This is a genomic window from Glaciihabitans sp. INWT7, assembly GCF_014217685.1.
In the GTDB taxonomy this organism is placed as follows: domain Bacteria; phylum Actinomycetota; class Actinomycetes; order Actinomycetales; family Microbacteriaceae; genus Lacisediminihabitans.
On record NZ_CP043653.1, the window covers coordinates 3,233,429 to 3,328,990 of the forward strand.

Genomic DNA, 95,562 nt, shown 5'->3' on the forward strand with positions numbered 1-95,562 from the left:
CGACCGCCAGGGATGCTTTCATTCGGGAGTCGATGGAGTAGCCGACGATCTTGTTCGACCACACGTCCTTGATCGCGCAGAGGTAGATTTTGCCTTCGTCGGTGCGATGCTCGGTGATGTCCGTCAACCACAGCTGGTTAGGGCGTGTCGCGGTGAAGTTCCGCTGGACATGGTCGTCATGCACGGGCGGGCCGGCTTTGCCCCTCAGGCCGCGTTTCTTCGCGAACACGGACCAGAGCCGCTGCTGGGAGCAGAGCCGCCAAACCCGGTTCTCGCCCGCCTTCAGGCCAGCCTGGTTGAGTTCGTCGCTGATGAACCGGTAGCCGAACGCGGGGTCGTCCCGGTGGGCGTCCCACGCCGCGTTGGTCAGGTGAGCGTCGTCCCAATCACGTTGCGAGACGGGGTTTCGGAGCCACTGATAGAAGGCTTGTTTGGAGAAGCGCAATACCCGGCAGGTCACCGTGACGGGGACTCCGTCGACGGCCAGTTCGCGGACCAGCGGGTACATCATTTTGGGTTGACATCCCGGGAGAGGTAGGCGACGGCGCGGCGCATTACCTCGGCTTCCTGCTCCAGCAGCCGGATCCGTTTCCGCGCCTCCCGCAGCTCAGCCGACTCCTTCTCCGTCACGCCAGGCTTCACCCCCTCTTCGACGTCGGCTTTCTTCAGCCAGTACGCCAGACACGACTCCGAAATTCCGAAGTCCTTCGCGATCTGGTTCAGCGGGGCTTCGTGCTTGCGAGCGACCGCGACAACATCGCGGCGGAACTCGGGCGGGTAGGGCTTGGGCATGGTGACATCCTTCCAGCGGAGACGAATCTCCACAGGTCAAGAGTCAACCAAACCGGGGGCAGTCCCCTCCGCACTCGGCGAGCCTGGCTCCGCGGTGTAAACCATCAGCGCGAAACTCGGCTCTGCGGTGATCGCGAGTTCCTCGTAGGCAAGCGTGACTTCCCCGACGAGGGGATGGTTGAACCGCTTGGTGCCGGTGCCGTGGGTGCGCACATCGTGAGCTCCCCATAACTGACGGAACACCTCGCTACGAGTGGACAGTTCTCCGACGAGGTCCTGCAGGGCTTTGTTGTGAGGGTCACGCCCCGCGCGAGCGCGCATGATCGCGACGCACATGCCGGCGAAGAGGTCCCAGTCGGGGTAGAAGTCGCGCGATGCGGAGTCGAGGAACTGGAACCGCGCGAGGTTCGGTGTTCGCCCGCCGTCACCGATTATCGGGGAGTAAAACGCACGGCCGAGATCGTTGGTTGCGAGGATGTCCTGATGCATGTTGACGACCAAGGCAGGGCCCCCGGTGATCGACCCCAGCATCCATTGCAGGCTCGGCCGGTTGATGGGACTCTTGCCCGACCGACCACGCGGCCGACCGGAAAGCGGGATTCCGTCCGCCGCTCGAGCAAGATCGAAGAGGTGGCTGCGCTCGGTATCGTCGAGCTGCAGCGCGCGCGAGACCGCGTCGAGCACGGACGATGATGCCCCGGCGATCGCACCTCGCTCGAGCTTCGCGTAGTACTCCACGCTGACGCCGGCGAGGGCGGCGACCTCGGAGCGTCGCAGCCCCGCTACCCGCCGGTTGCCGCCGGCCGTCAGCCCCGCGAGCTCTGGTGTGAGCCGTGCGCGCCGCGACATGAGGAACTCGCGCACCTCGGATTGATTGTCCATAATCCGTACGTTACGGCCATCCCGCCGCATGTGGGGTCCCCTGCCAGTACACCCTCCAACAGAGACTCCCACGCTCAAGAACGCACGACTTGACTGATCTCACAAGCTTTTCGAATCAAAGGGGTGCGCAATGCGTGCAGTACTGATGTACGGACCGGGCGACGTTCGCGTCGAGACACGGGACGCTCCACAGATCATCGACCCCACCGATGCGATCATCCGACTCGCTGCAACCTGTATCTGCGGATCGGATCTGTGGCTGTACCGCGGAGCAGAGCCCCTCTCCTCAACGCCTCAGCCGATGGGCCACGAGTACATCGGCATCGTCGAGCAGATCGGCGCGGATGTCAAGAACGTGACGGTCGGTGACTTCGTCGTAGGCTCCTTTGTCGCCTCCGATAACACGTGCGAGATCTGCCAGGCCGGCTATCAGTCCCGCTGCATCCACAACGTCATGATGGGCTCCGTCGGAACACAGGCCGAACTCGCCCGCATCCCTCTCGCCGACGGCACCCTCGTCGCAACCCCGGGACAACCGGATGCCGATCTGATCCCATCCCTGATGGCGGCATCCGACGTGCTCGGCACCGGCTGGTACGGGAGCGTCGCGGCTGAGGCTGGACCCGGAAAGACGATCGCGATCGTGGGCGATGGCGCCGTCGGCCTGTCGGCAGTGCTGGCTGCGAATCACCTGGGGGCGAAGCGCATCATCATGTTCAGCCGCCACCCGGAACGCCAAGCTCTCGCCCGCGCATTCGGCGCGACCGACATCATCGAAGAGCGCGGCGATGAGGGCGCAGCGAAAGTCAAGGAACTGACCGGCGGATACGGAGCCCATGGCACAGTCGAGGCGGTCGGCACCCAAGAGTCCATGTGGCAGGCGATCAATGCAACCCGGGCCGGAGGGTACGTCGGCTATGTCGGCGTCTCCCACGGTGTCGAGCTTGACGGCTTGAACCTGTTCTTCAGGAGCGTTCACCTGCACGGTGGACCGGCACCGGTGCGCCAGTACCTGCCGGAGCTGATAGAGCTCATCTGGAACCGCACCATCGACCCCGGCAGGGTGTTCGACCTGACACTTTCCATCGAAGACGCAGCCGAGGGCTACAAGGCGATGGATGAGCGGCGCGCGACCAAGGTACTGCTGACCTTCTAGAGCCAGTGAAGAATCCCGTGAACACCACGTCACCAGCGCCCGAACACGCGACCGCATTCGCGGAACAGAAGGCGCGACTCCCGATTGTCACCCTGGTACTCTTGGCGGTGATCGGGTTTGTGCTCATCACAATGGAGACCCTGCCCGCCGGCCTCCTCCCGGTGATCGCTGACGGACTGAACACCAGCGAGGTCTCCGTCGGGCTGCTCGTCAGCGCCTACGCGCTTGGCACTGTCATAGTCACCATCCCTGCAATCTCCCTCACCCGATCACTTCGACGCAAACCATTGCTGCTCGCCGCCATAGCCGGGCTGATCACTGCGAACACACTGACCGCGATCTCGAACGACCTTGTCCTCGCCTTGTCGAGTCGATTCATCGCCGGCGCCTTCTCCGGGATCATCTGGGGAATGCTCGCGGCCTACGGGCTGAAGATCAGCCCACAGAACCGGGCCGGCCGTGCCTTAGCTATCGTCTCCGCCGGGGCACCGATGGGGTTCGCGCTTGGCACACCGCTCGGTTCCTGGCTAGGCACGGCCCTCGACTGGCGGTGGGCTTTCATCGCCCTCAGTCTCCTCGCCCTCATCGCGTCAGTGGCGCTGGCACTCGTAGCGCCGGACGCCGCGGGCCAGGATTCGCAATCCGGGCGCGAGAGGATGCCGGTCGTGCGCGTGTTCCGCCTGCCCGGAGTTGCCATCACCCTCGCCGTGATCTTCGCCTGGATGCTCGCCTCGAACACCGTTTACACCTACCTCACTCCGTACCTGCGAACCAGTGACGGCAGCCTCCACGTCGATATGCAACTTTTCATCTTCGGGGTGTCATCCGTTGCCGGGATTGCTTTGGTTGGGGCGCTCCTCGACCGGCATCCTCGTCTGCTCCTGCACGGGAGCCTCGTGGTGTTCACGGCCGCCGCCGTGACGCTCCTCGTCGGCCATGCCTCCACCCCGGCGATCATCATCGCCACCGTTTTGTGGGGCGTGACTTTCGGGGGAGCACCCGCGCAGCTGCAGGCGGCGCTCACCACGTCAGGCGGACGCGATTCGGATGTTGCCAACTCGTTCCTGCCGGTCGCGTTCAACGTCGCGATATTCGTTGCCGGGATCCTGGGTGCCGCACTGCTGGCCGGGCTCGATGGCCTGGCGCTCCCGATCGTGATGATTGTGTTCGGCCTCATCGCTTTCGCGCTCACCATCGTCGGCCGGCGCACCGCCTTTTCGGCCCCCCAGGCCAGTTAGGACCAAATACCCATGAATCACCGTCGCGCCATGGCTCTTCCCGCCGTGGCCTTCCTCGCCGTCGCGCTCGGCGGGTGCGCGAGTGAACCCCGCGAAACCGCTCCAGAAGCGTCGCCTTCCGGCCCGACGGCCGGCCGCACGTCGATAGTGCTCGACATCGACGGAGTGCAGGTCGCCGGAGAACTCGACCGGAGTGCTACTGCGGCCTCCCTGATCTCCGCGCTGCCGTTGACGGTGACGATGCGTGACTACGCCGGTCAAGAGCTGATCGGAAAGCTCCCCGAAGCTCTCAGCCTCGACGGTGCACCCAAGGCAAGCGCGGCCAAAGCCCTCACAATCGGCTACTACGCACCCCAGCAAAGCCTTGTGCTCTACCACGCCGACGTCGGATCTTTCGCGGGAATCGTACCCATCGGAAATCTTACGGACGCCGCTGCGGTCACCGGGCACCCCCGCGAAGTCGCTGTGACCATCCGCCTGCCCTAAAAGCCGCGTCGATCTGACGTCGCACATTTCATCCACCAACAGAAAGACGAGAACGATGTCGGACATCACCATCACTGTGAATAATGGCGCACTGCTGCCAGCACTGGGTCTTGGCGTACTGCAGAGCGAGGGTGGGGAGGCCACCTCGGCGGTCTCGACCGCGCTGCGGTCGGGTTACCGCTTGATTGACACCGCGGCCGCCTACTTCAAGGAGCGTGAGGTGGGGCAGGGTATCCGAGACTCAGGGGTCGATCGCGCTGACGTGTTCCTCACAACGAAGCTCTGGATGACCGATTACGGCTTCGACGCCGCGCTTCGCGCTTTCGACACCAGCATTGCGAAGCTCGGCGTTGACTACCTCGACCTCTACCTGTTGCACTGGCCGTGGCCGACCAATTTTGCAGAGACGGTCGCGTCGTATCGAGCGGCAGAGCGACTGCTCACCGAGGGCCGCGTGCGCGCGATCGGGGTGGCGAACTTCAAGGCCGAGCACCTGCGCGCCCTTGTGAGCGAGACAGACATCGTGCCTGCCGTTAACCAGATCGAGTTGCACCCCAACTTTCAGCAGCCCGACCAGGTCGCGCTGCACCGGGAGCTTGGCATCGTGACGCAGGCCTGGTCGCCGATCGGCGGCGTGTACGGCTGGGCGGGCGAGAACGGCGCCACTCCGCCCCTGCGGAACGAGACGATCACGGCTATCGCGCAGGCACGCGGCAAGACTCCCGCGCAAGTCATTCTGCGTTGGCACCTCCAGGAGGGACGCAGCGCCATACCAAAATCCGTGAAACCCGAGCGAATCGCGGAGAACATCGATGTCTTCGACTTCGACCTCACCGCCGACGAACTTACGGCCATCGACAAACTCGACACCGGGGCGCGCGGGGCAATCGACCCCGACATCGCGACCCCGGAACTCATCGACCTCACCATCGATGCCGCCTAACCCCCACCGACAATCGGAGAGACCATGAATCAGCACATAACCCTGAACAACGGAATGAGCATCCCCGCGCTCGGCTTTGGAGTGTTCCAGAGCGCCCCGGAGGAGACGACCGCCGCAGTCGAGCAGGCGCTCAACGCCGGATACCGCCATATCGACACCGCCGCCGGGTACGGCAACGAGCGCGAGGTCGGGGAGGCCATCCGACGCTCCGGGATCGAGCGGAACGACATCGTGATCGAGACAAAGGTATGGGTGAGCGATTACGGCTACGACGAGACGCTGCACGCGTTCGAGAAGAGCGCGACGAAACTCGGCGTCGCGCAGATCGACCTGCTGATCCTGCACCAGCCAATGCCGCAGCACTTCGAGCGCACCGTGCAGGCGTACCGCGCTCTCGAGCAATTGCTCACCGATGGGCGGGTGCGCGCGATCGGGGTCAGTAACTTCATGCCGAACCACCTTGCCGCGCTCCGTGAGCAGACCGAGGTCGTGCCGGCTGTCAACCAGGTGGAGCTGCACCCGTACTTCACCCAGCCGAACGTGCAACGGGCGAACGCCGAGCACGGCATCCTCACCCAGGCGTGGTCGCCAATCGGCGGTATCACCTTCTACCCCGGCTGGGGCGACGACACTCGCCGAAGCATGCTCGACGATGAGACGATCGGTCGCATCGCGGAGGCGCACGGAAAAACGCCGGCACAGGTGATGCTGCGATGGCACATCCAGGAGGGCAGGTCGGCGATACCCAAATCGACGAACCCTGAGCGCATCACCCAGAACATCGACGTCTTCGACTTCGAGCTCGCCACCGATGAGCTCTCGGACATCGACGCCCTCGACCGTGGAGTGCGCGGCGGTCCCGATCCTGACGAGGTCGACCCCTCGACCTGGGATCTCACTATCCCCGAAGCCTGAGCTACTCCCTCACCGAGGAGGATCCATTTTGGATACTCGCACGCTCGGACAGGGCTTGCAGGTCTCTGCCATAGGACTCGGCTGCATGGGCATGTCGCGAGGTTACGGGCCGAACAGTGCTCGGTGTTCCGATTCGCCTGCCGGGATGCGAGCTAGGGAGCAGTTATCGGAGTAATTACCATGTCGACGCTTCCGAATGGGAATGGGGAATAGAAGGCATACGGCCCTGATGAACTCCATTCGGTGACGGGGATCAGCGCAAACCACACCTGCGCGATGACGATCGATACAGGGATCAGGATTCCGATCACTGCCGCCGCGCGACCCAGAATTCGCACAGCAGCTTCTCCGTCTGGCGCTTTCTTCAGCACCTTACTGATCGCGAAGATAACGATGAAGGCGATGGCTGCGTAAATAATAGGGCTCGGTCTCAGCGTGAGAGTGACGCACATTGGTGCAGCCGTTGTGGCTTTGCCTGCGGCATCGATGTATCCGCCATCAGCGTCGAAGCCGCCGGGGCAGTACCCCTTGCTGGCCGCCAGAAAGAACGCATAGACGATCCCGGAGGCGAGAGCCACGACGAGCAACCGACGGATCTGCGCCACGATCGGCACGTAGGAAATCAAAGCAGGATCTGGACCCAAGACGGGCGACTGCATTTGCGACACCGGTGCACCTCGATTCCTTGATTGTTTGTCAACGATCGTCGTGATCGTCCATCGTTGTCAAGAAGCTGGGTACTTGGCCGCTAATAGTGCCTCTCCAGCGAGAGGCCGTCGCTAGGGAAATCGTGCGGCGAGGAAACGAGGTACTCCCTGGTGTGTAAGACGTTCCCGCTATCGAGCAGTGCACTCAAGACTTCGAGCGTTCGCGCAACCTAAGCGCACGAGAGGGTCTTGGCGGGCGATCGAGAGTGTGCCCGGCCGGACGAGCTCCCGCCCCGGGCCATGATGGTGTCATGACTGCTCTTCAGGGAATCGACATCGCCGCCGAACTTCGCCAGGTGAAGACGCATTGGCATCCGCGGGTCGTCGGGCGCGTGAACGACCAGTACGTGAAGGTCGCGAAGCTGCTCGGCGAGCTGGTCTGGCATTCTCACGACGCCGAAGATGAAATGTTCCTCGTCGTGTCGGGTCGGCTTCGAATCCAGCTGCCTGACGACGAGGAGGTTGTACTCACCCCGGGTCAGTTCTACGTCGTACCGCGCGGCGTGAAGCACAACCCCATCGCCAACGAGGAGGTGGAGATCGTTCTGATCGAGACGGTCACCACCGCCCACACGGGCGACGTGGTGATCGACGGCACCGTATCCGTGGAGCGGCAGATCGGTGATTTCCGGTGACCGATTCCGCGCATCGAGGCGTCTAATGAATACGCCCCTGTGCCGATACACCACCGAACGAGCCGCATAAGGCATCTGTTCACATGCAGCCGTTTCGGCCTGGACGGCGACGCCGAGATCTTGCGCTCGGCGCCGCCGAGGTCGAGGCTGAAGCATGGCGAACCCCGTGGTGCACTTCGAACTCATCGGTCCCGACCCGGCGCGTCTGCGCGAGTTCTATTCAGGATTGTTCGGATGGAGCGCGCCGGGGGGCGCTTCGGTCGCGGCAGCTATTTCCGAATCCACGGAATACTCCTTCATCAGCCCGGAATCCGGCTGGGCTGCGGCGGCGGGCGGAATCGGAGGTGGCGAGGGGTTCTCTGCTCACGCCATCTTCTATGTCGGCGTGGACGACGTGGCCAGCGCACTGGACACCGCACAGCGTCTGGGAGCCACGATCACCCTTCACCCCCAGCGCAACGAGGGCGGCCACGTGACGGTCGCACACTTCAGGGATCCCGCGGGAAACCTGGTGGGAGTCGCAGGCCCGAGATAGCACCGGACACAGCGGCCGATCGCTCAGGTGTCGCCAGGAGGTGATGCGCAGAAACGCTCTGGTGGGGCCCGATTCATCCGCCATTCACCGCCGAGACCTACACTCTCGTCATGGTGAACCCGGATTCCGCGGAGATAGAGCGCAAGTACGACGTCACCTCATCAACCGCACTGCCCGACCTGCCGTCGATCGACGGCGTGTTCCGGGTCGAGGAGTCCCAGGTCTTCGACCTCGATGCGGTGTACTTCGACACGGCGAACATGGTTCTCGCCGCGCATCACATCACCCTGCGGCGGCGCACGGGCGGGGATGACGCGGGATGGCACCTGAAACTTCCGGTGTCGGACGACGAACGCTCCGAACTGCACGAGCCGCTCGGAAGTGATCCGCAATCCGTGCCACACCGATTGCTCGAGCAGGTGGCGGTGCTCGTGCGGTCGCGCGAACTCACGCCCGTCGTGCACCTCATCACCCGCCGCACAGTGCACCGGCTGCGCGGGCGGCACGACGAGCTTCTCGCCCTCTTCTGCGACGACGAGGTGACGACGGCACGGCTGGCCGGTGATCCCCTCGAGCAGCAGTGGCGTGAGTGGGAGCTCGAGCTCGTCGACGGGCAGATCCCCCTTCTCGACGCTGCAGAACGACTGTTCTCCGCCTCTCGTGTCTCACGCTCCGACTCCCGTTCGAAGCTCGCTCGGGCTCTCGGAGACGGCGTGCCTCAACATCCGGCACCGGCGGCGCTCGAGCGCGATACGGCAGGCGCGCTGCTGGTCACGGCGCTGCGGGAATACCGTGACGAACTCGTGCGCACCGATCCCCTCGTGCGCGAAGACCGGCCGGAGTCGATCCACGACATGCGGGTCGCGACCGCCAAATTCCGCGCCGCCGTCGGCACCTTCCACAGCCTCATCGCCAATGAGGACGCGACCACGCTGCGTACGGAACTGGGATGGATCGGGCACATCCTCGGCGGCGCCCGCGACCTCGACGTGATCGCCGCCCGTCTCGCCGGTCGACTGCGCACCGAGTCGGAGGCCCAGATCATCGGACCGGTCGGCGAGCGGATCTCGCACCAGCTCTCCAAAGACAGCTCAGCCGCGAAGGCGGTGCTGCTCGAGTCCCTCGACTCGCCTCGATACTTCCGGCTTCTCGACCAGATCGATGCCTTCGTCGCCCATCCTCCCCTGCGGGAGAGTGCCGATGCTGCGGCGAGCGGCGTGCTCCCCGGCATCGTCGATCACCGCATCCGCGCACTGTTCACGGCGATGCATGATGCAGACCAGACGATCGATCGCTCCCGTCACGATCTCGCCCTTCACGAGGTGCGGAAGGCGGCGAAAGAGGTGCGCTACGCCGCCGAGGTGCTGCTGCCGATCCGGCCGAATCGTGCGCGGCGACTCGCGAAGATCGCCAAGCTGGTGCAGGACACCCTCGGCGAGCAGCACGACAGTGTTGTCGCCCGCCAAACCCTCGAGCGACTCTCTGCAGCCTCGTACCTGCTCGGAGACGACTGCTTCACCTACGGGCGGCTGCACCGCACCGAACAGGACCTCGGCGAAGACGCGGAGGCGCGCTACGAGAAGCTGCTTCGCCGCATCCCGAAGAGCCTCCGACAGGCCTGAGCACGGTCGCCACACAGCACGGTCTCCGCACACACCAACGGCGCGCTCCCTCGATGAGGAAGCGCGCCGTCGACCGTGCCGCTTGCAGGAGCGGCGGTGGCGAACGTGTCTGTTACTTGCGGATAACAGGCACGTCGTCGTGCGCGGACTCTACTGCCGCGAATTCGGGGTTCTCCTCGTAGGACTTCGCCTTGGCGACTCCGAAGATGATCAAGGCGTAGACGGCCTTGGCAACGATGTCTGCGATCGAGTAGCCGACCTGCTTCGACACCCAGGCATCCGCACCGCCGATGTTGAGGAGCGGGAGCAGGTAGGCGATCGGGTAGACGCCCCAGCTGAGCAGGAGCAGGAACCGAAGCCGGCCGAGGGTCTTGCGAACCGAGGGTGGCTGCGTGTTGAGCGACTTGGTGAGCTGCACGAAGAGCACGTAGAGGATGTACGCAAACGGGATCGTGGAGAGGAGGCCGAAGAGACCGCGGAGGCCGTTGTCGCCACTGATCTCACCCGGGTAGCCGAGCGCGATCATGAGCGCCGCGGCCGGCACCAGGCGCATGAGCAGCCCAGACTGCACCTTGCGCGCGAGCGCGAGCACCGCGACCAGCTCGACAAGCAGCAGCGGGACCGTCAGCAGCCAGTCGACGTAACGGTAGCCCTCGTTGAACGAGACCCCGACCGCCTGGCTGTAGTTGCCATTTCCGCCGACAGCTTTAGAGACGAAGGCTTCCTTGAACGAATCGAAGATGCGGAAGTAGTGATAGGCCGCAATGCCACACACGATGATCGCAACCGTGATCGCTTGCCGGTAGCGCGGCAGGATCCGTGGAAGGGAGATGAGCAGAAACACTGCGGTGAACAACTGCGACGCGATGACAAGCGACAGGAAGTTGTAAACGGTGGCGTATTGCCCCTGCGACAGAATGTCGGGAATCACTGGGTCCTCCTTGGACGGGTGTGAAAGTGATTGAATTATCTAATTAAAACGATAAGTTAGTAGGAAAGTCAAATGGTTGACATCGACTGGTGAGGCTACTATCTTCCGCTCCCCCTAAACTGGTTTATCCGCTAAGAGACAGGAGGTCTCATGAGTACAGAGACTGGTCAGTCTCATACCCTCGACGGCTTCCCGGCCGCGGCCGTGGAATTCGTCAATGTGATGCAGCGCAACCGCGAGCGAATCGGAGAGGATGCCGGGCTCTCACCGAGCGAACTCCGCGCCCTGTTCCGCGTCGCTGCCGAAGTCAGCGTCACTCCGAAGCAGCTTGCCGGTTACCTGGACATGACCACCGCGGCGGTCACCTTCATCTCGCGTCGCCTCGTCGAGGCGGGGCTCATGCACCGGGTCGATCACCCGAACGATCGTCGCAGCCTGTACCTCGAACTCACGCCGCTTGCACACCAGATGATGCTCGATGTGCACCGCGGTTTCGTGGATCTGCTCGAGGCAGCGACGAGCGAACTCAGCCCAGAAGAGCTCGCGACCTTCTCGGGAACCCTGCAGTCGGTCGCCCGCTCGATGGTGCGTCACTCGACCTGGTCCGACACAGCCGAGCCGCGCGAACCTCTCCGCTCGGGCAGCACCGGTTCAGCGACCCACCTCTGAGTAGACAGCGCGGCCGTCAGAAGAATTCGGTCGACCGCCGCATCCCCGCAAAGAGCGGGGCCCTCCCCTTGATCTCAGGAGGATTTAGCTTGATAATCGAGTTGCTTGATAATCCAACGAATCACGGATAGACCCCGCAGCACCTGACACGCTCCACACCAACCCGACAATCTGCCCGTCACCGGGTGCCGACGTCGACCCGCTTGCTCAGGGGAGGCCTCCAGTGACGGGCAGTTGCGTGTGCGGGAGAGCCGTCCCGGGCCCCGTCAGAGTGTCCCAGCGCCGATCGCGGCAAGCAGGGAGAACGCGATGGTGGTCACCACGGCGATCAGGCCGCACACGACGATGATCGACTCAGTCGAATGGAGTGCCGTTCGCGCAGCGTCGGCGGGCCGGATTGCCGCCACGGAAAGGGGAACTGTTGCGGTATCCATGTGGTCTCCAATGAGCAGTCTGCGAGTGAGACGCTGCCGGCGATCTGGAGCAACACCCCACGCTAGCGCCGAATCACCCCGAGACTGTAGGACTTTGGACCTTCGGTGCGCCCCGCGGGCCGGTCAGCGGGCCGCACCCGGTTTCGCCGCGTTGGCGAGCTTAGGGATGAGGTCGAGAGTGCGGTTTGCGACCCCTTCCGCAACGACGCGGAGGCTGAGATTGTTATTCCGCGCATGAGCACGCAGCAACACGAACGCGTCCTCCATCGACAGTTCGCCGGAGTGGGACAGCACTCCCTTGGCTTGCTCGATGAGCACTCGACTGTCGAGAGCTCGCTGCAACTGCTCGGTGACCAGCTGGGATTGGGCGGCGATGCGCTCCTGGAGGATGCCGATGGTCGCGACATCCGCAAGGGCCTGCGCGACGGCGGCGTCGCGACGTTTCAAAGTACCGGTGGAGGTGCGGAAGAGATTCATCGTGCCGATGATCTCTCCACGGAGGCGCATCGGCGTGGCGTGCACAGACAGGAAGCCCTGCTCGAGTGCTGCCGCCCGGAAATCGGGCCAGTCCTCCGTCGATGCCTGGATGTCGGGCACGGAGACCGCCCGGCCGCTGGTGAAGCAGTCGACGCACGGGCCGGCTCCGGCGGCGAGCTGCATGACCTCGACCAGGTCTGCGCGCTCGCTGGTGGATGCCACGACCTGGAGTTGACCGTTGCCATCCGCGAGCATGAGCCCGCCGGCCTGCGCATCGACGATTTCCGTGCACTCCCTCACCAGGGTGTGCAGGAGGTCGACCACGTCGTAGTCGGCGGTGAGAGTATCCGCGACCATGACGAATGCCGCGTTCAGCCGCGCTTCTCTAGACATCGTGCCCATGAGCCACTCCCGTCTTGCACATCGTATCCGGTGGTCAGTTGGGTAGTTGACGAAAGTCGAGAAGTCTCGCGACGACATCACTGGCGACATCCTCCACGGAGCGACCCGAGACGAAAGCATGGCCGCGCAGCAACGAGAAGGCCTCGGCGGCGCTGACCTCCAGTTGCGCAATGATCATGCCGGTGGCCTGATGCACCTCTCGGCGCATCGTGGGAGTGCCCGCATTCTCCAGCGCCTGGTCCTCTTCGGCCGAGCTGATCGCCGCCTTCACCGCGGGAGCGGCGACCTGCTCTGCAAGGGAACGAGCCAGCGCGAACATCAGCCCGTCCAGCGCTCCGGAGGTGGTTCGGTAGAGGTCGACAACGCCGACGGTGACGGCGCCGACGGCGATCGGAAAGGCGAAGACCGCTGCAGCCCCGAGGCGGGCGGCGGCGCTGCCGAAGACCGGCCAGTTCGCCGTGTTCCGCAACGAGAGGTCGGGGCTGAGAACGGGTAGGCCGGTCTTCATGACCTCCCACTGCGGCCCCTCCCCCAGGTCGAACTGCAGACCCTCGAGCTGCGCGGCGACCGTGTCGCTGTAACACACGGTCATGCGTCGAGCGAGCGTGCCGATCACCGAGATCGAGGCACCGGTCACGGGGAGCTGATCGACGAACGGCCGACAGAGGTCGTCGCCCCACCGCCAGCCCTCGAGCTCGGACAAGTCTGGATCGTCAGTGGTGCCGGGGTTACCCATCGGAGGCCCTCGAACATGGTTCACAGAACATTCGGCACCGGAACAACGCGTCGACTGTGCACGCAGTCGATGCTGCGCACGCGCCTAACCGTACAACCTCGCGACCGGTAGGGCGCGTTGACCCTGACCACACCCTCCACTAGAATTCTGGTACTCGCTCTGAACCCCGGCAGTAGTCGTTTGCACCTATCCGGGAGAGACATGTACAGGAACTCCGCCACTCAGGCAGACCGGGGAGCCGCCTCGTCGATAGCCGAGGCCACCAGGGCGCGAAACACTCTGATCTTCGCTGCTCAATCGCGTGCCAGGCTCGACCAGTCCCTTGATGTCGTCGTGATGGCGGCCCAACGGGTGTTGACGACCCAGACCCGCCTTCGGGAGCTTCTAGCGGCGAATCGCAGCATTGCCCGCTACCGGGATCGCACGGCCCTGCTGGGTGGAATCGTCAATTCGGCGGTCGCCCTGGTCGAGGCGGGCTCGGGCGTTTTCGACGTCTACGCCTCGGACGGACGGGCGGCCAGCCAGGTGCGCTGCAGAAGCGACGCGCAGCGGCCGACCGAGGAGCGCACGACACAGCTGCGGGTGCAACTCGACGACGAGGTGTTCGGTACCCTCTACCTCGGCAGAGATGGACCCGATGAATTCAGCGCGGAAGACGAGCAGTTGCTGAGCTCGTTCACGGAGATGGCCGCGATCGCCATCTGGAACGCGAACAACCGCGAAGAACCGGCTTCCCCTCTAGCCGGGTAGCGGATCGGCTCAGCTCGCCAGCTCGGCGGCGAGAGCGGCACCGAGGGTGGACTCGCTCTCGGTGCGGGCGACGCGGCGACCGGAGGACTGCTTGGAGTTCTCGACGGCCCCGAGACCGAGGTCGAGCAGCTGGGACTCGGTCCAGCCGGCCGCGATCGCGGCGTGGCGGGCGGCATCCACGGCGGCGATGGTGGCCTCGAGTGCGCTGAGACGCACGGCGAGCTGGTGCACGAGGTCCATGCGGTTGTTCATTTCGGCGTCGACGATGGCGCGGGCCTGCACTGTCGAGTCGTCCGGATCGAACGTCGTGCGAGTGAGGTAGTGGACCTTCGCGTCGGGGCTCATCATGTTGCTTTCTCTCGATACACCGGGAAACCCTTTCGGGTGGTAGAAGAGTGGGTTCCCTCAGTACAAGATGCTGCATCCCCGGGAAGAGTCACAGTCCCCAGTAGAGGGGACACGTTTTGTACCCCGGATTGTCCCCCATAAAAATGCGGGTCAGGGGGCCGGATCTTCGGGATGCGTTGTGCCGGGATGGGGCGCGAGACCGAGCGCGGACTTCAACTGATCCTCGACGGAATCGTCCGCGGCGGCGGCCGCCACGTTCGCCTCGGCGACAGCGAGCAGCACCTCTTCGCGCTGGATCTTGATGCCGCGAGGGGCATCGATGCCGATGCGGATGCCGTCACCGCGCACGTCGAGGATGGTGATGGTGATGTCGTCACCGATCACGATCTTCTCGCCCGCCTTACGGGTCAACACCAGCATCGTCTCAGCCTACCGAACCGCTCTCCAGCCAGCCGACCTGGATGCCGAGCTGATGCACCGACTCCGGCGTATCGGTGGTCTCACTGCCGGTGACGGCGATCGCATCGACGTGCACGTGGGACTGCACCGCGCGCACCCAGCGGGCCGTGTCATCCGGCTTGCGCCCGACATCCACGACCACCCAGACCTGGTCGGCCTTGAGGTACTCGAGAGCGGCGATCGCGTCTGCATCGAGCCCGGACCGGGAGATGCCGAGCGCGATGAACGCGCTGTGCCTCTCCCGAACGCCCGCGGCCCGTGCCGCCATCGCGCTGATGCGGTCCTTCACCCGGAAATAGCCGTCGGCGCTGACGGCGCCGGCGATGCTGAGGGCGCGCAACCCGGAGGCCTGGGACATGTCCCGTGCCACCTGCAGGGGGTCGTCGCCCAGCCCGATCACCACGACGAGGTCGCCCGCCGCCTCGAGGGGTGTCTGACGGAACACCGTCGGCCCATCGATGAGCGGCACGATCGCTGCCGTGTTGTAGGTGAGATCGGCCATGATCGAGTCGAAGTCCACCGAGTGGGTGGAGAGACGGGGGATGAGATCGCCGTAGTGCGAGATCGCCTCGGCGGTATCCGCGTCGTCGAGCAGACGGGCGATTCCTGCCCGGGTGGGCAGGTCGAAGGTATGAGCGTCCCGGGCGGTGCCGTCGGGCACATCCACCTCGATCTCGTAGCGACGAGAGGCGAAGAAACCGGAGATCCCCCCGGAAGTGACCGCCTTGACCGCGATGACCTTCGCCAACGGACCGTGCTCGGCGAGCACGCGGGCATTCAGTTCATCGAGCGACGCACCCTCAAGCTGATATCGACTCGGCACCGCGCACCACCCCCACTGTCTCGATATTCACATTCGCCGACGTGACCTCCTGGTACGACAGCACCGGCAGTCCCCCAGACTGGGCGGAGACCAAACGACGGATGGCTGGTCGCAGGGCCGGCGCACAGACCAGCACCGCAGACATGCCGGTGCCCTCCACGCGAGCGACCACGTCGCGCACCGATCCGAGCAGCGACTCGAGCGCGTGCTGGTCGATGAGGATCTGGGTGCCGAGCTCCGAGGGACGCAGGCCCTCGAGCATGGACTGCTCGAGCAAGGGGTCGATCATGATCACGTGAAGAGTCTGGCCGTCGAGGTGACGGGCACTGAGGGCCGGGCCGAGCGCCGCACGAGCGGCTTCGATGAGGCCCTCGGGGTCGGCCGAGACCTTCGCCCTCAGCGAGAGCGCCTCGTAGATGCGCGGGAGGTCGTTGATGGGCACCTGCTCGACCAGAAGACCCTGCAGCACCCGCTGCACCTCGGCGAGACTGAGGAGCCCCGGAACGAGTTCGTCGACGGCGGCGGGGTTGATCTCCTTGACGCCCTCGGTGAGCACCCGCACGTCTTCCCGGCTGAGCAGGCGCGCGGCGTTGCCCATGATGATCGACGAGAGGTGGGTGACGACGACGGAGACCCGGTCGATCACGGTGGCGCCGGTCATCTCCGCGCTGTGACGCATCTCGCTGGGCACCCATTTGCCCGCGAGTCCGAACACAGGCTCGAGGGTGACGGCGCCGGGCAGTGGATCGAGGGCGTCCCCGAGCGCGAGCACCTTGCCGGAGGGCGCGATGCCCCGGCCCGCCTCGACGCCGGCGATGCGGATGACGTAGGTGGAGGGGGGAAGCTCGATGCTGTCCCTGGTGCGCACCGGGGGCACGACGAGACCCATGTCCATCGCGATTTTGCGGCGGAGTGACCGCACGCGGGCGAGCAGGTCGTCCGAGGCATCCGACACCAGATCGACGAGGTCGGGAGCCAGCAGGATCTCGAGGGCATGCACGCGCATTTGCTCGATGAGGTTCTCGGTGGTGGTGCCGATCGCCGGGTCGGCGATGGCCGCCGTCTCGACCTCGAGCCTCTTCACTGCTTCACGGGCCTTGATGCGCTGGGCGATGATGATGAGCGAGGCGCCGACGATGAGGAAGAGGATGATCGGCATGCCCGGGATGAATGCCATCAGGATGGCGGCTACTCCGGCGATGATGAGCGCGAAGCGGGACTGGCCGAGCTGCGCCGCCGCGGTGGAACCCATGTCGGACTCGGCGTTGGAGCGGGTCACGATCATGCCGGTGGAGACGGCCATCAAGAGGGCCGGGATCTGCGTCACCAGGCCGTCGCCGATGGTGAGGAGGGTGTAGCTGCTGACGGCGTCTCCGATGGAGAGCCCGCGCTGGATCACCCCGATCGCGATACCACCCACGATGTTGATGATGATGATGATGATTCCGGCGATCGCGTCGCCCTTCACGAACTTGGAGGCGCCGTCCATCGCGCCGTAGAAGTCCGCCTCGGCGGAGACCTCGGCGCGGCGCTCGCGGGCTTGCACATCGGTGATCAGCCCGGCGTTGAGGTCGGCGTCGATGGCCATCTGCTTTCCGGGCATGGCATCGAGGGTGAAGCGCGCGCCTACCTCGGCCACTCGCTCGGCACCCTTGGTGACCACCACGAACTGGATGACGACGAGGATGAGGAAGATCACCGCACCGATGATGATCGAGCCTCCGACGGCCACGTGGCCGAACGCGCCGATCACCTCTCCCGCATAGCCGTTGCCGAGCACCAGGCGGGTCGAGGCCACGTTGAGGCCGAGCCGGAACAGCGTGGCGACCAGCAGCAGTGACGGGAAGACGGAGAAGTCGAGGGGCTTCTTGACGAACATCGTGGTGAGCAGTGTCACCAGCGCGAGCATGATGTTCACGATGATCAGCAGGTCGAGCACGAAGGCCGGGATCGGCACGACGAGCAGCAGGATGATACCGACCACTCCGAGCGGCACCGCGAGTTTCGCGAGGTTCTTGTTCATCGTCAGTGCCCTCCAGCGGCGACTAGTTGGTTCATCTCGTGCACGCCCTTCGACGAGCCGCGCTTGCGCAGCGCGAGCACGAAGGCGAGCACGCGGGCGACGGCGTTGTACAGGTCGACCGGGATCTCGTCCCCGAGTTCACAGGCCGAGTGCAGCGCGCGGGTGAGGGGGATGTCTTTGACGATCGGTACGAGGTCGGTCTCGGCCTGTTCGCGGATGCGCAGCGCGATCACTCCGGCGCCCTTGGCGATCACCCGGGGAGCCGACTTGCCCGGTTCGTACTTGAGGGCGATGGCGAAGTGGGTGGGGTTCACGAGCACCACGTCGGCATCCACGATCGAGGCCATCATGCGGTTGCGGCTCATGGCGAGCTGGCGGGAGCGGCGCTGCCCCTTGATCATGGGGTCGCCCTCGGAGGACTTGTTCTCGTCCTTCACTTCCTTCTTGGTCATGCGCGTGCGCTTGCGGTTGCGGCGCATGATCACGAAGACATCGGCGGCGGCGAGCACGAGCCCGGCGACGACAGCGGAGCGCACGAGAGAGGACGTGCCATCGGTCGCCGCTGTGATGAGCTCGGAGGCGGGGAGGCCGCCGCCGCTCATCAGCACGGGCATGAGGCCCTGGATGACGGAGAGCAGCACGATGCCGACGACGACAGTCTTGGAGAGTGCCTTCACCCCCTGCCAGGCCGCCTGCATTCCGAAGGTGCGCTTGAGGCCCTCCACCGGATTGAACTGGTCGAACTTGCCGGTGAACTTCTTGAAGTGGATGCCACCCTGGGCGGCCGCCGCCACGAGCACCGCGATAGTCACGACCAGCAGCAGGGGCAGGATGATGCCTCCGACCGAGGCGAGACCGTCGACCAGTGCCTGCATCGCGTGCGCCGAATCAGGGTGGTCCATCACCTCGCGCAACTGGTACAGCGGCGCGGAAGTCGCGGCGGCCCCCGCAGAGACGGTCGCCGGGATCATCACCGCGGCGACGCCGACGGCGACCCAGGCCGTGAGGTCCTGCGACTTGGAGAGCTGCCCCTTTGCGCGCACCTCTTTCATGCGCTTCTCGGTGGCGAGTTCTGTCTTTTCGCCGGAATCGGGCTCGGGCATGGCTATTTCACCCCCGAGAAGATGGAGACGGCCTGCCCGGTGATCGCCGCGACGATCTGCGGAAGGGCCGCGAAGACGAACACACCGAGAGACAGGGTGATGAAGATCTTGAGCGGGAAGCCGAGCGCGAAGGCGTTGAGCGCCGGAGCGACCCTGGTGAGCAGGCCGAGGCCGGCATCCGCGAGAAAGAGCACGACGATCAACGGTCCGGCGATCTGCACCGCCGACAGAAGCATCTGCCCGACGGCGAGGGTGATGGCGTGGATGGGGGCGGCCAGGTCGAGGGTGCCCGCCACCGGCAGCGCGTCGAAGCTGCGGGCGAGGCCGCCGATGATGAGCTGGTAGCCGCCGGAGGCGAAGAGCAGGGCGAGAGCCGTCATCTGGTACAGACGCGCGAACTGGGCGCCGTTGATCATCATCTGCGGGTCGAAGCCCTGGGCGAGCTGGAACCCGCCGAAGAGGTCGACCAGGTTGCCGGCCGACTGGATCGCCGAGAAGACGATCATCACGAGGAATCCGAGCAGGGCGCCCGTCACCAGTTCGACCAGCAGTCCGACGACGAACCCCGCCGTGTCGGGCGAGATGTAGCCGCTCGCGACCCGGGGCGAGACGGCCAGCGCGAGCCCGATGCCGAGCATGGCCTTGATGCGCAAGGGAAAGGCGTTGGTGGAGAACGGGGGTGCGATCACCAGGAAGGTCGTCATGCGCACCGAAGCGAGCATCACCGCCTCGATCCACGGGAAGTTGAGGGTGAACGCCATCTCAACCCCCGCCGAGGAGCGTGGGGATCTTCTCGAACAGCCCATGGGTGAACGCGACGAGCTCGGAGATCATCCACTGGCCAGACACGATGAGGGCCACCGAGACGGCGATCGCTTTCGGCACGAACGAGAGCGTGACCTCCTGGATCTGGGTGATCGACTGGAGGAGGGAGATGGCGAATCCGACGACGAGGGCGGTGACCAGGATGGGCGCGGAGAGCTTCGCGGCGATGAGCAGACCCTGCAGCGCGACATCCATGACGGCGTTCTGGTTCATGAGCTTCCCCGATAACTGCTGATCAGCGTCGTGATGATGAGACCCCAGCCGTCCACGAGCACGAACAGCAGGATCTTGAACGGAAGCGAGATCATGACGGGCGGCAGCATCATCATGCCCATCGACATCAGGGCGGCCGAGACGACGAGGTCGATCACCAGGAACGGGACGAAGATGACGAAACCGATGATGAATGCGGCGCGGAGCTCGGAGATCATGAAGGCCGGGATGAGCGTGGGGAGGGATACCGACGAGGGGTCCTTCGGGTTGGGAAGCCCGGCCGCGCGGGTCATGAGGGCCAGGTCCTCCTCTCGAGTGTGGGCGAGCATGAAGGTGCGCAGCGGCTTCGTCGCCAGGTCGATCGCCTGGGTGAAGTCGATGTGGCCGTTGAGGTATGGCTGAAGCGCGTGGGTGTTGATGTCGGTGATCACCGGCGCCATGATGAAGAGGCTGAGGAAGAGGGCGAGCCCGGCGAGCACCTGGTTCGGCGGGATGGAGGGCAGCGCGAGGGCGTTGCGCGCCATGGCGAGCACCACGAAGATCTTGGTGAACGAGGTCATCATCAGCAGCAGCGCCGGGGCCACCGACAGCAGCGTGATGCCGACGAGGGTCACGATCGCGGACGAGGGCGTGCCATCCGGTCCGTTGATGTCGACGGAGAGGCCGCCGGGGTTGGTCGGGGCGACCGGCGGCGTGGGGGCGTCCACCGTGGGAACCGCTGCGTGGCTCGCGGTGCCCGTCATGAGGATCAGCGCCGCGGCGACCACGAGCACGAGAAGGGCGATCACGACGATGCGAGCGGCCGGGCCGCTCCAGAAGCGTGCACTGAGCGAGTGGCGAGTGCCGAGCGGTTCGCGCACGCTCACCGTGGCCTGCCCGGTCACCGTGAGGAGCGCAAGGCGACGGCCGCGCGCTTCCAGGTAGCGAGGGACAGGATCGAACCGTCGAGCGCGCCTGCCCGGCGCGGCATGCCCGTGCGCGGGTCGAACTGCTGGGGGAACGGGATGGGCGTCGCGACGGGCTTGCGCGCGCTCGGCGTCGACTCGGCCTCGCTCAACGCCGATTCGAAGGCGGCGGCGGTGTCGAGCACGGGCAGCTCGTTGGCGTCGAGCACGGTCACGGAGTGCTCGGTGACCCCGAGGAGGAATCGCTTGCCCTCCACGTCGATCACGACGACGGATGCCTTCTGGGCGAGCCCCTGTCGGGTGACCACGTTCACGAGTTTCGTCGCGCGGGTCGAGCGGGTCCCCTTCGTGATGCGTCGCTGCAGAAACCACAGCAGCCCCACCACAGCGGCGAGGGAGAGCAGTACGCGCAACGCGACGAAGAGGGTGTCCATCGTTAGCCCAGGCCCTCGGCGACGTCGAGGATCTGGGTGATGCGAACGGCGTAGTCCTGGTCGACGACCACGATCTCGCCGTGGGCGATCAACCGGCCGTTGAGCAGCACGTCGGCCGGCGCACCGGCGGAGCGATCGAGTTCGATCACGGCACCGGGCTCCAGCCCGAGCACGTCGCGCACCGACATGCGGGTGCGGCCGATCTCCACGGTGAGCGCCATTTCGACGTTGTTGATGCGGCTGAGGTTGTTCACGAGCGACTCCTGCGAGATGGGGGTGGCGCCGGCGAGGGTCTCGCGCACACGGATGGCGAACCAGCCGGCTGCGCTTCCGCCGGTGGAGAGGGCGAAGACCTCGGTGGCCGGGTCGGTGAAGAGCGCGGTGGCGTCATCCACCCGGGAGTCCCCCAGCACACCGGAACCGAGCGTGCCGGCCGCGGCATCGAGTGCCGGGCGCAGTACGTCGACGACCGAGACCAGCTGGGAGTCCGCGACCGCGGCATCCGTAGTCTCGATCGGGTCGAGGAAGACGATAGCGAGATCCGCCGAGGTCTCCCCGACGAAGGAGGCGACCACCGCGGTGTCGAAGGGGCCGGTCGGCACCCCCTGGATCGCGATGGCCTCGAGGATCGCGGTGCTCGGAAGCAGTCGCGCGAGCGCTTCCGCCGCCGCGGCGCGGGGATCGATGACTGTGGACTTCTTCACTGGTTGGCCCTTTCGGTGGTGCTGTCCGTGGCTTCGACGACCACGCAGGCGAGTCGAGCGCCGTTCGCTCCGACGGCGGCGCGAGCGAGCGTCTCGCCGTCGACGGTGAGGTTGAGTGGGCGGTGCTGGGGATGCGGGATGGTGAGCAGGTCACCGACCGCGAGCCCGAGCACTCGGCTCGGCTTCACGAACACCGGGTTGAGGCTCAGCGCGACCTCGACCGGCACCCAGCCCAGCTGGGATGCGACCTGGTCACGGGTGTTGCCCGTCGCCGCAAGAACCGCGGGCTGCCCGAGCTGGGGAAGCAGTGCGGGAGCCGGGATGGCGAGGGTCGCGATCGTCGAGCTGTCGCCGACCCGGATCGCGAAGGTCGCCACGATCATCAGGTCCGCCGTCGCGGCGGCCTGGGCGAACTGCGAGTTGTACTGGATCGTGTCGATGGAGATCGCGGTCTCGAGCAGGGGACCGAGGGAGTACCGGAGGTCTTCGAGTGCGTCGTCGAAGAGGCGGCGCACGAGAGCCTGCTCGATCTGGGTGAACTTGCGCTCCGGCACGATCTGGGCCGCGTTGCTCCCGAGCATGTAGGAGACCCAGGTGAGGGCGGCCGCGGCGGGGAACTGGATCACCGCGCGGGCATCCATCCCCTCGAGATTGCAGAGGATCATCGCGGTGGTGGCGGGCAGCGAGGAGGCGTACTCGTCGTAAGTCTCCATGATGATCTGTTCGCAGGTGACCTGCGAGACCACGCGCACCTTGGCGGTGAGCTGGGTGCCCCACTGTCGGGCGAAGGTCTCGAGCGCGAGCTCGAGCACCCGGGAGTGCTCTCGGGCGAGAGTGGTGGGTCGGCGGAAGTCATAGGGCTCCACCGCCGGGCCCGATCTTGCGGGCACGCCGATAGAAATCTGTTCCTGGACCGTCACACAGGGCACTATCGGCCGGAGGCGCCTGCCGGTAAGAGGATCAGGGGCACGGAATTCGTGACGACCGGTACCCACGAGGCCGGGCTGGCTGCCGCGGTGACGACCGGGGCATCCGGCGGCGGGCCGCCCGGGATCTTTCCGGACACCACGTCGGGGATGAGCGCCCGCACCGCTTCCGAGGCATTCGAGAGGGCGATGATGTCGACCCGCCGGTTCTGCGCGTAATCGGCAAGGGTCGTTCCGAGCGCGATCGGCCGCGACGAGCCGTAGCCCACGGCACCGATCTTCGCCGCGGGGACCCCGCCGCTCTCCACCATCCGGCGCAGCACCGAGACGGCACGGCCGGAGGAGAGCTCCCAGTTCGTGGGGTACGGGGGCAGCGTCGCGCGGCTGTCGGCGTGACCTTCGACCGCGATGTCCTGGCCGGAAGGCGACAGCACCCGCGCGATGTCGTCGAGCACCTGCGGCGCCGAGCCCTGAAGCACCGTGCTGTTCGGAGCGAAAAAGGCCTGCTGGTCGACGAGGCGGATCGTGAGCCCCCGCTGGTCGATCGTGTACTGCACGGTTCCCTGCAGCCCCTGCACGGCGAGACTCGCGCTCACCTTGGCCTGGAGATCCTTGATCTTGTCGACCTCCACGATCGCTGCCGCCGTGGCGGCCGCCTTCGCTGCGGCGGCGGCGGTCGCCGCAGCCGTCTGGGGGCCCGCGCCGAAGTTCTCGCCCGTCTTGCTCGCCTTCGTCGGATCGATGATCGTGCCCTTGGCGGTATCGAGCTTTCCGATATCGGTCTGGCCGAATCCGGTGGCCAGCGAGTTCCGCAGCAGGTCGAACTTCTTCGCGTCGACGGTCGACATCGCGAACAGCACGATGAACATGCACATCAGGACGGTGACCATGTCCATGTACGAGGCCATCCAGCGCTCATCCGGTCCGTGTTCCTCGTGCTCCTCCGCGTGCTTCTTGCGCCCCTTGCTCATGGTCGGCTACGCCGCTTTCGCCTTGTCGGCGGCCTTGTCGCCGGACTTGCCGCCGGACTTCTCGTTCGCGGCCTTGCCCAACTGCTCGGCCGGCACCATCGCGCGCAGGCGTTCGGCGAGGAGTCGGGGCTGGCTGCCCTCCTGCACGGCGAGCACGCCCTCCATGATCAGCGTCATCCGCTCCCCCTCGAGGTCGGCAAGGCGACGCAGGCGGGTGCCGATCGGCAGCCAGAGGAAGTTGGCCGAGAGGAGCCCCCAGAGGGTGGCGACGAAGGCCGCGGCGATGAGCGGCCCGAGCTTGCCCGGCGTCGACAGGTTCTCGAGCACGTGGGTGAGCGAGACGACGGTGCCGATGATGCCCACCGTGGGGGCGTAGCCGCCGAGACTGAGGAAGAACTTGGATGCCGTGCGGTCGGATCGGGTCTTCGTGGCGATCTCGTCTTCGAGCGACATGCGCAGGTCTTCGCCGTCCGCGCCATCCGCGATGCTCTGCAGCGCTCCGCGCAGGAACGGGTCATCCACCTTCTCGGCTTCCTGCTCGAGCGAGAGCAGTCCTTCCTTCCGCGCCTTCTCGGCGATCTCGACCAGGCGGTCGATCACCACCTGAGGCTTCTGGGTCTTGCCCGTGAAGGCCCGCGGCACCGCTTTGACCGAGAGGAGCAGGTCTTTGATCGTGCCGCCGGCGATGCCGACGGCGATCGTCGCCCCGAACACCAGCACCATCGGTGCCGGAAGCAGGATGGCGCTCACATTGGAGCCTTCGAGCGTGAGCATCGCGAAGAGGGCCCCGAAGGCCGTCAGGATGCCGATGATCGTCGCGAGGTCCATCAGATCTTCCTCGGTCGCAGCGGTACGGGATTGTCGGTGTCGTCGTCGTTCTCGACCAGCTCGAGCGAGCGCTGCTGGTGTCCGCTCGCCGAGAGTTCATGGGTGAGGGCGATCACCGTCGCGCGATAGCGGGAGATGCGCTCGATCACCTCGGACATCGACTCCGTGACGATGTACTTCGCACCATCGACCATGATCAGCGTGGTGTCGGGATTGGCGGTGATGCGCTCGATGAGATCAGGGTTTATCGCAAAATGGCTGTCGTTGAGCCGCGTAACTACGATCATGAGCGCATCCCTGCTGGTGGTGAAACCGGTCCATCCTGGTCCGTTACTGGGCACTATCGGCCGGGGCGGGGATCCCGTTAGCGGATGTCCTGGTTGGTAGATGCTGGGGTGCCGGGACGTCGCGGTGCCGGGCTGTCGTGGCGATCCGTCGCCCACTTTTTCCGCCGAGCACGTCCCAGGCACGCTGCGGCGGACCCGCGATGCCGGTCGGGCGGCGCCTAGAGGCGGAACGCCGAACGCCCCCGACCTGCGTGGCCGGGGGCGTTCTAGCTCTTCTGAGTCGACTAGCGCTTGAGGTTGGTGAGCTCCTGCAAGACCTCGTCGGAGGTGGTGATGATGCGGGCGTTCGCCTGGAAGCCGCGCTGGGCGACGATCAGGTTGGTGAACTCCTGCGAGAGGTCCACGTTCGACATCTCAAGCGCGCCGGCCTGCAGCGTGCCGAGGCTGCCCGATCCGGGAGCTCCGAGGCTGGCATTGCCCGAGTTGAAGGTGGCCTTGTAGCCGGAGGAGCCGGCCTTCTCGAGGCCGCCGGGGTTGGAGAAGGTCGCGAGCACGATGCGCGCAATGGCCTGGGATGCCCCGTTGCTGAAGGATCCGACGAGTGTGCCGTCCTTCGAGAGCGTGTACGACTTGAGAGTGCCGGCGGCGCGGCCGTTCTGGTCGGAGACCGCAACGGTCGTGAGCCCGGCGAACCCAGTGAGCTTCGACATGTCCACCGCGATGCCACCGATGGTCATGGTGCCCGCCGAGGTCTGCGCCCCGGAGGCGAAGGTGAGTGCTGCGGTGCCGGTGGATCCGTTGGGGTCGGTGCCCGCGACATCCCAGCCGGCAGCGGTCTTGGTGAAGTTGAGCGAGACGGTGCGTGCGCCGCCGGTGGCGTCGTAGACCTGCACGTCGCGCACCAGCGCGGTGCCGACGGCGGCGTCGCCGGGGAGGTTGCCGGAGAGGGTGCTCGAGGTGGTGACGACCGCCGGGGCGACGATACCGAGGGGAAGGGTGATGTCGCTGACCGCTCCCCCGTCGGCGACGACGCCATTGGTGGCGGTGTAGCCCTGCACGATGGATCCGTCCGGAGTGACCAGGCGACCGGCGCCGTCGAAGTCGAACGACCCGGCGCGGGTGTACTGGGTCTGGTTTCCCGTCTTGGTGACGAAGAAGCCGTCGCCAGAGATCATCATGTCGGTCGCGCGCCCGGTGGACTGCGCAGATCCCTGCGAGAAGTTGGTGGAGATGCCCGCGACGCGCACGCCGAGGCCGACCTGCGCCGGGTTGGTGCCACCGATCTGCTCCTGGGGGCCGCCCGCCCCCTGCGTGAGCTGCGAGAGGGTGTCCTGGAACTGGGTGGCCGAGGACTTGAACGCCGTGGTGTTCACATTGGCGATGTTGTTGCCGGTGACGTCGAGCATGGTCTGGTGCGAGCGGAGTCCGGAGATCCCGGAATACAGTGAACGAAGCATGAGGTGTTGCCTTTCGGTTTGAAGTGGTGGATCAAGCGGACGTGCTGGTGATGCCAGAGATGGTGTCGAGTGCGACGTCGACGCCGCCGATCTTCACCTGGGGAACGCTTCCGGCGAAGGAGACGCTCGAGGCGGTGCCGGTGTGGCTCACGCCCGCGGCATCCGAGTAGCTGACCTGCTTGCCGACGATCGCCGCGGCGGCGATGCGCATCTGCAGCGAGAAGTCCTCCGTGCTCGTGGTGCTGAGCTCGGTCATCTTCTCCATCATCGACAGCTGGGTGGTCTGGGAGATCATCTGGTTGGTGTCCATCGGTGCGCTGGGGTCCTGGGTGCGCAGCTGGGTGACGAGCAGTTTCATGAACACCTCCGAGTCCATGGTCTGCTTGGGGGCGCGGGTAGTGGATCCGCTGTAGATCCCGGATGCCGCGTCGGCCGCGGCCGTCGATACCGTGCCGGTGATTCCGTCGATTGCCATGAATCTGCCTTCCTAAGCCAATACGTCGATGGATGAAGTGGAGTGGATGCCGACCCGCTCGGCCACGGCGTCGTCGGCGACGATCCCGACGGGCACGACATAGGCACGCTCCTGTCGAGGGGCGGTGTCGCCGCGCCGATCGCCCGCATCGCTCGGCTGGTTCTGCGACGACAGGTCGAGGTTCGCCCCGACTCCGGCCGCACCGAGGTCTTTGCGCAGGTCGGGGAGGATGGCGCGGATCGCGTCCCGCCCCAGGTCGGTCGGCGCGAAGAGCTCGACCCGGATGCCGTCCGGGCTCACGTGCGCCTGCACCGTCACCGGACCGAGCGCATCCGGCGTGACGCTGAGGGTCATCGTGTGGGAGCCGGGTCCGGCGGTGGCGAGAGTGAAGATCGGTCGGGCGAGCTGCGCCGTGAATGGGGTGTTCTGTGCGGGCGCGGGGGCTGCCGCGGGAGTCGGTGCGACGACGGCGTCGAGCCGCGGGGCGGTCGCGATGGGCGCGATCGACACCGGCGTCGAAGCATCCATGGTCGGTGCCGGCTTGGTGCGGGTCTCCGAGACGGCGGATGCGACAGGGGTCGATGCCGTCGGGACCAGGGCGGCCGTGAGCGGGGCCGGAGTCCCGACTGCGGCCGACAGTGAGGGTGCCGTCGATGTTGCGGGTAGCGGAGCCGCGGCGACCGCAGTCGGCGCGGCGGAGGATGCCGACGGAGTGTAGGTGGGGACATCCGCCGCCGGACTTGCTGCACGGGCCGCGAGAGCGACGGCCGGCGAGCGGGGAGCGACGCCGGCTGCGCCGGAAACAGTCTCAGAGGCGGAGACTGTCGCCGACAGCGGACTCACGGCGACCGATGTCGGCGCGGCGGATGGTGCCGACGGCGTGGTGGCCGAGGCATCCGTCCCCGAAACCGCGATGGGCAGCGGAGTGGGGGTCGGCACGAGAAACGCTAACGCGTTCGGCACCGGCTGGTCCGCCGTGGGTGACGTCGTGTCAGCTGCCTCCTTCGCGGCGTCCTTTGCCGGAGAGGCCGGACTTGCGGGAGAGGCCGGACTTGCGGGAGAGGGCGACGAGGCCGGTCCCTGGATCACCGCAGCGACGGCCGCGAGCGAATCCGGCGAGGACGGCGAGGGGGTGACCGCAGGTGCCGCCAAGACTGCAGGAGAAGGCGACGACGCGGAGCCTGCCGTCGCGTCACCGCTATCGGCGGACGCCTGTGCGGCGGTCGTGGCATCCGCCATCGCGGCACCGAAACCGGCGCCGGAGTCTGTGGCAGAGGACGTGCCGCTCGAGGTGGATGCCGCGGCAGCCGCGGTCGGTGCGGAGGAAAGTGCGACGGGGGTCATCCGGCGTCCACCTCCCGGGTGCGGTGCCAGCTGGTGGACGAGATCTCATCGAGCACGGCCTGCTCGGCGACGAGCATGCCGCCCGCCACAGCGTCATCGAACCGCACCTCGAGCTTCTCGAGCCCGATGGACCGTGCGCGGGCGGCCGTGAAGGCGATGTTCGCGGCATCGAGGGAGGCGCGGTGGTCGCAGTCGAGCGCCTGGAGTTCGGCGAGCATGCTGCGGGAGGCGGCGCGGGATGCCGCGACCGCGTAGAGCACGGCGGCGCTGGTGGCCTCGCTGGAGGTCGCGCCGAGAGTGGATCGGGCCCGTCGCTGGCGCGCGGTGCCTTCCGCGACCCTCGCGTTCGCCGCGGAGAGGTCGATCGCGGCCTGGTCCTGTTGCACGTGGCGCAGCCGGAGGAGTCCGGCGAGCGGGAATGAGCGAGCCATCAGTTGCCTTCCAGGGTTCTGACGAGCGAGGTGAGCTGGGCCCACGCGTCGTCGCTGGTCGACTGCTGGCTGATCCTCTGCTGGAGAAACGCGTTGATCGACGATTCGTGGTCGACGGCGGCGTCGACGAGGGGGTTCGCGCCGCGCTGATAGGCGCCGACGTCGAGGAGGTCCTGGGCCGCGCGACGGGCCGCGAGCGTCTTGCGGAGCACCTGGGCCGACTGCGTCTGCTCAGGAGAGATCACCCGCGTGGCGACCCGGGAGATCGAGCCGAGCACGTCGATGGAGGGGAAGTGTCCGGCCACCGCGAGCTTGCGATCGAGCACGACGTGACCGTCGAGGAAGGATCGTGCAGCGTCCGCTATCGGCTCGTTGTGATCGTCGCCATCCACCAGCACGGTGTAGATGCCGGTGACGGATCCGATCTCCGCTGTCCCGGCTCGCTCGAGCAGCTGCGCGAGCAGGGAGAAGGTCGACGGCGGATAGCCGCGGGTCGCCGGCGGTTCGCCGACGGAGAGTCCGATCTCGCGCTGGGCCATGGCCACGCGGGTGAGGGAGTCCATCATGAGCATGACATCCGCGCCCTGGTCCCGAAACGATTCCGCGATGCGGGTGGCCATGAACGCGGCGCGCAGGCGCATCATCGCGGGCTCGTCGGAGGTGGAGACGACAACGATCGAGCGGGCTAGGCCCTCCGCGCCGAGGTCGTCCTCGAGGAATTCGCGCACCTCACGGCCGCGCTCGCCCACCAGCGCGATCACCGAGACCTGGGCATCCGTGCCGCGGGCGATCATGGAGAGCAGCGAGGACTTGCCAACCCCGGATCCGGCGAAGAGCCCCATGCGCTGGCCCTTGCCGATGGTCGTGAGAGTGTCGAGCACGCGCACGCCGGTCTGCAGCGCAGTGTCGATGCGCGCGCGGTGCATCGCCGACGGGCTGTCGTTGTCGATGGAGACCAGCCGGGTGATGTCGAGCGGCCCCTTGCCGTCGATGGGCCGGCCGAGGCCGTCGATCACGCGACCGAAGAGGCCGTTGCCGGTCGGCACGAGCACCGGGAGTCCCCGGGAGCGGGCCGGGGCACCGGCATTGACGCCGGTGAGGCGGCTCAGCGGCATGCACCGGATACCCGAGGGCGTCGTGGCGATCACCTCGGCGTCGAGGAAGCCGGTGCCGCCGTCGGCGACACTGTCACCGACGCGCACGAGGTCGCCGATGGCGCAGTCCAGGCCGCTGATCTCCAGGCCGAGACCCACGATGGAGGAGACGACGCCCACTCGTTCGGGCCGGGCGGCGGCAAGTGCCGTGCGGAAGCTGTCGGCGTTCGGTCGCCAGGTGGTGGTCATGAGACCTCCCCGAGCATGGCCGCGCGAGCGCGGAGCACCGCGGTTGCGATGCGGGCATCGACGTAACCGAGCGGGAGCTCGGCGATGGCGTCGCCGCGGGCCATCGAGGCATCCGCGGTGAAGGAGACGCCAGAGGCGACCCGCACAGCCTCGTCGAGCACACCGAGGTCGAGCGGATTCATGCGGATGGTCGTGATGGCCGCGGGATCGACCACGGCGAGCGCGCGGGTGAGTGCCGCCTTCGCGGACCGTTCTCCGGCGGCGAGTTCGACGCCGATGATCGTCTCGGCGAGGTCGAGGGCGGAGGCCGCGATCGCGTCCTGCGCGTCGGACACCACCGGCAGCAGCCGGCTGTCGAGCGCCTGCGCCGCGGCGGTGAGCACCGCGATCGCCCGGTCGGTGCGAGCGGCGTCGTGCAGCAGTGCGGCGCGATGTTCCGCGTCGAGGGCGGCCCGTTGCCCGGCGAGCTCTGCACCCGCGGCGCGCAGCCCGGCCGCGTACCCGGCCGCGTGCCCGGCGGCGCGATTGTCGGCATCCGCCCTGTCCTGCTCCGGAGTGGCCGGCAGCGCCGGAAAGGTCATGGGAAAGAAGTCAAGCGACATATTCCTCTTCCTCTCCGCGCTGGAGGGTGATGATGCCTTCGGCCTCGAGGTTGCGGATCGCGCGAACCACTTCGGCGCGGGCCTCTTCGACCTGGGTCATCTTCACCGGGCCGAGGGAGGCGATCTCGTCTTCGAGGATCTCGCGGTTGCGCTCGGAGATGTTGGCGCGGATGACCTCGATGAGTGCCTCGTCGGAGCCCTTCATCGCCACGGCGAGAATGCTCGAGTCGATACCGCGCAGCACCTGCTGCACATCCTTCCGATCGAACTTCACGAGGTCGGCGAAGGTGAGCATGCGCGAACGCACCTCTTCCGCGAGGGTCGGGTCGAGCCCGTCGAGCCCGTCGAGTACGGAGCGTTCGGTCGAGACATCCGCACGGTTGATCAGGTCGACAACGGCCTGCACACCGCCGACGATCTCGACGGTGTCCCGCGCGGTGACGACAGCGCTCGCGCGCACCTTGAGGGTGTCGGCGACCACCCGCACGGCTTCCGGGGTGGCGGTGCCCATCGTGGCGATGGCCTTGGCGACGTCGGTACGGAGCCCGTCGTCGAGAGCGGCGAACACCGGGGAGGCGTGGTCGGGGCGCAGGTGCGCGAGCACGAGCGCGACGGTCTGCGGCAGTTCGCCGTCGAGCAGGGTGAGCAGCTGCCCGGTCTCGGCGGTGTCGAGGAATTCGAAGGCCTTGCCCGCCATCGACGAGGCGACTCGGTTCATCACACCGGCGGCCTTCTCGGCCCCGAAGGATGCCTCGAGCAGGCCCGCTGCGAACTCGCGCCCCCCGTGGGACTTGCGTCCGCCCTTCGTGGCGAGCTCGTGGAACTCGAGGATGGTGCGTTCGGAGACGATGGTGTCGACCCGACGCAACCGGATGATCTCGGCCGCGATCTCCTCCGCCTCGGTCTCATTGAACTGCTTCATGACCGCAGCGGCACGCGCCTGGTCCATGTTCATGAGCACGACGGCGACCTTCTGCGTGCCCGAGAGGGTCAGGACTGGTTCGTTCATGCCGGCTGCCGGTCTTCCATCAGGCCGCGAAGGATCTCGGCCGTGCGCTCCGGGTCCTTGCCGGCGAGGGCGTCGATCTCGGCGCGCTTGCGCTCGGTATCCCCCGGCTCGATGAGGGGAACCTGCGTGTAGGTGAGGGCGGCCGGCGGCTCGGTCGCGGTGAGCGCGATCGGGCGCGTCTGGTCGCTCATCATGGCGCGGAGCTCGGCGAGCTCGGTCATCTCCTGCAGCTCGCGATCCTCCTGGCTGCGGCTCTTGAACCGGCGGGAGATGAGGAAGAGGGCGATGATGATGGGCAGCGCGATGGCCAGGGCAGTGACGGCCGTGCGGATGAGACCGGCCGTGCGGTCGGCACTCGCAGCGGCATCGGCGGCGGCGAGCGCCTTCGTCGCGGCGGCGGCTCCCGCGGTGTTGAAGGACACCAGTTCGATCGCCACCGAGTCTCCGCGCGTCGTGTCGATGCCGGCGGCTGCATTGACGAGCGAGATCAGGTTGGCCTTGTTGATGCCCGGGATCGCCTTGTTCACTGCCACGGAGACGGTCTGGCGGGTGATCGACCCCGCCGGGATGGTGGTCTGTTCGGTGACCTTGTTGATCGCGTTGTTCTTCGTGATCGAGGTCGCGCCGGTGGTGCCGGTCGTTCCGGTCGTGGTGCCGGTGGTCGGAGCCGTCGTGGAGGTGCCGCTCGGCACGGCGATGTTGTCCGGCCCGAGAATTCCGGCCGCTCCGTTCACTCCGCTGCCCGAGCCGGTGCCGGTGCCGTCGTTCTGAGCCGACTCGCTGAGGGCCGGTGCGCCATCCGGGGTCGAGAACGTCTCGGCGGTGCGCTGGCCGGAGTTCTGGCTCACATCGGCCGCGACGACGACGGTGGCGTTGCCCGGTCCGACGACCTTGTCGAGCATCGCCTGCACCGAACCGCGCACGCGATCTTCGTAGTCCGAAGCCTGCTTCGAGCCGCTGCCGGCGACATCCACTCCCGCGGCGGAGAGCACGAGACCCTGGGCGTCGACGACCGAGACATCGCTGGTCTTCATGCCGTCGATGGAAGAGGAGGTGAGGTGCACGATCGCCTGCACCTGGTTGTCGTTGAGGGTCACGCCGTTGTCGGTCGCAATGAAGACGGATGCCGTCGGGTCGGTCTTCTCCGACACGAAGACGGTGTCCTTGGGGATCGCCAGCTGCACGGAGGCGGTCTTCACGCCCTTCATCGCTTCGATCGTGTTGGCGAGCTCGCCCTCGATCGCGCGCTTGTAGGTGACGTTCTGCTGGAATTCGGATGCCGTCACGCCCATCTTGTCGAGCAGCGAGTAGCCGCCCGTCGATGACGAGGGAAGGCCGGCCGCTGCCGCCTTGAGACGTTCCGCGTAGACGCTCTCTTCCGGAACCATGATCGTGCCGCCGCCGCCGGTGATCTCGTACTGAACACCGTCGGTGCGCAGCTGCTCGACCAGGGTGTTCGCATCGGTGCCGCTGAGGCCCGAGAAGAGCGGGCTCAGCTGGGGGCGGGTGACCCAGAACGAGAGGGCGGCGATTCCGAGCACGAGCACGGCGACACCGATGATCGCGACGGTGCGCTGCGCGATAGTGAACTCGCGGATGGTGTGGGTGAGTCGGCGGAGCACCGAACTGAGCGGAGCGGGCATCAGGCTTGCATCCTCATGATTTCGTTGAACGCGTCGACACCCTTATTGCGCACGGCGGCCACGAGCTCGAGGGTCACCTGGGCCCGGGTCGAGGCGATCGTGGCGTTGTGGATGTCGGAGAGATTGCCGGTGACCGCCTGGATCGCGAGGGAGTTGGAGGTCGACTGCAGCTGCTGCAGGTTGTCGACGGCGCCGCCGAGTTCGCTGGCGAAGCTCGTGGCGCTGGTCGCGTTGGTGCCGCTCGTCGCGGAGAGGGCACTCGTGCCGGAGACCCCGGAAACGCCGGAGACGCCAGAGACGGAGCCGATCGAGGAGAGGTCCATCAGGAACGACCGATCTGGAGGGCGGCCTGGTAGGTCTCCTTCGCGCGGTCGACGACCGCCGCGTTGGCCTGGTAGCCGCGCTGGGCCATGATGAGCTGGCCCATCTGGGAGGCGAGATCGATGTCGGGGTACTTCACGTAGCCGTCCTTGTCAGCGAGGGGGTTGGCCGGCTCGTAGACGAGGCGACCGTCGGCGTTGCCGTAGGCGATGCCCTTCACGTAGGCGCCGCTGTTGCCCGCGCCCTCCTGAGCCTCGACGTAGCGCGCCTGGAAGGCTGGGCCGCTCGTCGGCTTGACCGTGTTGATGTTGGCGAGGTTGTCGGAGACGGCGTCGAGCCATTTGCGGTGCAGGGTGAGTCCGGTGCCGGCGATACCGATCGCGTCGAAGGTCATCAGCTGCTCTTCAGGGCGGCGCGCATGGCCGAGAACTCGTTGCCGGCGGCCTGGGTCGCGAACTGGTACCGCAGCACGGTGTCGACGTTCGACAGCGTCTCGGTATCGAGATTGACGTTGTTCCTGTCGATGAGGGTCGGCTCGAGCGAGCGCTTGGTCTGGGCCACCACGTGACCGTTACCGTTCGCGACGGACTTGGCGAGGGCCGCCTCGAACACGACACGCTTGGCGTGGTATCCGGGCGTGTTGACGTTCGCGATGTTGTCGGCGATGGTGCGCTGGCGCAACGCCAGGCCATCGAGCGCGCTACCGAGCGCCGCAGAGGTGACGGATTCGAGCACAGCGCTTCCGTTTCGTCGTCAATGTCCTGACGGCCGATCCGTGGCCTCGAGTCGGGCAATCCATGCCCTCATCCACAGCTATCGGACGAGGGGGACGCTCCGTTAGGCGCTGCTCCCGAAAGGGGGGTCAGCCCGTGACGTCGAGGTAGGCCGCGGTTCCCGACGACGCGACACGGGCGGGGATGCTGTCGAGCGCGGCGAGATGACGGCCGGTCAGCAGCATCCGCTGTTCGAGCGCCTCGATGGCGCGCTTCTGGGCGCCGAGCAGGCTCGCCGCGCGTGACCGCAGCTCCTCGGGCAGCGTGCCGAGTTCATCGGGGAGTGTCCAGTTCGCGTGAGCCGCATGGGTTAACGCTCCGCCGGACGCATTGAGGTCGTTCTCCATCGTGGCGAGCACGTCGACCCAGCCGTCGTGCCGCGCGCGGTGCGCCGCATCCGGTCGATGCATGCCGAACTCAGGCAACGCCGAGCTCCCGCGACTCGCCGCGTGAGGCGGGCTCCGGCACGGCGAGCTGGCTCGCGGCCTCGTGCCACGCCTCGCGCAGCGGGGAGAGCAGTTCGATGCTCTCGCGGATGGATGCCCCGTCCCGGCGCACATTCGCGAGCACCAGGAGGTTGCGGCAGTAGTTGTAGAGAGCGAGGAGTCCCTCGCCGCCATCCCACAGCTCCACCTTGAGCGAGGAGGTGAGTTCGGCGACGATGGCCTGCGCGTGCAACAGGTTGGAGGAGGCCACCGCCCAGTTCTGCTCGCCATGCGCGATCGACGCGCGGTCGAGGTCGAGCAGCAGTCGGTCGTACAGCATGGTGAGCAGTCGTACGGGCGAGGCCGAGAGGATCGCGTCGTTCGTGTACTGCGAGCGCTGGGCGCTGAGTGTCATCGTCATGATGCCTATCCCGTCGTGGTCGAGGTGGAGAGTGAGGAGAGCTGGGAGGTGAGGGCCGAGGACTGCGCCTTCATATTGCTGAGCAGCACTTCCATGGCCGAGTAGGTGCGCTGGAGGGTGCTCTTGCGGCTGGCGAGACGGATGTCCCAGGCCGAGACCTGGTCGCCGAGCGACTTCACCTGGGTCTGGTCGCCGGTGATCTTGTTGGTCAGTGTGCCGTCGTACTTGTCGGATGCCGCCGTCGCGGTCGCAGCGAGCCGGGTGGCGATGGTCTGCACGGCGGCCATGACCGTCGACGGGTCTGCCGCGAGTGCGGCGCCGAACTTGTCAGCATCGAAGGTGATGGTGCCGTCACGCGTGAGCACGATGCCGTATTCGGAGGGCGAGTGGCCGTCGATCGGAGCGCTCGCGGCATCCAGCGTCTTCTGGCGGATGTCGCGGATATTGCTGTCGCCGGCGAACACCCCGGCAGCAGTGGTGGTCTTGCCGGAGGCATCCGTCGTCGTGGTGACCGCGGTCTGGGCGGCGATCAGCACGAAGGCGCTGCTGATCGCGTCGACCAGTCCCTTGGCCACCGCGGTGATCTTGCTGTCGTCCCGACTGACGGCGATGTTCACCGGGTCGGCCGACACCGCAGAGGCCGTGACGGTGACACCCGGCAAGAGGTCGGTGAAGGTGTTGCTCGCCGAGGTGATGACCTGCTCCGCCGGGGTGCCCTTCCACAGGGTCACACTCGCGTCCTGGGCCGTCTTGATCACTGCGCTGCCCGGCGCGGTCAGCACATTCGTCGCGGTGCCTGCGGAGACGTCCGCTGCCGTTCCCTGGTAGACGGTGAACGCCGAGTCGGCCCCGGTCGTCTTGCTGGAGAACTGCAGGCGGTAGAGCTTGTTGCCGCCGACATCGACACCGGAGGCGACCTTGGTGGCGGTGACGCCGGCGGTCGAGGAGTTGATGGCCGAGGCGACGTCGTCGAGCGAGCTGGACGCCGGCGTGATCTCGAGCGGGGTTCCGGAGTGGCCGACGATCGTGATCGTCGACGGCGATGGCCAGGCCGACATCGCGGCGGAGACGCCGACCTGCGACTGGGCGAGGGCACTGACGACCACCTGGAGTTCACCCGCGCTCGCCCCCGTGGCGACGGAGACGGAGAGCGCTGTGGAGGAGCTGGTGGCCGAGTAGAGGTCGAGGCTTCCGGCCTTCGCGGCCGTTGTCGCGGTATCCGCGAGGGTCGCCATCCGGCTGTTGAGGCCCTGCAGCGCCGTGATGATGGTGGTGGTCTTGGAGACCTGGGCTTTGAGCAGATCCTGGGGAGCCGCTTCCGCCGTCATGAGCTGGGTGATGAGGGAGGTGGTGTCGAGGCCGCTGGAGAGCCCGTCGAGGGAGATTCCCATGTCCATCCGTCCCTTCGTCTGGCGGTGGTCGATGATGCTTCTGGTGGTGCGGTAAACGCCCGGCGGCCATCACGGTGAGAGGTCCAGTTCCCCTCGCGACAGCCACCGGGCGTTGCTTGTTACACGCCTGCCGAGCTATCCGATCTAGCGGAGAAGCTGCAGCACGCCCTGGTTGCCCTGGTTGGCCTGCGCGAGCATCGCGGTGCCGGCCTGGGCCAGGATGTTGGAGCGCGTGTACTTGACCATCTCGGACGCCATGTCGGTGTCGGTGATGCGCGACTTCGCCGCCGTCAGGTTCTCGGTGGAGACGCTGAGGTTACGGATGACGCTCTCGAAACGGTTCTGCTGAGCACCGAGGTCGGCGCGAGCGGTCGACACAGCGGTGATTTGCGTGTCGAGTGTGTCGATCGTTCCACCGGTGCCCGTGACAGCAGTCGCGCTGGCGAAGCCGCTTGTCGCAAGGCCGCTGACGATGGTGCCGATCGCCGTGACGTCGGTGGTGCTGACGCTGATCTGGTCGGACGAAGTTGCTCCGGCGCCGATCTGGAAGGTCAGCGGCGTCGCAGCGGCGGTCGCGTCGAGGAGCTTCGTTCCGTTGAAGTTGGCCGAGGTACCGATGCGGGTGAGCTCCGCGCCGAGTGCCGTGACTTCAGTGCTGATCGCCGAGCGCGACGTAGCGTTGTTCGAGTCGTTACCGGCCTGAACGGCGAGGTCACGAACGCGCTGCAGGATGGTCTGAACCTCGGAGAGCGAACCTTCAGCGGTCTGGATGACGCTGATGCCGTCCTGCGCGTTGCGGCTGGCGACCGTGAGGCCTCCGACCTGCGACTGCAGACCCTGGGAGATTGCGAGGCCAGCTGCGTCATCCGCGGCGTGGTTGATGCGAAGACCGCTGGAGAGCTTCTCGAGCGACTTTGCGAGATCGTTCTGCGTGTTGCTGAGGTTCCGGTACGAGTTGAGTGCCGAAATGTTGGTGTTGACTTGCATACCCATGATGTATTCCTCCGTGATGTTGGGTTATTCGAATCGGCCCATCCGTGGTCCGACACCTTCAGCTATCGGCTGCTCACGTTGGCGCGTTAGGAGCCGGGCTGAAATCTTTTGAGTTGTTTTACGACGCGGCCGCGTTGCTCGACTGCGGCAGGGAGAGGTGGGAGAGCTCCGCCATCGCGTAGCTGGCGACGCGGGCGAGGTAGGCGCTGCGGGCAGCGGGTGCGATGCGAGAGATCGGCTGGTACGAGGCGTCGCTGCCGGTGGGTGCTTCGTCGGCGAAGTACGAATCGGAGTAGTGGGTCTCCAGTCCGTCGCGCAGCAATCGGATCGCCTCGGCACGCTGCTGGGAGACGGCGGAGTGAGTGATGCCCATCTCGTCGGCGATCTCCTTGACCGTGCGGTCTTCGAAGTAGACCTGGCGCACGATCACGCGCATCTTCTCGGGAAGCGCTTCGACAGCAGCGGCCAGATAGTCGAGTCGCTCAGCAGAGAGGAGTGATTCCTCGGGGAGAGCGGTGTCGGCGATGAGGAACTCGGAGGTGGTGTCGTCGAGCGCAGAGACGGTGCGCGCGGCATCCGTCAGGCCGGCGGTGACTTCACTGCGGTCGACTCCGAGCGAGGAGGCGATCTCGTCGACAGAGGGGGTGCGACCGAGTGCGGCAGTGAGGGTGTCCTTCACCGCGACGGTCTCCTTGATGCGGCGTCGAGCTCCGCGGCTCGCCCAGTCGTTCGAGCGCATCTCATCGGCGAACGCGCCCACGATCCGGCGGCGGGCGAAGGCACCGAAGGGGATGCCGAGAGTGGGGTCGAAGGCATCCGCCGAGGTGATCAGGGCGACCGCGCCAGCCGAGGCCAGGTCGTCGCGAGACAGATGAGTCGCCTTGGCCCAGACCTCGGAGACGAGGTAGCCCACCAGCGGAAGATTCTGCACAACGAGCGCGTTGCGTTCTGTCCTGTTCACGTGCCTTGCCCCCGGATGCGATCCCAGTGATCGCGTTGCGGTCGGCGCCTCCTGCTCTAGATAAGAGGAGGACGCCTGCTAAAAAACGGACTGTTTTTCGGGTAAGGGTCGTGCGGGTGGAGCGGATACTTCGGGTGTTTGAGCGGGTGTAGAACGAGTTCGAGGATCGGATTCCCCGTCGATCTGAGGCGACTCTATCGGCGCCAAGTACCCCGCCCTGCCCCCCTTATTAGTGGTATTTGCTCGATTTTTGGCCCCATTCCGGGGGCGAATGTACCCCGAAGAAGTCCCCCGGTCCCCCTTGTGGCGGACACGTCGAATGCTCAGCTCTGTGACTTACCGGCTTTACCACTTACCTGCGGGATACCCTTGCCGATAGTTCATCTCGTCGAGCGAGGTGGAGAAAATGCAGTCGGTAGAACGAGCACGGGAGTCGTCCGCACTGGTGGACGACCGAACGGGAGCCCGCATGAGCGCCAACGAACTCTCAGCCTGCCTGTGGCGGGAGCGAGAGCTCCTCGACCTGCTCGCCTTCAAGCTCGAAGAGGAGCAGTTCCTGCTCACCACGGGCAAGTCCCGCTGGCTCCAGTACGCCACGCGCGAGGTTGAACAGGTGATGGAACGCCTTCGCGCCGCCGGCCTTGCCCGGTCGGTCGAAGCGGCCGTCGTCGCCGACGAATGGGGCGCACCCCAGAATGCGACCCTTCGCGAACTCGTGGACACGGCACCGGATGGTCCGTGGGCCGACATCTTCACCTCGCACCTGAACGCCCTCACCGAGTACACCGAGCAGATCCGCGACCTTCGCGACCTCAACGAGCACTACCTGCGCACCGCCCTGCGTTTCATCCAGGAGGCGCAGGCCGACGGCAGCACCGAGAGCGGCACCTACGACGCGCATGGTGAATCCGGCGTCGCCAACCCCTCTGCCCAGATCTTCGACCTGAAACTGTGATCCCGTGAGCACCTTCAGCGGCCTGAATACGGCCTTCACCGGCCTCAATGCCGCTCGCCAGGGGCTCGATGTCGTCGGGCAGAACATCGCAAACTCCGGCACCACGGGCTACACCCGCCAGCGCGTCAGCACCGCCGCGGCCGGATCCCTCACCCAGATCGGTCCCCTCGTGCTCTCCCGCGCCCAGGTCGGCCGGGGCGTGACCGTCGACGGCATCGCGCGACTCGGGGATGTCATCCTCGACGGTCGCGTCCGAAGTTCGGCCGCGACATCCGGCAACCTTGCCGTTCGCTCCAATGCGCTCAGCAGCGTGGAGGCCGCTCTCAACGAGCCGAGCACCACCGGCATCTCCGCCCAGCTGAATGCCTTCTGGTCGGCGTGGGGGGATGTCTCGAACCGGCCCGGCGACGAGGCTCCCGCCGGCGTGCTGCTGCAGAAGGCGACCCAGCTCGCCGGGCAGATCGCGACCGGCTACTCCGCTGTCGATTCCACGTGGACCGATGTGCGCACCAAGCTCGACGGGATGGCGGCCGAACTGAACGACGCCGGCACCCGCGTCGCCGCCCTCAATGGCGCTATTCGCGACACTCTCGCCACGGGCGGGTCCGTCAATGAGATGCTCGACCAGCGTTCCGCCCTTACCTCCTCGATCGCGGCGCTCACCGGCGGCACGGTGCGCACCCTCCCCGACGGCACCGCCGAGGTTCTCGTGGGCGGCAATGCCCTCGTCTCGGGCGACGTGTTCCGATCCGTCACGGTCACCGGCAGCAACTCTCTCGCCGGAGCGAGCGGCTCCCCCGTGACGCTGGAGTGGACCAACCGGCCCGGCCAGTCCGTCGCCGTCGAGTCCGGCGAGATCGCCGGATCCATCGCCATGCTCGCTGCCGCGAACGGCACCGGAACCGGCGGCGCGATCGCGGAGGCTGCCGCGGGCTACAACGCGTTCGCCACCGCGCTAGCGAACACCGTCAACACCGCCCACCAGGCCGGAGCGACCCCGTCCGGGGCGACCGGCCTCGACTTCTTCACCATCTCGGCGACAGGCCCGGCCGCCCTCGGCCTGTCGGTGGTTCCGACCGGTGCCGCCCAGATCGCCAGCGGCACACCGGGAGCCGGCGGCAACAACGGCTCGAACGCCGAGGCGATCTCGCAGTTGGGATCGGCCCCCAATTCTCCCGACTCTGTCTGGTCGACTTTCGTCACGAAGATCGGCACGACCTCGAAGACGGCGCTCCAACAGGCCACTCTCGCCGACTCGGTGACGGCCGCTGCGACGGCCGCCCAACTCGCGAACTCCTCCGTCGACCTCGATGAGGAGAACGTCAATATGTTGACTTTTCAGAAGGCCTACCAGGGCGCTGCCCGCGTCATGACGGCCGTCGACGAGATGCTCGACACCCTCATCAATCACACCGGAATAGTGGGGAGGTAAGTCATGGTCAATCGAGTGACAAGCCAGACCAGGATGGCGAACTCGCAGATGAACCTGCAGTCGGCCGCGGCCCTGCTGGCCAAGCTGCAGGACACGGCGACGAGCCTCAAGAAGATCACGACCCCCTCGGACGACCCGACCGGCACCGCCGACTCGATGCGCGTGCGGGCCGCCCAGAGCCAGACCGCCCAGTTCGGGCGCAATGCCGACGACGGGATGGGCTGGCTGTCCACGGTGGACGCCACCCTCAGCGCCAGCACCGACATCATGCACCAGGTGCGCGATCTCACCGTGCAGGGCGCCAACGACGGCTCGCTCTCGCCGACGGCCAAGGAGGCGATCGCGACCGCTCTCGAAGGCCTCCGCACCGACCTGCTCGGCAAGGCCAACGCCACCTACCTCGGCCGCACCGTCTTCGCCGGCAGTTCCGACGCCGGCGTCGCCTTCCGCCCCGATCTGAGTTACACCGGCACCGGGTCATCGGTCATCCGGCGCATCGACACCAACGCGACGGTGCAGGTGGATGCCGACGGGGCCGCCGCTTTCGGCACCGGCGCATCCTCCGCCTTCGCCCTCATCGACTCGATCGTCGCGGACCTGCGCTCGGGGGTCAACGTGGGGCCGAGTCTCGCGGCAATCGACACGCGCATGACCGCGATGCTCAACACCCAGACCGCCGCCGGCGCTCGCCAGAACCAGATCACCGCAGCGAAGGATGCCATCGTGAGCAGGACCGGAAACCTCGAGGCGCAGCGCGCCGGGATCGAAGACGCAGACGTGGGAGAGATCGTGATCAAGTTGAAGCAGCAGGAGGTCACCTACCAGGCCGCCCTGGCCGTGACCGCGCGCACCCTGCAGCCCACTCTCATGGACTTCCTCCGATGAGCGCAGCGCTCGCCTTCGTCACCCCTCCGGCCGGGCTCGCCCCGCTCACGCAATTCACGCTCAACGAGGTCTCGGGGGCAGAGGGGCTCTACTCGCTTCGTGCCGTCGAGAACACCGCCATCCGCCTCTTCGTGCTCGATGCCGCGGTCTACCTTCCCGACTACGCCCCCGAGATCTCCGACGAACACTGCCGGGCCATCGACCTGCACAGCGCCGAAGACGCGATGGTGCTCGTGGTCGCGAACCCCGGTGAGACCGGCACGCGAATGAATCTGCTCGCTCCGATCGTGGTCAATGTGCACACCGGCACCTGCGCCCAGGTGATCCTCGACGACCAGGACTTCCCGCTGCAGGCGGAGTTCGCGGTGCGCTCGGCCTGATCCGTGCGGCAGGACGTACCGTGGCTCCTGCCTCCACTAGAGTGACGTGCATCGAGACCACCCGTCGTTCTCACTAAGGGCCAGTATGTCACAGCTCGTCCCCATCCCCTCGCCGGGGATCCCGCTCGCCTACGGCGATCGGGGCAGACCACTCGTGCTCCTGCTTCACGACTGGTACGGGCGGCTCCCCTGGCTCGCGAACTACGCCTCCGCGCTCTCCAGTCAGGGCTATCGCGTGATCGTTCCCGACCTCTACAACGGCGTAGCCACCGTCGAGGCCGCCACGGCCGAGGTGCTGATGGCCCAGTTGGATGTAGCCGGCGCCCTCGCCGAACTCGACGGCATCATCCAGGTTGCTCGCACCGAGGGCAGCACACGGGTGGGCGTGGTGGGCTTCTCCCTCGGCGGCTGGCTCGCCCTCCTGCACGCCCAGAGCGGCGAAGCGGATGCTGTAGTCGCCTATTACGCGACGCTCGGACCGGCCCAGCACGGTGTGATCCCCGCCCCGGTGCTGCTGCACCTCGCCGAGATCGACGACTGGGATGAGGGCGAAGACCCGGAGTCGTTCATCGACAGGTTGAAGGACCACGGCACGCCCATCACCGAGTGGACCTACCTCGCGACCGTGCACTCCTTCGCCAACGCGACGATCACCGATCGCACGGATGTGAATGCCGCCGCTCTCGCGTTCGCCCGCACCTCGGCGTTCCTTGAAGACCACCTTCTCGACTAGTCGAGGGCGACCGTGTCACCGCTGCGCAGTGACTCACGTGCCGCGAGTGCGACGGCGAGCGCGAGCACCGCGGAATCCACCGGGCAGAAGTCGGGGGCGGATGCGGAGCGCACGCACTCGAGGAAGTACTCGGCCTGGTTTCGGTAGGGGTTGTGGGACCCGATCAGCTTCTCCGTCACCCCCGCCGCGGTCTGCAACCGCACGGTGTCGGGCGCCGAAGACAGCTCGTCGGAGTCGAGCCTTCCGGCGAAGCCGTGACTGGCGAGCCCCGCGCTGCCGACGACGTCGAGCGTCGAGGCGAAGGTGAATCCCCGCGGCATCCCCATGAAACCGGTGATGTGGCCCACCCCTCCCCCCGCGTAGTCGACAGTCGCCTCGACCGGGCCGTCGGGTCGCGCGCGGCGCGCGGTCACCGAGAGCGGGATGCCGAGCAGCAGGTTGAGCTGGTCGAAGTCATGGATGCTGAAGTCGACCACCACCCCACCGGATTGCGTGTCATCGTGCCACCAGGTCGACGGCCGGGGAGCGGGACTGAAGCGTCCCGCCCGCACGGAGAGCACGCTGCCGAGCATCCCCTCCTCCACCGAGCGCCGCACCAGCCGATAGCCGTCGAAGAACCGCACCACGTGTGCCACCATGAGCACCCCCGCGCTCACGGCGGCCTCATCCCGAAGCGCGACGGCATCAGCCATCGTGAGCGCTATCGGCTTCTCGAGCAACACGTTCTTGCCCGCTCGCAGTGCGCGGAGAGCGATCCCCGCGTGGGTGGTCGTTGGGGTGCACACCGACACGATTCCGACCCGGGGGTCTGCGAGAACCACACCGAGGTCCGGTTCGAAGCGCGCCTGCGGGGCATGCTGCAGCGGGGCGCCATCCGTCAGGGTATTGACATAAAGGATGTCATCCGCCAGCCCGAGTTCACTCCACGCCCGTGCGTGAGCCTGCGCCATCGCGCCGCGACCGACGATTGCGATGCCGGTGATGGGGTGTCCTCGGTCATGCTGAACTCGTAGAAGCCGGGAGTCGGCTCATCCGGGATGACCTCTCGCCAGAGTTCTGCCATGGCGTTCTCCCCCTCCCGGAGGTCTGCGACCACGATGTCTCTTCGCACGAGCGCTGCGGCTCCGGCCGTGTCTCCCGCCAAGGCGAGGGCGCGAGCTTCCAACAGCAGCAATCTGCCGCTCCGCTGCCCTCCCCTGACGCCGGGAAGCGCCAGTATCTCGAGGGCGACGGTCGGCTCGCCCAGCGCGATGGCTGCCGTTGCCGCTTCGACGATCAACGCCCCGTTCGAGGCATCCAGCGCGCAGGCACGGCGGTAGTGCGCCAGCGCTTCGGCCCGCTCCCGCGGATCATCTCCGGTCATGCCGAGTATGGCGAGTCCGCGTTCGGCACTGGCATCGGGGGAGAAAGCGAGCGATTGCCGATAGAGGCTCGCGGCAGCCGCGCGGTCACCGGCGGCGTGCCTCATCGTGGCGCGGTGGAAGCAGGATGCCGCGTCATCGCCCCCGTCGGCGCAGAGCCGTTCCCAATCGGTGCCGGTCACGAAACCGCTCGTTCCTGGCGCTGGACTCGTCGTGGTGCGCCCCTCCACCAGATCCAGCCAGGCACGCTGGTCGTCCGTGATGGACTCGCGCGGGAATGGCGTGCCGGTCTCGTCGATCCACCCCTGCCCCGATCGACTCCGTCGTGCGCTCTCGAGCGCACCCCACCCGCTACCCGAGAGGAGGATGCGGGCGGGGGGCAGGTCGGCCCAGGACCGGGCTGCGCGTTGCGCTGCGTCGAGCTCGGCCACATCCGCCAACCGCGAGAGCCGCTCGTGCGCGTGCGTGACAGCATGCTGCCAATCCGAGCCCTGCGCGAGTGACGGAGAGAGCCGGCCATTGCCATAGGCCTCTACCCAGCTCCACTGCGCGCCGGCGGGCATCTGCAGGTGTTGGAACTGGGTCTGGGCGAGCCCGGCCTGGATCTCGGCATAGTCGCCGCCGCGGGGCGTGAGCCAGCGCTGCCAGCGCTGCCCGCCGGCGCCCCCTCCCCAGACGAAGAGCTTTCGCCCGCGGAGCCCCCTCGTGGACAGCATCGCCAGACCGTCGCCCTGCCGATCGGCTGCGACGACCCACGGTCGCTGCTCGGGCGGGATATCGAAGAAGAAGTCCCTGGCCCGGGAGTTGATGGTCGGCCGGGTCCAGTCCGTCGCGGGCGATGCCGCGGTGACGGGCACGCGGGAGATGCCCCCCTCGTACGCGCTCGCGAAGGCGGTGTCGGCGGGAGCAATGACGCGAGTGTGCTCGCTCTGAGGGATGGCGGCGTTGGTCCACCAATACATCGGCACGGCCCTGTCGTTCGGGTTCCTCAGCCGCACCGCGACGAACAACACCGGCGAGTTCTCCGGCAGCCACGCGTCGACCTGGAACACCACCTGGCGCAACCGGTCGAATTCCCATAGCCGGAGCAACTCCTGGCCCTCTGGCGTACGGATGATCGCCGTGTGGATGGGGCTCGCCGTTCCGGGCGAATGCCCGCGCGTGCCGATGTTCCATTCGATCCCCCCGGCGAACCAGGCGTTACGCAGTCCCAGGTTGGCGAGCTGGATCGTGTCGGGCGAATGCAGGAGGTGCTTGCCGCTGACCTTGTCGAAGAGCTCCCACAGGCGCCCGCCCCATTCAGGAAGGAACACGGCACGCAGCAGATCGTTCTCCAGCACCACCGTCATCACGGGCGTGTCCACGAGATCGCGCCCGTAGCCCCCCTGCTCCTGGTAGGGATAGAGGGTGGGCGGGTTACCGTAGAGGGAACCCTCCACAATCTCCGGCGGAATGTCCCCCGAGATCGAGTACGGGGTCTCCAGCGGCGGACCGACCATCGGCAGCGAGTCCGGCGGCCCGAAGTCCGGCAGAGCCAGGACGCGAGACTCTATGGTGAGGCTCATGCGACGACCGCCCTCGCGCGGGCTCGATCGATCTCGGCGGTGAGACGACGATGCATTGCCGGATCCACCTCGAGGCCGAGATGACGGAAGGCGAGGACCGCCGCCCCGACGATGCCGTCTTCCACCGGCACGAGTTCGGCGCCACCGAGGGCGTCCTGCAACCGCTCGGTGAAGATGGCCGGTGCCCGCGAGAGGCCGGCAGCGAGCACGCTGCCGCCCAGCACCACCACGTCCGGCACCATCAGGTCCGGCACCATCAGGTCCGGCACCATCAGGTCCGGCGGCGCGCCCCCGCCCGATTCCGGTTCGCGGGCGGCGCTGAGAACCCTCGCGATTCCCTCCGCGGCTGCCTCTAAGATCTCGCGCGCCACCGCGTCCGCCGGCGAGTCGTCGTTGGCCTGGAAGGCGAGAGGAGCGAACCGGGCGAGCTCGACGGGCCGCAACGCGTAGAGCTCATTGACGAGCCGGGAGAGCTCTTCTGACCGTCCACGACTCCGCGCTCCCGTGCGTTCGATGCCGGTGGCCTCGAGCAGGAGCTGGGTGAGTGCGGTCGGCGGGCCGAGCCCGTCGAGCGAGGCGACCGCCGCACGGGCCACCTGCTGGCCGATCCAGAATCCCGAGCCGGCATCTCCGAGCAGCCAGCCCGATCCGCCCTTCACGGTGTGGATCTGGCCACCCGAGATGCGAGCGGCGATCGTGCCCGTGCCGGCGATCACCGCATAGCCCTCGGTCAGCGGGGTGCCGGAGCAGAAGGTTCCGAGCAGATCCGGCTCGATGATGGTGCGCCCGGCGAGCCCGAGAGCCGCGAGCCGCGACTCGAGCAGCGTGATGAAGGGCGGCGTCGCGGAGCCGGCCAATGCGATGACCACGAGCGAGTCGTCGGCTGTCGCTGGCGCCTCTGCGGCAAGAGCCCGCTCGGCGGCGAGAGTGAGGGCGTCGACGGCGCCGGCGACTCCCACCGCCGTGGGGTTGCCCCCGCTGGCGCGACCGAAACCGGAGCATGCTCCCGAGGAATCGAGCAGCACAGCACGTGAGGACGTGCCCCCCGCGTCAATGGCCAGAATTTTTCGCATCGTTACTTCTTCGAAATATTTGGGATCTGAGCACACTGTACTGTAAGAATAATTTTCGTGAACCTCCAAAGAAGGAGATTGTAATTACCACCGTCGCGCCTCCCCCCGTCGCTCCCCCCGGCGAGCATGCCGCAGGGGTGGCCAACCGCATCCAGTCGCGGCGGCCGGAGATGTCGGGCGCCATGGCGAAGATCGCGGATTACCTGCTCGAGTACCCCCAGGCGCCGCTCAAGCTCTCGATCGGCCAGCTCGCCGCGCAGGCGGGGGCCTCTGCAGCCACCGTCACCCGATTCTGTCGCCTGATCGGCTATGCCGGTTACGTGCCGTTCCGGGTGAGCATCGCCACGGATTTCGGGCGCAGCACGGCGCGCGACTCCTGGAAGACCGACATCGGCCGGGCCTTCGGTCCGCAGGATTCGGCCGCGGACGTACTCAGCACGCTCATCAACGCCCACTCCCGCACTCTGCGTGAAACCGCCGCCGCGATCGACTTGCCCCTGATGAAAAAGATTGCCAAACGCATCGCCACGAGCAGCCACGTGGATATCTACGGGGTCGGCGGAAGCGCATTCCTCGCCGAAGAGATGCAGGCACGGCTGTACCGCATCGGCGTGAACACGCACGTGTGGTCGGAGGTGCACGCGGGGCTCACGAGCGCCGCCATCCAGACCGCCGGATCTGTGGCCATCGGAATCTCCAACTCCGGGCGAACGGAGGAGACGATCCAGATGCTGCGGGAAGCCGGTCGAGCCGGGGCGCTCACTGTGGCGATCAGCAATAATCCGACCTCACCCCTCGCGGAGAACGCCAATCTCACGGTCGTCACCTCGGTCTACGAGCAGTTCCTCCAGCCCGACGACCTCTCGGCCAAACACGGCCAGCTGCTGGTGCTCGACCTGCTCTACCTGCTCACTGCGCAGGAGAACTTCTCTCGTTCGACCAACAACCTCGCCGCTTCCGCGCTCGCGGTGGCGACGCACCGCCGCCCCCGCCGTTCCACCCTTTCCCCGCGCTCCGCGCGCGAGACCTCACCATCGATCGATTGAAACCAGGAGTCACCGTGCCAGAAACCGTCACCCAGTCCGACCTGGACAGCGCCTTCACCCGCGAGGTCCAGTCTCGAATCGAGGCTCTCGCGGCGAGCGCCCAGGCCGGTGCCTTCGATGACGCCATCAGCCTGTTCGTCGAGGCGATCGGGCACGGTGGAGTGATCCAGGCCTTCGGCACGGGGCACTCGGAGGCCTTCGCCATGGAGATCGCCGGCCGTGCCGGTGGTCTCATCCCCACCAAGAAGATCGCCCTTCGCGACGTGGTGCTTCGCGGCAGCCTCGACATCAGCGCCCTCGGCGGCTCCTCCCTCGAACGCAACCCCGACATCGCCGCGGAGCTGTTCGCCATCGCGGACGCCGGCCCCGATGACGTCTTCGTGATCGCGTCCAACTCCGGCGTCAACGGCTCGATCGTCGGCCTCGCCCTCGAAGCGAAGCAGCACGGTCATCCGGTGATCGCGGTGACCAGCCTCGACCACACCATGCGGGTCGAGCCGAAGCACGCCAGCGGCAAGCGCCTCCGCGATGTGGCAGACGTCGTGATCGACAATCTCGCCCCCTTCGGCGACGCGACCATCGAGCTCTCCGGTGGAATCCCGGTCGGCGCGGTCTCCTCGATCACCGCGGCCTACATCGCCCAGATCCTCACCATCGGCACGGCCCAGCGGATCGCCGCGCAGGGTTCGACGCCTCCCCTCTATATCTCGGCGAACATCCCGGGCGGAGACGAGCACAACAAAGCCCTCGAACTGCAGTACAACATCACCCGCAACGCCTGATTCGCAGCATCCGGAATCCCCGTCACCCCAAGAATGAAAGGCAGTACACCATGAGCAACACCTCTTTGACGAACGCAGCAGTGACTAAGGCAGCCGAGCCCTTCCAGCGCCGCCAGTTCCTGCGCGGCGCCCTCGCTGTCGGCGTCTTCATTCCCGCCACCGGGATGCTCGCATCCTGCGTGGGCGGCGGGGGCACCACCGCGGCACCGGGCGGCACCGTGTCGGCCAAGAACCCCTTCGGCATGGCAGACAAGTCCACCGTCGACGCTGTCATCTTCAAGGGCGGTTACGGAATCGCCTACGCCGAATTCGCCGGCAAGGTAGTGGAGAAGGCACAGGCCGGATCCACGGTGAAAGTCACCGCCGCCACCAACATCGCTCAGTCCCTCCAGCCACGGTTCGTCGGCGGCAACCCGCCGGACGTGATCGACAACAGCGGCGCCAACCTCATCGGTATCAACACCATCCGCGGCCAGCTCGAGGACCTCACCTCTGTGATCGAGGCCAAGAACCTCGAGGGCAAGGTGATCAAGGACACGCTGTACGCCGGTGTGATCGAGCCCGGTACCTTCGACGGCAAGTTCGTGCAGCTCAACTACGTGCTCACGGTCTATGCCATGTGGTACTCGGCATCGCTCTTCGAGACCAACGGGTGGACGGTTCCCACCACCTACGAGGAAGCTCTCGCCCTCGGGGCGCAGGCGAAGGCACAGGGCAAGTACCTATTCGGCTGGGGCAAGGAAGCGGCCACCTACTACCAGACGATGGCCATCGCCTCCGCGATCAAGGAGGGCGGCGACGACGTGCGCCTCGCCCTCGAGAACCTGAAGGACGGATGCTGGTCGCTCCAGCCCATCCAGGATGTGTTCACCGGGCTCAAGAAGATCATCGACGCCGGCTACATGCAGCCCGGTGGCGCTGGAACGCAGTTCACTGCGGCCCAGGCCCAGTGGAGCAATGAGGAGAAGTTCCTCCTCTACCCCTCGGGCGGCTGGATCGAAAACGAGATGAAGACGCAGACCAAGGAGGGCTTCAAGATGACCGGAGCTCCCGAGCTCACGGTGACCACCTCGCCGAAGTTCCCGCAGAAGGCTCTTCACTCCACCGCGGGTGAGGGGTACATCGTGCCGTCCCAGGCCAAGAACGCGGCCGGCGGCAAGGAGTTCCTGCGCGCGATGCTGTCGAACGAGGCGGCGGTCAACTTCGCCAAGACGACCTTCTCGTCCACCATCGTCAAGGGCACCATCCCCGCCGACGGCTTCGGCTCGACCGCACTGGTTTCGCAGGTGAAGCTTCTCGAGGGCGCCGGCAGCGACGTCTTCTCCTGGAACTTCGTCGACCTCTACGGACTCAACACCGACCAGCTCGTGGTGTGGAACACCTTCCTGCAGGGCGGTTCCTCTGTCGCCCAGCTCACCACCTCCCTTCAGCAGATCACCGACAAGGTGCGCAACGACAGTTCAGTGAAGAAGGTCACGGTCAAATGACAGCTGTCGTCCCTCCGACGACAGCGCCGGGCGGTGGACGTGGGTCCACCGCCCGGCGGTTCGGCCGCCGTGACCTGACCTTCGACAAGATCAGCTTCATGCTGGTCTTCCTCGTGTTGCCGGTGGTCGGGTACGTGCTCTTCGTCGTGTGGCCATTCATCCAGGCGTTCTACTACTCGCTCACCGACTGGTCGGGATTCACCCCGGGCATGAACTTCGTCGGCTTCGTCAATTACGGCAAGATCCTCAGCGACAACATCTTCCTCACGGCCATGCGCAACAGCGTCACGCTGCTGTTCGTGCTGCCTGTCGTCACTCTCGTGATCAGCCTCGTCTTCGCGACCCTCGTCACCATCGGCGGGCCGAGCCAGGGACCGATCCGCGGGCTGCGCAACTCGAGCCTCTACCGGGTGGTCTCCTTCTTCCCCTACGTGATCCCCGCTATCGTGATCGGCATCATCTGGAGCCAGGTCTACACTCCCGGCGGTCTGCTGAACGGTGTCCTGACCGGCGTCGGGCTCACCCAGTTCCAGTCCTTCGCCTGGCTCGGGGATCCCCGCACCGCGATGGTCGCCACGATCTTCGTGATCGTGTGGAGCCTCGTCGGCTTCTACATGGTGTTGTTCATCGCGGCGATCAAGGGCATCCCGGCCGAGGTCTTCGAAGCTGCGCGCATCGACGGAGCCGGGCGGCTCCGCACGGCGGTCACCATCACGATCCCGCTGTTGCGCGACAACATCCAGACCGCCTACATCTACATGGGCATCCTCGCGCTGGATGCCTTCGTCTACATGTCGGCGCTCAACCCCGGTGGCGGCCCCAACAACACCACGCTCGTGATGTCTCAGCAGCTGTTCACGACGGCCTTCACCAAAGGGCAGTTCGGAGTCGCCTGTGCGATGGGCGTCGTGCTCGCCGTGATCACCCTGGTCTTCGCGACGATCGTCTTCCTGGTGAACCGGCTCACCGGCGGATCGAACGAGGTAGCAGAATGAGCACCGTGAAACTGGCCGGCACGGCCGCATCCCGCCGCCGGTCGACAAGCACGGGCGACCGGGTGGTCGGCGGTGTCTCGCATACCGTGCTGACCCTCTGGTCGATCGTCGTCGTCGTGCCGCTGCTCTGGACGGTCATGTCGTCGTTCAAGACCAGCAAGGAGATCTTCGCGTCGCCGTTCAGTCTGCCGACGCGTTTCAGCTTCGACAACTATGTCAACGCCTGGACCACGGCCGGCATCGGCAGCTTCTTGCTCAACACGATCTTCGTGGTGTTCGGTGCGCTGATCGTGACGATGCTGTTCGGGTCCATGTGCGCCTACGTGCTCGCGCGCTTCCAGTTTCCGGGCAGTCGGGCCATCTACTACCTGATGCTGGCCGGCCTCACCTTCCCGATCTTCCTCGCGATTGTGCCGCTCTTCTTCGTGCTGCGGAGCATCGGACTGCTCAACACGCTGCCCGGGCTCATCCTCACCTATGCGGCCTTCGCGTTGCCCTTCACGGTGTTCTTCCTGTTCTCGTTCTTCAAGTCGCTGTCGAACTCGATAGCCGAGGCGGCGGCCCTGGATGGCGCGGGCGAGTGGCGCACGTTCTTCCAGGTGATGCTCCCGATGGCCCGGCCCGGCCTCGCCACCGTCGCGATCCTCAACTTCGTCGGACTGTGGAACCAGTTCCTGCTGCCGGTCGCACTCAATTCCGATCCGAAGAACTACGTGCTCACCCAGGGCATGGCGACCTTCGCATCACAGGCCGGATACTCCGTGGACTTCGGGGCGCTGTTCGCCGGGGTCGTCATCACGATCATCCCGGTGTTCATCGTCTACCTGATCTTCCAGCGCCAGCTGCAGGGCTCCGTGTCGCAGGGCACGAACAAATAGCACCTGCACCCTCCCGCGCTGTCGAGTGACGCGCGCGCCCGAAACGTCAGGCGCGCGTGTCACTCGCGGGTGCGCGCACGTCCCACAGGTGATGCGTCGGGTCATGGGCGAGGTAGACCGCGAAGCTCGCCACCGTGAACTGCGCGCCATCGTTGCGGCGGCCGGGGCGGCCCCACGAGTCGTCCGGCACCGCGTCGAAGGCTGCGGCGAGCGCCGCACCCGCCCCAACGAGCTCGTCTGCGACCGCTGCCGGGTCCTGCTCGTTGTAGTGCTCCGCCGTCGCCGTCTCGTCCTGATCCCAGTTGGGGAAGACCGGGTCGTACTCGTCGAGCATGAGTCCGAGGCGCACGAGGAAGATGCGGTACACGTCCCGCACGTGGGCGGCATATTCGAGGGCTGACCAGGTGCTGCCGTCGGGTCGCTGCGCGACATCCGCTCTCTGCAGGACCGGCGGCCAGGCTGCCGCGTTTGCGCGCACGAGCGCCGCGACATCCCGCGCCGCGACGGTGGTGGCGTCGAAACCGCACTCCGGGCACGGTCGATCGAGCACCCAGGTCCAGTTCTTGGTGTCAGGCATGATCGGCATGACCCCATGGTGGCCCATGAGGGCGAACGGATACCGTAGATGTCGTGCCAGATTCCCCCGTTTTCCCGCCTGCCGTGGTCGCTGCCGTGCTCTCCCACATGAATTCCGACCATGCCGACGACAACCTGCTCATCGCGCGGGCCTTCGCCGACCCGGCCGCTGCGGCGTGCACGATGACCTCGCTCGACGGTGAGGCCGGCTACTGGAGCTATGTCGTCGAGCGGACCGGCGGCCGTCACGAAAGGGATTTGCGGATGCCGTGGGCGGCGGCCATCACGGAGCGCGCCGAGATCCGACGCGAGATCGTGTCGCTCTACGACCAGGCGCACGCTCGCCTCGGCACCACCCCTCGAGAGCACTGAGGCTACGCTGGGCACTCGCTGAGCGCCCGGTGGACATCCCCTACCAAACCCCCGGACGCGCGGCCACGAATACCTAGTCAAGCGAGACACCCGTCGAGCTGTAGAGGAGAAACATCATGTCCAAGTCACCCAACCGCCTGCTCGCGACCGTCTTCGGCGCGGTCTACCTTCTCGTCGGCCTGCTCGGCTTCACGGCAACCTCGGGTGTCGGCTTCTTCGACGTCAAGGGCGGCCTTCTGCTCGGCATCTTCGAGGTCAACGTGTTCCACAACGTCGCCCACCTCCTGATCGGCGCCGCGCTGCTCATTGCCGGACTGTCGAGCCTTCGCGCGTCCAAGGCCGTCAACACCACCATCGGAGCCGCGTACCTGCTGCTCGGTATCGTCGGCCTGTTCATCCTCAACTCGGCCGCGAACATCCTCGCCATCAACACCGCGGACAACGTGCTGCACTTCGGTAGCGCCGTGATCCTGCTCGGCGTCGGGCTCGGCGCGGACAAGGCAGTTCGCGCCCACGCCGCCGCGTAGTCGCATCCGCTCGATCGATCGCAGGGGAGAGTTCTCATGTCTGTCATCACCCGTTCGTGGCTGTCCTTCGCCGCCATCGGTGCCGGAGTGATCCATCTGGCACTCGTGATCAGCTCTCCCCTCGCCGTCGGCATCCCCCTGGCGATGTTCGGCCTTGCCGAGCTCACCTGGGGCGTGCTCATCCTCGTGAAGGACCGATTGCTCGTGCCTCGGCTCGCGCAGGCCGGAGCCCTCGCACCGGTGCTGCTCTGGAGCCTCCTCACCGTGACGGCCACCCTTCTCGCCGCTCCCCAGATCGCGGCATCGCTGCGATTCGTCCCGATGGGCATCGCCGCTCTCTTCGAACTCTTCATCGCCGCAATACTCAGCGTGATACTGCGCCGACGGTCGACTGCGACTGCGACTGCGACTGCGGCAGCGCGGGAGCCGAAGGCCCCCGGTGCGGTGAGATACCTCGCCGCCGTGATGCTCGCCGGAATTCTGGTCGGTGGTCTCACCACCCCGGTTCTCGCCGCGACCCAGGCCGGGACTGTGGCGATGCAACACGGCGGGACCATGGGCGGGATGATGGATATGAACATGCCGGGAATGGGCCACTGACACGCGGTCATCCCGCTAAACTTAGGGTCACCTAACCTGAGCTCAGGAGTCGCCGTGACCCGTGTCATCCCCTTTTCGCAGGCGCTCCGCGAGCGCACCTGGTCCGGTCACGGTGACAGTGAGGGGGCTGGCTTTATGTCCGACCTCATGACCGGCAAGGGCACCCGCGAGGATTACATCGCCCTGGTGGCCCAGCACTTCTTCATCTACGAGGCCCTCGAGGCAGCAGCACAGCGGATGGCGACGGATCCCGTGGCCGCGCCGTTCATCAGCCCGCAGCTCACCCGACTTCCCGCCATCCGCCTCGACCTCGCCTTCCTGCTGGGCGAAGACTGGCAGCAGCGCATCGCCCCCCTGCCGACCACACGGCGCTACGTCGATCGGCTCAACACCGTCGCGGCCAGCTGGCCCGGTGGGTTCGTGGCCCACCACTACACGCGGTACCTCGGCGACCTCTCGGGTGGGCAGGTCATCCGCAGTCTCATGCAGCGCCAATTCGGGTTCGAGACGAACGGGGTCGGGTTCTACCTCTTCGACCAGATCGCCCGGCCGAAGCAATTCAAGGAGACCTACCGCGAGCAACTGGATGCGGTGGACTGGAGCGCAGAAGAACGCGAACGGGTGATCGACGAGGTGCTCATCGCCTACCGCTTCAACACCGAGCTCTTCGAGGACCTGTCGCGCGCGAAGGCAGCCGCCTAGCCTCCCCCGCTGCTCTCCGGGGACACTCCGGCGTACCCGGACATCTGCGCACGTTGCGGCCCGGCGCGCGGGCCACGAAAGTGCGCGATCGCCCGCTTTGCGGGCCCGTCCGGGCCGCCCCTGCGCGCTACGCTTCGATACCCGGCAGCGCCGAGGCGCCACTCATGAAACGCTGCACATCGGGGTCGACGCGGATGTCGCTCGGTCGCAGCGGCCGCGAGAGGTAGAGCCCCTCGAGCTCGGTGAGGCGGCTGAGCGCCACATAGGTCTGGCCGGCGCTGAAGGTGCCGGATCCGAGATCCACGATCGCGCGATCGTAGGTCTTGCCCTGCGACTTGTGGATGGTGACCGCCCATGCCAGTCGCAGCGGAAACTGGGTGAACTCGGCGACGATGTCTTTCTTCAGCGTCTTCGTCGACGCGGAATACGTGTATTTGAACTTCTCCCAGATCGCGGGCTGCACCTCGTGCACCTCGCCGTCGACCTCCACGAACACGGTCGACGAGATCTTGGTGACGGTGCCCACCGTGCCGTTCACCCAGCGCTGGCCGCCCTCACCGGCGGAATCGTTGCGCAGAAACATCACCCGAGCGCCCACCTTGAGCTGAAGGGACTCGTCGGCGGGGAACGACCGTCCGCCGAACTCTCCAGAGACATCGGCCTTCGCCGTCTTGACGGCCCCGGGGAGCCGGGCGAGGGCTGCAGCGTTGATGCGGTTGACGGTGTCGTTGCGGGTGGCGAGGGTGATCGTGCCATCCGTCGGCGCTGGGCGGGCGCCGGTGTCATTGAGGCGCCCCGCGATCTCCGCGGTGACCATGCCGTGGCGCACCGCGTTGAGCATGAACTTGAACTCGGCCTCGTGCTGGCGATGGATGGTCGTCAGCTCGAAGATGCGCAGCTCGGTCTCCTGCCACACCTTCGCGTCGAAGAACCACATCGAGCGGTACTGGTCGGTGAAGTAGGCGCGCTCGTCGGCATCCCCCGGCACCGGGGCGAGCTGGTACGGATCACCGAACAGCACCACCTGCACACCCCCGAATGCGGTGAACGGCTTCTGGCGCGCCTGTCGCAGGCTGCGATCGATGGCATCGACCAGGTCGGCGTTGACCATGGAGACTTCGTCGATGACCAGCGTGTCGATGGTGTTGAGCAACTTGCGCAACTCGGGCACCTGGTCGATCGCGTGGTCGGCGATGACCCCGATCGGCAGGCGGAAGAGCGAGTGGATGGTCTGCCCGCCCACGTTGAGCGCTGCCACTCCGGTGGGCGCCGCGATCACCACCTGCTTCGCGGTGTTCCACGACAGATGGTTCAGTAGCGTGGACTTCCCTGTGCCCGCGCGACCCGTGACGAAGATGTTCTCGCGGGTGTTTTCGATGAGCTCGAAGACGGCGGCCTGCTCGGCGGAGAGCGCGAATTCGGCCACGATACTTCTCCCTCCCGGCATCCGTAACAGCACTCCAATCTACCGCCGCGGGCCCGTGTCGGTCGGCGGGAGGGGGCCTTGTGTTGAGAAGCCGGGCACGGGACCGCCACTTAGGATGTGGAGATGCCGCCCCGTATCCTCGCCCGCTGGCTCATGCTGGCGGGGGTGCTCCTCCTTGCATTCTTTGGCACGGTCACGACCCTCAACCTCACGCTCTACAGCGCCTCGGGGTTCGTCTCCTCCTACCTCTCCGCCGTCGCCCGGCACGATGTCGACGGCGCGCGCCGAATGCCGGGAGTGACCGTCAGCCCGACAGGAACCGACGAGCTCCTCGCCCCGGCCGCGCTCTCCTCCCTCACCGACATTCGCCTGGTGAAGGACACGGATGACGGTGGCGGGCGCCATACCGTCTTATACGGTTACACAATCGGGGGCGCCGAGGGCACCTCATCCTTCGTCGTGGAGCACAGCGGCGGACGCCTCGGAGTCTTCTCGGCGTGGCGCTTCGTCCAATCGCCACAGAGCCTGCTCAGCGTCACCGTGAAGCACGGCAGCGGTGTGCTGGCCAACGGTGTCGCCCTGCCCCCGGTCGCGGCCGACGTCGCTCACGCCTACCGCGTGCTCACCCCGAGCCGGGTGGTCCTGACCCACACCTCGACCTACCTCGGGTCGGTTCGGGTGTCACCCCTCGTGGATCAGCCGGCGAGCGTCACAGACGCGAGCGTCGACATCCAGGCTAATACGGTCTTCGTGCGCGAGGTGCAGAAGCAACTCGACAAGTTCCTCGCCGCCTGCACGACGCAGAAGGTGCTGCTGCCCACCGGGTGCCCGATGGGTACTCAGATAACCGACCGGCTGCAGGATGCTCCCACCTGGTCGATCGTGAGCTACCCGATCGTCACGATCGTGCCAGGGGCCAGCCCGGGGAGTTGGCAGATACCCGAGACCGGGGGGCTCGCCCACCTCAGGGTGAAGGTGCGGTCGATCTTCGACGGCAGCCTCTCGACCTTCGACGACGACGTGCCGTTCACCGTGCGCTACGTCATCACCTTCGCCGGCGACGGCAGCCCAGTGATCACCGCTCAGTACTGAGTCCGCGGACCGCGCGCCTGGCGCCAGCCGGCCCGATCGGCGAGCACCCGTGCCGAAGCATCCGCAATCGAATCGCGGCGGGAACATGCCCTCGCGGCGGGAGATACGTCTCCCGCCGCGAGGCTCCGGTTCATCCACGAGCGCGCGCAACCCCCGCCGCACGCGCGCAACCCCCCACAACCGCCGGGATTTCCGGGCACGGGAACGCCGCTCAACCGCGGGCCGGGCACCTAACGGCGGCCCGCCCGATCGGCGAGCATCCGGTTGTACTCCAGCAGTTCGGCGTCGCCGTCACGCTCGGCCTTGCGGTCGAGCCGTCTCGCGTCCTTCGCGTCGCTCTTCGACCACATGATCGCCACCGTGATAGCGAGGATGATCGTGGGGATCTCCCCCACGCTCCATGCGATGCCACCGCCGGTCTGCTGATCCGCGATCGCGCTCACACCCCAGGCCCGGCCCATCGCCCCGTACCAGTTGGCCAGCAGCAGGCCCGTGCCCGTGATGAGTGAGAGCCCGAAGAACGCATGGAAGGCCATCGTGCCGAGCAGCACGAGCAGACGCATCGGGTACGGCGCCCGGTAGGGGAGTGGATCGACGCCGATCAGGGCCTGCACGAAGAGATACCCGGTGATCAGGAAGTGCACGATCATCCAGGTGTGTCCGATGTGGTCCGTCGTCGCCCAACTGAACAGCGGCGTGTAGTAGAACACCCAGAGCGAGACCACGAACAGCGCCGCCGCCACTATCGGGTTTGACAGCACCGCGGATGCCCGTGAATGCACGAACAGCATGATCCACTCCCGCGCACCGCGGCTGCCGTCCGAGCGCTTAGCGATCGCGCGGAGGGCGAGCGTGATGGGAGCGGCGGGCACGAGCAGCACCGGGATCATCATGCCGAGCAGCATGTGCCCGAGCATGTGCACGCTGAACAGATACTTCTCGTAGGCGTTGATTCCCCCGTTGGTCACCCAGAACAGCAGGCCGAGGCCGGCGAGCCAGACCACGAGCCGATGCACCGGCCACTTGTCCCCGCGGCGGTGCAGCCTCACGACGCCGGCGATGTAGAAGAACGCGAGGAAGGCGATGAGAAGCACCCAGAGGTTGTCGAAGTTCCAGGTGGTGAAGTAGCGCGAGAAGGTGAGCTCTGGCGGCAGGGGAGCCTGGGTCAGGATCCAGGCCGGGCTCGTGAGGGTGGCATCCTGCGACACCGGAGTCGCCGTCTTCGCCAGAGCGGCCGCGACACCGGAGGCCAGTCCCATGAATCCGAGTTCCGCGGCGATGAGCCACCAGAAGAAGCGGTTGCCGCTGTTGGCCGAGGACTGCATCTTCGCCACCAGGAACCGCCGCTGCCCGAGTCCGAAGAGGCCGAGGGCGAGAAGCGCAAAGATCTTGACGAGCACGAGGATGCCGTAGGGCGTGAGCAGTTGGGTGATCGTGCCGACACGCAGGGCCGCGTTCACGTAGCCGGAGGCGGCGACCACGACGAAGCAGATGATGGCGAGCGTCGAATAGCGGGAGATGATCGGCCCGATGCGTCCGCCCTCGAGGGTCTTACGGATGAACACGATGGTCACGAGCCCGCCGAGCCAGATCGCCGCGAAGACCACGTGCAGACCGAGGGACGTGACTGCCGCGTCGTGACCGGCTGCATCCGCCGAGTGCCCCTGCAAGGCCTGTGGAACCAGGCCGACGGCAGCGAAGGCGGTGACGAAGACGAGCATCGTGCGGTTGCGCACGGCGAAACACAGCACGGTGACCACGGCGGCGACGAGGGTGCTTGCTAGCCAGGCCTGGCCGATCTCCTTGTTGGTGAGGAAGTCGCCGAGCACCCCGCCGAAGTTCGCGTCAAGGCTGATCGGTTTGGTGTAGAAGCTCATGAAGGTGAGGAATCCGGTCACGGCCGACGCGATGGCCCAGAACCCCGCGGCACCGGCGGCGATATCGAGCGTGCGGGCGAACTCCGGCCGGTCAGCGCTCATGGCGAAACACAGCAGCACGAGCGATCCGAGCGTGACGGCGACACCCAGGTTGAACAGCATGGTGGCAATCGGCAGGCCGTAGCGCACGAGCGCTCCGGGATCGATCAGCCGGGGTGCGTCGGCGGCATGACCGAAGGCCAGCGCGGCGAACAGGGATGCGAAGGCAACGACCAGGAGCAGCGCTGGACCGGCGATTCTCACGATCCGTGGCACGGCATCCAGCCTAGGCGAGCAAACTGGGCCTCCGCCCCGCCGGCGGGGCCCGTTCTTAACGACCGAAGGGGATGCCGACCCTCAGGTCGGCATCCCCTTCGGGAGGAGAAGCGAAGACTACTTTGCAGCGGCCTTGAGCTTGCTTCCGGCGCTGACCTTCACGCCGTAGCCCGCCTTGATCTGGATGGCCTCACCCGTGGACGGGTTGCGACCGGCACGAGCGGCACGGTGGGTGCGCTCGACCGCGAGCCAGCCCGGGATTGTGACCTTGGTGCCTTCGCCGACCGAAGTGGCGAGAGTGGAGAACAGGGCGTCGAGGACGCCGTTCACTGCAGCCTGGCTCTGGCCAGACTCAGCGGCAACTGCCGCGACGAGCTCGGTACGGTTTAGTGACTTGTCAGCCATTGAAGTCCTCCTCGGACGTTGTGCTTCTCAGAACATAGATTGCTGCTCGCGAGAACAGTTCTTTTGCTTGGATGGAACTGAGGCATTGGGGCGTGTGACCCCGCAGCCGCCTGTAATTTACCAGCTTGACTTGGTAATACCGGGCAATTCGCCCCGGTGAGCCATATCGCGGAAACGCACACGGGAGACCCCGAACTGGCTGAGGAAACCACGCGGACGACCATCGATGGCGTCACGACCGCGCACGCGCACCGGGGAGGCGTCGCGCGGAAGCTTCTGCAGTCCGAGCCGAGCGGCTTCGCGCTCTGCATCGGAGGATGCGGGGTCGACGAGAGCCTTCTTCAGCTCGAGTCGCTTGGTCGCATAGCGCGCGACCACGATCTTGCGCTGCTCGTTGGCAGCGATCTTGCTCTTCTTCGCCATGGTTAGCGCTCCTCGCGGAATTCGACGTGCTTGCGGACTACCGGGTCGTACTTCTTCAGCACGAGGCGGTCGGGGTCGTTGCGGCGGTTCTTCTTGGTCACGTAGGTGTAACCGGTGCCGGCGGTGGAACGGAGCTTGATGATCGGACGGACGTCCTGCTGCTTTGCCATTAAATCTTCACCCCACGGCCCAGGATGTCCTTGACCACTGATTCGATGCCACGAGCGTCAATGACCTTGATGCCCTTGGCGCTGAGCGTCAGCGTGACGCTGCGCTTGAGCGACGGAACGTAGTACGTCTTCTTCTGCACGTTCGGGTCGAAGCGACGCTTCGTCCGACGGTGCGAGTGCGAAATGTTGTGTCCGAAGCCGGGAACGGCTCCAGTCACCTGGCACACTGCGGCCATGGTTTTCCTCCGATTACCGTAGAGACGAGGTGTCCCTACCCAAGATTTCTTGTCGGCACACACAGCCCACCAAACGATCGCGGGGGGTTTGTGTACAGGCCGCAGCGCAGAATGCGCTCAGCAGCGTCTAATACTACGGACGCCGCCGCCTCAACGCAAGGCGAGACCTGCTCAGGAGCAGATCTTGCCGATCGCGGTGAACTGGGCCTGCACGTCCGTAACAGCGGCCTTGAGCTTGGTGGTGTCGGCAGAGTTCTTGCCGATCACGGCCTTCACCTGCACGATCATCTCCTTGATCGAGTCGTCCGCCGCGGTTCCGGCCTTCTTCACCTCGGCGTTGGAGACCTTCTTCAGCCCGCTGTCGAAGGCGTCGGCCACGGACTGGAGCCCGGTGATCGCCTTGTCGGGGTTGGTGGCGATGTCGCCGAAACTCGACGCCAGCTCGGTGGTCGATGCGCTCACCGAGGTCTCGAGCGACTTGCAGGCTGCCGCCTTCGACTGCGTGGATGCCGCGGTCGAAGACGCGGCCGGCGCGGGCGAGCCTGAGGTGCAGCCGGTGAGCGCGACGGCGAGCGCCGCGCCGACCAAGACGGTGGTGAGTGCGGTGCGAGACAGCGTGGACATGAGGTTCCCCCAAGAAGTTTTGGTGACGTGCCCGTCGAGCCTAGCCCGGGGCCCGCCGCTGCGACGAACCACGCTGCGACGAACCACGCTGCGACGCCCCGCTCAGCGTGCCGGTGAGCACGTGGCGCAGAGGCCGAAGACATCGACGACGTGATGGGGCTGTGTGAAGCCATGCTCGGAGGCGACCGACTGAGCCCAGCGCTCGACGGCATCCGCCTCGATCTCCACAGTGAGGCCGCAGTTGCGGCAGATGAGGTGATGGTGGTGCTGGCCCGGCGTGCACGCCCGATAGAGGCTTTCACCCTCGGGGGATTGCAGGGAGTCGGCCTCACCCTCCGTCGCGAGGTCGGCGAGCGCCCGGTAGACCGTGGCGAGACCGATCGGCGATCCCGATTCGCGCAACGTGGAGTGCAGGCCCTGGGCGCTGACGAATCCGTCGTCCGCCCCGAGGGCGGAGCGCACGGCCTCCCGCTGCCAGGTGTTCCGCTTGCGGGCCGGCGCCGTCATCGCGTCACCGCCGGTGTCGCACCGAGCGTTGCCGGGGCGTCGACTCGTCCATTGCCTCCACGGCGGCTGCGGCGTGCCCCGATCACGCGGCAGACGATGTAGATGAGGAAGGAGATGGTCGTGACATAGGGACTGATCGGCAGGCCGCCTCCGAGCGCGAGCAGGATGCCTCCGACGACCGAGGTGACGGCGAACGCGACGCTGAGCAGGGGAGTGAGGAGGGGGGATGAGGTCACCCGCATTGCTGCAGCCGCCGGTGTCACGAGCAGGGAAAGCACGAGGAGCGCACCGACGATCTGAATCGACACCGCGGTCGCGAGACCGAGCAGGATCATGAACGCGATCGAGAGCCCGGTGACCGGCAATCCCTTCGCGCGCGCGACATCCGCATCCACGCTCGCGAAGCTGAGCGGACGCCAGATCACGAAGAGCGCGGCGATCACGACGACGGAGATGATCACGAGCATGAGCAATTGCGGGTTATCCACCGAGACGATCTGACCGGTGAGCAGTCCGAACTTGTTGGCGCTGCGCCCCGGATAGAGGGCGAGGAACAGGATGCCGAGGCCGAGACCGAATGGCATCAGCACCGCGATGATCGAATTGCGTTCGCGGGCCTTGGCGCCGAGCACGCCGATGAGCAGTGCGGCAAGCAGCGAGCCGCCGATCGATCCCGCCACCACATTCACCCCGAAAAGCAGGGCCGCGGATGCGCCGGCGAAGCTCAGCTCGCTGATTCCGTGCACCGCGAAGGCGAGGTCGCGCATCATCACGAATGGCCCGATGAGACCACCGACGACACCGAGGAGCGCGCCGGCGATGATCGAGTTCCTCACCAGGACCAGCAGTTCGCCGTAGTTGTCGAAGCCGAAGATCTGGTGCCAGAGGTCGGGGTTCATGTCGCCGCCCCGATGTGATGCTCCAGGTGATCGTGAACCCCGTAGCCCTCCGGTGCACCGAGCACGACGATACGACCGCGACTGCGGATGACTTCGACCGGGGTGTCGTACATATACGACAGCACCTCGCTGCGCAGCACCTCGTCGGGGGTCCCCACCCGGAACCGGCCGCCGGCGAGATAGAGCACCCGGTCGACCATTTCGAGGATCGGGTTCACATCATGCGTCACGAACACCACCGCGGTGTTGATCGCCTTCCGCTGCTCGTCGATGAGCTCGCTCACCTGGCGTTGGTTGTGCAGGTCGAGGGAGATGAGCGGCTCGTCGCAGAGCAGGAGGCTCGGGTTGCCCGCGATCGACTGGCCCACCCGGATGCGCTGCTGTTCGCCGCCGGAGAGCGTCGCGACCGGCACGTTCGCGTAGTCCGTCGCGCCCACCGATTCGAGGATGCCGTCCACCTGCCGCCGCACGGCCCGAGAGTTGAGGGGCAGTCCCCAGCGATTGCCATTCACTCCGAATGTCACCAGATCGCGCGCTCGGAGGGGCGTCCCCTCATCCAGCAGCTTCTGCTGCGGGATGTACCCGATGCGCCGGCTGCCCTCGCCAACCGGCTCTCCGAGGAATTCGATGGTGCCGGAGCTGAGCTGCTGCTGACCGAGGATCGTCTTCAGCAGGCTCGTCTTTCCGGTGCCGTTGGGGCCGAGCACCGCGAGGAACTCTCCCGGCTGCACCTCGAGATTGAGGTTGTTCCAGAGGGTGCGTGATCCGAAGGAAAGTGTGGCCTGGCGGAGGCTGAGAACGGGAGTCGTCATACGGGGCGCCTCACTTGAGGGCGGCGGAGATCGCCGCGACGGTATCGGTCATCCACTCGAGATAGTCCTTGCCCGCGGGGAGAGTCTCGCGCACGGGCACGACGGCCACTCCCGCCTTCTTCGCCGCGGCCACGACCTGTGCGGTCTGCGGCCCACCGGTCTGGGCGTTGTAGGCGAGAAGCTTCACGGCATGGTCGCCGAAGAGCGCGAGAGTCTCCCTGAGCACGAGCGGTGAGACATCCGTTCCACCCTCGATCGCGGCACTGAACTTCTCCGGCGTCTTGTTCACCAGGCCCATGGCATCGAGCATATAGAGCGGCACGGGCTCCGTGATCGCCGCGCCTTCTCCCGAAGCAGAGGCTCTGATGGCAGCCTCGCTCGACTCCAGCGTGCTCACCGCGCTGGAGAAGGACGCACCGTTCGCGGCGAATGTGGCGGCATTCTTCGGATCGAGCCTCGAGAAGGTCGACTCGAGCTTCGTGGCCACCTTCGTCACGGTGGGGAAGTCATACCAGAGGTGCTCGTTGAATTCCCCGGTCGTCGGCGTCTGGTCGTGACCGGAGACAGCGGCGGCGTCGACCAGCGCCACGCCGGGGTTGTTCGCCCCCTTCAGCAGGGTGTCGACGAAGTCGTCATATCCGCCGCCGTTCTGGATCACCACATCGGCCTTCGAGAGGGAGAGCTGCACCTGTGCGTCGGCCTCGTAAGAGTGTGGGTCTTGGGAGGGATTGGAGATGATCGACGTCACCGACACGAGATCGCCGCCGATCTGTTTCGCGATGTCACCGTAGACATCGGTCGATGCGACGACATGGATGAGGCCGTCGTCTTTCGGCGGCGACGATGCACCCGAGCATCCGGCCAGCGCGAGACTGAGCAAGATGCCGACGGAGAGGACTGGGACGATTTTTGCGCGCACGGTGGTGATTTCTAAAGGAGAGAGATAACGGTAATGAGATTCGTTATCAATAGTACACCCGGCCAAGGTCGTGCCGGCGAACGGCTTTGACCCGAGATTCTGCAGTCCATAGAATCGACGAATGTTCATTGCTCCCATCATCATCGCCGCCGTCGCACTGATCGTCGTGGCGATCACGATCGCTTGTGCGCGCGGGACGATCCCCGTCAATTCACTGGCGGGGATCCGCCTCCGCACTGTGATGATCAACGACTCGACCTGGCGCGCGGGTCACCGGGCGGCGCTGCCCGCAGAGCTGATCGGAGCCGGCGCGACGGTGGTCGTCGCACTCGCCGCGCTCGTCGTGCCCTCCTCCGATACCGCGCAACTGCTCTCCATCGGCGGCACCGTCATCCTGCTCGGATCCACCGTGATCGCGGGGTTCGTCGCGAACCGGGCGGCACTGACCGAGCTGGTCGCCGAACAGGCTGCCGAGTAGGTCCCGTCGCTCGAGCTGGGGATGCTCGCGAAAGGAGACCCCGGCAACCGCCTCAGTCGAGGAGCAGTGCCGGTTCCTCGATGACGCTGGCGACGTCGGCGAGGAAACGGCTCGCGACATCCCCGTCCACGATGCGATGGTCGAAGCTCGCGCCGAGGGTCGTGACGAAGCGCGGCCGCACCTCGCCGTCGACCACCCAGGGCTTCTGCTTGATCGTGCCCATCGCGAGGATCGCGACCTCGCCAGGGTTGAGGATCGGCGTGCCGGAGTCCATGCCGAAGACCCCGATGTTCGTGACCGTGATCGTGCCACCCGCCTGGTCCGCGGGGCTGGTCTTGCCGTCGCGAGCGGTGATCGTGAGCTGTTCGATCGCGGAGGCGAGCTCACGCAGGGAGAGCTCCTGCGCCTCTTTGATATTGGGGACGATGAGCCCGCGGGGAGTCGCGGCGGCGATGCCGAAGTTCACGTAGTGCTTCACGATGATCTCGCTGTCCGTCCACTGCGCGTTCACTGTGGGGTTCCGTCGCACAGCCCAGATCATCGCCTTCGCCACGATCAACAGGGGCGACACCTTCACCCCGGCGAAGTCGGTGGAGTTCTTGAGCCTCTTGACGAACTCCATCGTGCGGGTGGCGTCGACATCGACGAAGAGGCTCACATGCGGAGCGGTGAATGCGCTGGACACCATCGCGGTCGCGATCGCCTTGCGCACCCCCTTCACCGGGATGCGCTCCTCGCGGTCGCTGCCCCAGGCCGGCGTCTCGATGTTGCGGAACAGTGTGCCCTGCGAGGCCTGGCGCACGACATCCTCGCGGGTGATCTCGCCGGCGAGGCCGGTGGGGATCACTTCGGAGAGGCTCACCGCGAGGTCCTTGGCGAGTTTGCGAATGGGCGGCTTGGCGATGATCGCGGAGGCGGATGCCGCGGGCACCGAGCTCGGGCGGGGAGCCGTCACGGGGGCGGAGGCCGCGATGCCGGACGCCGTGCGCGTGGAGGCATCACCGAGGCTGGCCGTCGCCGGGCGCGTGCGGCGCGAGGCCACGTGGCCCTTGATGCCGTAGCCGACCAACACCGCGCCGCCGGCATCGCTCGAGATGCTGCCGGCGGTGTCGGCAACGGTGTCGACACCCTCGGGGGCGGGCGAGTCAACGACCGCCGGAGTCGCCCCCGAGGACACGGAGATGATCGGAGTGCCGACATCCACTGTCGTTCCCTCGGTGACCAGGATCGCCGTGACCGTGCCGGCGAAGGGCGAGGGGAGCTCCACGAGAGACTTCGCGGTCTCGATCTCCACGAGCACCTGGTTGACAGCCACCTCGTCGCCGGGCTTGACCTTCCACGAGACGATCTCGGCCTCGGTGAGGCCTTCTCCGACATCCGGGAGGGTGAATTCTGAGCTGGTCACGGCGGTCCTTTAGCTAGTAGGCCAGTGCGCGGTCGACGGCCTCGAGGATGCGGTCGGCATCCGGAAGGTAGACGGTCTCGAGCTTTGCGGGCGGGAATGGCGCGTCGAAGCTCGAGACCCGCAGCACGGGAGCTTCGAGGGAGTAGAACGCCTTCTCGGTGATGGTCGCGGCGATCTCTGCTGAGATGTTCACCGATCCGGGCGCCTCGGATGCCACGACGAGTCGTCCGGTCTTCTGCACGGAGCTCAGGATCGGCGCGTAGTCGATCGGCGAGAGTGAGCGCAGGTCGATGACCTCGACGCTCGTGCCCTCCTGCTGCGCGAGTTCCGCCGCCTGCATCAGTACGTTGACCATCGCGCCGTGTCCGACGAGAGTCACCTCGGTTCCGGTGCGGACCACGCGGCTCGAGTGCAGCGGGGATGCGCTCGCATAGAGGTCGACCGGACCCTTGTGCCAGTACCGGCTCTTGGGCTCGAAGAACAGCACAGGATCGTTGGAGGCGATCGCCTCCTGGATCATCCAGTACGCATCATTCGGGGTGCTCGGACTGACGACCCGCAACCCCGGGGTGTGAGCGAAATAGGCCTCCGGGCTCTCCTGGTGGTGTTCAACCGCTCCGATGTGCCCGCCATAGGGAACGCGGATGACGACGGGCATGGTGATGCGGCCCTCGTGGCGGCTGGTCATCTTGGCCAGCTGGGAGGTGATCTGGTCGAAGCCCGGGAAGATGAACCCGTCGAACTGGATCTCGCAGACCGGGCGGTAGCCGCGCATCGCGAGCCCGATCGCGGTTCCGATGATCCCGGATTCGGCCAACGGGGTGTCGAACACTCGACGCTCCCCGAACTCGGCCTGCAGGCCCTCGGTGACGCGGAAGACGCCGCCGAGGGGACCGATGTCCTCACCCATGAGCAGCACCTTGGGGTCGTCGGCGAGCGCTTTGCGCAATCCGGCGTTGAGCGCTTTTGCAAGAGGGAGTTCTTCGGTCATCGGGTGCTGCCCCCCAGGCTGGCCTCGTAGTCGGCGAGCCACTGCTTCTGGGCATCCATGACGGGATGCTGCTCCGAGTAGACGTGGTCGAAGATGAGATCGGTCGACGGCACCGTGAGCTCGAGGGTGCGACGGCGAAGGTCGGCCGAGAAGTCCTCGGCCTCCGACGCGGCCTCGGCGAAGAAGTCCTCGCCCTCGCCGCGACCCCGGAGATATCCGGCGTATCGGACGATCGGATCCTTCGCCACCCAGGACGCCGTCTCGGCATCCATGCGGTATTTCGTCGGATCGTCGCTCGTGGTGTGCGCGCCGATGCGGTAGGTGAGGGCCTCGATGAGGCGAGGACCCTTGCCGGCGCGGGCCTCGTCGAGATTCTTTCGCGTGACAGCGAAGCTTGCGAGCACGTCGTTGCCGTCGATCTGGATGCCGGGCATTCCGAATCCGCCCGCGCGCTGGTAGAGCGGTGTGCGGGACTGCACCCGCACCGGCACGGAGATGGCCCACTGGTTGTTCTGCAGGAAGAAGACCTCTGGTGCGTTGAAGCTCGCTGCGAAGACGAGCGCCTCGCTCACATCCCCCTGGCTGGTCGCCCCGTCTCCGAAGTAGACCATCACCGCGCGATCGGTCTCGGGATCGCCGGTGCCGGTCTCCCCATCGAGGGTGATGCCCATCGCGTAGCCCGTGGCGTGCAGCGCCTGTGAACCGAGCACGAGGGTATAGAGGTGGAAATTGCCGCAGGCGGCGGGATCCCAGCCCCCGTTCGTCACGCCACGCATCAGGCGCACGATGTCGACGACGTCGACACCCCTGATCATGCCGATCGAGTGTTCGCGGTACGAAGGGAAGAGGTGGTCCTGGGATCGTGCGGCCCGGGCGGAGCCCACCTGTGCGGCTTCTTGCCCGTGACTCGGCGGCCAGAGCGCGAGTTGGCCCTGTCGCTGGAGGTTGGTGGCCTCGAGGTCAAATCGTCGCGTGATGACCATGTCCCGGTAGAACTGGCGCAGTTCGTCATCCGAGAGCGCGTCGATATACGGGAGGTACTCCGCCGCCGCGTCATCCGTCTGGAGGGTGCCATCGGTCGAGAGGAGCTGCACCATCTGTTCGGATCCTGCCACGGTGGCCTCACAGTCCTGTTGTCGTTCGGGGTGCAGGGTGGTCGGGGTCTCGTCACGCCCTCGGGGCGGGCTCGTTCCGCGACGTTCTAATCTAACGCGGGCTCGGACTGTCGCATTGGTAGGGTGCGCACAACCTCAGCCGCGGCCTTTAGGAGTTTATCCACAGACTGCGATTCGCCGATCGAGACCCGGACACCATCGGTACCGAGCGGTCGCACCACGATTCCCGCGGCCGAGAAGGTCTGGGCGGCGGCGGCGGTCTGTGCCCCGGTCGGCAGCCAGACGAAGTTGCCGTGCGGACGCGGCACATCCCAGCCCTGGTCGAGCAGCGCCCGCCACACCTCGTCACGCAGCACCGCGAGGCGATGAACTCGCTCGAGGAGAGTCTTCTCGTGGTCGAGCGACACGAGGGCCGCGCGCTGGGCGGCCTCGGTGACGGACAGAGGGATGGATGTCGTGCGCGCGGCATCGAGGATGTACTCGGGCCCCACCGCGTAGCCGATGCGCAGTCCGGCCAGACCGTAGGCCTTGGAGAAGGTGCGCGCGACGACGAGGTTGGAGTACTTCCCGCTGAGCGTGCTGCCGTCAACGGCGGACTCGTCGGTCACGAATTCGACGTACGCCTCGTCGAGGATCACCAGCACGTTCGTTGGCACCGCCGCCATGAACTCGGCGAACTCGGCGGACGTGACCATCGACCCGGTGGGATTGTTCGGGCTGCAGACGATCACGACCCGGGTGCGATCGGTGATCGCCGCACGCATCGCGGTGAGGTCGTGGCGGTGGTCGACCGTGTTCGGCACGGGCACGCTGGTCGCCCCGGCCACCGCGACCAGTCCGGGGTAGGCCTCGAATGAGCGCCAGGAATAGACGACCTCATCTCCCGGTCCCGCGGCTGCCGAGATGAGCTGGGCGAGGATCGACACGGATCCGGCACCGAGGTGCACCTCTTCGGTGCGTACGCCGAAGCGCGCCGCAAGCCGGGCCCGCAGTTCCACTCCGGCAGCATCCGGGTACCGGTTGACCCCGGAACTCGCCGCGATCGCCGCAACGACCTCGGGAATGGGGCCGAATGGGTTCTCGTTCGACGACAGCTTGAAGGCATCGGTGTCCGCGGGCTTGCCCTGCGCGTAGGCCGCGAGGGCGACGATCTCCGGACGCAGGCGAACGGCGGTGGGGGGCGGGGTGGTCACGGCTCAAGCCTACGGGCACCCCGGCGGGAACTCCCGGTGGGCTGGCGCTCCGGCACTCGTCGATTGCGTGGCTCACCGACAGGACGGCATAGTGGACGCATGAGATTCTTCGTGCGCCTCGTGGTCAACGCTGTCGCCCTCTGGTTGACGACCCTCATCGTTGCCGGTGTGACGGTGGTGGCGTTTCCGCCGCAGGACACGCTCGCCGTCGTGCTGACCTATCTTCTCGTCGCTTTCATCTTCGGCATCGTCAACGGGGTGATCGGAAACCTGATCCGGATCGTCGCCTTCCCGCTCTACATCCTCACGCTCGGGCTCCTCGCCCTCGTGGTCAACGGCCTCCTCCTTCTGTTGGTGAGCTGGATCTCCGGCCTTCTCGGCTTCGGCCTCGTGGTCGACGGTTTCTGGTGGGGAGTGCTCGGCGCCCTGGTGCTCGCGCTGCTCAGCTGGCTCATCGGCATCCTCATCCGCCCGATCGTCGGTCGGGATCGGCGCTAGCGACCTCACGCACCCCGCGGTACAGCGTGGAGTCGACCCGCGTTGTGCCCTCGCCGAACCGATCGAAGCCCGCGAGAGCGGAGACCACCCGGGTCTCGTGCGAGGCGTCGACGAGGGCTGCTGTCTCGCGATAACCGGCGAGCTGGTGGGCCGGGAACAGCGCCTCGGTCGACACTGGTCTGTCGTCGAAGAGCTGTCTTCTCACCAGGACCGGGTCGGCGGATGCCCAGCTGCCGCCGACCGCCGGCACGATGTCGTCGGTGTGTTCGAGCGCAACCCAAGGGATGCTGGACGGCACCTCCACCTGCGCGGCCGGAGCACCCAGCGTGTAGAGACCCCGCGTGTCATAGTCGCCGGATGCTGCGAGCTCGGCGGCGATCAGTCCGCCCTGCGAGTAGCCGGTGAAGAGCACGGGAGATGACGGGGTGACCCCCGCGTCGGCCATCGCCGCGGCCACGGCCCGGTATGACCCCGCCTCCCGACCTGCGACCGCATTCATGTTGCTCGTCATGTCCCAGGGTTCAGACCCGGGCTCGAGCGAGAAGTCCCTTGTGCCCCCGACGTAGACCTCGAATCTGTCCGGTTCGCCCGGCTGAGAGTACCGGTCGATGCGCACCTGGGCTGCGCCCTGGGGCACCCGGGCGGCCCGGTCGCTGTATGTCTCCGCCCGGGTCACCGGCACAGTGGCGCCCGCGCGGGTCACCGACACCGCAGTCTCGGCGAGTACGCCCCGGGAGCCGGCGATCCCGACGACGACCGTGGATGAGGTCGCCAGCCCCACCAGTCCGAGGCCCTCATCGCCGATGGCGTGCACGAGGTCCGGAGGGAGCTTAAAGAGGCCGCCGCCGAAGTCATCCGCGCTCATGACCATGAGCCGTACGAGTTGCACCACCCTCGGGTCGGTGAGCATCACACTCTTGCTCCGCAGCCACTGCGGCAAAGTCTGGAACAGGGCCTCGCGTTTCTCGGGTGGCAGCAGTGCGATGCCGAGCGCCACGCCTGCTCCGATCCCCAGGATCTCGGGCAACAGTTCGAGGGCGATCGCCGGGAGGAACAGACCGAGCATCGCTCCGAAACGACCAGCGAGATCCTGTGCGAGCTGTTCGGCGAGGCTCTCGCCGATGCCATAGGCGTCAGCGGACGCGATGAGCGCGAGGTGGAGGCCCTCGGCCACCGGGGCCGCGCGGGAGAGGGCCGCCGACGCGTCGTCGATCGCCCGTTCCGCGGCGAGAGCACTCGCGGGGGATGCCAGATCGTTGAGCTGTGCGACCCCGACCACGCGGTCGATCACCACGAGTTGCCGATGGCACTCCGAGAGCAGAGCCCGCAGCTCACCGAGTCGTCTCGCGTCCTCGAACAGCTCTGAGGTGGCCACCGCGATGGATCCGCCGCCGCCGATGACGAGGTCACCGGCCATGAGAACCGTCATCGAGCGCGGCGATGGCTCGCCGGGTGTTGCGGATGGCCTCGTCCACGTGTGCTTCGGCCGACTGCACCTGGACTGCCAGGTGCTGCAGGCCGCGCACATACATGCGGCGGGCGTCGCCACTCCACACCCCGTCACCCGCCGCGGAGGGAAGCGCAGACCGGGCATGGGCGATGCGACCCGCCACCGCGTCGAGTGCGACGAGCTGCCGGTGAAGCGCGACATCCACCCCACTGTCGCCCACCGTGCCGATGGTACCGATGGTGCCGATGGTCATTCGCGCTCCTTTCGCATTCCGATCGACCGCTGTGCCTGTCTTCTGCTGCGCCTATCGTCGACCGCGGGGTCGGTGTCCGACCGCGGGGGAGGGGCATCGGAGCGGTTCCCGTCGAGGTCCGCGCCTGGGGAGGAGCATCCACGTGGCCGGCTACCGCGATGTGCGGGAGAATGGGCGCATGAGTTTCGACCGCACCCTCGACGAGTCGGCGCTCTTTCGCATTTGTTTCGTCTGCACCGGCAACATCTGCCGCTCTCCCATGGCCGAGACGGTCTTTCGTGAGCTCGTGAAGAAGGCCGGCTACGAGGGTGCGATCACGGTGATCTCCGCCGGTACCGGTGACTGGCACGTGGGCGAACCTTCGGATTCCCGCACGACTTCGGCGCTCAGCGCCCATGGTTACGACGGTTCCCGTCACCGCGCGAAGCAGTTCGATCCGGAATGGTTCGACAATCTCGACCTGGTCGTGGTCTTCGACCGCAGCCAGGAGCGCATCCTCCGTGCCTGGGCCAACACGGAGCAGGACCGTGGCAAGGTGCAGATGCTGTTGAGCTTCGACAGCGATCAGGCCGCGCAGGTGGATGTGCCCGACCCCTACTACTCCGATGCCGCCATGTTCGACGGCGTGCTCGGCATGATCGAAAAAGCCAGCGCGGCCCTGTTCCGCCAAATCGAACCAGGAATACGACGGGTACCCTCATGACTCCCCTTCCCGAACAACCGCTCAGCCCCCTCGACGGTCGCTATCGCGCGGCCGTCACCGGTCTCGGCGAACACCTCTCCGAGGCCGGTCTCAATCGGGCGCGCGTGCATGTGGAGGTCGAGTGGCTGCTCTACCTCACCGACAACGAGATGTTCGGATCCCACCGGCTCGACGCCGAGCAGGCGCGCTCGCTGCGCGCTCTCGTCGCCGACTTCGGCCAGTCAGATATCGACGAACTCGCCACGCTCGAGGCCACAACCCGGCACGACGTCAAGGCCGTCGAGTACTACGTGCGCAAGCGCCTCACCGATCTGGGGCTCACGGATGTCGCGGAGCTGACACACTTCGCCTGCACGAGCGAGGACATCAACAACCTCTCCTACGCGCTCACCATCCGCGCCGCTGTCACCGAGGTATGGCTGCCCAAGATCACCGGCGTGATCGACGCGTTGTACTCGAGATCCGTCGACCACCGGGCGGATGCGATGCTGGCGCACACTCACGGCCAGCCCGCGACGCCGACGACTGTCGGCAAGGAGTTCGCCGTGTTCGTCGGCCGGTTGCGTCGCATCCAGGCTCAGATCGAAGCGGTGGAGTACCTCGGCAAGTTCAGCGGAGCCACCGGCACCTTCGCCGCGCATGTCGCGGCCGACCCGGGCCGGGACTGGCCGGCGATCTCGCGTGAATTCGTGACCTCGCTCGGGCTGGACTGGAATCCGCTCACCACCCAGATCGAGCCGCACGACTGGCAGGCGGAGCTCTACCAACGCATCAGCCACGCCAACCGTGTGCTGCACAACCTCTGCACCGATATCTGGACCTACATCTCGATGGGCTACTTCACCCAGATTCCGCAGGCTGGCGCCACCGGGTCATCCACGATGCCGCACAAGATCAACCCGATCCGCTTCGAGAACGCCGAGGCCAACCTCGAGCTGTCGAGTGCCCTCCTCGACTCGCTCGCCGCGACCCTCGTCACTTCGCGACTGCAGCGCGACCTCACCGACTCCACCACCCAGCGCAACATCGGGGTCGCCCTCGGACACTCCGTTCTTGCACTCGACAACATCCAGCGCGGGCTCGGCGAGATCGCCGTCAACACGGCCCGGCTCGCCGAAGACCTCGATGGCAACTGGGAGGTGCTCGGAGAGGCGATCCAGACCGTGATCCGTGCGGAAGTCACGGCGGGCAGAAGCTCGATCGCCGACCCCTACGCCATGCTGAAGGAGCTCACGCGCGGACGACGCGTCGGTCAGGCGGAACTCGTGGCCTTCGTGCAGGCTCTCGACATCGGCGACGAGGCGAAAGCGCGACTGGTGGCACTGACTCCGGCCGGCTATGCCGGGCTCGCGAGCGACCTGGTCGATTACGCCGCCAAGGCCTAGCCGGCGAAACGTCTGGACCCGGAAGAGCGGGCCTAGTGCCCGCTGTCCGACTGGTGGTCCTGCTCGGTGAGGTCGATCTTCTCGGCGTCGTCGGGCTTCACCGCGAGAGCCAGCATCGCGATCACGACGAGTGAGACGATGAACGTGATGCCCCCGAACACGAGGGCCAGGGTCACTTCGCGGGTGCTGAACACGACGACGAAGGCGATGAAGGCCGCCACGACGGCAGCCATGACGACATACTCGAAGGGCCGGAGGCGATCGCGTCGACTCGGGCGGTTGCTGTTCTGAGCGGTCACGCTCGGTTCTCGCTCTCTGCTTGATGCACGGATTCGATGTCAGCCGGTGCGGAGGAATCCGCGCCCCGCCGAGGTGCGACGGCCTGGGTTCCCCATTTGGCGGAAAGCCCGGCGATGACCAGGAAGACCGTGGTGATGGCCGCCCAGGCTCCGAGCGCCCCGACCGCGACGACGGATGCATCCAGCACGCGCTTCACGTGGTCGGGTCCGCTGTAGTTCTGCCGGTAGTCCGGTGGGATCAGCAGGAAGGCGAGGGCGGCGATCACGGTGAGCGCACCCACCGCGATCCAGTCACCGGATGCCACGAAACGCCGCCTCGTGCGCACCCCGCTGTACAGCTCGAGGAACCCGGTCACGGCGGCGAAGATCGTGAGCAGAAGAAAGAGGAATCGCACCTCGCTGGCACTCGTGTGTCCGGCTCGCACCGCCAAGGCGACGATTCCCGCGAGGAGGGTGACCGCGGCCTGGGTGAGGAAGTAGGGGCGCACGCGCGCGTCGGCGAGGCGCAACCAGGCCACGACGCCGAGCACGAGCCCGGCGGCGACACCGTAGACGCCGAAGGAGGTGAGTCCGAACTGCGCCGAATGGTCGGCCGAGAAGGTGATCACGATGGCGAGCGCGGCGGCGGGAACCGCACGGGCGATCGGCATCGGCCAGTAGGCGGCTCGCTGCGCTGCGTCCGCACCCGAAACGGCCGGACGGGAGTCTGGGGAGGGGGTGAGTGCCACGACCAACCCTCTCTTCACTGCCCTATCGCGTGCGACGACAGCCGCCCGGTGGACGACCGAGCACAGTTTACGCTTCGCTGCCCGTGAGCATCCCCGGGTGCGACCCGGGGGCACGGACCCGCGCTCGCAGCTGGCTAGGCCGGGGCCATGTCCTGGAAGCGAGAGAAGTGGCCCTGGAACGCCACAGTGATCGTCTTGGTCGGCCCGTTGCGGTGCTTGGCCACGATGAGGTCGGCCTCGCCCGGGCGGGTGCTCTCCTTCTCGTAGGCACTGTCGCGGTGGAGGAGGATCACCATGTCGGCATCCTGCTCGAGTGAACCGGATTCGCGAAGGTCGGAGAGAGCGGGCATCTTGTCGGAACGCTGCTCCGGACCACGGTTGAGCTGCGACAGCGCGATCACCGGTACCTGCAACTCCTTCGCGAGCAGCTTGAGCGCGCGCGAGAACTCGCTCACCTCCTGCTGGCGGGACTCGACCTTCTTGCCCGAAGTCATGAGCTGCAGGTAGTCGATGATCACCATCTTGAGGCCGACTTTCTGCTTGAGCCGTCGGCACTTTGCCCGGATCTCGACCAGGGTCATGTTGGGACTGTCGTCGATATAGAGCGGAGCATCGTTGATCTGCCCACGCGTCGAGGCGATCTTGGTCCAGTCCTCGGTGTGAAGGGTGCCCTTGCGCATGCTCTGCAGCGGAACTGCGGCCTCTGCCGACAGCAGTCGCATCGCGATCTCGGATCGGCCCATCTCCAACGAGAAGAAGATCGAGGGCATGTCGTGTTTGATGGATGCGGCGCGGGCGAAGTCCAGCGCGAGAGTCGACTTTCCGAGGGCCGGGCGGGCAGCGACGATGATCAGTTGTCCGCCGTGGAGGCCGTTCGTGAGCTCATCGAGCTCGGCGAACCCGGTGGGCACCCCCGTCATCGAACCGTCGCGTCCGCGGGCGGCCTCGATCTCGTCGATGGCCGTCGTCACGGCGACGGTGAGCGGCACGAAGTCCTCGGCCTCGACTCCGCCCATGACACCGTAGATCTCCGCCTGCGCGTTGTTGACGAGGTCGACGACCTCTCCTTCGCTGGCGTAGCCCATCTGCACGATGCGGGTGCCGGCCTCCACCAGCCGGCGCAGCACGGCCTTCTCGGCGACGATCGTGGAGTAGAAGCCCGCGTTCGCGGCGGTGGGCACGATTCCGGTGAGCGTGTGGAGGTATTCCGCCCCGCCGGCCCGGATCAGCTCACCGGTCTTGGTGAGTTCATCGGTGACGGCGATCACGTCGGTCGGTTCACCGTGCGCGTAGAGCGAGAGGATGGCGTCGAAGATGATCTCGTGCTTGGGGATGTAGAAGTCCACAGCGCGCACCGACTCGATGACGTCAGCCACCGCATCCTTGCTCAACAGCATTCCGCCGATGGCGCTCTGCTCGGCGAGGAGGTCGTACGGCGGCATGCGCTCTGAAGCGCGCTGGGCGGATTCACGCTGGCCGGAGTCGCGGACGGATCCGTCGCCCTGGCTCGGTGCGAGACCCAGGTGGGCTATCGACATGGCTCGCCGACTCTCTCTTCGTGCGTTTGGATGGTGCCGTTGTGCCGCTTGCAGTTCTACCGAAAGCTCCCGACATCCACCCCCGCCAGTCGCAAGCGACCCGATCTGGCGGGAGGCACTGCTACACACTAGGGATGCCTCGCATGCTCAGCAAGCCCGCATCGGACCACGCAAGTCCAGCCTGTGGATAAAAGTGTTAGTAGATCGCGCGAAACGCCGCGAGTCGTGTGAACAACCTGTGCACTTATCTGTGTATAACTATGAGTTTTTGAATTAAAACAGCCCTTTGAACAGGTGTTTCAATGAATTCCACGGATGTGTAGAAACATGTCTAGAGTGAGGGTTGAGGGTTGGGGCCCGCAGCTGAGGGGTTGTGTACAAAGGGCTGGTCAGCGCGGTGAATCCGTCAACGAATTGACACGCAAAGAGGGGGTAGCAGGCGGCCAAAGCCTCCTGCTACCCCCTCTCGGAGAAGCGTTACTTCTGTTACTTCGCGGCGACGACCGTGAGCGTGATCGTGGCGACGAGGTCATCACGAAGACGCACGGTGGCCTCGTGCTGGCCGGTGGCTTTGATCGGAGACGAGATCTCGATCTTGCGCTTGTCGACGGCACCGAGTCCGGCTGCGGCGACGGCTTCGGCGACATCCGTCGTCTTGACCGAACCGAACAGGCGTCCACCCTCGCCGGCCTTGACGGTCAGCTTGACGGTGGTGGCCTCGAGCTTCGCCTTGAGGTCCTGCGCCTCTTCGATGGTGGCGTGCTCGCGTGCGACGCGAGCGGCCTTGATCGATTCGACCTGCTTCTCCCCGCCCCGGGTCCACGCGACAGCGAAGCCCTGGGGGATGAGGAAGTTGCGGCCGTAACCGGTCTTGACGTCGACGACGTCTCCGGGGGCACCGAGGCCGGTGACCTCGTGCGTGAGAATCAATTTAGACATTTCCGTTGCTCCTAACGGCCTGAGCCGGCGTAGGGGAGCAGTGCCATCTCGCGTGCGTTCTTGACCGCACGGGCGATGAGGCGCTGTTCCTGCACGGAGACACCGGTGATACGACGGGCGCGGATCTTTCCACGCTCCGAGATGAACTTGCGGAGGGTTGCGATGTCCTTGTAGTCGATGACACCGACGCGAATGGACTTCGCCGGAGCGGCGTTCTTGCCGCCCTTGAGTGTGCGGAGGGGCTTGCGGCGATCGCCGCTGCTCTTTCCAGCCATGGTTTCCTGCTTTCAGTAAGTGTTGGTCGAGCCGGCCGCTTCAGCGACGCCGTCGAGACCGTGAATGGTGAGACCTAGAAGGGGGTCTCGTCGTTGTAGCTGCCCGGCGTGTTCCAGACGTCTCCGCCTGCAGCGTTCGCCGATGACGCCGAGGCCGGAGCGGAAGCCGCCCACGGCTCGTTGGCGCCCTGGCTGACCCGAGGTGCACCGCCATTGCCGCCGCCGCCCTCACGGGAGGTGCGGGTGACCTGTGCGGTCGCATAGCGGAGGCTCGGACCGATCTCGTCGATCTCCAGCTCGATACTGGTGCGCTTCTCGCCCTCTTTGGTCTCGTAGGAGCGCTGCTTGAGCCGGCCGATCGCGATGACGCGGGAACCCTTGGTGAGGGATCCGGCCACCTGCTCGGCATACTCGCGCCAGACGCTCGCACGAAGGAAGAGTGCTTCGCCGTCTTTCCACTCGTTGCTGCCCCGATCAAGGGTGCGCGGAGTGGATGCGATGGTGAAGTTGGCAACCGCCAACCCGTTCTGCGTGTAGCGCAGCTCCGGGTCGCTCGTGAGGTTGCCCACCACGGTGATTACGGTTTCGCCGGCCATTGGCTACTCCGCGCTCGCGGACTCGGCTGCGGGAGCGTCGGCTGCAGCCGGAGCGGCAGGCGTTGCGCTCGTCGCGGGAGCGGATGCGACATCCGCCGCCTTCGTCGCGGTTCCTGCGGCGGCTCCAGCCTTCGCGGGGGCGGCTGCCTTGCGGGCGGCCTTCTCTGCGGAGAGCTTTGCTGCCTCGGCGACCTGAGCGATTGCCTCCTCGGCGCGGAGCACCTTGGTACGCATGACCGCTTCGCTGAGCTTCAGCTGGCGGTCGAGCTCGACGGTAGCGTCGGGGTTCGCGGTGAGGGCGACGACGGCATAGATGCCTTCGGTCTTCTTGTTGATCTCGTACGCCAGGCGACGACGTCCCCAGACGTCGACCTTGTCGATCGAACCACCGTCATTGCGGATGACGTTGAGGAACTTATCGAGGCTCGGAGCCACGGTGCGCTCATCGATCTCTGGATCGAGAATTACCATTAGTTCGTACTGATGCATAACTAACCCACCTCCTTTGGACTAGAACGGCCACAGACGATCTGTGACAGGAGGGTTTTGGCATCGTTGTCCGAATGCGAAATGCTCGCAGACAACCTGCCTAGTGTAGTCAGTCGAATCACTATCTATCAAGGAGCTCTGCACGCATGTCCCTGAAAGTTGCCATCGCCGGTGTCGGAAACTGCGCCAACTCCCTCATCCAGGGCGTCACGTTCTATGCGGACGCGGATGAGACCCAGGTCGTCCCTGGCCTCATGCACACGCGCTTCGGCGGCTATGCGATAGGCGACATCACCTTCGTCGCGGCCTTCGACGTGGATGCCGCGAAGGTGGGCCTCGACATGGCGGACGCGATGTGGGCGAGCCAGAACAACACGCTTCGCTTTGCCGAGGTCGCGAACACCGGCGTGCTCGTGCAGCGCGGACCCACCCTCGACGGTCTCGGGGAGTATTACCGCGAACTGGTCGAGGAGTCTTCCGCTCCCGCGGTCGATGTCGCGCAGGCCCTGCGCGACTCCGGTGCCGAGGTGCTGGTCTGCTACCTGCCGGTCGGATCTGAGGAGGGCGCCAAGTTCTACGCCCAGGCCGCGCTGGATGCCGGTGTCGCCTTTGTCAACGCGTTGCCCGTGTTCATCGCGAGCGATCCGGTATGGGCGCAGAAGTTCGTGGACGCCGGCGTGCCGATCGTCGGCGACGACATCAAGAGCCAGCTCGGCGCGACGATCACCCACCGCGTGCTCGCCCGGTTATTCGAAGAGCGGGGCCTCGTGCTCGACCGCACCTATCAGCTCAACGTCGGCGGCAACATGGACTTCAAGAACATGCTCGAACGCCGGCGACTCGAGTCGAAGAAGATCTCGAAGACCCAGTCGGTCACCAGCAACATCGAGGCACAGCTCAACTCCCGTGACGTGCACATCGGCCCGAGCGACCACATCCCGTGGCTCGATGACCGCAAGCTCGCCTTTGTGCGCCTCGAGGGCCATGGTTTCGGAAATGCCCCCACCTCTCTCGAATACAAGCTGGAGGTGTGGGACTCGCCCAACTCCGCCGGGGTCGTGATCGACGCCATCCGCGCCGCGAAGATCGCGCTGGATGCCGGGCTGGGCGGCCCGGTCGAGGCGGCATCCGCCTACTTCATGAAGAGCCCGGCGAAGCAGTACGCCGACCCGGTGGCGCGCGAGCTGCTCGAGCAGTTCATCCGCGACCACGCCTGAGGAAAGCACGCCGGAGGGAAAAGGGACGGGGATCCCGGCGGTTCAGGGGCGGGCGCTCCACCAGGCGAGCAGGCGTTGCGTCGCCACGTCCGCTCCGAGGCTGCCCTCCTCGAGCCGCAGTTCGAGCAGGAAGCGGTAGGCCTCGCCGACCTCGCGGCCGGGCGTGAGCCCCAGGATGTCCATGATCTGCTCGCCGTCGAGGTCCGGGCGCATGGCCGCGAGCTCCTCCTCCTCCCCGAGCACCGCGATCCGCTGCTCGAGATCGTCGTAGGCGAACGAGAGGTGGTCGGACTTGCGCCGGTTTCGCGTCGTGACGTCGGCGCGGGTCAGCATGTGGAGCCGTTCCAGCAGCGGACCGGCGTCGCGAACATACCGCCGCACCGCCGAATCGCTCCAGGCTCCCTCGGTATAGCCGAAGAACCTCAGGTGCAACTCGATGAGCCTGGAGACCGCGGTGATCGTGTCGTTGTCGTAGCGCAGCTCTTTGAGGCGTTTCTTGGCGAGCTTGGCCCCGACGACGTCGTGGTGGTGGAAGGTGACGACACCGTCGCCCTCCGTTCGTTTGGTCGCCGGTTTTCCGATGTCGTGGAGCAGCGCCGCGAGACGGAGAACGAGGTCGGGCTCGCTTCCCGGATGCCGTGCCTCCTCGAGCTCGATCGCCTGGTCGAGCACGGTGAGGCTGTGCTCGTAGACGTCCTTGTGATGGAAGTGCTCGTCGATCTGGAGCTTGAGGGCGGGAAGCTCGGGCAACACGAGGGCCGCGATACCGGAATCGACCAGCAGCTGCAGGCCCGGCCGGGGATTGTGCGAGCGCAGCAGCTTGCCGAGCTCGTCGCTCACCCGTTCCACCGAGATCATCTTGATGCGGTCCACAAGCGCGTAGAGAGCGCGCGCGGTCGGCTCCGCCACGGTGAAGCCGAGCTGAGAGGTGAACCGCGCGGCTCGCATCATCCGCAGCGGATCGTCACCGAAGGAATCCTCGGGGGCGCCCGGAGTGGTGAGACGTTTCGCGACCAGGTCTTCGAGCCCGCCGGAGGGATCCACGAGCACACGCTCGGGCAGCCGCAGCGCCATCGCGTTGACGGTGAAGTCGCGCCGCACGAGGTCGGCCTCGAGGGTGTCGCCGAACTCGACCTTCGGTTTGCGGGTCTCACGGTCATAGGCGTCGGAACGGTAGGTCGTGATCTCCACCGTATGACCGTCGATCCGGGCTCCGATGGTGCCGAAGGCGCGTCCGATGTCCCAGTGGGCATCCGAGATCGGCTTCACGATCGCGAGGATGTCGTCCGGGCGCGCATCGGTGGTGAAGTCGAGGTCGGTGAGTGCGCGGTCGAGGAACGCGTCGCGCACCGGTCCACCGACCAGGGCGAGCTCGAATCCCTCGGCGGCGAAGGCCGCCGATAGCCGGGAGATATGAGGAGTGGACGCGAGGTCCGACAGTCGCTGAATTGCCGAAGCGACGCTCTCCATGCCCCCCAGACTACCGGCGACGACGCTCGCGCACCGCGGTCGCACTTCAGCCCCCACCAAGAGTCGAGACCCTAGAATCACTGGAGGACGGCCGGGGCACTGGCCCAGCCGTTCCCCTTCGCTATGAGACTCTTCACATCCCTGTTTGCGGTGGCTCTCGCCATTGGCGCCGTCATCGCGCCCGTCGGCGCACCCGCCATCGCCGTCGCCGCGACCCCGGCGGCAGTGCAGGCCGCGGATGATGTGAAGCCGGTGCTCACCTTCGCGCCGGCTGCGAACGGGTCTCTCGGCCCGGGGCAGGATCTGGTGATCAGCGGCACTGTTGCCAATCCCACCGCGAAGGCCATTCCGGCCGGTACCGCCAGCGTCGTGCTCAATAGATCGGCGGTGCGTTTGCGTGCCGACCTGGCGGGCTGGCTCGCGCCGGCGTCCACCTCTGCCGACGATTCCCTCGGCACCGAGGTACTCTCCGCCCCCACACCAGAAGTGCCGGCCGGACGCACCGTGCCGATGCAATTCACCGTGCCAGCCGCATCCATCGATTTCGGCTCCCAAGCCTCCGTCTGGGGATCTCGCACCCTCGCCGTCCGGATCTCCGGGGGTGGATCGGAGGTCGGACAGGCCCGCAGCAGCATCGTCTGGAACCCGGGAACTGGCGTGCAGCCGACCAGGCTCGGCCTGGTGCTGCCTCTCACCGTGCCGCAGAGTGCCGATGGCCTCATCCCCACCGACCTGCTGGCCGGATACACCTCGGACGGTGGTGTGCTCACCCGGCAACTCGACGCGGTCTTCGACCAGCCCGGGATCGCTATCGGTATCGACCCGCGCATCCTCGCTTCCATCCGAATCCTCGGCAACTCCACCCCGCCCTCCGCGGAAGCCTGGCTGCAGCGCCTCGAATCCGCGACAAACGACACCTTTCCTCTGAGCTATGCCGACTCCGATCTGGCCGCGGCAAGCCAGGCGAAGGCGACTCGCCTTCTCGTTCCGACCAGCTTTCCGGTGGACGCGACACAGTTTCCGGGCATCCCCAGCTCCACGCCGACGACCAGTCCGACCACCAGCCCGAACCCGGCTCCGACCGCACCCACCACCGGGGGAACCGCCGATGTGCTGCCCGACCTGGTGTCACTGCAGGCCTTCGATTACAGCCTTCCGGCGGTGGCCTGGCCGGCGAGCGGGAGCGTCGTCGAAGCGGACCTCGACGGCTTCGAGACCGGAGGGCTCACGACGACGATCCTCGGTTCCGGCAATGTCGGTTACGGTGATCTCGACTACACTCCGAGCTCCGCCGCCCTTGTCGGCAAGCACCAGACCCTTGTGACGGACGACGGTCTCTCGGCCTATCTCGATGCGGCCGCCGAGGCGCCCACCCCTGCGCTCTGGTCGAAGGCGATGTCAGACCTGTCGAGCGCGATCGCCGTCATCTCACTCGAGCGGCCCGCGGCAGCGCGCACCCTCCTCGCGACCTTCGATCGCTCGCGGCCCGGGGCGGATGTGCGTCTCACGCAGACCCTCACGGCACTCGCCGCGCTCCCGTGGGCCGCCCCCGCGTCGCTCTCCGAGGTCGATTCCGCCTTCGCGAGCGGTTCCGCCGTGCTGCCGGCCACCGCGACGCTCGTGGCGAGACCGGAGTCCGCCGACCGGATCGCCACCGTGACCACGCTGCTCGCCTCTGAGGCCGCAGCGGGAAGCTTCGCCTCGGTGCTCAACGACCCCACCCAGATCACCGGTGAGCGCCGACTGAGCCTGCTCGCACTACTCTCGAACTCCTGGACCGGAGATGATGCCTGGGCGGCGGAGACGAAGAAGTACCTCGCCAAGTCGGATCGCTTCGTCACGAAGTCGGTCACTATCGCGCGAAGCAGCGCGACGGTCTTCACCTCGCGAAACAGCCCGCTGCCGATAACGGTGACGAACGATCTCCCCTGGCCGGTCACCGTCTACGTGACGGTGCGATCGCCGTCGAACATCATCACCATCGATAACGACAGGGTCGAGCTCGTCGTCGAGGCGCAGTCGCAGGCGAAGACCACGGTCCCGGTCACCTCGAATGCCAACGGACCGGTCACGCTCACGGTCTCCCTGACGAGCGCCACCAACGTACAGATCACTGCCCCCGCAGCCATCGACGTCGACGTGCAGGCCCAGTGGGAGACCGCCTTCACGGCCGTTGTTGCCGCGCTCGTCATCGGCGTGTTCGGATTCGGCATCTACCGCACCATCGCCAAGCGCCGGAAGGCGAAGCGGGCCAAGGATGCTCCGGCCGACGCTGATCCCACCGACAAGAAGCCCACCGACGAGAAGCCCACCGACGAGAAGCCCACCGACGAGACCACGACCACCCCATGACGACCGCGGGCACGAGCGCTGCGACATCCGGTGGCATGGGGCGCGCGAGCGCTATCCTCGCGGCGGGCACGATAGTCTCCCGGGTTCTCGGGTTTGCGAGGGGTGCGGTGCTCGCCGCCGCAATCGGGCAGGTCGCGAGCGCAAGCGGCAATGCCTTCGGCATCGCCAACCAGCTGCCCAACAACATCTACGCGCTCGTTGCCGGTGGCGTGCTCAGTGCGGTGCTCGTTCCCCAGATCGTGAAAGCGGGACTCCACAAGGACGGTGGCCAGCAGTTCATCAATCGGGTCGTCACCCTCGGGATCGTCGTTTTCGCGATCGTCACCATCGCCGCGACTCTCGCGGCGCCCGCCCTCGTGCGGCTCTACACCTCACAGGCTCCGGCCGGGCAGGCGGGCTTCACCGCCCAGGCGATCACCCTCGCAACCGTGCTCGCCTACTGGTGCCTGCCGCAGATCTTCTTCTACGCCCTCTACAGCCTGCTCAGCGAGGTGCTCAACGCCCGCCGCATCTTCGGCCCCTTCACCTGGGCTCCGGTGCTCAACAACGTCGTCGCGATCGCCGGGCTGGTCGTCTTCATGGTGTCGTTCGGCACCGCCGCTGACAACTCCAGCGTCGACGTGTGGACGCCGGGTCGCATCATCCTGCTCGGCGGCACGACCACACTCGGGGTCGCAGCCCAGGCACTCGTCCTGTTTCTCTTCTGGAGGCGCGCCGGCCTCCGGTTCGTGCCGGACTTCCGCTGGCGGGGAGTGGGCCTCGGAGCCACCGGTCGTGCTGCCGGTTGGCTGTTCGGCATGGTGCTGATCACGCAGATCGCCGGGGTCTTCCAGTCGAGAGTGGCCACGCAGTCGACCACCGCGGGCGTTGCGGCCCTCGCCAACTCCTGGCTGATCTTCATGCTGCCGCACTCGGTGGTCGCGGTATCGATCGCGACCGCCTACTTCACCCGGATGAGCGGGCACGCCACGAACGGGGACCTGCCCGCCGTGAGATCGGATCTGTCCTCGTCCCTTCGCAGCATCGGGCTGCTGATCGTCTTCTCCGCCGTCGCGCTCTCGGTCGTGTCGATGCCCTTTGCGCGCGTCTACGAGGAGAGATTCGCGAACATGCAGGCCATGAGCGCGGTGATCCTCGCCTATCTGCCCGGTCTCATCCTGTTCAGCATGCTGTTCGTGATCCAACGGGTGTTCTACGCACTCGGTGACACGCGCACGCCCTTCCTGTTGCAATGCATCCAGTCGGGGATCTTCATCGTCGGCGCCCTTCTCTGCCTACTGCTGCCACCCGCCTTCATCGGAGTCGGGATCGCCTCCGTAACCTCCATAGCTGGTAGCGCACAGGCCGTCGTCGCGATCGCCGTGGTGCGCCGCCGGATCGGTGGGATGGATGGCCGACTGGTGCTGCGCCGTTACGTGCAGTACCTCGTGCTCTCGCTCGCCGCCGGGCTCGTCGGTGTCGGTGTGCTCGCTCTGCTCGGGGGATTCACCGACGGCGGATTCGCGCTCGCGTCGCGGCTCTCCGCGATCCTCTCCATCCTCATCACCGGCGGTGTCATGGCAGCTGTCTACCTCGGCCTGCTCTCCGTGCTGCGCAACCCGGAACTCACCGCCGTCACCGGCACCCTCATGGCCCGTTTCCGACGCGGTCGTTAGCCAGCCGCCCGCTGCCCGGGTTCGCGGAATATCGTGCGAATAGGATGTGTTGTATACCGCAGTGGAACGGGCACAGACCGAATCCACGCGATCCAAGGAGTTGTTTCCGTTGCGCCAGACCATCATCATCGGCTCCGGTCCTGCCGGCTACACCGCGGCGATCTATGCCGCTCGTGCCAACCTTCGCCCCCTGCTCATTGCGAGCTCCGTCGAGGCCGGCGGAGAGCTCATGAAGACGACAGAGGTCGAGAACTTCCCCGGCTTCCCTGAGGGGATCATGGGACCGGATCTCATGGCTGCGTTCCAAGCGCAGGCGGAGCGATTCGGCACCGAGATCGTGCTCGACGACGTGACGTCCCTCGACCTGAGCGGCGATGTGAAGACCGTGACCCTCGGCAACGGCGACGTTCACGAGGCGCTCTCGGTGATCTTCGCCACGGGCTCCGCCTACCGCAAGCTCGGCCTCGACGACGAGGAGCGACTCAGTGGCCACGGCGTCTCGTGGTGTGCCACCTGTGACGGGTTCTTCTTCCGCAAGAAGACCATCGCCGTCGTCGGCGGAGGAGACTCCGCCATGGAGGAGGCCAACTTCCTCACGAAATTCGCCGACAAGGTCTATGTGATCCACCGCAGCGATTCGCTCCGAGCCTCCAAGACCATGCAGGATCGTTCGTTCGAGAACCCCAAGATCGAGTTCCTCCTCAACCAGACCGTGGAGCACATCTACGGCGACGGCGCGGTGACCGGGGTCGGCCTCCGCAACACGGTTGACGGCTCGGAGACGACTCTGGACCTCAGCGGATTGTTCATCGCAATCGGTGCAGACCCCCGCACGCATCTCGTGCACGGCATGCTGGACTTCAACGCCGACGGCACCATCGCGGTCGAGGGGCGTAGCTCGCGCACCAACCTTCCCGGGGTTTTCGCCGCGGGAGACGTGCTGGACCCCACCTACCGACAGGCTGTAACGGCCGCCGGTTCCGGAACGGTCGCGGCCCTCGACGCCGAGCACTACCTGGCGTCCCTCCCAAAAGACGTGCTGGCGAAAGCGACCGCTGACGCCGAGCCCGCAACAGTTTCGGCCTGACGGCCACCCCACCATCGAAAGAGAGAAAACAATGTCAACCGCCAAAGATGTGACCGACGCCAGCTTCAAGGCCGACGTTCTGGACTCCGACAAGCTCGTACTCGTGGACTTCTGGGCCGAATGGTGCGGCCCGTGTCGCGCGGTCAGCCCGATTCTCGACCAGATCGCCGCCGAGCACTCCGACAAGATCGAGCTCGTCAAGGTGAACGTCGACGACAACATGGAGATCGCTGCGAAGTACCAGATCACGTCGATCCCGGCCATGAAGCTCTTCAAGGGTGGCGAAGTCGTCAAGAGCGTCATCGGCGCAAAGCCCAAGCCCGCTCTCGAGGCCGACTTCGCAGAGTGGCTCAAGTAGCAGCCATCTGTCGTAACCGCCTAGCTGGTTACCGGCCCGTTCACCGCAGGGTGGACGGGCCTTTTCATATCCCGCACTATCCTTGGATCTTCACCCCACCGATCGACGCGGAACCACATGACTCACGACGGAACAAACGACGGCACGAACCTCGACCCCTGGTACGACCGCTATGCCGATCGCACCGCGGGTCTCAGCGCATCGGAGGTGCGGGCGCTGTTCGCCGTGGCATCCCGACCAGAGGTCGTCTCGCTCGCCGGGGGTATGCCGTTCGTCGCCGGGTTGCCGCCAGAGCTTGTCGCCGGTGCATTCGAGCGGATGATGTCCAGCCAGGGCCCGCAGGCACTGCAGTACAGCTCCGGGCAGGGCATCCCGGCTCTTCGGGAGCAGATCCTCGAGGTGATGGCGCTCGAGGGTATCCGCGCAAGCGTCGACGATGTGGTGGTCACGACAGGCTCCCAGCACGCGCTCGAACTCGTCACCAAGCTCTTCATCAATCCGGGCGATGTCGTGCTCGCGGAGGGTCCGAGCTATGTCACCGCGATGGTGGTCTTCAACTCGTTCCAGGCCGATATCAACCACGTCCCGATGGATGAGCACGGCCTCATTCCCGAAGCGTTGCGGCAGGCGATCAGTCGCCTGAAGTCCGCAGGCAAGACGATCAAGTTCCTGTACACGATCCCCTCGTTCAGCAACCCGGCCGGAGTCACTCTCACCTGGGAACGCCGGCTCGAGCTTCTGGAGATCTGCCGGGCCAACGAGATCCTTGTGCTCGAAGACAACCCCTACGGGTTGCTGTACTTCGATTCTCCGCCTCCCCAGGCCATGCGGTCGGTCGACGACGACGGCGTCGTCTACCTCGGCACCTTCTCCAAGACACTCGCGCCGGGCTTCAGGGTGGGGTGGGCCCTCGCTCCGCACGCCATCCGCGAGAAGCTCATCCTCGCCAACGAGGCGGCTGTGCTGTCACCGAGTTCGTTCAGTCAGCTCATGATCTCGGAATATCTCGACTCGGCCGACTGGAAGGGGCAGATCAACACCTTCCGCGGCATCTATCGCGAACGCCGGGATGCCATGCTCGCCGCCCTCGCGGAATACCTGCCCCAGTTGACCTGGACAGTGCCCAACGGCGGGTTCTACGTGTGGGTGACCCTCCCCGACCACATGGATTCCAAGGCGATGCTGCCGCGCGCGGTGAAGGAGCTGGTGGCCTACACTCCCGGGACCGCCTTCTACGCCGACGGAAACGGTCGCAACAACATCCGCCTCTCGTTCTGCTACCCCACCCCCGAATTCATCCGTGAGGGCATCCGTCGTCTCTCGGTGGTGATCAACGGTGAGCTCGACCTGCTCAACACCTTCTCGCAGACCTCGCCGCTCGCGACCATCCCCCTGAAACAGGGCATCGCAAGCCCCCCCTCGAACATCGGATAGCCGATGACCTCTGTCATGCCCCGATCCGTCGTCGTTCTCGCCGGAGGTATTTCGCACGAACGGGATGTGTCTCTGCGCAGCGGTCGCCAGGTCGCCGACCGGCTGCAGGAGCACGGCATCAGCGTGACGCTTCGGGATCCGGATGCCTCACTGCTGGCGTTCCTCGCGCAGACGCGTCCAGACGTCGTCTGGCCGGCCCTGCATGGTGCAAGCGGTGAGGATGGCGCCCTGCGTGGTCTGCTGGACTTCATCGGCATCCCCTACGTCGGTTCCACCTCAGACTCCGCTCGTCTCGCCTGGGACAAGCCGACAGCGAAGGTGCTCGTGTCGCGAGCCGGTGTGCGCACGCCCCGATCGATCGCCCTCTCCCGCGACGCCTTCCGAGAGTTGGGCGCCGCCAGCGTGCTCGACAGCCTCTCGGATGGGCTTCCCGTTCCCCTGGTGGTGAAGCCTGCCCAGGGCGGATCCGCACAGGGGGTCACCCTCGTCGACAATCGGGACGACCTGCCGCGCGCGATGGTGGATGCCTACACCTACTGCGATGTCGCGATCGTCGAGCATCGGGTTGTCGGCACCGAGATCGCGATCAGCATCATCGACACCGGCGACGGTCCGGTGGCACTCCCGGCGGTGGAGATCCAGCCGCTCTCCGGCGTCTACAGCTTCGAGGCCAAGTACAACGCCGGGGAGACCCGCTTCTACACCCCCGCGCGGTTGGCCGAGGAGCTCTTGGAATCGGCGGCGGCGGCGGCCTTGCTTGCTCACCGCACACTGGGACTTCGCCACATCTCCCGCATCGACCTGATCGTCGACGCCGCCGGAGTCCCCTGGTTCCTCGAGGCCAATGTGCTGCCGGGCCTCACCGAGACATCGCTGCTGCCGCTCGCCCTCGAGGCTGCCGGCCACGACATCGGCTGGGTCTATTCGGCCCTCGCCGAGGCTGCGATTTCGGACTCGCTCTCCGGTTCCCGTCAGTAACCTAAACTGCTTCTGATCAGCTATTTAGCCGAAGCCGGGTTCATTGAGCTCGGCGAGGATCCGGTTGAGATCGGCGACCGTCGCGAAGTCGATGACGATGGTGCCCTTGCTCGATCCGAGATTCACTTTCACCCGGGTGTTGAGGCGATCGCCCAGGCGTTCCGCGATCTCGTCGAGATGACCCTGACGACGTCCCGCGCTCGGCTTGGTGCGCGTGGGCTTCGCGGTGAGTTGGCCCGCAGCGGCTTCGGCGGCCCGCACCGAGAGGTCCTCATTGACGATCTTGTCTGCGAGGCGCTCCATCGTCGCCTCGTCGCCGGCCGAGAGGATGGCACGGGCATGCCCGGCGCTCAACACTCCGGCAGCCACTCGATTCTGCACCGCTGTCGGCAGTCGAAGAAGGCGGATGGTGTTGGTGATCTGCGGACGTGAGCGGCCGATCCGGGTGGCGAGCTCGTCCTGGGTGATGCCGAAGTCCGCCAGAAGCTGTTGGTAGGCCGAGGCCTCTTCCAAGGGGTTGAGGTTCGCGCGGTGCAGGTTCTCCAGCAACGCGTCTCGCAACATCGCATCATCCGCGGTGTTCTTGACGACCGCCGGGATGCTGTCGAGCCCCAAGAGTTTGCTGGCCCTCAACCGTCGCTCGCCCATGACGAGCTCGTATTGCGGCTGGCCGGCAGCGGCGTCCGCGATGGGTCGCACCACGATCGGCTGCAGCACTCCCACCTCGCGGATGGATGCCACCAGCTCGTCGAGGTCCTCCTGCACGAAGGTGGTGCGCGGCTGGGCCGCGTTCGGGACTATGTCGTTCGGGGAGAGATTAGCCAGTCTCGCCCCCGGCACACTCACGAGCTCGTCCACGGGAACGGTCGCGGCCTCGGCTGACGAAGTCGGAAAGAAGACGTCGACAGGTCGTGCCGGACTGCCCAGATCGCTCGGGATGAGCGCGCCGATGCCTCGTCCCAGTCCTGTTCTCTTTGGTGCGGCCATTACTGGGGGGCTCCTCTTCGGGCGATTTCTGCGGCTGCCTCGAGGTAAGACAGGGAGCCGGGCGAATTCGTGTCGTAACTGATCACGGTCTGACCATAGCTGGGTGCCTCGGAGATACGCACCGACCGCGGGATGAGTGTCGCGAGAACCTGGTCAGGGAAATGATCGCGCACATCCTGAGCGACCTGGTTGGCGAGGTTGGTGCGGGCGTCGAACATGGTCAGCAGGATCGTGGAGACGGTGAGAACCGGGTTGAGATGCCGCTCGATCAGTTTGATGTTCGTCAGCAGCTGGCTGAGTCCCTCGAGAGCGTAGTACTCGCACTGGATGGGGATCAACACTTCCTGCGCCGCGACGAATGCGTTGATCGTGAGAAGGCCGAGCGACGGGGGGCAATCGATGAAGACGTAATGGAACGGTTGCTCGCTCTCCGTCAGGAACTTCTCGACGGCAGTCCGCAGCCGCTGCTCCCTCGCCACCATGGAGACGAGTTCGATCTCCGCACCGGCGAGGTGGATGGTCGCAGGCACACAGAACAGCGTGTCGAAGTCGGGGCTCTTCTGCACCACGTTCGCGACGGGCTCATCATTGATGATCACCTCGTAGACGCTCACAGTCTCCGAGCGGTGCTCGATGCCGAGAGCGGTGGATGCATTCCCCTGGGGGTCGAGATCGATGACGAGCACTCGCGCACCGCTTCGGGCGAGCGCGGCGGCCAGATTCACTGTGGTCGTCGTCTTGCCGACCCCGCCCTTCTGGTTCGCGACGGTCAGCACACGGGTCTTGGGCGGCAAAGGCAGAACCTCAGCCGCCAGCGCCTGGCGGCGGCGCGTGATCTCGGAGAGCTCGCGCGCCAAAGGGGTGTCCCCCAGCGAAAAAGGCGCCGGCTCGGGCGTGGCCGGCGGCTGTTGGTCGCCAGAGGCGGCTGCCCCTGCCCCGGTCACTGCCTGCGGCTCGACTTCCGACATCGCATCCGCCGCTACCTCCACCACCTTCTCGATGTCGGCCGCGATCCCCGCTTCGGCCTCGAGATCCGCCTGGTCACTCGCCACCTCTTCGCGGGGGCCGGCATCCTGGCCGGGCTCGAGCGTCTCGTCGGGGTCCGCTGTGTCGCCCAGCATCGCTGCATAGATCTCAGCCGCGTAGTCGACCCGGATTCCCTCGTCATTCGGATGTTTCACGTGAAACCTTCTCGATCTGGTCTTTCGTCATGCTCGAAATCGTGATGGTGAAGCTCCAGGCCTCAAGCCTCAGGCGGCTCGCGGCATCAGGAGGCGGAGGAGATCTCCGTCAGGCCACTATTACCCCGAGAAAATCGACACCGCTCGTCATCACCGACCGGTCCGAACGGTCAATCAACTGTAGCTCGAAAGACGCGGGTCGCCTCGGCTCCCGTGCCCACCGTGAGCACCTCGACATCCGTCAACCTGGTGCGCTTGATCACTTTGGCGGCAGCTTCGACCTCGGCGTCCACACTCGCACCCTTGAGGAAGATCAACTGCCCACCCGATCTCACGAGCGGTACCGTCAAGGGGATCAGTTTAGACAACGCGCTCACTGCGCGTGCGGTGGCCTGGTCCAGCCACGGGGAGAGCTTTGCCTCTTCTGCCCGGGCACGCACGACCTCGACGTTGTCGAGCTGCAGCACCTCGGCCTCGCGGCGAAGCCAGTCGACCCGGCGCTCCATGGGCTCGATCAGAATGAACTGGGCATCCGGTCGAGCGATGGCAAGCACAAGACCCGGAAGCCCGGCGCCACTGCCGATGTCCCCCACACGCCCCGGCTTGATCAACGGCGCCAGAACGGCGCTGTTCAGAATATGACGGGTCCACAGCCGTGGAATCTCCAGAGGGCCGATCAGGCCGAGTTCCTCACCCTGTGCGGCGAGGTCTGCAGTGAATCGGCGTGCACGCTCTATCCGTGACCCGAAGACCGCTTCCGCAGCGGCGGGTTCCGCCTCCACCGATACCGGTGGAACTGCGGCAGCCTGTCCTGGGGGGGCATCTGACGTCCCCGCGTTTCGAGATGTATGAGCTCGAGGAGCGGCACCGCGGTGAGCCTGCGCGGGCAGATCCCGGTCAGTGTCCGCGCCGTGCTCATTCACAGGGCACTCCGGAGACCGAATGTTTCACGTGAAACTACGCGCGGGTGATGACGGTGTGGCGATCCGATCCTTCGCCCTCCGACTGTGAAACGAAGCCGCGAGCTGCGACGAGATCATGCACGAGCTTGCGCTCGTAGGAGGACATGGGAGGAAGAGCCGCCGACTCAGCGCCGCCCTCGATCCGGTCCGCCGCGCGCTCCACCAGCTGGGAGAGTTCCGCCTCACGAGCCTGTCGTGATCCACCCACATCCAGGATGAGCCGAGAAAAGACACCCGTCTTCGCCTGTACGGTAATTCTGGTGAGCTCTTGCAGAGCGTTCACCGTCTCCGGCTTGGAGAGGAGGCGCAGGTTGCTGTCCTGGCTGGAATTCACCGAAAGATAGGCGCGTCCATCGCGGGCGTCGATGTCGATATCGCCATCGAGATCGGTGATGTCGAGCAGTTCCTCGATGTAATCAGCAGCGATCTCGCCCTCCTCCTCCAACTGTGTGACCGAACGGGCCGAATCGGACGAAGGGGGTGCAACCGCAGTCGCATGCTCGGCCGAGGCGCTTTCCTCTGGCGTTACATCGGTGGCTGGGGACTCAGTGGACTCTGTGTTCTCGACAGACTCTGTGTTTTCTACGGACTCTGCATTTTCTACGGGCACCGTGTTCTCGACGGATTCGGGGGTGTCGGCAGTGAGCTGGGGGATGGTCTCTGACATGGGAGGAGGTCTCTTTCTGGAACGGCTGGGAGGGCAGGCGTGCAGTTACTTCTTGTTCCCGGTCTTCTTCGATCGGTTCTTGTTCACCGGCTGTACCCGCTGGGTACTGAGCTTGATGTCATCGACGGCGAGCGGCTGGTCCTCGATGATCGAGAACCCGCGACGCTGCGCCTTCTTCGCCATGCGGGATTCGCGCTGAAGGGCAGCCTCACTGCCGGGCGTCGGCATATTGCGGATCACCAGGAACTGCTGCCCCATCGTCCAGAAGTTCGAGACGAGCCAGTAGAACATGACTCCGAGGGGGAAAGTGTAGCCCGAGAAGGCGAACACGAGGGGGAGCAGATACAGCAGAATCCGCTGCTGCTTGAACATCGGGCTGGCCTTCATCTCGGCCGACTGGTTCTTCGACATGATCTGCAACTGGGTGATGAACTGCGATCCCGTCATCAGCACGATCATGATGATGGCGATCACGATCACAGCGACGTTGCCATCGGCGGTACTGATCGCCAGATGCAGGGGAGCGATGTCGAAGAGCGAGGACGAGCCGAACGACTTCGAGAGCGACTTGTTCAGCAGGCCGACTCCGACCACGCCGGTCTGCGCATTGTGGAGCACCGAGAACAGGCTGAAGAAGATCGGCATCTGGAGAAGCAGCGGGAGGCAGGAACTCAGCGGGTTGGTGCCCGTCTTCTTATAGAGCTCCATGGTCTCGCGGGACATCGCCTCGCGGGAGAACTGGTCTTTCTTGCCCTTGTACTTGTCCTGGATCTTCTTGAGCTGCGGCGCCACTTCGAGCATGCGCCGCTGGCTCTTGATCTGCCGCACGAAGATGGGAATGAGCGCCGCCCGGATGACGAGAACCAGGCCCACAATAGACAAAACCCAGGTCAGACCGGCATTCGGGTCGAGCCCGAGGAAGGTCCACAGCTCGTGGAAGCCCACCAGGATGAGCTCTACAACCCACTTGATTGGCCAAAGAATGGTGCCAATGATGTCCATGTGTTTAGGTCACCTTTCCGTGGCCATCGATACAACAAAACCAAAACGCGTTACCGCGTACTTCTGCTCGACCCGCTGGGGCACGTCGTCGACACCGCCGGCGGCCCAGGGATGGCAGCGCGCAATGCGGCGGATTCCCAACCAACTTCCGCGAACCAGGCCGTACTGCTGGATGGCTTGAAGCGCATAAGACGAGCAGGAGGGGTAATACCGGCACACATCGCCGTACAGGGGTGAGATCACAGCCCGGTATACCCGCAGAATCAGCACGCTGAGATTGCGGGGGAGCAGGAGCACGAATGTCACGATGGAATTCACGCTCGTGTCACTCCTCCGCTCACAACCTCCGAGATCTCAGAACGCAGAATATCCCAGCCAGCCTGCGCTGAGCCTGGCAATGCACGGATCACGATCTCGGTGCCCGGTGCAAGTTGGGGAAGAGCCGTGAAACTCAGTGCCTTGAGACGCCGCCTCACGAGGTTGCGATTCACGGCGATTCCCACATTCTTGGGAACGATGAAACCGAACCGGGGTGCACCAGAGTCGCTGCCCCGCATGATGTAGACCACAGCGTGACGGGTCGACACGCGCCGACCTCGGCGCACGAGGCGTCGATAGTCGTCAGCCCGGACGAGCCGGTTGGCTTTGGCCAACACGGGGGCTCGGCTACGCGGAGAGTTCGGTGCGTCCCTTGCGACGCCGCGCGCCCAGGATGGCGCGTCCGGCACGGGTGCGCATTCTGAGGCGGAATCCATGCACCTTGGCGCGGCGCCGGTTGTTCGGCTGGAAGGTTCTCTTGCTCATGATTTAGATCTCTCGCGTGTTAGAACTCCGCACGGCCAGCTCGGTAGGAGCCAGGAAGCCAGGGGAGTGAAGGTTAGCCGTCAGGCTGAAGTCAACTGATTAAAAATACGGTCTTAATCGGCTGCGGTCAAACTCTGGAGCCATCCCGCGCATTATCCACACTCCCATAAAGTCAGCGTGGCAGCGACATGCGACCGGAACTAAGGTGGTGGGACTGCACAACCGGTGGATAACCCTGTGCATAACTACGCCCGATTACAGCGAGGAAACA

At 66.1% G+C, this 95,562-nt stretch carries 109 protein-coding genes and 1 pseudogene (1 of these 110 running past the window's edge); 36 read left to right on the forward strand and 74 right to left on the reverse strand.

Going from position 1 to position 95,562, the window contains the following annotated elements; translation table 11 throughout:
- A protein-coding gene (locus tag F1C58_RS15555) for an IS3 family transposase (RefSeq protein WP_185200817.1) occupies positions 1-792 on the reverse strand; the annotation gives its coding sequence in 2 pieces (ribosomal slippage) (positions 1-513 and positions 513-792; 1,146 coding nt in all); it reaches 353 nt to the left of the window's first position.
- 36 nt (positions 793-828) lie between these two features.
- Positions 829-1,674 carry a helix-turn-helix transcriptional regulator gene (locus F1C58_RS15560; RefSeq protein WP_185201941.1) on the reverse strand — a complete coding sequence of 282 codons (846 nt, stop codon included), beginning with the start codon at positions 1,672-1,674 and terminating at the stop codon, positions 829-831.
- Between the two features lie 130 nt (positions 1,675-1,804).
- Here F1C58_RS15560 and F1C58_RS15565 point away from each other — a divergent pair, with 130 nt between their 5' ends.
- The 5 genes from F1C58_RS15565 to F1C58_RS15585 are packed head-to-tail and all read left to right on the forward strand — an operon-like array spanning position 1,805 to position 6,412.
- Positions 1,805-2,830, forward strand: a complete 1,026-nt coding sequence (locus F1C58_RS15565; protein ID WP_185201942.1) for a zinc-dependent alcohol dehydrogenase family protein — start codon at positions 1,805-1,807, stop codon at positions 2,828-2,830.
- 17 nt (positions 2,831-2,847) lie between these two features.
- Entirely contained in the window at positions 2,848-4,068 is a 1,221-nt protein-coding gene (locus tag F1C58_RS15570) for an MFS transporter (protein WP_255461157.1), read from the forward strand.
- A 30-nt stretch (positions 4,069-4,098) separates the two neighbouring features.
- Positions 4,099-4,554: a cyclophilin-like fold protein gene (locus F1C58_RS15575; protein WP_185201943.1), complete on the forward strand. Its 456-nt coding sequence runs from the start codon at positions 4,099-4,101 to the stop codon at positions 4,552-4,554.
- Between the two features lie 55 nt (positions 4,555-4,609).
- Positions 4,610-5,497: an aldo/keto reductase gene (locus tag F1C58_RS15580; protein ID WP_185201944.1), complete on the forward strand. Its 888-nt coding sequence runs from the start codon at positions 4,610-4,612 to the stop codon at positions 5,495-5,497.
- Positions 5,498-5,521: 24 nt separating this feature from the next.
- A complete protein-coding gene (locus F1C58_RS15585; RefSeq protein ID WP_185201945.1) occupies positions 5,522-6,412 on the forward strand; it encodes an aldo/keto reductase in 891 nt (296 codons plus the stop codon).
- Between the two features lie 152 nt (positions 6,413-6,564).
- On the opposite strand, the gene F1C58_RS15590 is transcribed toward F1C58_RS15585, so the two are convergent.
- On the reverse strand, positions 6,565-7,080 hold the full coding sequence (locus F1C58_RS15590) for a hypothetical protein (protein ID WP_185201946.1): 516 nt from the start codon (positions 7,078-7,080) through the stop codon (positions 6,565-6,567).
- Positions 7,081-7,370: 290 nt separating this feature from the next.
- On the opposite strand from F1C58_RS15590, the gene F1C58_RS15595 reads away from it, so the two are divergent.
- The 3 genes from F1C58_RS15595 to F1C58_RS15605 all read left to right on the forward strand — a co-directional run bounded on the left by F1C58_RS15595 (position 7,371) and on the right by F1C58_RS15605 (position 9,911).
- The gene (locus F1C58_RS15595) at positions 7,371-7,754 is read left to right on the forward strand and encodes a cupin domain-containing protein (RefSeq protein ID WP_185201947.1); all 384 of its coding nucleotides are present in this window, start codon (positions 7,371-7,373) and stop codon (positions 7,752-7,754) included.
- A 154-nt stretch (positions 7,755-7,908) separates the two neighbouring features.
- Positions 7,909-8,289, forward strand: a complete 381-nt coding sequence (locus F1C58_RS15600; protein WP_185201948.1) for a VOC family protein — start codon at positions 7,909-7,911, stop codon at positions 8,287-8,289.
- 110 nt (positions 8,290-8,399) lie between these two features.
- The gene (locus F1C58_RS15605) at positions 8,400-9,911 is read left to right on the forward strand and encodes a CYTH and CHAD domain-containing protein (protein ID WP_185201949.1); all 1,512 of its coding nucleotides are present in this window, start codon (positions 8,400-8,402) and stop codon (positions 9,909-9,911) included.
- 112 nt (positions 9,912-10,023) lie between these two features.
- On the opposite strand, the gene F1C58_RS15610 is transcribed toward F1C58_RS15605, so the two are convergent.
- The gene (locus tag F1C58_RS15610; RefSeq protein WP_185201950.1) at positions 10,024-10,842 is read right to left on the reverse strand and encodes a bacteriorhodopsin; all 819 of its coding nucleotides are present in this window, start codon (positions 10,840-10,842) and stop codon (positions 10,024-10,026) included.
- Between the two features lie 150 nt (positions 10,843-10,992).
- On the opposite strand from F1C58_RS15610, the gene F1C58_RS15615 reads away from it, so the two are divergent.
- Positions 10,993-11,511, forward strand: coding sequence for a MarR family winged helix-turn-helix transcriptional regulator (locus F1C58_RS15615; RefSeq protein WP_185201951.1), 519 nt, complete (start codon positions 10,993-10,995; stop codon positions 11,509-11,511).
- A 266-nt stretch (positions 11,512-11,777) separates the two neighbouring features.
- On the opposite strand, the gene F1C58_RS15620 is transcribed toward F1C58_RS15615, so the two are convergent.
- The 3 genes from F1C58_RS15620 to F1C58_RS15630 all read right to left on the reverse strand — a co-directional run bounded on the left by F1C58_RS15620 (position 11,778) and on the right by F1C58_RS15630 (position 13,527).
- Complete coding sequence (locus F1C58_RS15620; protein WP_185201952.1) at positions 11,778-11,945, reverse strand: hypothetical protein; 168 nt, start codon at positions 11,943-11,945, stop codon at positions 11,778-11,780.
- Positions 11,946-12,068: 123 nt separating this feature from the next.
- Positions 12,069-12,824: a GAF and ANTAR domain-containing protein gene (locus F1C58_RS15625; protein ID WP_185201953.1), complete on the reverse strand. Its 756-nt coding sequence runs from the start codon at positions 12,822-12,824 to the stop codon at positions 12,069-12,071.
- A 34-nt stretch (positions 12,825-12,858) separates the two neighbouring features.
- A complete protein-coding gene (locus tag F1C58_RS15630; protein WP_185201954.1) occupies positions 12,859-13,527 on the reverse strand; it encodes an ANTAR domain-containing protein in 669 nt (222 codons plus the stop codon).
- A gap of 234 nt (positions 13,528-13,761) precedes the next feature.
- Between F1C58_RS15630 and F1C58_RS15635 the strand changes: the two genes are divergently transcribed.
- Positions 13,762-14,310 (forward strand): GAF domain-containing protein, encoded by a 549-nt coding sequence (locus F1C58_RS15635; protein ID WP_185201955.1) that lies wholly within the window; start codon positions 13,762-13,764, stop codon positions 14,308-14,310.
- A gap of 9 nt (positions 14,311-14,319) precedes the next feature.
- Here the strand turns inward: F1C58_RS15635 and F1C58_RS15640 are convergent, their stop codons facing one another.
- The 30 genes from F1C58_RS15640 to F1C58_RS15785 form a co-directional block, all read right to left on the reverse strand.
- On the reverse strand, positions 14,320-14,658 hold the full coding sequence (locus F1C58_RS15640; RefSeq protein ID WP_185201956.1) for a hypothetical protein: 339 nt from the start codon (positions 14,656-14,658) through the stop codon (positions 14,320-14,322).
- Positions 14,659-14,808: 150 nt separating this feature from the next.
- Positions 14,809-15,078, reverse strand: a complete 270-nt coding sequence (csrA, locus tag F1C58_RS15645) for a carbon storage regulator CsrA (RefSeq protein ID WP_185201957.1) — start codon at positions 15,076-15,078, stop codon at positions 14,809-14,811.
- A 4-nt stretch (positions 15,079-15,082) separates the two neighbouring features.
- Positions 15,083-15,940 carry a hypothetical protein gene (locus F1C58_RS15650; protein WP_185201958.1) on the reverse strand — a complete coding sequence of 286 codons (858 nt, stop codon included), beginning with the start codon at positions 15,938-15,940 and terminating at the stop codon, positions 15,083-15,085.
- On the reverse strand, positions 15,918-17,963 hold the full coding sequence (locus F1C58_RS15655) for a flagellar biosynthesis protein FlhA (RefSeq protein WP_185201959.1): 2,046 nt from the start codon (positions 17,961-17,963) through the stop codon (positions 15,918-15,920). The genes F1C58_RS15650 and F1C58_RS15655 overlap by 23 nt, the downstream gene beginning before the upstream one ends.
- Before the next feature lie 2 nt (positions 17,964-17,965).
- Entirely contained in the window at positions 17,966-19,066 is a 1,101-nt protein-coding gene (locus tag F1C58_RS15660) for a flagellar biosynthesis protein FlhB (RefSeq protein ID WP_185201960.1), read from the reverse strand.
- A gap of 2 nt (positions 19,067-19,068) precedes the next feature.
- Positions 19,069-19,827, reverse strand: coding sequence for a flagellar biosynthetic protein FliR (locus tag F1C58_RS15665; RefSeq protein WP_185201961.1), 759 nt, complete (start codon positions 19,825-19,827; stop codon positions 19,069-19,071).
- Between the two features lies 1 nt (position 19,828).
- Positions 19,829-20,104, reverse strand: a complete 276-nt coding sequence (fliQ, locus tag F1C58_RS15670; RefSeq protein WP_185201962.1) for a flagellar biosynthesis protein FliQ — start codon at positions 20,102-20,104, stop codon at positions 19,829-19,831.
- Entirely contained in the window at positions 20,101-20,847 is a 747-nt protein-coding gene (gene fliP, locus F1C58_RS15675) for a flagellar type III secretion system pore protein FliP (RefSeq protein WP_185204198.1), read from the reverse strand. The genes fliQ and fliP overlap by 4 nt, the downstream gene beginning before the upstream one ends.
- 137 nt (positions 20,848-20,984) lie before the next feature.
- On the reverse strand, positions 20,985-21,443 hold the full coding sequence (locus F1C58_RS15680) for a flagellar biosynthetic protein FliO (RefSeq protein WP_185201963.1): 459 nt from the start codon (positions 21,441-21,443) through the stop codon (positions 20,985-20,987).
- A 2-nt stretch (positions 21,444-21,445) separates the two neighbouring features.
- A complete protein-coding gene (fliN, locus tag F1C58_RS15685) occupies positions 21,446-22,147 on the reverse strand; it encodes a flagellar motor switch protein FliN (protein WP_255461158.1) in 702 nt (233 codons plus the stop codon).
- Entirely contained in the window at positions 22,144-23,037 is an 894-nt protein-coding gene (locus F1C58_RS15690) for a flagellar motor switch protein FliM (RefSeq protein WP_255461159.1), read from the reverse strand. Before F1C58_RS15690 ends, fliN begins: the two co-directional genes overlap by 4 nt.
- Before the next feature lie 38 nt (positions 23,038-23,075).
- Positions 23,076-24,044 (reverse strand): flagellar motor protein MotB, encoded by a 969-nt coding sequence (locus tag F1C58_RS15695; protein ID WP_185201964.1) that lies wholly within the window; start codon positions 24,042-24,044, stop codon positions 23,076-23,078.
- A 6-nt stretch (positions 24,045-24,050) separates the two neighbouring features.
- Entirely contained in the window at positions 24,051-24,872 is an 822-nt protein-coding gene (locus F1C58_RS15700; protein ID WP_185201965.1) for a motility protein A, read from the reverse strand.
- On the reverse strand, positions 24,872-25,159 hold the full coding sequence (locus F1C58_RS15705; protein ID WP_185201966.1) for a flagellar FlbD family protein: 288 nt from the start codon (positions 25,157-25,159) through the stop codon (positions 24,872-24,874). Before F1C58_RS15705 ends, F1C58_RS15700 begins: the two co-directional genes overlap by 1 nt.
- A gap of 284 nt (positions 25,160-25,443) precedes the next feature.
- On the reverse strand, positions 25,444-26,616 hold the full coding sequence (locus tag F1C58_RS15710; RefSeq protein ID WP_185201967.1) for a flagellar hook protein FlgE: 1,173 nt from the start codon (positions 26,614-26,616) through the stop codon (positions 25,444-25,446).
- A gap of 31 nt (positions 26,617-26,647) precedes the next feature.
- Positions 26,648-27,091, reverse strand: a complete 444-nt coding sequence (locus tag F1C58_RS15715) for a flagellar hook assembly protein FlgD (protein ID WP_185201968.1) — start codon at positions 27,089-27,091, stop codon at positions 26,648-26,650.
- A gap of 12 nt (positions 27,092-27,103) precedes the next feature.
- Positions 27,104-28,435 carry a flagellar hook-length control protein FliK gene (locus tag F1C58_RS15720; RefSeq protein WP_185201969.1) on the reverse strand — a complete coding sequence of 444 codons (1,332 nt, stop codon included), beginning with the start codon at positions 28,433-28,435 and terminating at the stop codon, positions 27,104-27,106.
- Positions 28,432-28,866, reverse strand: a complete 435-nt coding sequence (locus tag F1C58_RS15725; RefSeq protein ID WP_185201970.1) for a hypothetical protein — start codon at positions 28,864-28,866, stop codon at positions 28,432-28,434. The genes F1C58_RS15720 and F1C58_RS15725 overlap by 4 nt, the downstream gene beginning before the upstream one ends.
- Entirely contained in the window at positions 28,866-30,209 is a 1,344-nt protein-coding gene (locus F1C58_RS15730) for a FliI/YscN family ATPase (protein ID WP_185201971.1), read from the reverse strand. The genes F1C58_RS15725 and F1C58_RS15730 overlap by 1 nt, the downstream gene beginning before the upstream one ends.
- Positions 30,206-30,811 (reverse strand): FliH/SctL family protein, encoded by a 606-nt coding sequence (locus tag F1C58_RS15735; RefSeq protein WP_185201972.1) that lies wholly within the window; start codon positions 30,809-30,811, stop codon positions 30,206-30,208. Before F1C58_RS15735 ends, F1C58_RS15730 begins: the two co-directional genes overlap by 4 nt.
- Complete coding sequence (gene fliG / locus F1C58_RS15740; protein WP_185201973.1) at positions 30,801-31,820, reverse strand: flagellar motor switch protein FliG; 1,020 nt, start codon at positions 31,818-31,820, stop codon at positions 30,801-30,803. The genes F1C58_RS15735 and fliG overlap by 11 nt, the downstream gene beginning before the upstream one ends.
- Positions 31,817-33,463: a flagellar basal-body MS-ring/collar protein FliF gene (fliF, locus tag F1C58_RS15745; RefSeq protein WP_185201974.1), complete on the reverse strand. Its 1,647-nt coding sequence runs from the start codon at positions 33,461-33,463 to the stop codon at positions 31,817-31,819. The genes fliG and fliF overlap by 4 nt, the downstream gene beginning before the upstream one ends.
- Positions 33,463-33,786: a flagellar hook-basal body complex protein FliE gene (fliE, locus tag F1C58_RS15750; RefSeq protein WP_185201975.1), complete on the reverse strand. Its 324-nt coding sequence runs from the start codon at positions 33,784-33,786 to the stop codon at positions 33,463-33,465. Before fliE ends, fliF begins: the two co-directional genes overlap by 1 nt.
- Positions 33,786-34,178: a flagellar basal body rod protein FlgC gene (locus tag F1C58_RS15755; protein WP_185201976.1), complete on the reverse strand. Its 393-nt coding sequence runs from the start codon at positions 34,176-34,178 to the stop codon at positions 33,786-33,788. Before F1C58_RS15755 ends, fliE begins: the two co-directional genes overlap by 1 nt.
- A complete protein-coding gene (flgB, locus tag F1C58_RS15760; protein WP_185201977.1) occupies positions 34,178-34,519 on the reverse strand; it encodes a flagellar basal body rod protein FlgB in 342 nt (113 codons plus the stop codon). The genes F1C58_RS15755 and flgB overlap by 1 nt, the downstream gene beginning before the upstream one ends.
- Positions 34,520-34,646: 127 nt before the next feature.
- Entirely contained in the window at positions 34,647-34,982 is a 336-nt protein-coding gene (locus F1C58_RS15765) for a hypothetical protein (RefSeq protein ID WP_185201978.1), read from the reverse strand.
- Complete coding sequence (fliS, locus tag F1C58_RS15770; protein WP_255461160.1) at positions 34,975-35,403, reverse strand: flagellar export chaperone FliS; 429 nt, start codon at positions 35,401-35,403, stop codon at positions 34,975-34,977. The genes F1C58_RS15765 and fliS overlap by 8 nt, the downstream gene beginning before the upstream one ends.
- Before the next feature lie 5 nt (positions 35,404-35,408).
- Complete coding sequence (fliD, locus tag F1C58_RS15775) at positions 35,409-36,800, reverse strand: flagellar filament capping protein FliD (protein ID WP_255461161.1); 1,392 nt, start codon at positions 36,798-36,800, stop codon at positions 35,409-35,411.
- A gap of 138 nt (positions 36,801-36,938) precedes the next feature.
- On the reverse strand, positions 36,939-37,787 hold the full coding sequence (locus F1C58_RS15780; protein WP_195808714.1) for a flagellin: 849 nt from the start codon (positions 37,785-37,787) through the stop codon (positions 36,939-36,941).
- Between the two features lie 118 nt (positions 37,788-37,905).
- On the reverse strand, positions 37,906-38,748 hold the full coding sequence (locus F1C58_RS15785) for a sigma-70 family RNA polymerase sigma factor (protein WP_185201979.1): 843 nt from the start codon (positions 38,746-38,748) through the stop codon (positions 37,906-37,908).
- Between the two features lie 469 nt (positions 38,749-39,217).
- On the opposite strand from F1C58_RS15785, the gene F1C58_RS15790 reads away from it, so the two are divergent.
- The 5 genes from F1C58_RS15790 to F1C58_RS15810 all read left to right on the forward strand — a co-directional run bounded on the left by F1C58_RS15790 (position 39,218) and on the right by F1C58_RS15810 (position 43,133).
- Positions 39,218-39,703 carry a flagellar protein FlgN gene (locus tag F1C58_RS15790; protein ID WP_185201980.1) on the forward strand — a complete coding sequence of 162 codons (486 nt, stop codon included), beginning with the start codon at positions 39,218-39,220 and terminating at the stop codon, positions 39,701-39,703.
- Between the two features lie 4 nt (positions 39,704-39,707).
- Positions 39,708-41,135 carry a flagellar hook-associated protein FlgK gene (flgK, locus tag F1C58_RS15795; protein WP_185201981.1) on the forward strand — a complete coding sequence of 476 codons (1,428 nt, stop codon included), beginning with the start codon at positions 39,708-39,710 and terminating at the stop codon, positions 41,133-41,135.
- A 33-nt stretch (positions 41,136-41,168) separates the two neighbouring features.
- Positions 41,169-42,020 (forward strand): flagellin, encoded by an 852-nt coding sequence (locus tag F1C58_RS15800; protein ID WP_370543673.1) that lies wholly within the window; start codon positions 41,169-41,171, stop codon positions 42,018-42,020.
- A complete protein-coding gene (locus tag F1C58_RS15805; protein WP_185201983.1) occupies positions 42,017-42,400 on the forward strand; it encodes a flagellar assembly protein FliW in 384 nt (127 codons plus the stop codon). Before F1C58_RS15800 ends, F1C58_RS15805 begins: the two co-directional genes overlap by 4 nt.
- Before the next feature lie 85 nt (positions 42,401-42,485).
- Positions 42,486-43,133 (forward strand): dienelactone hydrolase family protein, encoded by a 648-nt coding sequence (locus F1C58_RS15810; protein ID WP_185201984.1) that lies wholly within the window; start codon positions 42,486-42,488, stop codon positions 43,131-43,133.
- Here the strand turns inward: F1C58_RS15810 and F1C58_RS15815 are convergent.
- The 3 genes from F1C58_RS15815 to F1C58_RS15825 are packed head-to-tail and all read right to left on the reverse strand — an operon-like array spanning position 43,130 to position 47,132.
- Positions 43,130-44,083, reverse strand: coding sequence for a Gfo/Idh/MocA family protein (locus F1C58_RS15815; protein WP_185201985.1), 954 nt, complete (start codon positions 44,081-44,083; stop codon positions 43,130-43,132). The genes F1C58_RS15810 and F1C58_RS15815 overlap by 4 nt on opposite strands.
- Entirely contained in the window at positions 44,011-46,059 is a 2,049-nt protein-coding gene (locus tag F1C58_RS15820; protein ID WP_255461162.1) for a DUF5107 domain-containing protein, read from the reverse strand. The genes F1C58_RS15815 and F1C58_RS15820 overlap by 73 nt, the downstream gene beginning before the upstream one ends.
- Positions 46,056-47,132: an N-acetylglucosamine kinase gene (locus F1C58_RS15825; protein WP_255461163.1), complete on the reverse strand. Its 1,077-nt coding sequence runs from the start codon at positions 47,130-47,132 to the stop codon at positions 46,056-46,058. Before F1C58_RS15825 ends, F1C58_RS15820 begins: the two co-directional genes overlap by 4 nt.
- A 137-nt stretch (positions 47,133-47,269) precedes the next feature.
- Here F1C58_RS15825 and F1C58_RS15830 point away from each other — a divergent pair, with 137 nt between their 5' ends.
- The 5 genes from F1C58_RS15830 to F1C58_RS15850 are packed head-to-tail and all read left to right on the forward strand — an operon-like array spanning position 47,270 to position 52,320.
- On the forward strand, positions 47,270-48,178 hold the full coding sequence (locus F1C58_RS15830) for a MurR/RpiR family transcriptional regulator (protein ID WP_255461164.1): 909 nt from the start codon (positions 47,270-47,272) through the stop codon (positions 48,176-48,178).
- A 14-nt stretch (positions 48,179-48,192) separates the two neighbouring features.
- A complete protein-coding gene (locus F1C58_RS15835) occupies positions 48,193-48,960 on the forward strand; it encodes a sugar isomerase domain-containing protein (protein WP_255461165.1) in 768 nt (255 codons plus the stop codon).
- Between the two features lie 50 nt (positions 48,961-49,010).
- Positions 49,011-50,447, forward strand: coding sequence for an N-acetylglucosamine/diacetylchitobiose ABC transporter substrate-binding protein (ngcE, locus tag F1C58_RS15840; protein ID WP_185201988.1), 1,437 nt, complete (start codon positions 49,011-49,013; stop codon positions 50,445-50,447).
- On the forward strand, positions 50,444-51,442 hold the full coding sequence (locus tag F1C58_RS15845) for a carbohydrate ABC transporter permease (protein WP_185201989.1): 999 nt from the start codon (positions 50,444-50,446) through the stop codon (positions 51,440-51,442). Before ngcE ends, F1C58_RS15845 begins: the two co-directional genes overlap by 4 nt.
- Positions 51,439-52,320, forward strand: coding sequence for a carbohydrate ABC transporter permease (locus tag F1C58_RS15850; protein WP_185201990.1), 882 nt, complete (start codon positions 51,439-51,441; stop codon positions 52,318-52,320). The genes F1C58_RS15845 and F1C58_RS15850 overlap by 4 nt, the downstream gene beginning before the upstream one ends.
- Positions 52,321-52,366: 46 nt before the next feature.
- Here the strand turns inward: F1C58_RS15850 and F1C58_RS15855 are convergent, their stop codons facing one another.
- Complete coding sequence (locus tag F1C58_RS15855) at positions 52,367-52,906, reverse strand: DinB family protein (protein WP_185201991.1); 540 nt, start codon at positions 52,904-52,906, stop codon at positions 52,367-52,369.
- Positions 52,907-52,950: 44 nt separating this feature from the next.
- Here F1C58_RS15855 and F1C58_RS15860 point away from each other — a divergent pair, with 44 nt between their 5' ends.
- The 4 genes from F1C58_RS15860 (at position 52,951) to F1C58_RS15875 (ending at position 55,097) form a co-directional block, all read left to right on the forward strand.
- Positions 52,951-53,268 carry a DUF2470 domain-containing protein gene (locus tag F1C58_RS15860; protein ID WP_255461166.1) on the forward strand — a complete coding sequence of 106 codons (318 nt, stop codon included), beginning with the start codon at positions 52,951-52,953 and terminating at the stop codon, positions 53,266-53,268.
- A 116-nt stretch (positions 53,269-53,384) separates the two neighbouring features.
- Positions 53,385-53,795: a DUF4383 domain-containing protein gene (locus F1C58_RS15865; RefSeq protein ID WP_185201992.1), complete on the forward strand. Its 411-nt coding sequence runs from the start codon at positions 53,385-53,387 to the stop codon at positions 53,793-53,795.
- Positions 53,796-53,831: 36 nt separating this feature from the next.
- A complete protein-coding gene (locus F1C58_RS15870; RefSeq protein ID WP_185201993.1) occupies positions 53,832-54,395 on the forward strand; it encodes a hypothetical protein in 564 nt (187 codons plus the stop codon).
- Between the two features lie 54 nt (positions 54,396-54,449).
- Positions 54,450-55,097, forward strand: coding sequence for a heme oxygenase (biliverdin-producing) (locus F1C58_RS15875; protein ID WP_185201994.1), 648 nt, complete (start codon positions 54,450-54,452; stop codon positions 55,095-55,097).
- A 127-nt stretch (positions 55,098-55,224) separates the two neighbouring features.
- On the opposite strand, the gene F1C58_RS15880 is transcribed toward F1C58_RS15875, so the two are convergent.
- Positions 55,225-56,523 (reverse strand): ATP-dependent RecD-like DNA helicase, encoded by a 1,299-nt coding sequence (locus F1C58_RS15880; RefSeq protein ID WP_185201995.1) that lies wholly within the window; start codon positions 56,521-56,523, stop codon positions 55,225-55,227.
- A 123-nt stretch (positions 56,524-56,646) separates the two neighbouring features.
- On the opposite strand from F1C58_RS15880, the gene F1C58_RS15885 reads away from it, so the two are divergent.
- The gene (locus F1C58_RS15885) at positions 56,647-57,615 is read left to right on the forward strand and encodes a hypothetical protein (protein ID WP_185201996.1); all 969 of its coding nucleotides are present in this window, start codon (positions 56,647-56,649) and stop codon (positions 57,613-57,615) included.
- Positions 57,616-57,845: 230 nt separating this feature from the next.
- Here the strand turns inward: F1C58_RS15885 and F1C58_RS15890 are convergent, their stop codons facing one another.
- From F1C58_RS15890 to F1C58_RS15935, 10 genes are all read right to left on the reverse strand, one after another.
- The gene (locus F1C58_RS15890; protein ID WP_219731995.1) at positions 57,846-59,807 is read right to left on the reverse strand and encodes a cytochrome c oxidase assembly protein; all 1,962 of its coding nucleotides are present in this window, start codon (positions 59,805-59,807) and stop codon (positions 57,846-57,848) included.
- Between the two features lie 117 nt (positions 59,808-59,924).
- Positions 59,925-60,212, reverse strand: a complete 288-nt coding sequence (locus F1C58_RS15895) for an HU family DNA-binding protein (RefSeq protein ID WP_185201997.1) — start codon at positions 60,210-60,212, stop codon at positions 59,925-59,927.
- 117 nt (positions 60,213-60,329) lie between these two features.
- On the reverse strand, positions 60,330-60,635 hold the full coding sequence (rpsN, locus tag F1C58_RS15900) for a 30S ribosomal protein S14 (protein WP_185201998.1): 306 nt from the start codon (positions 60,633-60,635) through the stop codon (positions 60,330-60,332).
- 2 nt (positions 60,636-60,637) lie between these two features.
- Positions 60,638-60,805 carry a 50S ribosomal protein L33 gene (gene rpmG / locus F1C58_RS15905; RefSeq protein ID WP_185201999.1) on the reverse strand — a complete coding sequence of 56 codons (168 nt, stop codon included), beginning with the start codon at positions 60,803-60,805 and terminating at the stop codon, positions 60,638-60,640.
- Positions 60,805-61,041 carry a 50S ribosomal protein L28 gene (gene rpmB / locus F1C58_RS15910; RefSeq protein ID WP_185202000.1) on the reverse strand — a complete coding sequence of 79 codons (237 nt, stop codon included), beginning with the start codon at positions 61,039-61,041 and terminating at the stop codon, positions 60,805-60,807. The genes rpmG and rpmB overlap by 1 nt, the downstream gene beginning before the upstream one ends.
- Positions 61,042-61,212: 171 nt before the next feature.
- Positions 61,213-61,665: a hypothetical protein gene (locus F1C58_RS15915; RefSeq protein ID WP_185202001.1), complete on the reverse strand. Its 453-nt coding sequence runs from the start codon at positions 61,663-61,665 to the stop codon at positions 61,213-61,215.
- Between the two features lie 102 nt (positions 61,666-61,767).
- Complete coding sequence (locus F1C58_RS15920) at positions 61,768-62,172, reverse strand: Fur family transcriptional regulator (protein ID WP_185202002.1); 405 nt, start codon at positions 62,170-62,172, stop codon at positions 61,768-61,770.
- Positions 62,169-63,071: a metal ABC transporter permease gene (locus F1C58_RS15925; RefSeq protein ID WP_185202003.1), complete on the reverse strand. Its 903-nt coding sequence runs from the start codon at positions 63,069-63,071 to the stop codon at positions 62,169-62,171. Before F1C58_RS15925 ends, F1C58_RS15920 begins: the two co-directional genes overlap by 4 nt.
- On the reverse strand, positions 63,068-63,883 hold the full coding sequence (locus F1C58_RS15930; protein WP_185202004.1) for a metal ABC transporter ATP-binding protein: 816 nt from the start codon (positions 63,881-63,883) through the stop codon (positions 63,068-63,070). Before F1C58_RS15930 ends, F1C58_RS15925 begins: the two co-directional genes overlap by 4 nt.
- A gap of 10 nt (positions 63,884-63,893) precedes the next feature.
- Entirely contained in the window at positions 63,894-64,802 is a 909-nt protein-coding gene (locus tag F1C58_RS15935; protein ID WP_255461167.1) for a metal ABC transporter solute-binding protein, Zn/Mn family, read from the reverse strand.
- Between the two features lie 121 nt (positions 64,803-64,923).
- Between F1C58_RS15935 and F1C58_RS15940 the strand changes: the two genes are divergently transcribed.
- The gene (locus tag F1C58_RS15940; protein ID WP_185202006.1) at positions 64,924-65,280 is read left to right on the forward strand and encodes an SdpI family protein; all 357 of its coding nucleotides are present in this window, start codon (positions 64,924-64,926) and stop codon (positions 65,278-65,280) included.
- Between the two features lie 52 nt (positions 65,281-65,332).
- Here the strand turns inward: F1C58_RS15940 and F1C58_RS15945 are convergent, their stop codons facing one another.
- The 4 genes from F1C58_RS15945 to F1C58_RS15960 all read right to left on the reverse strand — a co-directional run bounded on the left by F1C58_RS15945 (position 65,333) and on the right by F1C58_RS15960 (position 69,984).
- Entirely contained in the window at positions 65,333-66,685 is a 1,353-nt protein-coding gene (locus F1C58_RS15945) for a dihydrolipoamide acetyltransferase family protein (protein ID WP_185202007.1), read from the reverse strand.
- Positions 66,686-66,698: 13 nt separating this feature from the next.
- A complete protein-coding gene (locus tag F1C58_RS15950) occupies positions 66,699-67,676 on the reverse strand; it encodes an alpha-ketoacid dehydrogenase subunit beta (protein ID WP_185202008.1) in 978 nt (325 codons plus the stop codon).
- Complete coding sequence (locus F1C58_RS15955; protein ID WP_185202009.1) at positions 67,673-68,773, reverse strand: thiamine pyrophosphate-dependent dehydrogenase E1 component subunit alpha; 1,101 nt, start codon at positions 68,771-68,773, stop codon at positions 67,673-67,675. The genes F1C58_RS15950 and F1C58_RS15955 overlap by 4 nt, the downstream gene beginning before the upstream one ends.
- A gap of 104 nt (positions 68,774-68,877) precedes the next feature.
- Positions 68,878-69,984, reverse strand: a complete 1,107-nt coding sequence (locus tag F1C58_RS15960) for a histidinol-phosphate transaminase (protein WP_185202010.1) — start codon at positions 69,982-69,984, stop codon at positions 68,878-68,880.
- Positions 69,985-70,083: 99 nt separating this feature from the next.
- Between F1C58_RS15960 and F1C58_RS15965 the strand changes: the two genes are divergently transcribed.
- Positions 70,084-70,482, forward strand: coding sequence for a phage holin family protein (locus F1C58_RS15965; protein WP_185202011.1), 399 nt, complete (start codon positions 70,084-70,086; stop codon positions 70,480-70,482).
- On the opposite strand, the gene F1C58_RS15970 is transcribed toward F1C58_RS15965, so the two are convergent.
- Together F1C58_RS15970 and F1C58_RS15975 are read right to left on the reverse strand one after the other, a co-directional pair.
- Complete coding sequence (locus F1C58_RS15970) at positions 70,448-71,899, reverse strand: hypothetical protein (RefSeq protein ID WP_185202012.1); 1,452 nt, start codon at positions 71,897-71,899, stop codon at positions 70,448-70,450. The two genes, F1C58_RS15965 and F1C58_RS15970, sit on opposite strands and share 35 nt — an antisense overlap.
- Positions 71,889-72,185, reverse strand: a complete 297-nt coding sequence (locus F1C58_RS15975) for a hypothetical protein (protein WP_185202013.1) — start codon at positions 72,183-72,185, stop codon at positions 71,889-71,891. The genes F1C58_RS15970 and F1C58_RS15975 overlap by 11 nt, the downstream gene beginning before the upstream one ends.
- Positions 72,186-72,363: 178 nt before the next feature.
- Between F1C58_RS15975 and F1C58_RS15980 the strand changes: the two genes are divergently transcribed.
- Entirely contained in the window at positions 72,364-72,888 is a 525-nt protein-coding gene (locus tag F1C58_RS15980) for a low molecular weight protein-tyrosine-phosphatase (RefSeq protein WP_185202014.1), read from the forward strand.
- On the forward strand, positions 72,885-74,273 hold the full coding sequence (gene purB / locus F1C58_RS15985; protein ID WP_185202015.1) for an adenylosuccinate lyase: 1,389 nt from the start codon (positions 72,885-72,887) through the stop codon (positions 74,271-74,273). Before F1C58_RS15980 ends, purB begins: the two co-directional genes overlap by 4 nt.
- Positions 74,274-74,305: 32 nt before the next feature.
- Here purB and F1C58_RS15990 read toward each other — a convergent pair whose 3' ends face one another.
- The 7 genes and pseudogenes from F1C58_RS15990 to rpsF all read right to left on the reverse strand — a co-directional run.
- Positions 74,306-74,572, reverse strand: coding sequence for a hypothetical protein (locus tag F1C58_RS15990; RefSeq protein WP_219731996.1), 267 nt, complete (start codon positions 74,570-74,572; stop codon positions 74,306-74,308).
- Positions 74,569-75,300, reverse strand: a complete 732-nt coding sequence (locus tag F1C58_RS15995) for a hypothetical protein (protein WP_185202016.1) — start codon at positions 75,298-75,300, stop codon at positions 74,569-74,571. The genes F1C58_RS15990 and F1C58_RS15995 overlap by 4 nt, the downstream gene beginning before the upstream one ends.
- A gap of 134 nt (positions 75,301-75,434) precedes the next feature.
- Positions 75,435-76,838 (reverse strand): replicative DNA helicase, encoded by a 1,404-nt coding sequence (gene dnaB, locus F1C58_RS16000; RefSeq protein WP_185202017.1) that lies wholly within the window; start codon positions 76,836-76,838, stop codon positions 75,435-75,437.
- A gap of 486 nt (positions 76,839-77,324) precedes the next feature.
- Positions 77,325-77,777 (reverse strand): 50S ribosomal protein L9, encoded by a 453-nt coding sequence (rplI, locus tag F1C58_RS16005; RefSeq protein ID WP_185202018.1) that lies wholly within the window; start codon positions 77,775-77,777, stop codon positions 77,325-77,327.
- Between the two features lie 11 nt (positions 77,778-77,788).
- Entirely contained in the window at positions 77,789-78,052 is a 264-nt protein-coding gene (rpsR, locus tag F1C58_RS16010) for a 30S ribosomal protein S18 (RefSeq protein ID WP_185202019.1), read from the reverse strand.
- A 74-nt stretch (positions 78,053-78,126) separates the two neighbouring features.
- Positions 78,127-78,648 carry a single-stranded DNA-binding protein gene (locus tag F1C58_RS16015; RefSeq protein ID WP_185202020.1) on the reverse strand — a complete coding sequence of 174 codons (522 nt, stop codon included), beginning with the start codon at positions 78,646-78,648 and terminating at the stop codon, positions 78,127-78,129.
- A gap of 126 nt (positions 78,649-78,774) precedes the next feature.
- A pseudogene (gene rpsF / locus F1C58_RS16020) lies at positions 78,775-79,137 on the reverse strand (30S ribosomal protein S6); the annotation flags it as partial.
- A gap of 146 nt (positions 79,138-79,283) precedes the next feature.
- Between rpsF and F1C58_RS16025 the strand changes: the two are divergent.
- Complete coding sequence (locus F1C58_RS16025) at positions 79,284-80,354, forward strand: inositol-3-phosphate synthase (protein WP_185202022.1); 1,071 nt, start codon at positions 79,284-79,286, stop codon at positions 80,352-80,354.
- A 42-nt stretch (positions 80,355-80,396) separates the two neighbouring features.
- On the opposite strand, the gene F1C58_RS16030 is transcribed toward F1C58_RS16025, so the two are convergent.
- A complete protein-coding gene (locus F1C58_RS16030; protein ID WP_185202023.1) occupies positions 80,397-81,824 on the reverse strand; it encodes a CCA tRNA nucleotidyltransferase in 1,428 nt (475 codons plus the stop codon).
- A gap of 123 nt (positions 81,825-81,947) precedes the next feature.
- Here F1C58_RS16030 and F1C58_RS16035 point away from each other — a divergent pair, with 123 nt between their 5' ends.
- From F1C58_RS16035 to F1C58_RS16060, 6 genes are all read left to right on the forward strand, one after another.
- Positions 81,948-84,176 (forward strand): DUF6049 family protein, encoded by a 2,229-nt coding sequence (locus F1C58_RS16035; protein ID WP_185202024.1) that lies wholly within the window; start codon positions 81,948-81,950, stop codon positions 84,174-84,176.
- Positions 84,173-85,831, forward strand: coding sequence for a murein biosynthesis integral membrane protein MurJ (gene murJ / locus F1C58_RS16040; RefSeq protein WP_185202025.1), 1,659 nt, complete (start codon positions 84,173-84,175; stop codon positions 85,829-85,831). The genes F1C58_RS16035 and murJ overlap by 4 nt, the downstream gene beginning before the upstream one ends.
- 109 nt (positions 85,832-85,940) lie before the next feature.
- Positions 85,941-86,918 (forward strand): thioredoxin-disulfide reductase, encoded by a 978-nt coding sequence (gene trxB / locus F1C58_RS16045; protein WP_185204209.1) that lies wholly within the window; start codon positions 85,941-85,943, stop codon positions 86,916-86,918.
- Between the two features lie 31 nt (positions 86,919-86,949).
- The gene (gene trxA / locus F1C58_RS16050; protein WP_185202026.1) at positions 86,950-87,276 is read left to right on the forward strand and encodes a thioredoxin; all 327 of its coding nucleotides are present in this window, start codon (positions 86,950-86,952) and stop codon (positions 87,274-87,276) included.
- Positions 87,277-87,393: 117 nt separating this feature from the next.
- Complete coding sequence (locus tag F1C58_RS16055) at positions 87,394-88,710, forward strand: PLP-dependent aminotransferase family protein (RefSeq protein ID WP_185202027.1); 1,317 nt, start codon at positions 87,394-87,396, stop codon at positions 88,708-88,710.
- Between the two features lie 3 nt (positions 88,711-88,713).
- Positions 88,714-89,688: a D-alanine--D-alanine ligase gene (locus F1C58_RS16060; RefSeq protein WP_185202028.1), complete on the forward strand. Its 975-nt coding sequence runs from the start codon at positions 88,714-88,716 to the stop codon at positions 89,686-89,688.
- Between the two features lie 24 nt (positions 89,689-89,712).
- Here the strand turns inward: F1C58_RS16060 and F1C58_RS16065 are convergent, their stop codons facing one another.
- The 8 genes from F1C58_RS16065 to rpmH form a co-directional block, all read right to left on the reverse strand.
- Positions 89,713-90,675 (reverse strand): ParB/RepB/Spo0J family partition protein, encoded by a 963-nt coding sequence (locus tag F1C58_RS16065; protein ID WP_185202029.1) that lies wholly within the window; start codon positions 90,673-90,675, stop codon positions 89,713-89,715.
- Positions 90,675-91,643, reverse strand: a complete 969-nt coding sequence (locus tag F1C58_RS16070) for a ParA family protein (protein WP_185204210.1) — start codon at positions 91,641-91,643, stop codon at positions 90,675-90,677. The genes F1C58_RS16065 and F1C58_RS16070 overlap by 1 nt, the downstream gene beginning before the upstream one ends.
- Positions 91,644-92,026: 383 nt before the next feature.
- Entirely contained in the window at positions 92,027-92,638 is a 612-nt protein-coding gene (gene rsmG, locus F1C58_RS16075) for a 16S rRNA (guanine(527)-N(7))-methyltransferase RsmG (RefSeq protein WP_185202030.1), read from the reverse strand.
- Between the two features lie 175 nt (positions 92,639-92,813).
- Positions 92,814-93,263 carry a R3H domain-containing nucleic acid-binding protein gene (locus F1C58_RS16080; protein WP_185204211.1) on the reverse strand — a complete coding sequence of 150 codons (450 nt, stop codon included), beginning with the start codon at positions 93,261-93,263 and terminating at the stop codon, positions 92,814-92,816.
- Positions 93,264-93,530: 267 nt separating this feature from the next.
- On the reverse strand, positions 93,531-94,487 hold the full coding sequence (gene yidC / locus F1C58_RS16085) for a membrane protein insertase YidC (protein WP_185202031.1): 957 nt from the start codon (positions 94,485-94,487) through the stop codon (positions 93,531-93,533).
- 9 nt (positions 94,488-94,496) lie between these two features.
- Complete coding sequence (gene yidD / locus F1C58_RS16090) at positions 94,497-94,805, reverse strand: membrane protein insertion efficiency factor YidD (RefSeq protein WP_185202032.1); 309 nt, start codon at positions 94,803-94,805, stop codon at positions 94,497-94,499.
- Complete coding sequence (gene rnpA, locus F1C58_RS16095; RefSeq protein ID WP_185202033.1) at positions 94,802-95,143, reverse strand: ribonuclease P protein component; 342 nt, start codon at positions 95,141-95,143, stop codon at positions 94,802-94,804. Before rnpA ends, yidD begins: the two co-directional genes overlap by 4 nt.
- Positions 95,144-95,153: 10 nt before the next feature.
- Positions 95,154-95,291: a 50S ribosomal protein L34 gene (gene rpmH / locus F1C58_RS16100; RefSeq protein ID WP_010204566.1), complete on the reverse strand. Its 138-nt coding sequence runs from the start codon at positions 95,289-95,291 to the stop codon at positions 95,154-95,156.
- Positions 95,292-95,562 lie beyond the last annotated feature (271 nt).

Coding starts and splice junctions, on each gene's coding strand:
- F1C58_RS15560 (WP_185201941.1), bottom strand. CDS start 1,674: ATGGACAATCAATCCGAGGTGCGCGAGTTCCTCATGTCGCGGCGCGCA.
- F1C58_RS15565 (WP_185201942.1), top strand. CDS start 1,805: ATGCGTGCAGTACTGATGTACGGACCGGGCGACGTTCGCGTCGAGACA.
- F1C58_RS15575 (WP_185201943.1), top strand. CDS start 4,099: ATGGCTCTTCCCGCCGTGGCCTTCCTCGCCGTCGCGCTCGGCGGGTGC.
- F1C58_RS15580 (WP_185201944.1), top strand. CDS start 4,610: ATGTCGGACATCACCATCACTGTGAATAATGGCGCACTGCTGCCAGCA.
- F1C58_RS15585 (WP_185201945.1), top strand. CDS start 5,522: ATGAATCAGCACATAACCCTGAACAACGGAATGAGCATCCCCGCGCTC.
- F1C58_RS15595 (WP_185201947.1), top strand. CDS start 7,371: ATGACTGCTCTTCAGGGAATCGACATCGCCGCCGAACTTCGCCAGGTG.
- F1C58_RS15600 (WP_185201948.1), top strand. CDS start 7,909: ATGGCGAACCCCGTGGTGCACTTCGAACTCATCGGTCCCGACCCGGCG.
- F1C58_RS15605 (WP_185201949.1), top strand. CDS start 8,400: ATGGTGAACCCGGATTCCGCGGAGATAGAGCGCAAGTACGACGTCACC.
- F1C58_RS15615 (WP_185201951.1), top strand. CDS start 10,993: ATGAGTACAGAGACTGGTCAGTCTCATACCCTCGACGGCTTCCCGGCC.
- F1C58_RS15620 (WP_185201952.1), bottom strand. CDS start 11,945: ATGGATACCGCAACAGTTCCCCTTTCCGTGGCGGCAATCCGGCCCGCC.
- F1C58_RS15625 (WP_185201953.1), bottom strand. CDS start 12,824: ATGGGCACGATGTCTAGAGAAGCGCGGCTGAACGCGGCATTCGTCATG.
- F1C58_RS15635 (WP_185201955.1), top strand. CDS start 13,762: ATGTACAGGAACTCCGCCACTCAGGCAGACCGGGGAGCCGCCTCGTCG.
- F1C58_RS15640 (WP_185201956.1), bottom strand. CDS start 14,658: ATGATGAGCCCCGACGCGAAGGTCCACTACCTCACTCGCACGACGTTC.
- csrA (WP_185201957.1), bottom strand. CDS start 15,078: ATGCTGGTGTTGACCCGTAAGGCGGGCGAGAAGATCGTGATCGGTGAC.
- F1C58_RS15655 (WP_185201959.1), bottom strand. CDS start 17,963: ATGAACAAGAACCTCGCGAAACTCGCGGTGCCGCTCGGAGTGGTCGGT.
- F1C58_RS15660 (WP_185201960.1), bottom strand. CDS start 19,066: ATGCCCGAGCCCGATTCCGGCGAAAAGACAGAACTCGCCACCGAGAAG.
- F1C58_RS15665 (WP_185201961.1), bottom strand. CDS start 19,827: ATGGCGTTCACCCTCAACTTCCCGTGGATCGAGGCGGTGATGCTCGCT.
- fliQ (WP_185201962.1), bottom strand. CDS start 20,104: ATGAACCAGAACGCCGTCATGGATGTCGCGCTGCAGGGTCTGCTCATC.
- fliP (WP_185204198.1), bottom strand. CDS start 20,847: ATGACGGGCACCGCGAGCCACGCAGCGGTTCCCACGGTGGACGCCCCC.
- F1C58_RS15680 (WP_185201963.1), bottom strand. CDS start 21,443: ATGGACACCCTCTTCGTCGCGTTGCGCGTACTGCTCTCCCTCGCCGCT.
- F1C58_RS15695 (WP_185201964.1), bottom strand. CDS start 24,044: ATGAGCAAGGGGCGCAAGAAGCACGCGGAGGAGCACGAGGAACACGGA.
- F1C58_RS15700 (WP_185201965.1), bottom strand. CDS start 24,872: ATGGACCTCGCGACGATCATCGGCATCCTGACGGCCTTCGGGGCCCTC.
- F1C58_RS15705 (WP_185201966.1), bottom strand. CDS start 25,159: ATGATCGTAGTTACGCGGCTCAACGACAGCCATTTTGCGATAAACCCT.
- F1C58_RS15710 (WP_185201967.1), bottom strand. CDS start 26,616: ATGCTTCGTTCACTGTATTCCGGGATCTCCGGACTCCGCTCGCACCAG.
- F1C58_RS15715 (WP_185201968.1), bottom strand. CDS start 27,091: ATGGCAATCGACGGAATCACCGGCACGGTATCGACGGCCGCGGCCGAC.
- F1C58_RS15720 (WP_185201969.1), bottom strand. CDS start 28,435: ATGACCCCCGTCGCACTTTCCTCCGCACCGACCGCGGCTGCCGCGGCA.
- F1C58_RS15725 (WP_185201970.1), bottom strand. CDS start 28,866: ATGGCTCGCTCATTCCCGCTCGCCGGACTCCTCCGGCTGCGCCACGTG.
- F1C58_RS15730 (WP_185201971.1), bottom strand. CDS start 30,209: ATGACCACCACCTGGCGACCGAACGCCGACAGCTTCCGCACGGCACTT.
- F1C58_RS15735 (WP_185201972.1), bottom strand. CDS start 30,811: ATGTCGCTTGACTTCTTTCCCATGACCTTTCCGGCGCTGCCGGCCACT.
- fliG (WP_185201973.1), bottom strand. CDS start 31,820: ATGAACGAACCAGTCCTGACCCTCTCGGGCACGCAGAAGGTCGCCGTC.
- fliF (WP_185201974.1), bottom strand. CDS start 33,463: ATGCCCGCTCCGCTCAGTTCGGTGCTCCGCCGACTCACCCACACCATC.
- fliE (WP_185201975.1), bottom strand. CDS start 33,786: ATGGACCTCTCCTCGATCGGCTCCGTCTCTGGCGTCTCCGGCGTTTCC.
- F1C58_RS15755 (WP_185201976.1), bottom strand. CDS start 34,178: ATGACCTTCGACGCGATCGGTATCGCCGGCACCGGACTCACCCTGCAC.
- fliS (WP_255461160.1), bottom strand. CDS start 35,403: ATGACGATGACACTCAGCGCCCAGCGCTCGCAGTACACGAACGACGCG.
- fliD (WP_255461161.1), bottom strand. CDS start 36,800: ATGGACATGGGAATCTCCCTCGACGGGCTCTCCAGCGGCCTCGACACC.
- F1C58_RS15780 (WP_195808714.1), bottom strand. CDS start 37,787: ATGGGTATGCAAGTCAACACCAACATTTCGGCACTCAACTCGTACCGG.
- F1C58_RS15790 (WP_185201980.1), top strand. CDS start 39,218: ATGAGCGCCAACGAACTCTCAGCCTGCCTGTGGCGGGAGCGAGAGCTC.
- F1C58_RS15800 (WP_370543673.1), top strand. CDS start 41,169: ATGGCGAACTCGCAGATGAACCTGCAGTCGGCCGCGGCCCTGCTGGCC.
- F1C58_RS15805 (WP_185201983.1), top strand. CDS start 42,017: ATGAGCGCAGCGCTCGCCTTCGTCACCCCTCCGGCCGGGCTCGCCCCG.
- F1C58_RS15810 (WP_185201984.1), top strand. CDS start 42,486: ATGTCACAGCTCGTCCCCATCCCCTCGCCGGGGATCCCGCTCGCCTAC.
- F1C58_RS15815 (WP_185201985.1), bottom strand. CDS start 44,083: ATGGCGCAGGCTCACGCACGGGCGTGGAGTGAACTCGGGCTGGCGGAT.
- F1C58_RS15820 (WP_255461162.1), bottom strand. CDS start 46,059: ATGAGCCTCACCATAGAGTCTCGCGTCCTGGCTCTGCCGGACTTCGGG.
- F1C58_RS15825 (WP_255461163.1), bottom strand. CDS start 47,132: ATGCGAAAAATTCTGGCCATTGACGCGGGGGGCACGTCCTCACGTGCT.
- ngcE (WP_185201988.1), top strand. CDS start 49,011: ATGAGCAACACCTCTTTGACGAACGCAGCAGTGACTAAGGCAGCCGAG.
- F1C58_RS15845 (WP_185201989.1), top strand. CDS start 50,444: ATGACAGCTGTCGTCCCTCCGACGACAGCGCCGGGCGGTGGACGTGGG.
- F1C58_RS15850 (WP_185201990.1), top strand. CDS start 51,439: ATGAGCACCGTGAAACTGGCCGGCACGGCCGCATCCCGCCGCCGGTCG.
- F1C58_RS15855 (WP_185201991.1), bottom strand. CDS start 52,906: ATGCCGATCATGCCTGACACCAAGAACTGGACCTGGGTGCTCGATCGA.
- F1C58_RS15865 (WP_185201992.1), top strand. CDS start 53,385: ATGTCCAAGTCACCCAACCGCCTGCTCGCGACCGTCTTCGGCGCGGTC.
- F1C58_RS15870 (WP_185201993.1), top strand. CDS start 53,832: ATGTCTGTCATCACCCGTTCGTGGCTGTCCTTCGCCGCCATCGGTGCC.
- F1C58_RS15885 (WP_185201996.1), top strand. CDS start 56,647: ATGCCGCCCCGTATCCTCGCCCGCTGGCTCATGCTGGCGGGGGTGCTC.
- F1C58_RS15895 (WP_185201997.1), bottom strand. CDS start 60,212: ATGGCTGACAAGTCACTAAACCGTACCGAGCTCGTCGCGGCAGTTGCC.
- rpsN (WP_185201998.1), bottom strand. CDS start 60,635: ATGGCGAAGAAGAGCAAGATCGCTGCCAACGAGCAGCGCAAGATCGTG.
- rpmG (WP_185201999.1), bottom strand. CDS start 60,805: ATGGCAAAGCAGCAGGACGTCCGTCCGATCATCAAGCTCCGTTCCACC.
- rpmB (WP_185202000.1), bottom strand. CDS start 61,041: ATGGCCGCAGTGTGCCAGGTGACTGGAGCCGTTCCCGGCTTCGGACAC.
- F1C58_RS15915 (WP_185202001.1), bottom strand. CDS start 61,665: ATGTCCACGCTGTCTCGCACCGCACTCACCACCGTCTTGGTCGGCGCG.
- F1C58_RS15920 (WP_185202002.1), bottom strand. CDS start 62,172: ATGACGGCGCCGGCCCGCAAGCGGAACACCTGGCAGCGGGAGGCCGTG.
- F1C58_RS15925 (WP_185202003.1), bottom strand. CDS start 63,071: ATGAACCCCGACCTCTGGCACCAGATCTTCGGCTTCGACAACTACGGC.
- F1C58_RS15930 (WP_185202004.1), bottom strand. CDS start 63,883: ATGACGACTCCCGTTCTCAGCCTCCGCCAGGCCACACTTTCCTTCGGA.
- F1C58_RS15940 (WP_185202006.1), top strand. CDS start 64,924: ATGTTCATTGCTCCCATCATCATCGCCGCCGTCGCACTGATCGTCGTG.
- F1C58_RS15950 (WP_185202008.1), bottom strand. CDS start 67,676: ATGACCGAAGAACTCCCTCTTGCAAAAGCGCTCAACGCCGGATTGCGC.
- F1C58_RS15955 (WP_185202009.1), bottom strand. CDS start 68,773: ATGGTGCAGCTCCTCTCGACCGATGGCACCCTCCAGACGGATGACGCG.
- F1C58_RS15965 (WP_185202011.1), top strand. CDS start 70,084: ATGAGATTCTTCGTGCGCCTCGTGGTCAACGCTGTCGCCCTCTGGTTG.
- F1C58_RS15970 (WP_185202012.1), bottom strand. CDS start 71,899: ATGGCCGGTGACCTCGTCATCGGCGGCGGCGGATCCATCGCGGTGGCC.
- F1C58_RS15975 (WP_185202013.1), bottom strand. CDS start 72,185: ATGACCATCGGCACCATCGGTACCATCGGCACGGTGGGCGACAGTGGG.
- F1C58_RS15980 (WP_185202014.1), top strand. CDS start 72,364: ATGAGTTTCGACCGCACCCTCGACGAGTCGGCGCTCTTTCGCATTTGT.
- purB (WP_185202015.1), top strand. CDS start 72,885: ATGACTCCCCTTCCCGAACAACCGCTCAGCCCCCTCGACGGTCGCTAT.
- dnaB (WP_185202017.1), bottom strand. CDS start 76,838: ATGTCGATAGCCCACCTGGGTCTCGCACCGAGCCAGGGCGACGGATCC.
- rplI (WP_185202018.1), bottom strand. CDS start 77,777: ATGTCTAAATTGATTCTCACGCACGAGGTCACCGGCCTCGGTGCCCCC.
- rpsR (WP_185202019.1), bottom strand. CDS start 78,052: ATGGCTGGAAAGAGCAGCGGCGATCGCCGCAAGCCCCTCCGCACACTC.
- F1C58_RS16015 (WP_185202020.1), bottom strand. CDS start 78,648: ATGGCCGGCGAAACCGTAATCACCGTGGTGGGCAACCTCACGAGCGAC.
- F1C58_RS16025 (WP_185202022.1), top strand. CDS start 79,284: ATGTCCCTGAAAGTTGCCATCGCCGGTGTCGGAAACTGCGCCAACTCC.
- F1C58_RS16030 (WP_185202023.1), bottom strand. CDS start 81,824: ATGGAGAGCGTCGCTTCGGCAATTCAGCGACTGTCGGACCTCGCGTCC.
- F1C58_RS16035 (WP_185202024.1), top strand. CDS start 81,948: ATGAGACTCTTCACATCCCTGTTTGCGGTGGCTCTCGCCATTGGCGCC.
- murJ (WP_185202025.1), top strand. CDS start 84,173: ATGACGACCGCGGGCACGAGCGCTGCGACATCCGGTGGCATGGGGCGC.
- trxA (WP_185202026.1), top strand. CDS start 86,950: ATGTCAACCGCCAAAGATGTGACCGACGCCAGCTTCAAGGCCGACGTT.
- F1C58_RS16055 (WP_185202027.1), top strand. CDS start 87,394: ATGACTCACGACGGAACAAACGACGGCACGAACCTCGACCCCTGGTAC.
- F1C58_RS16060 (WP_185202028.1), top strand. CDS start 88,714: ATGACCTCTGTCATGCCCCGATCCGTCGTCGTTCTCGCCGGAGGTATT.
- F1C58_RS16065 (WP_185202029.1), bottom strand. CDS start 90,675: ATGGCCGCACCAAAGAGAACAGGACTGGGACGAGGCATCGGCGCGCTC.
- F1C58_RS16070 (WP_185204210.1), bottom strand. CDS start 91,643: ATGTCGGAAGTCGAGCCGCAGGCAGTGACCGGGGCAGGGGCAGCCGCC.
- yidC (WP_185202031.1), bottom strand. CDS start 94,487: ATGGACATCATTGGCACCATTCTTTGGCCAATCAAGTGGGTTGTAGAG.
- rpmH (WP_010204566.1), bottom strand. CDS start 95,291: ATGAGCAAGAGAACCTTCCAGCCGAACAACCGGCGCCGCGCCAAGGTG.